We start from the raw sequence: 113,691 nt of genomic DNA, 5'->3' as shown, positions 1-113,691 counted from the left end.
CAGCCGGACTGCCGGTCGTGCCGGTCGCGGGCGGCCTCGCCACCCCGGTCGGTCCGGTCGGCGGCCGCTCAACGGGCCATCGCCGGCTCCCCCGTCTCGAAGAGGCGGGAGACGAGGTTGAGGACCCGGAAGTGGGAGCCGGTCGCGTCGTGGGCGTGCCGGACCAGGCCGCGGACGAACAGTCCGTAGATCCGGTGCGCCGAGTCGCGTTCGTCGATCCCCGCGATCCGCGCCACGTCCTGGACGCTCCAGCCGGTGTGCACGGGTGCCAGCAGGCGGAGCAGGCGGCGGTCGGGGCCGGTGACGCCGCGCAGCGTCTGTTCCAGTGCCTGCCGGAACGTCCGGTCGGCGGGATCGTCCGTCGGGGAGACCAGCAGGGACAGCGGGTCGTCCTGGGCGCGGCGCAGGAGTTGCTCCGGCGACAGGACGAGGGCCCATTCGGCGCCGAGCTTGAGGGCGGCGGGGATGCAGTCCAGGGCGCGGCAGATGCCGGCCAGTTCACTGACGGTCGCGGTGGACGGGTCCATCGCCCTGGGCCGCAGCCGGCGGATGTGCGAGAGCATCAACTGGACCGCGGGGTAGTGCTCGGCCCGGCCCGGGGCGTCGTCCTCGCGCACCGGCACCGCGAGCGGTTCGAGGGGCAGGAGGTGGTCGCCGGGTGTCGTCCCGCTGTCCCGGGTCGTCACCAGGACGCGCAGGCTGCGGCAGCCGGCGAGCAGTGCCATCAGGCGGTCGGTGCGCACCCGGTTCAGGTCGCAGCCGTCGAGGACGAGCAGGGTGCGGCGCTGGCCGATCATCTGGCACAGCTCGTGGGCGTTGAAGTCGCTGCCGAGGAGGTGCTCCCCGATGCGGGAGACCTCGGCGACGACCGCGCTGTCCACGCCGAACCGGTCGGGTCCGTCCGGGCGGGGGCGGGACTCCTCCAGGGAGACCCACAGCACCGAGTACGAGTGGAGCTGGTAGAGGGTGTGCGCGATGTCGAGGGCCACCCCCGTCTTGCCCACGCCGTTCAGGCCGGTGACGGTGATCCAGCGGTTGAGGTCGTGGGTCATCGCGTCGACGGCGGCGCGTACCTCGGGCTCCCGGCCGGAGAGGCCGCTGAGCCGCGCGGGCGGCGCGATCGGCGCGGCGTCGGCTATCAGTTTCACCGCGGCTTCCTTGGCGTTGCCGCCGCACGCGGTGTGCAGCACCAGCCGCTGGGACTCCCCGAGGCGCAGTCCGTTGGCGATCAGCCGTACGGTCTCCTGCCGGGGCCGTTCCACCCGTCCGTTCTCCAGGTCCCTGATCGCCCGGACGCTGACCGTGCTGATCTCCGCTAACTCGTACTGGGTCAGCCGTGCCTGGCAGCGGAACCTGCGGACCAGTGCGCCGACTCCGTCGGGTCCCATGTGCAACCTCCATTGGTTGTCCCGGGCGTTCCTGTGTCGCTGTGTCGCTTTCCTGCTGTGTCGCTTTCCTGCTGTGTCGCTCTGTCGCTTTCGTGCTGGGACATCGTTGTCCCGGCAGGGGCGCCGCGGGCGTCCCACCCGTCCCGCGGTCATCCACGGCTTGCTTGCGTCACGAGAGGTGTCGGTACCCAGAGGGGCAGCATCGAAAATGCCGTGAAAAGTGCCGCTGGCGCGTTCGGAGCCACCGGTCCGGGCCGCCGCGGCGACTTTCCCTGAGTACGGGCGAAGCGGACGGCGTGGTTCAGCGGACGGGGTCCGGCTTCTGTCCGAAACCGTCTCCTGCCCCCCCTGCCGCAGGGCGCGGGCCGGCGGGGGCGGCGCACCGGAAGGTGCCGGTCAGTTGCCGGTCCCGGCTGCCGCCGAGGTCACCGGCCGCCGCCTACGGTGGCGCGGTCCGCCTCATACCAAGGAGATCCCGTGTTCATGGTGGTGGCCAACGACCAGGACCAGTACTCGACATGGCCCGCCGAGCGTGAGCTGCCCGCCGGTTGGCGGGCCGAGGGCACCCGCGGCGACGAAGCGGAGTGCCTGCGTCGCATCGAGACCCTATGGACCGATATGCGCCCTCGTGACCTGAGTGAACAGATGTCCGCGGCGGAGGAGCCGCGGTGACGGCCCCGGTGGGTGAGCGCGCGTCGGTCGTCCAGCAGGGCATGTGGCTGGCTTCCCGGCTGGCCCCCGGGAGCCCCGCGTTCACCGTCTCGACCGCCTCCCGGCTGACCGGCCCGCTCGACCTGGCGGCGCTGCGGGCCGCGCTCCGCGAGATCATCGCCCGCCACGAGATCCTGCGCACCCGGTTCGTCGAGCGGGACGGCCGGCTGCTCGCCGAGGCCGTACCCGACGTCACCGTGCCGCTGGACGTGCTCGACCTGAGCAGCCGCCCGCGGCAGGCGGCCGTCCGCGCCGCCCGGCTCCGGGTGGAGGCCAGGGCCGCCGAGCCGTTCGACATGACCCGGCCACCGCTGCTGCGGGCCGGGGCGGTCCGTCTCGCCCCCGAGGAACACCTCGTCCACCTCGACCTGCATCACGCCGTCTGCGACGGCTGGTCCCTGCGGCTGCTGCTCGGGGAGATCGAAGAGGTCTACGCGGGCCTGACCGGAGCGGACGCCGGCCGCCCGGCGGTGCCGTCCCGGCCGGGCTACTGGGAGTACCTGCACGGCGGCGGGGCCGCGCCGGACGGCGCGGGCGCGGCGGATCTGGACTTCTGGCGGGAGCACTTGGCGGGGGTGCGTCCGCTGGAGCTGCCGGGCCGCTCGGTGGCGGGCCCAAGGGGCGCGGGGGCGCCGGGCGGCCAGGTCCGGTTCACCCTGGACGGGGAGCTGCTCGCCCGGGTGGACGCGCTGGCGCAGCGGCTGTGCACGACGCGGTTCGTCGTCCTGCTGAGCGCCTTCCAGGCACTTCTGGGCGTGCTGTGCGACTCCCGGGACGTGCCGGTGGGCACCACGGTCTCGCAGCGGGACGGCGCCGACGCCGAACGCGTCGTCGGCCCGCTGTTCAACACCGTGGTCCTCCGCGGTGACCTCGGCGGCGATCCGCGCTTCGCCGAGCTGGTGGAGCGCAACGCGGACCGGTTCCTCGACGTGCTCGAACACCGGTACGCGCCCTTCGAGACCGTCCTGCGCGAGCTGCGCCGCACCAGCGCCGTCTCCGCGCCCAACCCGCTGTTCAACGTGCTGTTCGAGGTGGACTACGAGGCCCCCGAGGCGCTGCGCCCGGCCGGCACCCGCGCCGAGCCGTGGCCGTTCGCGTTCACCACCCCCAAGTCGGATCTGGACCTCGCCCTCGCGCCGTACGGCACGGGGCTCCGGGGCACGCTGACGTACCGGACGTCGGCGTGCGACGCGCGGACGGCCGGGAGTGTGGGCGAACGACTGGGCGTACTCCTGGACGCCGTCACCGACGAGGCGCGCGGCGGCTCACGGCTGCGGCTGCACGAGCTGCCGGTGCTGACCGCCGACGAGCCGGCCCGCCTGGAGGCGCTGGCCGACGGCGGGCCGGGCGAACTGCCCGACGCCTGCCTGCACGAGCTGTTCGAACGTCAGGTCCGGCGCGCGCCGGACGCGGTCGCGGTCCGCGAGGCCGGCCCTGACGGCCCGGGAGCCGAGCTGACCTACGCGGAACTGGACGCGCGGGCCGACCGGATCGCGCGGGCGCTCACCGCGCGCGGCGTGGGCCCGGAGACCCGGGTGGCCGTCCACCTGCACCGGTCGGCGGACCTGGTGGCCGCGCTGCTCGGGGTGGGGAAGGCGGGCGGCGCGTACGTCCCCCTCGACCCCGCCTTCCCGCTCGCGCGGCTGCGCCACCTCGTGGCGGACAGCGGCGCGGCCGTCGTGCTCACCGAGCCCGGCCTCGCCGCCGCCGCCGCGAACCTCGGGGCCCCCGTCATGTCGGTACGGGAGGAGGCGCCCCCCGGAACCGTCCGGGCCCTCGCGCCGGCCCGCCCGCACCACCTCTGCTACGTCATCTACACCTCCGGTTCCACCGGGCGGCCCAAGGGCGTGCTGGTGGAGCACCGGGGGCTGGTCAACTTCCTCATGTGGTGCGTGCGCCGCTACGTCGGCGACCGTACGGGCGGCGCGCCGCTGTTCTCCTCGATCGCCTTCGACATGATCGTGCCGAATCTGTTCGCGCCGCTGCTGACCGGCCAGCCGGTCACGGTCGTACCGGAGACCGTGTCCCCCGCCGGCCTCGGCGAGGTGCTCCACGCGGCCGGACCGTTCGCGTTCGTCAAGCTGACCCCCGGACATCTGGAACTGCTGACCGGCTCCCTGGCGCCGCGGCAGGCGCGTTCCCTGGCCGGGCTGCTGGTGGTCGGCGCGGACGCCTTCCCGCGCGCGGCCCTCGCGGCGTGGCGGCGGCTGGACCCGCACACCCCGGTGCTCAACGAGTACGGGCCGACGGAGGCGTCGGTGGCCAACAGCGTGCACGAGGTAGGCGAGGACGACGGTGACGGCCCCGGCGAACTCCCCATCGGCCTGCCGGTGCCGCGGACCACCCTGCGCGTCCTGAACGCGGCGCTGAACCGGGTGCCGCCCGGTGTGACCGGCGAGATCTACATCGGCGGCGACTGCGTCGTCCGGGGCTACCGCGGTCTGCCCGCCCTCACGGCGAGCCGGTTCGTCCCCGACCCGTACGGGCCGCCGGGCGCCCGCATGTACCGCACCGGCGACCTGGGGCGCTGGAACGCCGACGGCGAGGCGGAGTTCCTCGGCCGCGTCGACCACCAGGTCAAGATCCGCGGGCACCGGGTGGAGCCGGCCGAGGTGGAGAGCGCGATGGCCGGCCATCCGGCGGTGCGGCGGGCCGTAGTGGTCCCCTCCCGCACCCCCTCGGGCCGGCTCGCGCTCGCCGCCTACGCCGTGCCGCGTTCCGCGCGGCGGCCGACCGCGGAGCTGCGGGCGTACCTGGGCGAGGCGCTGCCGCCGTACCTGGTGCCGGCGGCGATCACCTGGCTGGACGCGCTGCCGCTCAACGAGAACGGCAAGACGGACCGGGCGGCGCTGCCGCCGCCCGCCTGGCGGAGCGAGGACCCCGCCGGGCGGGCCGGGCGGCCCCTCGGCGGCACGGCGGGCGAGCTGGCGGTCATCTGGTCCGAGCTGCTCGGCCTGCCGGCGAGCGGCATCGGCGCGGACGACGACTTCTTCGCGCTCGGCGGCGACTCCCTCCTGGTGCTGGCCCTGCTGGAACGCCTGCGGGCCCGCTACGACCGCCGGGTGCCGTTCGAGGAGGTCCTCAGGTCGCCCACGGTGTCCGCGCTGGCGGACCTGATCGACGCGCCGGACCCGGCAGCCCGGGCAGGGGCCGGTCCGGGTGCGGGCGCCGCGCGCGGGAGCCTGGGCAGGATCCAGGGCGGTGCCGGGGACGCCCCCGCGCTGGTCCTGGTCCACCCGGTCGGCGGTACGGTCTTCTGCTACCGCCACCTCGTCGCGGAACTGCCGCCCTCGCAGCCGGTGTACGGGCTCACCCTCGCCTCGATGCTGGACGGCGGCGACGTTTCCCGCGACGGTGACGGTGACGGTGAGGACGGCTTGGCGCCGATGTGCGCCCGGTACGCGCGTGAGGTCTCCGGCGCCGTCGCCGCCCCGGTGGTCGTCGCGGGCTGGTCGGCGGGGGCGCCGGTGGCCCTGGAGACGGCCCGTCAGCTCTCGGCGCGCGGCCACGAGGTGGCCGGCCTCGTCCTGCTCGATCCGTGCGCACCCGACGACGCCGAGGGCTGGCGGCGGCAGGAACGGGAGCTGGCCGGGATGAGCGACCGGCTGCGGCGGTCCGAGGGCGCCCGGCGCGAGGAGGTGTTCCGGTCGATCGTCCGGTCCGAACTCGTCGCCATGATGGGGGTGGACCCGGCGTCCTGCCGCAGCGCCGACCGGTTCCCCCAGGAGGTTCTGCGGGTGTGGCAGCGGCAGTGCGCGCGGCTGGCCGCCCACCGCCCCGGCCGGTACCGCGGCGACCTGTGCCTGGTGACGTCGGCCGACGACGCGCACTCGGCCCGCTGGGAGGCCCTGGTGACCGGCACCGTCACCAGGACCGGCGTCGGCGGCGGGCACGTCGGCATGCTGCGGCCCCCGTACGCCGGGGCGGTCGCCCGTGCGGTCGGTGCGCTGCTGCCCGGCGCCGGGGCGGGCGGGCAGCGGTCGTGACGGCCACGACGCTGGCGGCCGGTCCCGTGCACGAACTGGTCGGCCGGCAGGAGGAGCGCGCGTCGGGGCGGCTGGCCGTGCGGTCACCGGTGGAGCAGTTCACCTACCGTGAGCTGGTACGCAGCGCGCACGACCTGTCGCGGAGGCTGACCGCGCTGAGTCCCCGTCCCGAGGCGCCGGTGGGCGTGTGCCTGCCGCCGGGGCCGCGGTTCGTGGCGGCCACGCTGGCGGTCCTGGAGAGTGGCGGGGCGGCCCTGCCCATCGACCCCGGCACCCCGCCGGACCGGGTGGAGAGCATTCTGGCCTCGGCGCGGGCGACGACCTGCCTGACCGACGGGGACGGCGGCGGCGGCCGCCCCGCGTCCCCGTCGCCGGCCGCCGAGCCCATGGTGGTGTCCCGGCGCGGCCAGTGGGTGGCCCAGATGCGCGAAGCGCAGCTCGTGTGCCCGCTGGCGCCGGGCGACACGATGCTGCACGCCGCCGCGTTCGGCACGCCGGACGCGGTGATGGAGATGTTCTGGCCCCTGTGCGCCGGCGCCACCGTGGTGGCCCACGAGGCCACGGACCCGATGTCGCGGCTGCTGGCCTGCCAGCGGATCCGGGCCACCGTCATGGTCCTCCCGGTCGACGGGCTCGGGGAGTTCATGGACTTCCAGCGCGACCACGGGCTGCTGCCGCCGCCCTGGCTCCGGCTCGTCGTGTGCACGGGCGGCCCGCCGTCCGATCTGCTGGGCAGGCGGTTCGCCCAGCAGATCGGACGGCACGGCTGCCGGTTGCACTCGGTCGCCGCGCCACGGGCGGGCGAGGGCGTACCGGGGCGCTGAGGGCCCGCATACGTCAGGGTGGAGCGGCCGCGCCGCTCCACCCTGACGTATGCGGGCCCTCCCGGGGCTCAGGGCGTCTTCGCGTACCGGGCGGCGAACGCCTCGTACTTGCGGCCGAGTTCGTCGGCCCACTGGGCGGAGTCGGCCAGTTTCATCGAGCGGCACTCGTAGCCGAGCAGCCGTTTCATGACCGCCATCTCGGTCTCGGTGAAGGTGACCGTGGCGTCCTCGTCGATCCGCTCGATGCCGTCGGCGCGCTGGCATTCCTCGTTGCGGCGGACGGCCTCGTCCAGGGTGATCGACGGATCCAGGTCCACCGTGGCGCCCTCGCGTGTCACCCGGGCCGGGTAGCCGCCGGGCAGCCCGCCCGGCGCGGGGGTGTGGCAGAGCGTTCCGCTGTCGGTGGCCATCGCCGCCAGCACCCGCATGGCCGAGGACGCGGTCAGCAGTTGGCCGTCGAGTCCGCCCAGCCGCTTCAGCCTGCCGTTGAGCTGCGCGAAGATCCGCTGGTGCGGCAGGTCCAGCCGCTCCCCGCGGACGGTGGCGGTGAGATGGTAGGCGCCTTTGCCGGCGTCGCCGAAGCGCGGGACGTAGTGGCTGAAGTAGTGCTGCGCGACCAGCCGTACCTCGACGTCGGCCGGGTCCTCGGCCGCGGCGTGCGCGAAGGCCAGGGTGAGCGCCGGCACGATGTTGGCGACGTTGCCGATGCCCGTGGTGGGGGCCAGCCCGACCTTGGCCAGGACGGGACCCACCGCGTCCGGGAAGGCCGCGTTGACCACCTTGGCGGCGCTGCCGGACCGGCGGACCGCCTGCATCAGCAGGTGGTTCAGCGTGAGGTGCCGGGGCAGCCACGGGCCGAACTGGGCCTGGTCCAGCTCCTCGAACACGTCCTTGGGGAGCTGGGTGATGACCCGCCAGGACTGCAGTGACGCGCCCATGAAAATGATGTCGGGGCGCACCCGGCTCAGGGTCTCCGCCGTGCGGTCGACGTCGTGGAGGTCCATCTTCTCCGTGCTGACGCTGCCGAAGTCGCCGAGGTTGCCGGCGGTGAAACGGACGAGGTTGGCGCGCAGCCGGAGGGTCTCGGGGTCACGGCCGGCCACCACGACGCGGTTGGTCGCCGGATCGGCCAGGAGCATGGCGAGCAGGCGGGAGGAGAGGTCTCCCAGGCCCACCAGCATGATGAGCGGCTTGTCCTGGCCTGTGGGTGTCAGCATGTTCACCACTTCACTCGGTCGGTGTCGAAGGGCTCGGGACGGGCGCCGGTCAGGGCTGCAGGACGGCCGGGCGGTGGCCGGGGCGGTCGGCGGGGCGGTCGGCGGGGCGGTCGGCGGCCGCGTGCCGCTCGACCTGGGCCAGCGCCTCCTCGGGGCCGTCCGCCACGGAGTAGACGTCGAGGTCCCGCAGGAAGCCGCGCTCGTGCAGGCTCTCGATCAGCGTGACGAACGGGGCCCACGCCTCGTCCACGTCCACCAGGACGAGGGGCGCGCTCAGCACGCCCAGGGCCTTCATGGAGATCACTTCGAGGACCTCGTCGAGGGTTCCGTAGCCGCCGGGGAGCGCGAGGAACGCGTCGGCCTCCTCGATCATGCGCCGTTTGCGCTCCAGCAGGTCACCGGTGAGGATCAGCCGCTGTTCGGGCAGTTCGTCCGCCTGCTCCCGCACCCGCAGGAAGTCCGGTATCAGTCCGACGATCGATCCGCCCCGCCCGGCCGCCCCGGAGGCCACCGCCCCCATCAGGCCGCCCGTTCCGGCGCCGTAGACCAGTCGGTGGCCGCGCTCGCCGAGCAGTGCGCCGAGATCTTTGGCCGCCCCCAGGTACCGCGGTCCCACCCCGGGCGAGAAACCGCAGAAGACACAGACGGAAAGGGAGGCGCTCATCGGTTCTCCTCACGCAGCGGCTCGATTCCGTTGGGAGTCAAACAGAGGCCGGGGGGTCGTTCCGGCAGTTTCGCGGGCAGCATGTGCGGTCGACTGCCCCTTGGCCCGGGCCCTGACCGCCGGGTCTATCGCCGCTCGTCACGCCGGGGCGGGGTCCGGGTGCCGCCCTCGGTACCGTCGCTGCCCCGGGCCTCCCCCGCGCCGGGGACGGCGGAGGTCGTGGCCGTGGTGGGGGCGGCCGTGGTGGGGGCGCGGGTCGGACCGTTGTCCGTGATCCTGGCCGTACGGCCGCCCGGCAGCAGTTTCAGGGCGACGACGCCCGCCAGCAGGATCAACGCGGCCTGGACGTCCAGTGCCGGGAGAATGCCGATCACTCCGCTCAGCAGGCCGGCCGCGAGCATGCCCAGGGCCTGCAGACCGTCGGACAGGCCCAGGACGGAGGCCATCACCCGGCCGCGTACCGGCAGTGGCGAGGACTCCTGGATGAGGGAGAGCCAGGCCGCGGCGAGCCACACCGCCGGGACGCCCGCGGCGGTGAACAGCGCCACGTAGACCCCGAAACCGGCGGAGGTCACCGTCAGGTTCCAGGTCAGCGCGCTGACCGTGCCGAAGACGAGGACGCCGACACTCAGCAGGCGGGGCGCCCCGAGCCGCCGGGTCAGCAGACCGGCGGTCGCGGTCCCGGCGAAACCTCCCACGGCCTGCACGCCCCGCAGCAGACCCGCCTGGGCGTCGCCGCCGTCGATCAGGTCGGTGACGAAGAGGAGGAAGAGCACCACGAACATGCCCTGGGCGACGGCCAGCAGCGCCACGCAGACGAAGGTTCCCCGCAGCGTCGGGACATCGCGCAGGGTGCGCAGGCCCTCGCCGATACCGGACCAGAACCGGGCGCCCCCGCCGCTCTCCCGGCGCACGGTGGTGCCCGGGGGGATCGTCCACGCCAGGCCGGCGGCGACGAGGAAGGCGGCCGAACCGAACCCGAGGACGTAGGGCAGTCCGGCCGCGCTCAGCAGCAGGCCGCCGAGCGGACTGCCGACCAGCCGGCCGAGCGACACGTTCAGCCCGATCGCGGCGTTGGCGCTGACCAGTTGTTCCTCGGCCACGATGGTCGACAGGGTGACGTTCTTCACCGACTCGAACGCCACCGTGAGGGCCGCCTCCGCTCCGGTGACGAGGTACACCAGCCACAGGTCGCCGGGGTCTTCGACCAGCAGCAGCACGGGCAGCAGCGCCGCCTGCGCGACGCTCACCAGGACCAGGAAACGGCGCTGGTCCCAGCGGTCGACGAGCGCGCCGACGACCGGCGCGACGACCAGGCTCGGCAGCAGTCCCAGCATGGCCACGACGGACGTGATCAGGGCGGAGCGGGTCAGTTGCAGCACGTAGAGCGGCAGCGCCAGTTGCAGGACCCACTTGCCCGTCTCGGACAGCAGCCCGGAGATCCACAACCGGGCGAAGGGGGCCTCGCGCAGCGGGTGCCGTACGGCTATGGCGGGGCCCGTCACTCGGTCCGCCCCGCCGCGTCCAGCCGCGGGAAGAGGCGCAGTCCCGCGTAGGCCAGCACGGCGTCCTCGGGTGGGTCCTCGCGCACGGTGGCCAGGTAGGGCCGCAGCAGGGTGTCGATCTTCTCCGCCAGTTCCCGCGCCTCCTGGGGGGTGGCTCGCAGGACGTAGTTGTCCAGGCGGGCCGTGGCGAGCCACTGCGGGTCGAGGGTGTCGCGACGGGCCAGGAAACGCCGGGTGAGCTGGTCCTCCTCGGTGAGGCCCGCGACGATCAGGGCGTCCTGTTCGGCCATGGTGGCGGGGTCCGCGCTCATCGCGCCGAAGTCCAGCCCGACCTGGGCCGCGCGCCACGGACGCTCGCGCTGATCGGCCGCCTCGGTCGGTTCGACCAGGCCGTACCGCGCCAGGTGCCGCAGGTGCCAGCTCATGTTGGAGGCGCTCGACCCGACCTCGGCCGCGCACTCGCTGGCGGTGCGCGGTCCCACCGCCATCAGGTACTGGAGCAGCGCCAGCCGCAGCGGGTGCGCCAGGGCGCGCAACTGCCGGGAGTCCTTGATCTGCCGCCGCGGGGGTGGGGCCTGTCCGTCGACCATCTGAAAGACTCCTTTCGAAAGAGTTCTTTCATTCTTGCCCGCGGGGCGGAAGGTGTCCAGTGGCGGGAGCGGCGGGTGGGCGCCCGGCTCACTCCGTGACGGCCCGCCCCCGCCGGTGGATTTTCCGGCCGCACGGGTTCCCGCTCCCGCGAGACTCGGGCACGGTGGGGGGAGCGCAGTCGACCAGCACGGGGGAAAGCCATGCGTTCAAGGACACGTCTCGCCGTCGTCGCCGCTCTGGCGGGCGGCGCGATCGCGCTCACAGCCGGAGCCTTCACCGCCGCTCACCACCAGGACGAGGCACCTTGGGCCGTCGCGCCGGCCGGCGCCGACGGTCACCGCGACACCGCGGGGGTCGATCCGGACTACCCGCTCCCGGGCAGCGGCGGCCCCCGCGGCGACGGTCTTCACCTGGCCTGAAGCGACGGGGCGGCAGCGGGGCTCCGGTCATCAGGGCGGGCAGGCTGTGGGGCGCGTCGTCATCGATCATGGTCGGGCAGAAGCCGTCGTCCTCCGCTTCCACGGCGGCGGCGCGGGCGAACATGCTCCGAACTGAGCCCCGACCGGTGCCCGTTCGTGCGCGCGGCGGCGACCCGGCTGCGCGCACACGACGACCGCGAGCAGTTCCTCGCCGGCGTCGACATCTTCCTGGCCGGTACCGCGGCGTCGCACTAGTCAGTACCAGGCAGTACGGCCAGGGGGCGGGCCTGTCCGACCGCGAGCAGCCGGCGCCCGGCCGTCGCGTGCCCTCCCGACCGTCGCGGCGCGAACCGTCGCGGATCGCGCCGGGTTCTCGGCGTCAGGGGGTGCGGCCGGGCTGGTCCCGTACCTCGCGGACGGTGTCCTGACCCACGTCGCGCAGGCCCCGCGCGGTGTCCTGCCCGGCTGTCCGCGCCTCGTCCTCGGTGGTCCGCGCCGCGTCCCGCGCGGTGGACTTGACGTTCTCCACCGCGTCGGCAGCGGGCTGTCGCAGTTCTTCCTTCACCTCTTGGGCCGCTCGCGTCGCTTGCTGCTTCACCGGCTCGACGAACTCGCCCGCGTGCTCCCGCAGGACTCCGCTCGCCCGTTCCTCCGCCTTGGTCGGGGGCAGCAGCGCGGCAGCCAGCATTCCGGCGCCGAACGCGATGACACCGGCCGCGAGCGGACTGCCCTTGGTCTGCTCCTTCACCTGCGTGGGAGCCTGCGCGAGGGCGTCACCGACCTGGCCGGTGGTCTCCTTCGCGGTGCCGGCGAGGCTTCCCGCCGCCTGACCGGCGCCGGCGGCGACGCCCTGGGCGGTGTCCGTGACACCTCCGGTGGTTTCGCGGGCTGTTCCCATGACGCTCTCCTTCATGCCGGTCAGCCGGCTGCGCGCGGCGGCGGCCTGCCGTCTGGCGACCTTTCTCGGCGTCACCTTCTCGGCGAGGCGATCGACAGTGTGGGCAAGATGGGCGCGCCGGTTCTCGACGTCGGTCCTCAGCTCGTCGGGTGTCGTGCCCATCGGGCGTCCTCCTTGACGGTCTCCACTGTTCGTTCGGGCTTGACGTCGATCGTGCGCAGCCGTTTGCGGCCGGTGACGTAGAGGACGGCCGCGACGACGGCCCACAGCGCGGTGACGATCAGCGCCGCCCAGGCCAGGTCCATCACGTTGCTCAGGGCGAAGATCACCGCGAGGCTGCCCATCAGCACCGCGAGATGTCCCGCGTACCCGGCGCCGCCGAGCATGCCTGCCGCCTTGCCGGCCTTGCCCGCCTCCTCCTTGATCTCCGCCTTGGCCAGTTCGATCTCACCGCGGACGAGTTGCGACAGGTCCGTGCTCATCTCTCCGATCAGCTCACCGACCGACTCGTGGGGTCCGCTCGCGACGGAAGACGCCTGGGTGACCGGCTGTTCCGGGTACTGCGTAGCCACGCTCAGTCCCCTTCCACGGTTCGCCACGGCTCCGAGCGGACCGGGGGCGCGGTGGGAGATGTCGCGGGTCCCGGTGCGGCGGGAGCCGCGCTCCCCCGCTGTCCGGCGGGCGTGACGTGCGGCGGCTGCGACTGGCCGTAGGTGTCCAGCGGGTCCTCGTACACCGCCCGCGCGGGGGTACCGCCGGGCGCCGACGACAGCGGCGGTCCCGGGGACGCCGCCGGAAGCGCGCCGGGCCTCGCCCGCTCATCGCCCTCCGGGGGCGCGCCGGACGATCCGGCCGCGCTGATCCCCTTTCCGGCCCGCGCGACGGCGAATCCGGCGAGCGCGGCTCCCGCGAGGAACACTCCCGGCTTGCGCCGCGCGAAGTCCCGCAGGTCACCGAGCAGGCCGTCGGGTCCGCGCTCCTCCAGCCGGGAAGCGACCCGGTGACCGGCGTTCGCCGTCTGCCGGACCGCTGCCACCGCCGTGGAATCGGTGTCGGCGCCGTCGCTCATCTGCTTCAGCTCGTCCGCCAGCCGCCGGACGGTTGCCGCCACGTTCTGCGTCTGGGCACCGGCCTGTGCCCGGAGTTGATCACGAACTTCGCCCGCCAGGTCGCGGGCCTGGGACGTGGCTTCCTCGGCGACCTGGGTCGCCTGGTCCTTCGCGGTGCCGGCCACCCCCGCCGCTTTGTCGCTCACCAGTCCGACGCCTTCGCCCGCCTTGTCCTGAGCCGTCTTCGCGGCCGCCGGGGCCTTACCCCCGGTACGGCCGGTCTCCTCAAAAGCGTTCAAGGCTCCTCCTCGGTCGCCACTCAGGGCATGAATAGCCGCATATCATCCCAATTCGGGTCCCCTGGCCGAGGGTGCGGAAACGTCGAGGGCGCGGAAACACCGGACGAACGATGACGAACCGGAAGGGCAGGCCGATCGAATCTCACGAGGGGGAGATATCGGCGAACCTTCTCGCGAGATCCCGGTGCCATGCGGCGGCCTCGGCCACCTGGTCGTCGGTGAGGTGCACGCCGGGCGTCGAGCCCAGACGTTCGACCTGGTCGGCGAAGCGGAGGTGCTCCCGGTGGGCGTGTTCCCGGCAGGACAGGCAGGTGACGCTTTCCGGGCGGGAGGAGGTCATCGCGTAGGGCACCTCGCGTCCGCAACCGGTGGTGACGATGCCCGGTTCGTCGGGTACGAGACCGAACGTCGACGCGATCACGTTGCGGACGGCGGCACCGGCCTGCGTCGTCTTCTGCTCGACGTGGAGGTGCGGATCGAGTTCGCTCATCTGTGTCGGCGCCTCCGTCCGAGTCGTTCAGGACGAGGCTACCGGCGTGAGCTTGCGCGCCGCCGTGAGTTCGGGACGATCCCTGGTGTCCCGGCGGAGGGCCCGGCGTGATCGTTCCCGGCCGGTCAGGTGTCGGCGCCGGCGTTCGCGCGGCGGCCTCGGGAGCGGGGGCCGTGCCAGTCGAGGCACAGGACGGTGGCGTCGTCCTTCACCTCGCCGTGGCAGGCGTCGGTGACCGCGGCGACCATGGCGCGCACCGCCTCCCGGGGGTGCTCCTCGGCGGTGGCAAGGATGAGGGCGGGCAGGTCCACGGCTGCCGCCCCGCGTTCCTGCATTCCGTCGGTGTGGAGCAGGAGGCGGTCGCCGGGGCGCAGGTCGATGTCCTGCGCCTGGTACGGGCCCTGCGCGGCGACACCGAAGGGCAGGTTGACGTGGAGCGGGACCTCCTCGACCGCGCCGTCGCGCAGCCGCAGCGGCCAGGGGTGTCCGGCGTTGACGAGCTGGGCGCCGGATCCGTCCAGGGCGACGCGCAGCATCTGGCCGGTGGCGAAGGTGCGCCGGCCGTGGTCGAGGAGGGCCTTGTGGGTCTGGCGGGCCTGTTCGGCGAGGTCCGCTCCGGCGCGGCGGGCGCCGCGTGAGGCGTTGACCACGAGGGTGGCCATCAGTGAGGCGTCGACGTCGTGGCCCATGGCGTCGGTGATGGACAGGTGCACGGTGTCCTGGTCGAGGCTGTAGTCGTAGGTGTCGCCGGCGATGTCGGAGGCCGGGACCAGGGCGCCGGCGAGGGCGAACTCGGCGGCTTCGCAGGAGGGTGCCGAGGGCAGGAGCTGACGCTGGATCTCGGCGGCCAGGCTGACCGAGGTGGTCCGGTTGCCCCAGTGGTACAGGTCGGTGAACCGGCGGTCGGTGACGATGATGTACGCCAGCGCGTGCGCCGCCTCCGCGACCTTCTCCAGTACCTCCGGTGTGACCTGTGCGAGGAACAGCTCCAAGACCCCGATGGTGTCACCGCGGTTGGTGACCGGGGCGAGCACCCGCTGCTCCCGAGCACCCTGCGGCGCCCGCACCAGCTTCTGGGTGCGCAGGGCCTCGTCGTAGAGGCTGCTGGCGACGAGGGGAATCTGATCGGCGCGGTGCTCCTGGTGTCCGGTGGTCTTCTCGCTGACCCGCAGCAGGCGCCGGCCGACGACATCGACGAACAGGAACGAGACGGACCGAGCGCCGAACCGGTCGCGCAGGTTGCGCGCCACCACATCAAGGGATCCGACCGGCTCGGCGTACTCCGCCGATGCCAGCACCTCGGCCAGACCGTTCCGGCCACCCGCCACCGCGCCTCCCTGAAGGTGTGAGCCTCTGCGCCCACCGTCACGACGGGCATCACCACTGTGCACAGCCTCGTTCCGGCCTCCGCAATGCCAGGACATGGTCACCAACTGGCTGTCCGAGCTGGGCGATTGTCCAGCAGGGACAAGTGACGCGGGGCTCACCCGGGCGGCGCCCCCCCCCGCCCGTAACTCACCTGGTGCGCCCCGCCACCGCCTCCCGCGCCCCCTCAACCACACCCCTGCGGATCACCCTCGATGAACCGCCGCTCCACCCGGGCGAACCCGCCGCAGCCTCACCGGCTCATCGGCTCACCGCAGCAAGCCGCGGTCAGCTCCCTCTGCCCGCCTTCCCCATTGCACCAGTACCCTCCACGCCGCAACAGCGTTCCGCGTCACCGGCACCCGAACGAGTGGCATGACGGCGTCTCGCCGATGAGGTGGACGGCAATGCGGTCAGTGACAGGAACGTAGAAGACACCGAGCGCCGCGCGTGCCGGCGTCCCGATAAGCTTCCCGAGCCCGAAGTGCTGGCCAAAGGCTGTATGAGCGTTGTCGAGGGAAGCGTGACAGACACCCATGGAACCGAAGAACCCGGCCGTTTGCTGGTCACCCGGACGGTGGCCGCCGGCGTCGGTGTCGTCATCGCCTGCGGAGAGATCGACCATGACACGGTCGCGCGACTTCACGACGCTCTGCTGCCGGACGGCACCGCCGAATTCGAGCGGGTGGTGCTCGACCTGAGCCAGGTCACGTTCATGGATTCCAGCGGCATCAACACCCTCATCGGCGCTCACCGGTCACGCGAGGCGGCCCGAGGCTGGCTGCGCCTGGTGAACCCCACCGAGCCCGTGTTGCGCGTGATCGAACTCGTCGGTCTCGACCTGCTGCTCACCTGTCACCCGAGCGTCGACCAGGCCGTCACCTCCTGACCAAGGACCGCGGCGGCGCAGACGGTTCCGCTTCCGACGGAGTGGTCCGCCGTTCAGCCGACTTGATCGGCCCTTTGCGTTTCCTCCCGTGCCCGGCCGGTGCCCGCTTCGGCGTTTCGGACGTTCTCGCTGGTGCGGGGGAGCCGGCTCTCGGCTGCCCAGACGGCCATCGCGCAGACCGCGAATGCGGCCCCGAGGGCGCTGGAGCCCGCCCAGCCGTGGATGGTGTAGATGGCGGTGGTGGTGGCCGCACCGAGGGCGGAGCCGAGCGAATAGAAGACCATGTAGCCGCCGATGACGCTGCTGGTGCGCTCCGGATGCGCGGTGGTGAGCAGATGCTGGTTGCTCACATGCACCGCCTGGACCGCGAAGTCGAGAGCCACGATTCCGGCGATGAGAAGCCCCAGTGTCCACGGCATCTGCGCGATCGCCGCCCACGAGAGGACGAGCAGGGTGAGCGCGAGGCCGGCGACCCGAGTCGTCCGTCCCGCGTCCGCCCACCGTCCCGCGCGGGCAGCGCCGAGGGCCCCGGCGAGTCCGGCGATGCCGAACAGTCCGATCTGGCTCTCGCTCAGATGCCGCGGCGCGTCCGCGAGCGGCAGGGACAGCCCGCTCCACAGCGTTCCGAACGAGGCGAACAGGAAGAACGCGATGAGCCCGCGGGTCAGCAGGAGGCGCTGCCCGAAGAGTCCGCCGAGTGAAGCGACGGCCTGTCTGTACCCCCCAGGCCGACCGGGACGCTTCTCCGGCGGGAGGGCGACGAGAACGAGGGCCGCGAGGCCGAGCGACAGCGCCGCCAGCACGGCATAGACGCTCCGCCAGCCCCACACATCGGCAAGCGCGCCGGTGGCGACCCGCGCGCCCAGGATGCCGACCACCACGCCCGAGGTCACGACGCCGATGTTCCGTCCGCGTTCGGCAGGCGGCGAGACCGATGCGGCGTAGGCCACCGTGGTCTGTACGACGACCGCGAACGACCCAGCCGCCGCGAGTGCCGCGAAGGCCATCCATGCGGCCGGCGCCGAGGCCGTCAGGATCATGCCCGTCGCGGTGAGCGCCAGGTGCACGGCGATGAGCCGGCGCCTGTCGACGACCACATCACCAAGCGGCACCAGCAGCACCAGCCCTGCCAGGTAGCCGAACTGGCCGGTCGCGACGATCCACCCCGTGTGCGCTGCCGGCACACCGAGATCCCGTCCCATCGGCTCCAGGACCGGCTGCGCGGCATAGATGCCGGCCACGGCGACGCCGCACACCGCCGCGAGCAGAAGCCGCCGCCACACGTCCATCGCACCCCAACCCCAATCAGTAGCGTTTTGCAACCGTTCTGACGGTAGGGCATGCTGGTTTCAATCCGCAACTCATTGGGAGGTGCCATGTCGCGCACCACGATGCGCGCCCCGAAGGCCGACTGGACCGACCCCGACTGCCCCGTCGCCCGCACACTCGACCTCGTCGGCGACAGATGGAGCCTGCTCGTCGTCCGCGACGCGATGGACGGGGCGCGATCGTTCACCGAGTTCCAGCGCCGGACGGGTATCGCCCGCAACATCCTCACCGAGCGCCTGCGCAGGCTCACCGCTCACGGGCTCCTCGCCCAGCGCGCCGCGCCGTCGGGCCGCCGTCAGGAATACGTACTCACCGACGCCGGCCGCGACCTCTTCTCCGTCATCCTCACTCTGCGGCAATGGGGAGAACGCCACGCCTTCGCCCCCGGCGAGGCTCACTCCACCTTGGTCGACGGGCACGGCACCCCGGTGCCGGAGATCGTCCCGACCGGCACCGACGGCACTCCCCTTGACGCCGAGACCACCCACGTCCAGAAGACCCGCGAGAGCGCCTAGCCCGCGCCCTGGACCGGTCCGGCTCGGCGGGCGTCAGCCCGAGCCTCAGCCCATCGGTGTTTCAGAACCCTCTCGCACGACCCGGCCGTCTGCCGGCGCATCGGCGCATCCCCGCCGTTCGCGGGGCTGAAGAGCCCCTTGCCGGCGCCGCGGATCACATAGCCGAGTCCGGAGAGGCCGGGGCGACGCCCCGGAAGAGGTTGGCGATCAGATGGTCGACGAACTCCGTGGTCAGCGGTTGCGCGGGCAGCAGCAGTCGGTGGTAGACGGCACCCCAGAGCTGGTCGACGATCGTCTCCAGGTCGGCTTCCCCGCGGATCTGGCCGGCCCGCTGCGCGCGCGTGAGGCGTTCGACGGCGAGGGCGCGGCGCTGTGTGACGTAGTGCGTCGAGAGCGCCTGCGCCAGGTCGGCGTCACCTTGAGCGGCTCCGATGATCCCGGCGATGACGGAGCCGTTGCGGTTCAGTAGGTTGACGAACACGCGCAACTGCGTGGCCAGGTCGCGCTGGACGTCGCCCGTGTCGGGGAAGGCGAGGGTCTCCTGGAAGGCGCTGAAGTAGGCGTCGAAGGCCAGGGCTCCGGGCGAGGGCCACCACTTGTAGAGGGTCATCTTGCTGACGCCCGCGCGGGCGGCGACCTTCGAGAAGGACAAGGCGTGGACTCCCTCGGCGAGCAGGAGTTCGGCTGCCGCGGTCAGCGTCGCGTGGCGGACGTCCTCCGCCCGGCGGCGTCCGCGCCCCGGCTTGAGCGGCCCGGGCTTCTCGGCGTCTGCTCGCTCCACCTGTCTCCTCCTCGTCCGACACGACCGGCCTGATCGACGCGGCGTTCAAACAATTATATGGACCTGCTAGCCACATATATATGGACTATCGGTCCATGTAGAGTTAGTGTACTCATCGTCCACAAAAAAGAGAGGGAGGTCGCCGTGACCACCATTGAGCAGTCCGCGGCCCGGGTGGCGATCGTGACCGGCGGTTCGGGCGGGATCGGCAGCGCGGTCGCGCACGCGCTGGCCGCCGACGGCATGTCCGTGGTCGTGCACTACTCCGGCGGCGCCGAGCGCGCCGAGAAGGTCGTCGCCTCGATCCGCGAGGCGGGCGGCGCGGCCTTCGCCGTCTCCGGCGACGTCGCGGAGGAGGCTGCGACGACGGCCCTGTTCGACGCCGCCGAGGAGCGCTTCGGCGGGGTGGACGTGGTGGTGAACACCGCCGGGATCATGCTGCTGGCCCCGCTGGCGGAGATGCACCTCGACGCCTTCGACCGGATGCACCGGGTCAACGTGCGCGGCACGTTCGTCGTCTCCCAGCTCGCGGCCCGGCGGCTGCGCCCCGGCGGCGCGCTGGTCAACTTCTCCACCTCCATCACCCGGCTCCAGCAGCCGACCTATGCCGCCTACGCGGCGAGCAAGGGCGCGGTCGAGGCGATGACCATGATCCTCGCCCGCGAACTGCGCGGCCGGGACGTCACCGTCAACGCCGTGGCTCCCGGGCCGACCGCGACCCCGCTCTTCCTGGACGGCAAGAGCCCCGAGCTGGTCGAGCGGATCGCCGCTGCCTCCCCGCTGGAGCGGCTCGGCACGCCCGAGGACATCGCGAGCGCCGTCGCCTTCCTGGCCGGTCCCGGCGGCCGGTGGGTCAACGGCCAGGTCCTGTTCGCCAACGGCGGCGTCGCCTGATCACCCGGCTCCCGTCCGCCCGCAACCGGCAAGAACACGCACCGCACGACAGGAGCGACACCCCATGTCCACTGTTCTCATCACCGGCGCCGCCACCGGCATCGGCAGCCTCACCGCCAAGGCGCTCGCCCTGGCCGGGCACCGCGTCTACGCGACGATGCGCGCCCCCGAGGGCCGCAATGCTCCTCGGGCCCGGGAACTGCGCGACTTCGCCGCCGCAAAAGATGCCGACATCCGCGTCGTCGAACTCGACGTCACCTCCCAGGAGTCAGCGGACCACGCCGTCCACGCGGTGGTCGCCGACTGCGGCGGGCTCGACGTGGTCATCCACAACGCCGGCCACCTGCTGGTCGGCTACGTGGAGGCGTTCACCGCCGAGGAGATCGCCCACCTCATCGACGTGAACACCCTGGGCGTCCAGCGACTCAACCGCGCCGCCCTGCCGCACCTTCGCGAACGCGGCCGCGGCACCCTGCTCTACGTCGGCAGCACCGTCCCGGTCACCACCCCGCCCTTCCTCGGTCCCTACGTCGTCTCCAAGGCCGCGATGGACTCGCTGGCCCTGGTCACCTCCTACGAGGTCTCCCAGCTCGGCATCGAGACCGTGATCGTCATGCCCGGCGCCTTCACCCAGGGCACCGACCACTTCCCCAAGGCCGGCCGCGCCGCCGACACCGCCGTCGCCGAGGCGTACAAGGCCCTGGACCCGCTGGTCGCCCGCAACGAGGAGGCCACCGCAAGCCTGTTCACCCCCGGGACCGAGGCCGACCCCGTCGTCGTCGCCGAGGAGATCGCCCGTCTCCTCGCCCTCCCGTACGGCGAACGGCCCTTCCGCAGCGTCGTCGACCTCACCAACTCCGAGGTCGAACAGGCCAACGCCGCCGCCACCGAGGCCCGCGCCGACTTCGTCCGCCGCATGGGCTTCGGCGAACTCCTCGAACTGCGCCACGCCTGACACCCCTTCCCCTGCGAACCTGTTGAGAAAGCGAGACCACCATGGCTGACTCCCAGCTCGGCGCGATCACCGACCTGCTGCGCGCCTCCCCGCTCGACATGGGCGGCGACCCGCACACGATGCGCATCGTCTTCGACGAGATGATCGGCTCCCACCCCGTCCCCGAGGACGTACGCACCATGACCGTCGAGCTCGGCGGCGTGAGCGCCATCGAGGTCACGGCGGGCGGCGGCGAGGTGTCGGGCGCGGTGCTGTACTTCCACGGCGGCGGCTACGCCCTCGGATCCGCCGCGACCAGCGTCGACCTGGCCGCCGACATCGCCCGCCGCTCCCGTACCACCGTCTACACCGTGGACTACCGTCTCGCGCCGGAGAACCCGTTCCCGGCAGCGGTCGACGACGCCCTCGCGGCCTATCGCGGGCTGCTCGACCGCGGCCTCCCCGCAGAGGCAATCACCGTCAGCGGGGAGTCCGCCGGCGGCGGGCTGGCCCTGGCCCTCCTGATCGCGCTCAAGGACGCCGGCCTCCCCCAGCCGGCGGCGGCCGCCGTCCTCTCCCCCTGGGCGGACCTCACCCAGTCCGGCCGCAGCCACGAGACCAAGGCCGCCGTCGACCCGGCCCTCACCCGGCAGGCGCTGTCCACCCGCGCCGACGACTACCTCACGGGCGCGGACCCCCGCTCCCCTCTCGCCAGCCCCCTCTTCGCCGACCTTCGCGGACTGCCCCCGCTGCTCATCCAGGCCGGAACCTACGAGATCCTCCTCGACGACGCAGTCCGGCTGGCCGCGAAGGCCGCCGACGACGACGTGGCGGCCACCTTGCAGACGTTCCCAGGTGCCCCGCACGTCTTCCAGGGGTTCTCCGCCGTCCTGGCCGAGGGCGCCCGGGCCCTGGACCAGGTCGGAGCCTTCCTTCGCACCCACCTCGACCGGCAGGCCGCCCAGGCCGGGCCGCCGCTCCTCGCTGAGACCGCCTCGCCGACGGACGGGAGCTGAGGTTCTGATTGCCGGCAGCACCAGGACGTAAGGGTCCGCCTCCGGCACCGACACCTTGCCCGTGCGTCCCGAGGACGTCACCGTCGCGCGTGGGAGGACTGCTGGATGCGGTCGATGAGGTGGTGCTGGTCGACCGCGTCGGCGAAGGTGGACGCCTCGGTGGTGCCGTCGGCCTTGTCGCGGGCGAAGGCCGCGTAGAGGTGGGCGAGGTCCTGGACGCTCACGTCGAGTGAGGTGTCGGGCAGGGAACGGTACTCCTCGGGTACGGGCAGTGCGGCGAGGGTGTGGGTGTCGCTGTCGCCGTCGGCGCCGTGAAGGGTGTTGTCCTCGGTGTTCTGGAAGGCGCGTGGGTTGGTGAGGCGCAGGAAGCCGTCGGTGCCGGTGATGTCGATCTGCAGACCCGTGCGGATCTTCTGGCCGCTCTCCAACTGGACGGAGAAGAGGCCGCCGTTGTCCAGCGTGCCGATGGCCATGACCTCGTCGGGGTTGGCGTTGGGCACGCTCTCGCCGGTCTCCTCGATGGTGATCTCGGGGAACTGGGTTCTGACGATCGCGGTGACGTCACTGGGGGGTCCGACGATCTGGAACAGGGCGTCGAGGAAGTGTCCGCCGTAGATGGAGAGCACGTGGGAGAAGTTGTCGGCGTCGATGGTCCACTCGACGGCGGCCGGCCGGACGGGCCCGAGCGGGTCGATGCCGACCGCGAGGCGGACGGCGCGCACGTCGCCCACGTAACCCTGCTTGATGAGGTCGCGTGCGTAGCGGGCGGAGGGCCCGAAGCGACGCTGGAGTCCGACGACGTGCCGCACCCCCTTGGCCTCGGCCAGGGCGAGCAGTTCTTCCGAGTCGGCGGTGCGGTTCGTCAGGGGCCACTCGGCGTAGACGTCCTTGCCGGCCGCGATGGCGGCTTTGACGAACGGGGCGTGCTGCGGAGCGGGGGTCAGCACCGCGACCAGGTCGACGTCGGGGTGCTCGACCAGTTCGTGGGGGTCTTCGAAGACGTGGGGGATGCCGAACCGGTCGGCCGCCCTCTGTGCCGACTCCTTGCGGCGCGCGGAGACGGCGGTCACCTCGAACTCCGGCAGGGACCGCAGGGCCGGGATGTGCCCGTAGGTGGCCCAGGCGCCTGCCCCGATGAGTCCGACCCGGATCGTCTGCTCGCCCATGCGCTGCTCCTTCAAGTGGGGGATGTGTGGGGGCTCGTGTGGTGGAGCCCAGTGTCGCTGGAGGGTGTGCGGGCCGCCGGGCGGCGTGGGCCGCCCGGCGGTGGTTCACCCGGCCGGCCGGCGGTCGCGGCGTCGGGTGGGGGTGGGAAAGCCGTGCCGGCGTGCGGCTACGGCCACGGCGAGTGCGGCGACGAGGATGACGAGCGTGCCCCAGGTCAGCGCTGCCGAGCCGGGGCCGCTGAGCAGGAGGCCGCCGAGGACTGCGCCGGCTGCGATGCCCATGTTCCAGGTGGTGACGACGAGGGACTGGACGACGTCGACGGCCTCGTCGGTGCCGGCCGCTTCGGCGGCGGCGGTCTGGAGCAGCGGTCCGGCGCCGCCGAAGGCGAGTCCCCAGATCGCGGCGGACGCGTAGACCAGCCATCCTGTGCCGGTGAACAGGCCCAGGAGCAGGGTCGCGAGGGCGAACAGGGTGAAGCCGGCCAGGACGAGGGTGCGCAGGTGGCGGTCGATGAGGACGCCGGTGATCCAGATGCTGGCGAGCGAGACGATGCCGAAGACGAGGAGGACGGTGTCGACGCGGTCGGCCAGTGCGGTGCCGTCGAGCAGGGGTGCGATGTAGGTGTAGAGGATGTTGTGGGCCAGTACGAAGCCCAGTGCGGCGGCCATCACCGGAAGCACCCCGGGCAGGGCGGCCGCTCGCCGCAGTGGCATCCGGGCCTGCCTGGTCTGGCCGGGGAAATCGGGCACGAGCGCGACGACCCAGACGATCAGGGCCAGGGTCAGGACGGTCATGATGCCGAAGGTGTAACGCCAGCCGACGAGGTCGGCCAGGAAGGTTCCGGCCGGCACGCCGATGGAGAGCGCGACCGGGGTGCCGGCGAGCGCGATGGCGGTGGCCCGGCCGCGCAGGTGCGGGGCGACCATGCGGCGGGCGTAACCGGCCATCAGCGCCCACAGCAGTCCGGCGACGACACCGCCGACGAAACGCGCCACCAGGGTCAGGGCGTACACGTCGGAGAGGGCGGTGACGGTGTTGGCGACGACGAACCCGGCGAGCGCGAGCAGCAGCACCCGCTTACGCGGCCATCCCATGGTCGCGGTGGTCAGCGGAACGGCGGCCGCGAGGGAGCCGATCGCGTAGATGGTCACCGTCTGGCCCGCGGCGGACTCGGTCACGCCGAGGCCGCTGCTCAGGGCGGGCAGGATGCCCGCGGGCAGCGCCTCGGTCATGATCGTGAGGAAGGCCGCCGTGCTCAGCGCGAGCAGGCCCGCGATCGGCAGCCGGTCGGCCCTGTCCGGGCTCTTCGTCGCTACGGGAGCCGCGGGGCCGGGGGGTCGTACGTGCGTCATGACCCCATGCTGAAACCTTGACATTAGTGCCAATGTCAAGCTGTGGCATCTGTCGCGGCTATACGACGGCGGCGGCCCTCGCTGGTGACGCCTCGGCGACGGCCCGCATATAGGCGTCGATGGCGTCCCGGTTGCGGGCGAGGCACTCGATACGCTGGTTCATCCGGTCCCGCTCACGCCCGAGGACGACCAGCAGCTCCGGGTCGGCGTCCTCGACCACGATGGTGTGCGGCTTGCCGAGGCACGGCAGCATCTGCTTGATGATGCGCGTGGGGATACCGCTGTCGATCAGCCCCCGGATCTGGAGCACCCGGTCCACCAGGTAGTCGTCGTACTCCCGGTACCCGTTGTCCAGGCGCCGGGGCGTGAGCAGTCCCTGCTGCTCGTAGTAGCGCAGCGACCGCGCGGGGGTGCCCGTCCGCTTCTCCAGCTCACCGATGCGCACGACGCGCCCCTCCACTTCCCGGGCCGACACCCGCCCATTTGACCTTGACACTAGTGTCAACGATAGACCCTGAGGAGATGGACCAGGCACTGCAGGGGACCGCCCGCGCCGTACCGGCGGACCGTCTTCCTCCCGGTGGGCTGCCGGCCCTTGCGGGCGCCGGGTTCCTCACCGTCATGCTGGAGACCATGCCGGCCGGGATCCTGCCCGCGATCAGCAGTGATCTCGGGGTGCCGGAGTCGGCCGCCGGTCAGACGGTGACCGTGTACGCGCTCGGGTCCATCGCCGGGGCCATCCCGCTGATCGGCGCGACGAGGAGGTGGCCGCGCCGGCGGCTCCCGCTTCTGGCCGTGGCCGGGTATGTCGTGACCAGCGTTGTCACCGGGCTGTCCAGCGACTTCACGCTGACGCTTGTCGCCCCGTTCACCGCGGGTGTGTTCGCGGGGACCCTGTGGGCGCTCATCGGCGGTTACGCCCGGCGCACGGTGCGTGTCCGGACGGCGCCATGCCTTCCCCGCCGACCGCGCACATGATTGAACCTGGGACTCAACACTTCCTCCCGCGGCGAGTCCTCCCTGCTGAAAGGAACACATTCACGATGAACAGCAACCCCTCGCCGCACAGCGAGCGACTGCGGCGCCCTTCGGATCTGCGGTCCCTCACGCTCGGGGAGACGAAGGTGACCTTCATACCGGACGGAGCGGTGAAGTTCTTGCCCCTCGGCTGGCTCCCGGCCAGCACCGAGGAGGCATGGGCCGCGCACCCCGAGTACCTGGACGAGTCCGGACAGCTCACCGGGTCCATCGGCGCCCTTCTCGTCGAGCACGGCGGTCGTGCGCTGCTGATCGACGCCGGGTTCGGGCCCCGGGCGCTCGCGGCCGAACCCGGCAGCCCCATCGGAGCCCTGTACGGCGGCGACCTCCTGGACAGCCTTGCCCGGGCCGGCCGCAGCCCGGAGGACATCGAGGCCGTGGCCATCACCCACCTGCACGGCGACCACGTCGGCTGGCTCGCCCAGCCCCTCCCCTCGGGCGGCGGTTCGCCCGCCTTCCCGCAGGCCGAGTACCTGCTCACCGAGCCGGAATGGGCCGCGCGGCACACCATGGAGGCACACGGGGTGGACAAGGACCTGATCGACGCGATGACCCCCAAGGTCCGCATCGTCGCCGACGGACAGGAGATCTTCCCCGGCGTCCGGGTCCAGCTCGTGCCCGGCCACACCCCCGGTCACACGGCCTACGTCATCACCTCCGGCGAGCAGCGGATGATCGCCTTCGGCGACGCGATGCACTCACCGATCCAGATCACCCACCCCGAGTGGTCCGCCGCCCCCGACCACGACACCGCCCAGTCCACCGACTTCCGCCGCCGGCTCGTCGCCGAACTCCAGGAACCCGGCACCATCGGATTCGGCGTCCACTTCGCCGACGTCGTCTTCGGCCACGCCCACCAGGACGAGAACGGCCTCACCTGGCGATCCGCGGGCTGATCAGCAGCGGCAGGCTCCTCGACCCCGCCGGCTCGCCGCTCCAGCTCGACCTTGTCCTTGCCCCCATCCTTCGAAGGGAAGTACCCCCGCATGACCGCCTCCTCTCCCACCGCCCGCCCCGCCGAGGCCTCCGGCACCTTCCGCCTCGGCGGTGACCTGGAGATCAACCGTCTCGGCTACGGCACCATGCAGCTCACCGGCCCCGGCGTCTGGGGCTGGCCGAAGGACCGCGGCGAGGCCGTCCGGGTCCTGCGGCGCGCCGTCGAGCTCGGCGTGAACTTCTTCGACACCGCCGACAGCTACGGCCCCGATGTCGCCGAGCCGCTGCTGCGCGAGGCCCTGCACCCCTACGGCGACGACATCGTCATCGCCACCAAGGCCGGCAACACCCGCCAGGGCCCGGGCCTGTGGACGCCCGTCGGCCGTCCCGCCTACCTGCGCCAGCAGGCCGAGATGAGCCTGCGCCACCTCGGCGTGGAACGCATCGACCTCTTCCAGCTCCACCGCATCGACCCCGACACCCCGCTGGAGGACCAGGTCGGCGAGCTGAAGAAGCTCCAGGACGAAGGCAAGATCCGCCACATCGGCCTCAGCGAGGTCACCGTCGCCCAGGCCGAAGCGGCCCAGCGGATAACCCCGATCGTCTCCGTCCAGAACCTCTACAACCTCACCGACCGCTCCGCCGAGGAACTCCTCGACTGGTCGGCCGAGCGCGGCATCGGCTTCATCCCCTGGTTCCCGCTGGCCACCGGCAAGCTCTCCGGCGAGGGCAGCCCGCTCACCGAACTGGCCAAGCAGCACGACGCCACCCCCGCCCAGCTCGCCCTCGCCTGGCTTCTCAAGCGCTCCCCCGTCATGCTCCCCATCCCGGGGACGTCCAGCGTGGCGCACCTCGAGGACAACCTGGCCGGCGCGACGATCGAGCTGACCGACGAGGAGTTCGCCGTACTGGCGGAGGCCGGCGCCGAGTAGGACGGGTCCGCCGACCACACCATGTGACCCGGGCCGCCGCGACCACGGCCGGCGAGCCCCGGGTCACGGGATGACACGGGGCTTGAGAGCCAAGCCGGCACACATGAAGGAGCAGAGCATGAGTGAGGTGATCCGGGTCGGGCTCATCGGCGCGGGCGGCTGGTCCACCTACGGGCATCTCCCCGCGCTGCGGTCACTGCCCGAGTTCGAGGTGGTGGCCGTCTCCGCGCGCCGCGAGGAGTCGGCGAAGAGGGCGGCCGAGAAGTTCGGCATCCCGCGCGCCTACGGCACCCCCCAGGAACTGATCGACGACCCCGGCATCGACCTCGTGGCCGTGGTGACACCGTCCCCGCAGCACGCCCCGTACGTGAAGGCTGCCATCGAGGCCGGCAAGGACGTCTACAGCGAGTGGCCCCTGACCACCCGCACCGCCGACTCGGAAGAACTCCTCGCGCTGGCCGAGGCCAGGGGCGTACGGCACATCGTAGGCCTCCAGCGCCGCCTAGGCCCCGCCGCGCGCTACGCCCGCGACCTGATCGCCCGCGGCTACGTCGGGGACGTACGGGCCGCCCGCATGTCGGTCGGCGTGGACGCCTTCACCCCGACCATGCCGGGCGCGGTCGCGTGGACCTTCGACGTCGACAACTACACCCACGTGCTCTCCATCTACGGCGGGCACTTCCTCGACGTCCTGTCCCAGCTCGCCGGCCCGCCCAAGGACCTCACCGCGGTGGTCGAGACCCAGTTCCCCGAACTCACCGTCGAGGAGACCGGCGAGACGTTCCCCTCCGCCAAGCCCGACGCCGCCATGGTCATCGGCACCCTGGCCCGCGGCGGCCTGTTCTCCGTCCAACTGGAGGGCGGCCAGAAGTTCCCCACCGGCCTGCAGATCGACATCACCGGCACCGAGGGCGTCCTGCGCCTCACCAACGAACGCGCCTTCCAGAACACCGAGGACAACACCGTCCAGGGCGTCAACGGCGACAGTGCCACACCCTCCCTCGCCGTACTGCCCGTACCCGAGGAGTACCGCTCCCTCCCGGACAGTTCGCTCGACGAGAGCGTCCAAGACCTCGCCCACCTCTACGCCGCATTCGCCCGCGACAGGACCGACGGCACCACCGACGCGACCACCTTCGCCGACGCCGTCGACCAGCACCGCCTCATCGACCGCATCCAGCAGTCGTCGCTTCGGGCCTAGCATTCACCGGCTCCTCACTGACCCCGGCATGGTCCGCTGACCAGTACGGCTGAAGGCTGACCAGTACGGCTGAAGGGAGTTGACCTATCCGTCGGGTGGTTCGATCTCGGTCGCCGGCGTCTGTCGGGTGGCCGCCCACGACGCCAGGAGCGGCAATTTGTCAGCGGCCGGTGTGCCCGCGGGTGCGGTGTGGATGTTGAGGTGCAGGCCGGGTTCGGCGGGCAGGCCCAGGGTCTCGACGTCCAAGTCGAGCCGGCCCACGATCGGATGGCGCACCCGCTTGCGGCCGGACCGGCGCAGCCGCACGTCCTGGGATGCCCACCGCTGCCGGAACAGCTCACTGCACGTCGACAGTTCGCCGACCAGGGCGATCAGTTCCTCGTCGTGCGGATCGCGGCCGGCTTCCATGCGGAGCTTCGCGGCCCCGGCACCGGCAATTCGGCGCAGACCTTTGACCCGACGGTTGCCGCCGTAAGCGGGCAGGCCCGCCTGCTCGGGTGCGATGCGGGCGCGACGCGAGCCGAGAAACTCCCGGATCTCGGTGCGTGGATCCATGGTGGCCATTCCCTCACCGTATGATCCGACAACGCGGCGAGGTGCCGTAGCTGTCGTCGCACGCCCGCCAGGAATTGCGGGACAGCCCTTGAAGCCCTGCCAACGCACAAGGGACAGAATGGGTGCATGGGATCCAGAGAAGCACCGAGTGTTTCGGATGGCGCCGAGCCTGATCAGGGTGGTGTCGTGGAGGCCGCGTGGCAGCGGCTGCTCCATCGCGAGGACATGGACACCAGGCTGGTGCGAGCCGCGCATGCCGAGCCGCTTCTCCGGCAGCTTCATCCCTCCAGCAGCCACCAGGACCTGCACTTCAGCAGGTGCACCGGCGACTGGTCCTGGGATGTTCCGTTCATCATGCATCTTCCTGGTGGACGCTACCTCGTCGCGGGACCGTCCCGTTCCCAGATCGTCGGGGAGGCGGACACCGCCGAGGAGGCCGTCGCTCTGGTCGTCGGTGGTCTGCCATCCGGCTGTGGCCCCGCGGTCGTCGGGCGCGGGGAGGAACTCGACCGCCTCGCCATGGCCCCGCCGGAGTAGACTCTTTTATTCGAAACGCAGAAGGAGCCCGTCGCGATGAATATGCGACGGGCTTCTCGGCTGTTCCGCGGTGCGGGCGGTCAGGCCGCCTTCCCGGCAAGTTCTGCGGTGGCGAGGACGTGTGCGCCCGGGCCCAGGCGTACCGGCGGGCAGCCGGGCAGCTCCGCGGTGGCCTCGCAGCCGTCCGGGATCTCGGCGTGGGCGGTCAGGCCGCCGGACGCGGTCAGTTCCCACGCCAGGGAGACGGTTCCGTAGGGGGTCTCGTGGCGGGTGCGGGCCCAGGTGATGCCACCGCCGGGACGCGGTCGCAGCACGAGGGACCGGTAGCCGGGGGCGGTGGCGTTGATGCCGCCCACCGTACGGTGCAGCCAGTCGGCGACGGCGCCCAGCGCGTAGTGGTTGAACGAGGTCATGCCGCCCGGGTTGAGGGTGCCGTCGGGGCGCATGCTGTCCCATCGTTCCCAGATCGTCGTGGCCCCCATGGTCAACGGGTAGAGCCAGGAGGGGCACTCGGTCTGGGTGAGCAGGCGGTAGGCGACGTCGAGGTGCCCGGTGTCGGTGAGCGCGTCGCAGATCAGCGGGGTGCCGACGAAGCCGGTGGAGATGCGGGCGTCGTCGGCGAGGACGAGGGCGGCGAGGCGGTCGCCGGCGGGTCCGCGCTGCTCGGCGGTGAGCAGGTCGAAGGCGAGGGCGACGGCGTAGGCGGTGGCGCTGTCGCTCGTCATCCGCCCGGTCGGCAGGACGTGGCGGCGCCGGAACGCCTCGGCGACCTCCCGGGCGAGGGCCGCGTACCGTGCGGCGTCCGCCGCGTTGCGCAACTCCGCGGCGGCCAGCGCGAGGTGGCGGGCGGAGTGGGCGAAGTAGGCGGTGGCGACGAGGTAGCGGTCGGTGCGGCCGGCGGCCGGGTCGTCGGGCGGGGCGGCCGGGTCGAGCCAGTCCCCCAGTTGGACGCCGGTGTTCCACAGGCGGGTCGGTCCGGCGAGGCGTTCGACCAGGTCGACCCATGCCTTGGCCATGGGGTAGTGGCGGTGCAGGAGTTCCCGGTCGCCGAAGCGCCGGAAGAGCGTCCAGGGGGTGAGGGTGACGACGTCTCCCCAGGCGGCCCCGGGGTGGACGGGCGTCCACATCGGTTCGCCCGGGATGACGGGCACGTACCAGGGGACCGTGCCGTCGGGGAACTGCTCCAGGCCGACGTCGGTGAGCCAGGAGTCGAGCAGCCCGGCGCAGTCGTAGAGGAAACTCGCGGTGGGCGCGAAGACCTGGATGTCGCCGGTCCAGCCGAGGCGTTCGTCGCGCTGGGGGCAGTCGGTGGGCAGGTCGACGAAGTTGCCGCGCATGCTCCAGACGACGTTCTCGTGCAGCCGGCTGACCAAGGGGTCGCTGCACTCGAACCAGCCGGTGCGGCGCATGTCCGTGTGGTACACGCGGGCGGTCACCGAGCCGGTCGTCAACTCTCCCGGCCAGCCGGTGATCTCGGCGTGCCGGAAGCCGTGCAGGGTGAAGCGGGGTTCCCAGGTGAGCGGGCCTTCGCCGGAGAGGATCAGGGTGTCGACGGACGTCGCCTCGCGCAGCGGGCGGGTGGCCAGTTCGCCGTCCTGGAGGACTTCGGCGTGCCGGAGGGTGAGGGTGGTGCCGGCCGGGCCGTCGACGGTGACGCGGAGGCGGCCGACGAGGTTCTGGCCGAAGTCGAGCAGGTGGCGGCCGTCGGCGGTACGGGTGACGGAGACCGGGGCGATCTCCTCGGTGCAGCGCACGGGCGGGCCGAGGGGGGCGACGAGGGTGGCGGGGTCGCGGGTGCCGGTGCGCACCGCTGACCACTCCCCCGTGTCCGCGCCGGACGGGGTGGCCCAGGCGGGGTCGTGCAGCCGGGCGTCGAAGGTCTCGCCCTCGTACAGGCCGCTGGTCAGGACCGGGCCGGGGGCGGCGCGCCAGGTGTGGTCGGTGGCGATGACGGCGGTGGTGCCGTCGTCGTAGATCACCTCCAGTTGGGCGATGAGCGACTGGTCGGTGCCGTAGATGTTGCGGGTGCCGCCGTCGAAGCCGTACTTGCCCCGGTACCAGCCGTCGGCGAGCCAGGCGCCGAGGGTGTTGGCGCCGTCGGTGAGTCGGTCGGTGACGTCGTGGGTGCGGTAGCGCAGCCGGTGCGGGTAGACCGTCCAGCCCGGCGCCAGGATCTCGTCGCCGACCCGCCGGCCGTTGATCTCGACCTCGTACAGGCCGTGGGCGGTGACGTGGAGGCGGGCGCGGGCGACCGGCCGGGTGAGGGAGAAGTCCTTGCGGACGCGGGCGGGGCGGCGCATCGCCTGCGGGTCCTCGTCCCACCCGGCGCCCACGGGGACGGCGCTCCAGTCGGCGGGCTCCAGGAGGCCGGCCTCGACGACCGCCGTCTCGCTCCACCGCGACGGCTCGGCGGCGCCCGGCCTCCACAACCGTACCCGTACTCCCACGCGTTCCCGGGAGACCAGGGGGTCCCCGGGCCACGGCATCAGCATCTGGCCGGCGCCCTCGATCCGGCCGGAGCGGCGTACCCGCCCAGCTCGGTCGAGTTCGACTTCGTACGCCTCCTGGGAGCCGCTGCCCGGCGGCAGCGTCCACGACAGGCGGGGGGCGCGGACGCCGACGCCGAGGCCGTCCGGGAGGTGTTCGAAGGACACCGGCGAGGGTTGAGGGGGGAGCAAGGCGGGACCTTTCGTCACAAGCAGCGGCAGCAGGCGGGGGTCGGTCGCGGCCGGGGTCAGCCCTTGACCGCTCCCGCGGTGAGGCCCTTCATGACCTTCTGGTTGAGGAAGAGGTAGATCAGGAGGGTGCCGAAGACGTTGAGGCAGACGGCGGCGAAGAGCGGGCCGTACTGGGTGGCGCCGAAGTCGCCGGTGAAGTTGAGCAGGCCGACCTGGACGGTGCGCAGGTCCTGGTTGTTGGTGAAGGTCAGGGCGATCAGCAGGTCGTTCCAGATGAAGAAGAACTGCACCAGGCCGACGGTGAGCAGCGCGTTGCGGACCAGGGGGACGCTGATGGTCCAGAAGGCGCGCAGGATGCCGGCGCCGTCGATGGTGGCGGCCTCGAACAGCTCGCGCGGCACGGTCCGGTAGTAGGTGGCCATCATGAAGACGGTCAGGGGCAGTCCGGTGCCGGTGTAGGTGAGGATCAGCGGCCACAGGGTGCCGGACAGGCCGGTCTGGAAGTAGACGGTGAACAGGGGCAGCAGGATCATCTGCGGCGGGACCATCATCCCGGCGAGGAAGATCAGCAGGGTGAGGCCGCGGCCCTTCCAGACCATCACCTGGAGGGCGAAGCCGGCGGCCGTGCCGAGGAGCAGCATCAGCGCCAGCGCGGGGACGACGGCGAGCAGGCTGTTCTGGACGTACAGGCCGATGTGGCCGGTCGTCCACGCCTCGGTGTAGTTGCCCCACTCCCAGGTGGTGGGCAGGGACCAGGTGGAGTGGTTCAGGTAGTCGTCGTTGGACTTGAGCGAGGTCAGGAACATCCAGATCATCGGGTAGATCTCGACGACCAGCAGCAGGGTGACGACGATCTTCACCCACAGTCGGCTGCCCCGGCGGCTTCGCCGGGCGCGGGGTGCCTTCCCGGGCCGGCTGCCGCGACCGCTCGCGGAGGTCTTCACAGGTGTGCCGATGGTGGCCATGGGGTCAGCCCTCCGTGAGGTCGCGCCGCGAGACGCGGTGGACGACCAGGCTCACCAGCAGGCACACCACGGTGAGCAGCAGGGCGATGGTGCTGCCGTAGCCGTAGTCGCTGTAGGTGAACGACGTCTGGAACATGTACAGGGTCAGCGGGGTGGTGCCGCTGCCGGGGCCGCCGTTGGTGAGGGCGACGATGGAGTCGAAGACCTTCAGCGTGCCGTTGATGCTGAAGATCAGGGACGACATCAGCACGGGCAGGGAGAGCGGCAGCACGATGTGGCGCACCAGCCGCAGGCCGGTGGCCCCGTCCAGGCGGGCGGATTCGAGGACCTCGTCGGGGATGTCGACCAGCCCGGCGAAGAGGAGCACGGCGTAGAAGCCCATCGAGCGCCAGATGTCCATGCCGGCCAGCACCCAGAAGGCGCTGCCCGCGCTGCCGAAGAAGTCGATGGAGTCGATACCGACCGCGTTGAGCAGGGAGTTGACCGGTCCGGTCTGCGGGGCGACCTGGAAGAACTTCTGGAAGAGCAGACCGACGGCGACCGTGGGCAGGACCACGGGGAAGAACACCAGGGTGCGGATCAGCGCGGAGGCGCGCTTGAGGAAGAAGACGTAGAGCAGCGCGAGGAGATAGCCGGCGATCACCTGGCCGGCCGTGACGACCGCGGCGTACTTCAGGGTGAACCAGAGGGCGTCGTGGACGGCCGGGTCGTCCACGACGCGGGAGAAGTTGGCGACACCGTTGCCGGTGAAGCCGTCGATGGTGTTGCCCTCGGTGAAGGAGTAGCCGAGCGACCACACCATGGGGACCAGCATGATCAGGGAGTAGACGAGAAGAGCGGGACCGAGCAGGAGCGCGATCGCTCTGCGGTCACCGAGTACGCGGTGCATGGGTGGTGTCCACTTCGTTTCCGGAGAGACCTGCCTGAGGGCGGCGGGGGGGCGGCGCGCACGGCCGGCGTCAGGGAAGCCGGCGGGCCGCCCCCGGCCGGTCACCGGGCGGCGAGCGCGTCCTGGACGGTCTGCATGAACTTCTCCGGGCTCAGGCTCCCGGCGACCAGGCCGGCCGCGTTGGTCTGGCTGACGGTGGTGGCCTTGGTGCTGAACAGGGCCTCGAACCACAGCACGTTCTGCTTCGAGGCGCTGATGGTGTCGCGGACCTGGGTGGTGACCTCGTTGGCGTCCCGCACCTCGGCGTTCACCTTGAAGCCGGAGATCGAGCCGTGGTCCTTCAGCGCGGTGGCGCCGTAGTTCTTCGCGATGCAGGAGACCCAGTCGCCGGTCTTCCGGTCGAAGGACTTGGCGCCGAGGGTGATGCCGAGGCCGACGTTGGAGGGGTACTGGTCCGCCGAGCCCTTGCCGTTCGCGACGGCCGGGAACGGCATGAAGCCGACGTTCTCCGCGCCGACCTTGTTCTGCTTGTCGTCGGCGATGTTCGCCAGTGCCCAACTGCCCATGTAGAACATGGCGGCCTTGCCGGCCAGGAACTGGTTCATCGAGGTGTCGTAGTCGATGGAGCCGACGCCCTTGCCGAAGTAACCCTTCTTGCCCAGGGCGGCGATCTCCTCGGCGGCCCTCACGTACTCGGGGTCGGTCAGCTTCGCCTTGCCGTCGGCGACCTTCCGCAGCGCGTCCGGGCCCAGGCTGCGGTAGAGGTAGCCGCTGATCAGACGAGTCAGCGGCCAGCCCTGCTGACCGGACGCGGAGAACGGCTGGATGCCCTTCGCCTTCAGCGTCGCGGCGTCCGAGACCAGTTCGTCCCAGGTGCCGGGCGCCCTCAGCCCGTTCTCCTGGAAGATCTTCTTGTTGTAGAAGATGCCCTCGATGTTGTACTCGTACGGCAGCACCTCCAGCTTGCCGCCGTACAGCGCCTTCACCGTGGAGACGGCGGCCGGCTCCAACTGGTCGAGGACGCCGAGGGACGTCAGCTCCTTCTCCAGGTCGGCGACCTTGCCGGACTTGGCCAACTGCTGGGTGAGCGCCGGGGCGTTGCCCGCCGCGAACTGCACCGGCAGGGCGTCCTGCCCGGCCAGGAGCTGGAGCTTCTGGTCCAGGCTCGCCTGCGGAACGGTCTCCACCTTCAGCGGCAGAGCGTCGTTCGCCGCCTCGCACTCGCCCTTGGCCATCGCGGTCAGGGCCGTCTTGACGGTGGTGTTCTCGGTGACGCTCAGATAGCTGAAGTCCGCGGGCGCCGAGGCACCGGAGCCGCCGCCGCCTCCGCAGGCGGTGGCGAGCAGCGCCAGTGACGCCGTTCCGGCGGCGAACAGACTCAGTCGTGTACGACGGGCACGGGGCATGCGCAGGGACACGGGAAACTCCCAAGGTCATGGAGCGGGAAGGCCAGGTGCAAGAAAGCGCCAAGGGCTGAACAGGGCCCGGCGACACACGAGAGTCACGTAAAACGTTCTCTGCGTCGAGTGGGCAACACCCTGCACCTCGCCTCAGGTTCCGTCAAGACACGGCCCGGTAACGCGACGGAGACACGCAAGGGACTTGACGGGCACCGGGGGTTAGCGTGTAGACCGTTATACCCACAGCGATGCGGACTTGAGGTAGGCCGATGGATCGGGCTGGCGCAGCCAAGCAGAACAGACGCGTGACCATCACCGATGTGGCCCGGCACGCGGGCGTCTCCACCGCCGCCGTGTCCAAGGTGCTGCGCAGCGCCTACGGCGTGAGCGAGGGCATGCGGGAGAAGGTCACGGCGGCCATCGCCGAACTCGGCTACCGCCCGCACGCGGCGGCACGGGGCATGCGCGGCCGGACCTACACGATCGGCGTACTCCTCGACAACGTGCGCAACGCCTTCTTCGCCGACATCCTCGACGGCATCCGCGACGAACTCCGGCAGACCGAGTACACCGTGCTGATCGGTGCCGCCGGCTTCGACCCGGAGGATCAGGCGAAGACCATCCGTTCCATGGTCGACCGTCAGATGGACGGGCTGATCCTCATCGCCCCGGGAACCCCGCGGGCCGAAGTGCTCGCCACGGCCGCGACGACGCCTACCGCGGTCATCGGCCACCACGACACGGACGAGACCCATGACACGGTCGTCGACGCCGACGACACCGGGGCCGGCCTGGTCGTGGACCATCTCGTCGCCCTGGGCCACCGCGACATCGCGCTGGTGTCCGCGCCCGGCACCAGGGCCAACCGGTGGAAGCGCACGCCCGAAGCGGTCCTGCGAGACGGCTATGTGAAGGCCATGGAGCGCCACGGCCTGGCCGGGCACGCCCAGGTGCACCACGCCGCCTACTCCGACGACGGCGGATTCAAGGCGGGTATGACCCTGCTGACCGCCGACCGCCCGCCCACCGCCGTCATGACCGGTGCCGACGTCGCCGCCCTGGGCATCTACCGGGCCGCCCACGAACTGGGCCTGCGCATCCCCGACGACCTCTCGCTCGCCGGCTACAACAACACCGCCCTCGCCGCCCTGGCACCCGTCCAGCTCACCAGCGTCGACCAGGCCGGCCACACCATGGGCTCCACCGCCGCCCGCATGCTCGTCGAACGGGTGGAGGGCCGAAGGGACAGAGCCATGCAGACCACGATGACCCCCCGCCTGGTGGTGCGCGGCACCACCGCGCCGCCCCGGAGCCGATAGGCCGTGGACCGACCGTCCGCCGCGGCCCTTCACACCTCCGGCCCCGCGGGACGGAGGGCGGGGCGGGACAGCCGGGCGCGTCCCCGGGTAGGCATCAAGGACCGCCGTCACGGGGCACTGGGCGCCATGGGCGAGGCCGGTCTCCCGGCCGCGGCCCTGCGCGAGCTGCCCTGCGCCGCCCTCACCGTGGGCGCCGGCAAGGACGCCGGGTACCGCGTCCTCGGACTTCGGCAGCGGCCCACCGCCGTCTTCTGCGCCAACGACCTGCTTGGCCCTGGGCGTGCTGCAGGCACTGTACGAGGCCGGACTCAGGGTGCCCGACGACATCGCCGTGGTGGGGTACGACGACATCGAGTTCGCCGCGTCCGCCGTCGTGCCGCTGACCTCCGTCCGGCGGCCCGCCGTCGCCATGGGCCGGGAGGCGGGGCGCCTCCTCATCGAGGACACGGCCAGCGGCTGTCCACACGAACACGCGCACATCGCCCTTCAGCCGGAACTTGTCGTGCGCCGGTCGACCATGGCGGTACCGGTCAGGTGAGCCCCGCCGACCACGACCGGTGCGGGCCGCGGGAGCGCGCCGGGTGAGGACGCACGACCTGCGTCGATGATGCCTTCCGGCGGTCCCGTCGGACGCCGGTGGAACGATGCGCGTACCGGATGCCGTCCCTCCAGCGGGTGGATGGCATCCCGCGGGACACCCCGTACCCACTCGCCCGCCGATGCGGACCGCGAGGACCCGGGGAGCCTCGTCACCGCCATGCCATTGACAGCGGGGAAACACCCTCACGATATGATCTGTACACCAATGATTTCTGTACGGATCATTGCGGAGTCGCGTCCGGCCGCCCCGCCTCACCGTGCCCTCCCGTGCCGGCCCATGGAGGCCAGATGCCCGTCACCCGCACCCCGCTGCACCTCGCCGTCGTCGGCTACCTCGACCACAAGGCCGAGATGGAGTACACCACCTCCGTCGCCGACCTCGGCGTGTTCCTCAAGGCCAACTCGTCCGTCATCGGTCCCGGCGACGACATCCGCCTGCCCTACACCGACAAGCGGACCGACCAGGAAGGCGAACTGGGCGTCGTCATCGGCCGCACCGCCTCCCACGTCGGCGCCGACGAGGCACTGGGCTACGTTTTCGGCTACACCTGCGTGCTGGACATCACCGTCCGCTCCGGCGAGGACCGCTCCACCCGCAAGTCGTCCGACACGTTCACGCCGCCGGGGCCCTGGATCGTGACCGCCGACGACATCCCGGACCCGGACGCCCTGGACCTGCGCTGCGACGTGGGCGGCACCACCAGGCGGCCGGGCCCTCGTAGACTCCCTCACACACCGGCCGTCCCCTCGGCCGGCACCACCTCGGCGGAAGACGGACGGAACACTGTGGCGCGCGCACTGGAACTGCACAACTACGTCGGACACCTGATCCGGCGCGCGGAACAAGTGCACACCGCCCTGTGGTACCAGCGTGTGTCGAGGGAGATCACCTCCCAGCAGTTCGCCGTCCTCAACGCCCTCAGCCGGGACCCCGGCATCGACCAGCGCACTCTCGCGCGTCTCACCTCTCTGGACCGCTCCACCGTCAACCACATCGTTCGCCGCCTGACCGACCAGCACCACGTCAGCCAGGTACGCGACGAGGAGGACCGCAGGCGCACCCTGCTCGACCTCACCGCTCAGGGAACCGCCCTCCTCGACTCCCTGATCGGCCCGGCCGAGGCCGTCAACGAGCGACTCCTCGACGCCCTTCCCGGCGACGAACGACAGCGGGCCGTGGAGATCCTCCGCAAGATCGCGACATTGGACAGCGAGTCGTAGCCCGGACTCCTGCTCCCTTTTTCGCCGGTCGGAGGTGAGCGGGGCTTCCGGATGGCCGCGGCCCACTGGACCGGCCCGCGACGCACCGCGTCTGCCGCGGTCCGACCGTTCACGGACGTACCGCGGCGGTCGGCACGGCGTACGCCGGCACCGGCACCGCGTGCCCGGTCACCCGGACCCGCCGCGAACCGGCGTCCACGGTGACGGTGAGCACACTGGGGCGTCCCATGTCCTCGCCCTGGTGGACGACGACCCGGCCGTCGGCGGGGGCGAGCCCGAGATCCCGCAGGTAGCCGCCGAACGCGGCCGCGGCGGCGCCGGTCGCCGCGTCCTCGACCACCCCGCCGACGGGGAACGGGTCGCGGGCCGCGTACCGCGACGGGGAGAGCCGGTGCACCAGATGTACGGTGGTCCAGCCGTGGCGGCGCATCACCGCGGCCAGCGCGTCGAAGTCGTAGTCGAGGCCGGCCAGCCGTTCCCGGGTGCCGGCCGCCAGGATCAGGTGGTGCACGCCGCCGAACCCGACGTGCGGCGGCAGCGCCGGGTCGAGGTCTTCGGTCCGCCAGCGCAGCGCGGCCAGCGTCGCGTCGAGTTCCTCGGCCGTGGCCGGACGGGTCCGGGTGGGCACGCTGGTCAGCGTGGCTTCGACCGCTCCGGACGCCGAGGCGGCCGTGTCGAGGGCGATCTCGCCCGCCGGAGTCGCGAACACGACGGTTCCGGTGCCGATACGTTCGGCGAGGGCGACCGCCGTCGCGACGGTGGCGTGTCCGCAGAAGTCGACCTCCGCGAGCGGACTGAAGAAGCGGAGGGTGAACCTGCGGGCGGCGAGATCGGACGCGGTCACGAACGCCGTCTCGGAGTAGCCCACCTCGGCGGCGACGGCCCGCATCGCATCGGCGTCGAGCGCCGCTGCGTCGAGGACGACACCGGCGGGATTTCCGCCGGACGGGTCGGTGGTGAACGCGGTGTAGTGCAGGACCGGGACCGGGACCGGGGAGTGGCGCCCGGTCCCGGCGGAGACGTTGCCTGTGGCCTCGGTGGGGACGTCGTCTGTGGCCTCGGTGGGGACGTTGTCTGTGGTCATGTCTCCACCCTGGCAGCGGTGCGCCATGAAGGGAATCGATGATTCTCGATGCCTGCCATCGGATTCCCCGATGGCAGTAGGCTGAGGCCGTGGAGACCCAACTGATCCGGACGTTCCTGGTCGTCGCCCGTACCCGGAACTTCACGACCGCGGCCGGTGAGCTGCACCTGTCGCAGTCGACCGTGACCGCGCAGATCCAGACCCTGGAGAGGACGCTCGACGTCCGCCTTTTCGACCGGGTCCCGCGCGGCGCGCACCTCACAGACGCCGGGCGGCGCCTGCTCCCCGCCGCTGACGCGGTGCAGGACGCGGAGCAGCGGCTGCGGGCGGCCGCCCGTGCCGACGCCGTGCCCGGCGGCGTCGTCGCCGTCGCCGCGGGGGACACGCTCTGCTCGCTGCACCTGCCGGAAGTCATCGCCTCCTTGCGCGGCTCGCACCCCGGCATCGGCGTGCACCTGCGGCCGGCGGGCACCCGCGCCGCACTCGACGCGCTGCTCAGCGGCCGTGCCGACCTCGCCCTGCTCCTGGAGGACACCGTCGAGCACCCGGACGCGCACACCGAGGTCCTCGCCAGGGAGCCGCTGCAGTTCGTCGGCCCGCCCGGCCACCCGCTCACCACCCGTGACACCCCGGCGACCTGGCGGGAACTGGCCGCCGAGGACGTGTACCTGCACGAGGAGGGCTGCTCCTACAGCGACCGGATCGCCGCGCACCTGCGAGCGACCGCCGCCGGCGACCGCTTGTTGACGCGCCTGGGCAGCAGCGAGGCCGTCCGCAACTGTGTGGCCGCCGGCCTCGGCATCAGCGTGCTGCCCCGCTCGGCCGTCCACCACGCCCTCGCCGCTGGGACGCTGCGGCCCGTCAACGGTCCCGCCGTGGACGACGTACCCGTCCGACTCGCCCGCCACCGCACCCGCTTCGCCTCCCCGGCCGTGCGGGTGGTGGCCCAGGCGCTGACCGACCACTTCACCGCCGGTTGAGCGGGGCGCGAGCCCTGTGCGCCGGTCGTCCCGTCGGCGTCCTGGAATCCCGGTCCCACCCGGTCCCGTCACCGTCCACGCGCCCCGGGGCGTCATACGGCCACCTGTGCTCACGCAGCGGTGGCTCGATCTCAGCTCCGGTCCTCCCGCGGGGCCATGACGTCCGAACGGGCGCCGGAGGCGAGGGAGTCCGGGTTCAGTTCCTCGACCAAGCGGTACAGCAGCCGGTGCAGGGTGCGGTTGTCCCCGGAGGAGAAGAGCGAGGTCGTCTCGGTTTCGATGCGACCGGCGACCGTATCGGCGCGGGCGCTCGCGGCGTGCCCCTCCTCGGTGACGAACAGGCACATGCTGCGGCGGCTGGTCGGATGCGGCTCACGGCGCAGCAGCCCTCTGCCGATGAGCTGGTTCACGGCGGCTCCCATCGACTGGGCGGTGATGCCGGAGCGGCGCGCGATGTCCGCCGAGGAGAGTCCCGGGGTGCGCACGGTGTGGATCAAGGCGTTGTACTGCGCCAGAGTGAGGTCCAGGGCACGCAACTCCCGCTCCAGCCGTCCGGCGATGTTCTGCGAGAACTGCCAGGCGAGATATCCGATGGTGGGAAACACGGTGTCCGTCACGCCTCCAGTCTAGGAACAGGTGCCTTGCGTCCGGTCCCTTGAGCTGCGGCTCAGCCGGCGGCCCGGCGGCGCGGGGCGTGGGAATCGCGCCAGTAGAGCGCCGCGGCGGCGGCCAGGGCCCATGCCGCGAGGACGAGGACGCCGACGAGCAGGCCGTCGTTGTTGAAGTGGGACAGGCCCTGGAGGGCCCGCACGCCGACCCCCACCGGAAGGACGGAGGAGAGCGGGTGCAGCCAGTCCGGCAGGTAGGCGGTGGGCAGCGTGCCGCCGCTCGTCGCGTTGCCGAAGGTCAGCAGGATCACGGAGGCCAGGGACATGCCGGCCTTGCCGAACAGCCGCATGAACGCCATGGTCGTGCCGCCGACGGCCGCCGCCATCAGGGCGATGACTCCCGCGAGCCCGAGGAAGGACCCGGGCAGTGCCGCGAATCCGAGGCTGCCGGTGATCAACGCCACGATGCTGCCGCCGAGCACGCTGAAGGCGCCCAGACTGGCCATCCGCCAGCGGTACTCCAGGCGCGGCGCCATCTGATAGGTCATCATGCCGAACAGGAAGCCCGCCAGAACGATGCCGAAGCCCGCGTAGAACACGGACATGCCCCTGCTGTCGCCGGCCGAGGCCGGAGCGACGTCCTGCAGGCTGAGGCGGTCGCCGCTCGCCCGGGCGACGCCTGAGAAGGCTCCGGACACGGTGGTCGTCACGGACGGGCCGTTGGCCCCGGCATAGAGCAGCTCCGAGGACGAGCCGTCGCCCGCCAGGTAGGCGGCGTAGACCGCGCGGTCCCGCACCGCCTGCCGAGCCGTGTCCTCGTCGGTGTAGTGCTCGACCTCGAACCCGCCGGGCAGCGCCTGCTCCAGGCCGTCGCCGACCTGTTCCGCCTGGGCGCCGGTGCCGACGACCGCGACCGGCAGGTCATGGGGCTCGGGCGCGTGGAACGCCGCCAGGAAGACGCTGACGAAGAGGGAGCCGATGACCAGCACGATGACGACCGGGAGCAGGACACCTTTGAGTCCGGTGGCACCTCGCTGCGGGAGCGCGGCATCCACCACATGGTGAGGGGGGTGCGCCTGACGCGGCTCGGTGGTGGTGGGAGGGGTGGACATGGGAAGGGGACGCCTGTTCTCTCGCCGTAAGGTACCTTCCAATTCTACATGAAAATGTAAGGTGCCTTACTTGATGAGGGTGTCCCCTCCGTGAGACCGGCGGACGCGCGCCCACACCTGGACGAGCCGCTGCGCGCCCTCCTTCAGCCGGCGGTCCGCAGGGGCGGGACAGCGGGGACCTCGGGTGCGTCACGGATGTCCTCGACGGTCATCCTGAAGGTGTCGGGGTAGGCGTCCCGGCTGGTGCGGCGGGCCGGTTCGCTGGTGCGCCAGCAGTACAGGCACCGGCGGCACTGCAGGACGTCCCAGACCCCGGGGACGGGGGAGGTGAAGAGGTGGTCGATGGTGCCGTACGCGCAGCGGGGGCAGATGGTGGTGTCGGTCATGGCGGGTCGTCCTCACATGAGGGGAGAAAGGGCAGGGGCCTTGCGGCAGGTCAGCGGCGGGCGGCGAGCTTCTGCAGCCTGGTGAGCCACTCGCCCGTCTCCGGCAGATCGCGGACCTGGTTCCCGTAGTTGCCGCGGTGGTCGGGCGCGACCGGTGTGGTGGCGTCGATGATGAGCTTGTCGACGATGCCGGGCGACTGGGCCTGCGGAGCCAGCTCCAGCACGGGCAGGTTGGGGATCTGGATGAGGTCGCCTGCCGGGTTCATCTTGGTGGACAGGGCCCACATCACCTGGGGCAGGTTGAAGGGGTCCACGTCCTCGTCCACCACGATGACCGTGGCGGCGTAGCCGAGGCCGTGCGGGGTGGTCAGGACCCGCATGCCGACGGCCTTGGCGAAGCCGCCGTAGCGCTTCTTCGTGGAGACGATGACGACCAGGCCGTGGGTGTACATGGCGTTGACCGCCTGCACCTCGGGGAACTCGGCCTTGAGCTGCTGGTACAGGGGCACGCAGGTGTTGGCGGCCATCAGGTAGTCGATCTCGGTCCACGGCATGCCCAGGTACAGGTGCTCGAAGATGGGGGCGGTGCGGTACGAGATCCGGTCGACGCGGATGACCGTCATGTTGCGGCCGCCGGAGTAGTGGCCGGTGAACTCGCCGAAGGGACCCTCGATCTCCCGCTTGCGTCCCTCGATCACGCCCTCGATGACGACTTCCGAGCCCCATGGGACGGGCAGGCCGGTCAGCGGGGCGGTGGCGATCGGGGCGGGGGCGCCGCGCAGGGCTCCGGCGAGCTCGTACTCGTTCTCGTCGTACTTCATCGGGGTGGAGGCGACGATGGAGATGACCGGGTCGTTGCCGAGGGTGAGGGCGACCGGCAGGTCCTCGCCGGCCTCCTCGGCCTTGCGCAGGTGCTGGGCGATGTCGTGCATCGGCACCGGCTGCAGGGCCAGCTTCCGCTTGCCCTTGACCTCGATGCGGTAGACGCCGACGTTCTGCTTGCCGCTGTGCTCGGGGTCCTCGGGGTCCTTGGAGACCACGGCGGCCTTGTCGAGGTAGAAGCCGCCGTCGCCGTCGTTGAGGCGGATCAGTGGCAGGACCTGGAAGATGTCGACGTCGTCGCCCTCCATGGTGTTCTCCGCCCACAGCGGGTCGTCCCGCAGCTCGGGGGCGACCGGGAACTTCTCCCAGCGGCGGATGAACTCCTGCACCTGCTCCTTGGTGCCGGTCTCCTTCGGCAGATTCAGGGCGAGCGCGTGGTTGGCCCAGGAACCGTGCACGTTCATGGCGATGCGCGCGTCGGTGAAGCCCTTGACGTTGTCGAAGTAGAGCGCGGGGGCGGCGTCGCCCAGGCGCGGGGCGGCGTTGGCGGCGGCGGCGATGTCCGGCTCCGGCGCCACCTCCTCGGTGATGCGCAGCAGTTGGCCCTCCTTGTCGAGGGTGTCCAGGAAGCTGCGCAGGTCGTCGTAGGCCATGGGGGTCCTTTCGGGGTGGGTCCGGGTGGTGTGGGAGGCAGCGGGCCGTCAGACGGCGGGGCGGAGGTCCCGGGCGGCGCGCATGCCGTCCCAGCGCCTGGCGGCGGGCGCGGGCAGGTCGAACTGGTCCAGGATCCGGGCGGTGACGTGATCGACGATGTCGTCCACCGAGCGCGGATGGTTGTAGAAGGCCGGCATGGGCGGCACGATCCGCACCCCCTTGCGGGCGAGATCGAGCATGTTCTCCAGGTGGATCTCGCTCAGCGGGGTCTCCCGCGGCACCAGCACCAGCTTGCGGCGCTCCTTGAGCACCACGTCCGCCGCGCGGCCCACCAGGCCGTCGGCGTAACCGGCTCTGATGCCGGCGAGCGTCTTCATCGAGCAGGGCACGACGACCATGCCGTCCGTCCTGAACGAGCCGGAGGAGATCGTGGCGCCCTGGTCCTCGGGCGAGTGCGCGACGTCCGCGAGGGCGCCGACCTCGGCCGCGGACAGGCCCGTCTCCAGCTCGACCGTGGCCCGTGCCCACCGGGACAGCACCAGGTGTGTCTCCACCTCGGGGAGCCGGGCCAGGTTCTCCAGGAGCCGGACACCGAACACGGCCCCCGTCGCTCCGGTCATTCCCACGATCAGTCGCACTGTCCAACTCCCTCGGTGCCTGTCGGCGGCCGTCCGGCGGCAGTACCGGTGCCGGATCTTTTCCGTCATCCGGCCATTGCCGCGGCCCGGGGTCATCGGGGGCCGTGGCCCCGCGCAGTCCCGCTCTGCCTGCGACAACCGTAGGTCCGTGGCAGACCTTCGAAGGCGTACGCTGGAGACACACCATGGACAGAAACCGACACGCTGCCATCACCGAGGTGCCGTTCAGGACCTCCGCCGGAACACCCCCGGGGGCGGAGGTCCTCGGTCTTCCCCGGCTGGCGGCCCGCGCCCGCGGCCACGAGGTGGACGCCTACTCCCCCATCCGTCCGGCCTTCCACCATCTGATCGCCGTGCGGTCGGGGTCGTTGCGCGTCTCGGTCGACTTCGCCGAGTACGAGCTGACCGGAGGCAGGTGGGCGTGGGTGCGCCCCGGTCAGGTCCTTCACTTCCGCTCGCCGCTGGACGAGGCGGACGGGACGGTCGTCCTCTTCCAGCCGGGGTTCCTCAGCCCGGCCACGGTGGAGACCGCCCGGGTGGACCGGCCGTCCCCGGGGCAGCCGCCGATCCTCGCCGGCGACGACACCCTGCGTCTGCTGGAACTGCTGGAGAGCGAGTACCGGCACCTGGCCGAGCTGCCTCTGGAGGTGCATGTCGAGGTCGTGCGTCATCTGCTCGCCGCGCTCGTCCTGCGCCTGGCCCACGCACCGGGCGCCCGGATCGGGGCCGCCGCACCCGGCGACGCCTTCCGCCGCTTCCAGCAGGCCCTGGAACGGGACTTCGCCCGCACCCACCGGGTGGAGGACTACGCCAGAGAGCTGGGATACAGCACCCGCACCCTTACCCGCGCCACCCAGGCCGCCGCCGGCTGCGGGGCCAAGCGCTTCATCGACGACCGGGTGCTGCTGGAGGCCAAGCGGCTGCTCGTCCACTCCGACCTGGCGGCCACGGCCGTCGGGGACCGGCTCGGCTTCCCGGACGCCACGGTCTTCACCAAGTTCTTCCGCAGACGGGCCGGCGAGACACCCGCCGCCTTCCGCGTCCGCGCCCGCGGCGTGTGAAGGTCTCCGCCATGGCGGCCTCGCCCGCGGAAAGGCAGCAGGCGTCGGTGCGCCGCGCCGGAGGCACATGTCTCCAGGTGCCACCGGCGCTCGGGCGGACACCAGGGCCGGTGCGGGGCCCCGGTCCGCGGGTCACCACGGAAGTGTTCAGCCCAGCCTGCTGGTGATCTCGTAGGTGCCGGCGGGCAACTGGTAGGAGGCGACCCCGTCGGCGAAGCCCAGGTGCTTCACCCCGGGCGACTCGGCCAGGGGCCGGTGTCCTTCCCGGACCTCGTTCGCGCCGCGCGCGGGCAGCCGTAGCGTGGCGGTGGTGTTGGCCGGCACCTGCGCCCGGTAGACGAGGGTCTGCGCACGTACCGACCATTCGCTGGTGATCTTCCCGTAGGGGGATTCGTGCGTCCCGCTGACCCGGGTGATCTTCCCCGTCGGGTCGATCACCGGCCGGAGGAGGAACCGTTTGAAGCCGGGGTGGTCCGGGTCGGCGGCGATGCCGGCCATGGTGCTGTACATCCACTCGGCGATGGCACCGTAGGAGTAGTGGTTGAAGGAGTTCATGCTGACCTCGCCGAAACCGTCCTCCCGGGAGTAGGAGTTCCAGCGCTCCCAGACGGTGGTGGCGCCGTTGTCCACGGAGTACAGCCAACTGGGCGTGGCGTTCTGGTGGAGCAGCCGGTAGGCGAGGTCGGGGCGGCCCTCCTCGGTCAGGACCGGGGCGAGGACGTTCACGCCGAGGAAGCCGACCGACAGCGTGTACGGCGCGTGGTCGACGCGGGTGCTGTCAGGATGTGCGCGCTTGTAGGCGTCGCTGTTCTCGATGTTCTCGGCCAGCAGACCGACCAGAGCCCGGCGTTGGGCGGTGGTGTCGTAGAGGCCGAGCTTGAGCGTCCACAGCAGCGCGGTCTGGGTGTTGTCCTCCGCGGGGCCGCCTCCTTCGAAGCCGCCGACCGGGCCGAGGCCGGAGCGCAGCACCAGGTGCCCGTCGGCGTCGGTGCCGAGGTACTTGGTGATGTAGGCGCGCTTGATCCGCTGGAAGAGGGCGTCGTACTCCTGGGCCGGGGCGGTGCGGCCGGTGGCGCGCGCCATGTCTGCCATCAGGCGGGTGCTGTGGGCGAAGTAGACGTCGCTGGTGAGCTGGGCGCTGGTGGGCTGGAAGGCCAGCCAGTCGCCGTACACGGAACCCTGGCCGGCGTAGCTGCCGTCGCCCTTCTCGCGGATCCAGTCGAGGTATCCGGTCATCGCCGTCCAACTGCGGTCGATGACGGTGGTGTCGCCGGACATCTGCCACAGTGTCCAGGGGATGATGACGCCGGCGTCCGCCCAGCCGCTCTGCGGGAGCGGCGCCAGGTAGCGGGTGCCGGGGGCGACTCCGGTGAACTGCTTGCCGTCGACGCCGTAGGAGATCTGCGAGTCCAGCAGGATCGCCTGGAACTGCTCCAGGAAGGCGGTCGCGTCGGCGTTGTACAGGCCGGTGGCGCAGAAGAGCTGGGTGTCGCCGGTCCAGCCGAGGCGTTCGTCGCGCTGGGGGCAGTCGGTCGGTATCCACAGGTAGTTGCCGCGCTGGCCCCAGCGGATGTTGCTGAACAACTGGTTGATCTTGTCGTTGTCGGTGGTGAGGTCGCCGGCCTCGCGCAGGGCCGAGGTGGCCACGCGTGCGGTCAGGCCGCTGATCTCCACGCCGGCCGGTGCGGAGGTGACGGTCACCGACACGTACCGGTAGCCGTAGAAGGTGAGGGAGTCCTGGTGGGTCTCGCCGTGCCGGTCGCCGTTGAGGATGTAGGTGCTGGTCGCCTTGGCGGTGCGCAGGTTGGCCAGGTAGACGGAGCCCTCGGGGCCGTCGGCGCCCTCGCTGTCGTCGTTGAGCATCTCCCCGAACCGGAGGACCACTTCCGCGCCGGCCGGTCCCTTGAGGGTGTAGCGCGGTACGCCGACCTGGTTCTGCCCGAAGTCGAACACGGCCGTCTCGCCGGGACGCAGCACCGTCCTGGCCCTGGCGGCCCGCTCAGGGTCGGTGACGGTACGGGTCTTGTCGAGGACGACGCGTCCCTTGCCGTTGCCGCTGGACGTCTCGCCGGTCACGCCGGTGTGGACCGCGACCGAGCGCGGACGCCGGTCCCACCCGGGCACGATCCGGGCGGTGTCGCCGGGGTAGGCCACCAGGCGGGAGGCGGGGAACTGCCGGGTGAAGCCGTGGGTCTCGACCTCGGCCCAGGAGCCGGTGTCGTGGCCGGCACTCGCCCAGCCGGTGATCTCCTCCCGGGCGTCGTAGGTCTCGCCGTCGTAGATGTCGTCGGCGCGCCAGGGCCCGGTGTCGGTCGCCTTCCAGCCCTGGCCGGGGGCGGTGACCAGGACGTCGCTGCCGCCGTCGCCGTACTCGACCAGCAACTTGGCCTTGAAGGCGAGCGGGTTGCCGGTCTCGGAGTAGTACTTGCTGAGGGTGCCGCCGAAGCCGCCCGCGCTGATGCGCCCGTTGTACCAGCCGTTGCCGAGCACGGCCCCCAGGGTGACGGTGCGCCGGCCCGCCACGAGGTCGGTCACGTCGTAGGTCAGGTAGTTGACCGTGGCCTCGTAGTTCGTCCAGCCGGGCGCGAGGAGTTCGGTCGTCGCGGTGCCGTCCTGCGTCACGCCGACCCGTTCGCCGTTGAGGTAGGCGTCGTAGACGCCCAGCGCCGAGGCGTACAGCCGGGCGCGCGTGACGCCCCGGCCGGAGCGCCTCAACGTCTTCTCGGCGCGCAGCAGGGGGGCGCCGGCGGTGTTCGGCTTCTTTCCCTTCATGGTGATCCACGAGGCGCCGTTCCAGCCGGTGGTGCCGTCCTCACTGAGCAGGCCGGTCTCGAAGGTGGCCACCGGGCCGGCCGCCGCACGGCGGCCGTCCTTGTCCCAGATCTCGACCCGCCACACGTACGGGGTGGAGGGCCGCAGCGGGGATCCGGCGTAGGGAACGGCGACCGACCGGGCGGAGGAGACCCTGCCGCTGTCCCAGACGTCGGCGCGGCCGGCGCTGAGGCGTTCCCGGGAGGTGGCGACCCGAATCCGGTAGGCGGTCTGCCGCTGTCCCCGGGTGGTGGAGTGGGACTGCCAGCCGAAGCGGGGGCGCCGCGCGTCGACGCCGAGCGGGTCGACGCGGTGTTCCACGGTCAGCCGTCCCACCGACAGTTCGCCGCCGCGGCCGCGCTGCCCGGTGGACGCGGCGGCGCTCGCCGCACTCGGCACGCCCCCGAGGGCGGCGGCCACGGGCACGGCGCCGAGCGTGGTGGCCAGGACGGTACGGCGGCGGGGGCCCGGGGCGGCCCCGGGCTCGGCCGGTGCGGCGGGGCCGCGGTCGCGGGGGGCTGTTTCTCTTCCCTGTTCGTCCACAGTGGGTTTCCTTCGGCTCGTGGAGTGCGGCCCGCCCCGCTGGTGCGTGACCGGGCCAGGGGTTGCATCGTGGCTGGGTGCGACGGCTGGTCGGCCGCCTGCGAGGCGAGGCCGCCGCCGTGGGTGCCTTCCACGCCGTCACCGGCCGGGGAAGGCACCCACGGCGGTGGTCAGCGGCGGCCCACCGTGAACTTCGCGGACAGCGAGGTGTCCGAGGACGTGCCCAGGTGCGCCTCGAAACCGCCGGACGGGGTGCGCCAGGCGTCCTTCTCGGTGTCCCAGATGTCGAGGAGGTGCCGGTCGGCGATCTCCTGGGCGCTCAGCCGCAGCGTGACGGTCCTGCTCTCGCCCGCCCCGAGCGAGACCCGCTCCCACGCGGCCAGCCGGGGTGCCGGCTCCCCGGCGCGGGCCGGCAGCTCCAGGTAGAGCTGGGGCACCTCCGTACCGGCTCGGCTGCCGGTGTTGGTGACCTTGAACCGTACGGTGACCCCGCGCTTGGCGTCCGCTGCCGCCGACACCTTCAGCTTGGACAGGGAGAAGTCGGTGTAGGACAGGCCGTGGCCGTACTCGAAGAGCGGCTTCTCGCCGTTCGCCTGGTACCAGCGGTAGCCGACCTCCAGGCCCTCGCTGTACTCGACCTGCCGGATCGTCTCCCCCTCGGCCTGCACGCCGGGGAACTGCTCGGGTGTGCCGGCCGGCTGCTGTTCCTCGGAGACGGGGAAGGTCATGGGGAGCTTGCCGGAGGGGTTGGTGTCACCGAAGAGCAGCGCGGTGATCGCGGGCCCGGCCTGCTCGCCGGGGTACCAGGTCTCCAGCACCGAGTCGACCTTCGACAGCCAGGGCATGGTGGTGGCCGTTCCGGTCTCCAGGACGGCGACGGTGGAGCGGTTCGCCTCGGCGACCGCGGCGATCAGCGCGTCGCCTCCGGCGTCCAGGCTGAGGTCCTGGGGGTCGGCGAACTCACCGACCTGCTTGTGGCCGAAGACGATCGCGACGTCCGCGCCGGCCGCGACCTCGGCGGCGTGCCGCGGGTCGCTGCCGTCGTCGTGGACGACCTCGGCGCCCGCCTTCTTGGCGCGTTCGCGCAGGGAGTCCAGGGGCGCCACGATGTCCTCGCAGGCCATCGTGTTGCCGCCGGAGCGCCAGGGCAGGCTGCACAGCGACTTGGCGCTGAGACCGGAGTCCGGCGCGTTGGAGGCGACCGAGCCGATCACGGCGATGGTCTGCTTCCGGCGGGGCTGGAGCGGCAGTGTGCCGGTGTTCTTCAGCAGCACCGACCCTTCCTCGGCGATCCTCCGGGCCAGTGCCTTGTTCGCCGGGGTCGACACGTCCTCGACGGGCGTCGACGGCAGCGGCCGGTCGAAGAGGCCGCCGCGGATGTAGGAACGGACCACGCGGAACGCGGCCTGCTCGATGTCCGCCTGCGCGATCTCACCGGCGGCGAGCGCGGCGTCCAGCTTGGCGGGGGTGTAGTGGATCGGCCGGTTCAGTTCCTGGTCGAGCCCCGCCTTGAGGGAGGCCGCCGTGGAGTGGACCGACCCGAAGTCCGACATCACATAGCCGTCCAGGCCCAGCTCGCCCTTGAGGCTGTTCTTCAGCAGCGGGTTCTCACAGGCGTAGACGCCGTTGACCTGGTTGTAGGAACACATGACGCTCTCCGGCTCGCCCTCCTTCAGGGCGATGCCGTACGGAAGTTCGTAGATCTGCTTCAGGGTGCGCTCGTCCACGTTGGACGAACTCGTCTGCCGGTCCGTCTCCTGCTCGTTGGCGACGTAGTGCTTCAGGTCGGCGAGGACCGGCTTGTCCTTGTCGCTCTCGATGCCGCGGGCCATGGCCCCGGCCAGGACCCCGTTGACGACGGGGTCCTCTCCGAAGTACTCCGGGGTCCGGCCGGCCAGCGGGGTGCGGCCCCCGCTCATGCCGGGGCCGAGGATGACGTTGGTGCCCTTGTCGAAGGCTTCCCGCGCCTGCGCCCTGCCCTTGGCGTAGGCGGTGTTCTCGTTGAACCCCGAGGCCAGGGATATCTGCGCCGGGAACGCGGTGACACCGGTGACGTTCCGGACCCCCTCGGGGCCGTCGGTGTAGGTGACGTCGGGAGTGCAGGGCACCTGGACCGGATACGTGATGCCGTCGAAGTCCGTCCGGCCGGGGGCGTTGGCGGGCTGTTCCACCAGCCAGCGGTACTTCTGGTGCTGGGTGCCGGCCGCGAGCAGCGCCTTGGCCCGTGCGTCGGCGGACTTGCGGGTGTCCCTCCACGGCACCGCCGAACAGGGCTCGGCGTCGGAGGGCGCGGCGTCGGTGCTCATCGGCAGTGCGGTGAGCACCAGCGCTGCGGCGAGCACGGCGGCTCCTCGACCGGCGACGACGCGGCTCGTCGTCGGGGTTTCTCTTGCGGGCACTGCGTCCTCCGAATGTTTGTAACGTTTCAATCGCGGTCGTCCGCCGCGATCGTGCTCCGATCGAGCACTGAGGCTCGGCGCACCGGCCGGCCGTGGGGTTGTCCAGGCGCTTGACGCGCTCGATCAGGACCGGGGGTGGGAGTGCCGCACCGGTGCGGGTCTCGCGGGTACGAGCCGCAGTCCGGCTCGACGTCGGAACAGGGTGTGTTGCCGGGGGCGGCGCCAGCGGCCGGCCGGCTCGGAGCAGCGGAAGCCCGGGGCTGTTCGCGACCTCATCGAGGACCTCCCGACAAGAAGGACGGCACCGTCCGTTGGCCCCGGAATGCCGGAAACCAGCCAGGCGTAGATCGATCTCCTCCTGGGCGACATCAATGTAGAGGCTGGGATGCGTGGCGACAATGCTTCGGTCAAAACGTTTCAGAGCAAGTGGCCCGAGGACGCTCCGATGACGCGGTCGGCAGCTCCGCCCTTGCGTTCGAACCGGCTGTTACGCGACGCTGCGGGGCAACGGAATGAGCGTGCGGGAGGCTTCGTGTCACAGGTCAGCGGCCGTCGCCGGGCGGTCACCATCCTGGACGTGGCCCGGGCGGCCGGTGTGTCACGGGCCGCGGTCTCCAAGGTCATCCGTGACGCCTCCGGAGTGAGTCCCGCCATGCGGGCCCGGGTCAACGCCGCCGTTCAGGAGCTGGATTACCGGCCCAGTGTGGCCGCTCGCGCGCTGCGCGGGGCGAGTTACACCATCGGCCTGGAAGTACCGCAGGTGGGGAACCGGTTCCTCACCCAGATCGTGGAGGGCGCCCTGGAGGCCCTGGGGGACACCCGTTACCAGTTGATGATCGCCCCGGCGGACGGCCGGGAAGGGTACGGCGCCATCGAGGCGCTGGCGGACCGCCAGGTCGACGGCATCGTGGTCGTCTCACCCCGGGTGGAGGCGCGGTGGCTGGAACGCCTGGCGGCGAGCGTGCCGGTGGTGATGCTCGGACGCCACGACCGGTCCGAGCGCTACGACACGGTGGTCGGCGACGACACCGCGGGCGCCGGGCAGGTCCTGGAGCATCTGGTGGGACTCGGCCACCGGCACATCGTGCACCTGACCGAGGACTCGGCGGTGACGGCAATCGGCACCGGCAGCCCGCACACCCTGCGGCTGCGCGCCTATGAGGACGGTATGGCCGCGGCCGGCCTGGGGGCACTGGCCCGTGTGGTGCGCACCGGGCAGACGGAGAAGAGCGCGCAGGCCACCATGCGGGAGCTGCTGGCCGAACGGCCGCGGCCCACCGCCGTCTTCGCCGGCCACGACCAACTGGCCATCGGCGCGCTGGCGGCCGTGGTGGAGGCCGACGCGGGCCGCGAGGTGTCACTGGTCGGCTATGACAACACCGACCTGGCGGCTCACCCCGCCCTCTCCCTCACCTCCGTGGACCAGGGCGGTCCCGAGATGGGGCGCCGGGCGATCGGCATGCTGCTGGAGCGGATCGGCGGGCGGACCGAGCCGCGCCACCACGTCATCAGGCCCTCGCTGGCCGTCCGCCGCTCCAGCGGGCCACCCGCGCACGATTGACGCCCCCTCCGCATCCACCTCGACAGCGGCACCGCCGGTCGGACGAGCCGTGGGCCGGCCGGGGCGTGGACCGGCCGGGGCGTGGTCAGGAGGAGCGGCGTTCGATGAGCCGGGGCGGGAAGACCAGCCGGCGGTGGGTGTGCCCAGGACGGTCCTCGTCCAGGAGGAGCTCCGCGGCGGCCTTGCCCAGCTCGTAGCCGCCCACATGCACCGAGGTCAGGGGCACACCGGCGGTCGCCGCCGAGTGAATGTCGTCGTAGCCGACGATGGCCAGGTCGTCCGGCACTCTCAGCTCGGCCCGGAACGCGGTCTGCATCACGCCCAGCGCCAGCAGGTCGTTGGCGCAGAAGACCCCCGAGGCCCGCTCGCTCACCGTCAGTAGCCGCTCCCCCGCCCTGCGCCCCTGGTCGACCGTGAACGCCGAGGTCTCCACGACGTTCAGGGCGTCGGCGGGCCGCCCCGCGCGCTCCAGGGCCCGGCGGCTGCCGGCCAGCCGGTCCCGGGACTGCCGCATGTGCATCGGCCCCGTCACGAAGGCGATGCGCTGATGCCCCCTGGCCAGCAGATGTGTCACCGCCGCGTCCGCGCCGGCCACGTCGTCGACCGCGACGGAACAGACCTCGGGGTGGGCGTCGGTGTTGTCCAGGAGGACCACCCGCAGGCCCCGGGCGCGCAGCCCGTCCAGCCAGCCCTTCGACAGGTCGGCGGGGGTGACCAGGGCTCCGGCGGCGTTCTGCTGGGCGAGCAGCTTCAGGTAGCGCTCCTCCTTCTCGGGCAGGACGTCGGTGTTGCACAGCATGACGGGCTGTCCCGCGGTGTGCAGCAGGTCCTCGGCACCGCGGGCGATGTCGCTCAGGAAGGGGTTGCGCACATCGAACAGGACCAGGCCGACCATGCCGCTGCTCCGGCTGCCGGTGAGCTGTTGGGCGACCATGTTGGGCACGTATCCCAGGACGTCGATGGCCTCCTCGACCCGCTCTCGGGTGCCCGGAGCGACCTTGTCCGGTCGGTTGAGCACGTTGGAGACGGTGGCCATCGAGACTCCGGCGCGCAGCGCGACGTCCTTGATGCCGACGGTGTTCATCTCCGTGTGCCCTTCGCGTGGCCGCCCATGATCGGTCGATTGTAACGCTTCAATCACGCCCCGCCGTCAGGCCGGGCGCGTCCCGCCCCGCTCTGCGGGCCAGGGCAGTGCGAAGCGATGGTCCCCGCTGCCGACCCGGGTGGTCAGGCCGGGCAGGTCGATGTCGGCGGTGGTGTTGGGCGGCACGGTGGCCGTGACGGTCAGAGTCCCTCCGTCCACCCGCCAGTCGACCTCGGCCCGGCCGTAGGGCGTGAGGTGGCGGGCGCGCGCGTGGGTGAGCCCGCCGCCGGGACGCGGGGCGATCCGCAGGCGCCGGTAACCGGGGGCCGCCGGGGCCAGTCCGGCGACCGTGCGGTGCAGGAAGTCGGCGACGGCGCCGAGGGCGTAGTGGTTGAAGGAGGTCATCTCACCGGGGTTGACCGTGCCGTCGGGCAGCATGCTGTCCCAGCGTTCCCAGACCGTCGTGGCCCCCTGGGTGACCGGGTACAGCCACGAGGGACAGGCGCGTTGCAGCAGCAGCCGGTAGGCGGTGTCGTGGTGTCCGGTGCCGGCGAGCGCGTCGCACACCTCGGGGGTGCCGGCGAAGCCGGTGGCGATGCGGTGCCCGTCCTTGCCGACGAGTTCCGCGAGCCGTTCCCCGGCCGCCGCGACGGCCGCGGCGTCGGCCAGCAGGCCGAAGCGCAGTGCCAGCGCGTAGGCGGTCTGCGTGTCGGAGGTCATGCGTCCACCGGAGGTGACGAAAGTGCGCCGGAAGGCGGCGCGGGCGTCGTCCGCGAGCCGGCGGTAGTGCTCCTCGTGCGCGTCCTCGCCCAGTTCCCGTGCGATGAGGGAGAGGACCCGCGAGGAGTGGGCGAGGTACGCCTGGGCCACGAGGTAGGGCTCGGTGCGCGACTGCCAGGGGTCCTCCGGCGGGGCGGCCGGGTCGAGCCAGTCGCCGAGCTGCCTGCCGTGCCGCCACACGCCGTCGTCGTCGCGCTGGGAGGCCACCAGGTCGATCCAGGCCCGGGCGCTCGCGTACTGCGCCCGCAGGACGCCCCGGTCGCCGAAGCGCTGGAACAGCGTCCAGGGCACCAGGACGGCGGCGTCGCCCCAGAGCGCGGCGGCCCAGGCCGGCGTCCACTCCGGTACCGGGATGGCCGGCACGATGAACGGGACGGTCCCGTCCGCGTACTGGTCGTGCGCCAGGTCGGCCAGCCATGAGGTGAGGAAGCCCGCGCAGTCGTAGAGGAAGGAGGCGGTCGGGCCGAAGACCTGGATGTCACCGGTCCAGCCGAGCCGCTCGTCGCGCTGCGGGCAGTCGGTGGGGATGTCGACGAAGTTGCCGCGCATGCTCCACCGCACGTTCTCGTGGAACCGGTCCAGCGTCTCGTCGGAGGAGGCGAACCAGCCGGTGCGCCGCATGTCGGTGTGCAGCACCTGGGCGGTGACGTCCAGGGGCGCGGTGTCCGTGGGCCAGCCGGTGACCTCGACGTAGCGGAAGCCGTGGACGGTGAACCTCGGCTCCCACTCCTCGGTGCCCTCGCCCTTGAGGACGTAGCTGTCGAGGGAGGTCGCGTGGCGGTTGGGCCGGGTGTACAGCTCGCCGTCCTGGAGGACCTCGGCGTGCCGCAGGGTGACGGTGGTGCCGGCCCGGCCCCGGACCCGGATGCGTACCCGGCCGGCGAGGTTCTGCCCGAAGTCCAGGATGGTGCTCCCGGCGGGCGAGGTCAGGACCTGGTGCGGTGGGCGGCTCTCCACTCGGCGGACCGGCGGTCCGGGCGGTGCGCACAGGGTGGCGGCGTCGAAGTCGACGCGCTGGACGGCCTGCCATCCGGCGGCGTCGAAGTCCGCGCGTGACCAGCCGTCGATCTCGGCGCGCGCGTCGTAGCGTTCGCCCTCGTAGAGACCCGCGGAGGTGATCGGTCCGTAGGCGGCCCGCCAGCTCTCGTCCGTGCCGATCACGACGCGGCTGCCGTCGGCGAGGTCGACCTCCAACTGGGCCAGCAGCCCGGTGTGCCGCCCGTAGAGACAGGTACGGCCGCCGTGGATGCCGAACCGTCCGCTGAACCAGCCTTCGCCCAGCCAGGCGCCGAGCGCGTTGGCCCCCTCGGCCAGCAGGTCCGTCACGTCGTGCGTGGCGTACCGCAGCCGGTGGTGGTAGCTGCTCCAGCCGGGTGCGAGGACCTCGTCGCCGACGCGGACTCCGTTGATCTCCGCCTCGTACAGACCGTGCGCGGTGATGTAGAGGCGGGCCCGGGTGACGGGGGCGGGCAGGTCGAAGGCGGTGCGCAGCAGCGCGGGCCGGGTGAGTTCGGGAACCGTCGGCGTGATCATGAGGGCGGTGACGTCGTCGGGCGACAGCAGGCCGGCTTCCAGGGCGAGTCCGGGGCTCCAGTCCGACCGGCTGCCGTCGGCGCCGCGGACGCGGACGCGGACCTCCCGGCGCTCACGTGAGGCGAGCGCCGGTACGGCGTCCGGCCAGGCGACGAGGACGGACTCCGCGCTGTCGACGGGCCCGGTGCTCCACACCTGGCCGGCGGCGTCCCGGAACCGGAGCTCGTAGGACCGCTGCAGCCAGCCGTCCGGCGCGGACTCGATCAGCCAGGACAGCCGCGGCCGGTTCTCGCCGATACCGAGTCCGGCACCGTGGTGCTCAGCGGTCGGCGCGGCCACCACCAGTGAGGTGTTGTCGGGCATGGATCGGCTCCTGTTCTGTTCTCACCGGGCGCCAAGCGCTTGGCGGTGACCGCCTCCCGTGCGGGTACCGGCCAGACTCGCGGGCTCGCGTAAAACGCTTCAATCGCAGATTCGGCCTCACCGTAAAGAGGCACGAGCTGTTCCGTCAAGCAGTGGGGCGGTGTTGCGGCAAGGTCGGCAGTCAGTGCGGGCACCTGCCCGCAATCCTCCCTGAGCTGAGGGAATGGTTCTCCCCTCCTCGGCGTGGCGGGCACAGGCGCCGCTGCTCATGGTGAGAGGAAGCGCGGGGGGGGGAGCGAAACCGAGGTTGTCACCACCCTTGACACCCGTCGGAGGTGAACCTAGTTTCTGGCCATGCTTTGAAGCGTTTCAGCTTCGTTGACACCGGAGCGTCGCGGCAGCGGCGCGCAGCGTGCGTGACTCGATGGAGAGCTCCACCATGGCCACAGTGGCGACCCGCCCTTTCCGCAAGCACCGGGACCGTCCTCCCCGGGAGGACCCCCGGCGACGCGGTACGAGCCACCGCACCCCCCGCAACCGGCCACCGTGGTGGTTCGTGCTGCCGGCGCTGGTGTTCTTCGCCTTCTCGGTGCTGGTGCCCAGCGTGCAGGGCGGCTGGTTCGCCTTCACCGACTGGGACGGCGTCAGCCCGGTCAAGCACTTCGTCGGCCTGGACCAGTTCCGGGCGCTGTGGGAGGACGCCGCGGCCCGGGACGCGGTGGGGACGACCCTGATCGCGGCGGTGGCCATCACCCTCGTACAGAACGCGATCGGGCTGCTGCTGGCCCTGGGCGTCAACGCCCGGATCAAGTCGCGCAACGTGCTGCGCGTCTTCTTCTTCGCTCCGGCCGTCATCACCCCGGTGGTCACCGCTTACCTGTGGAAGTACCTCTACGCCCCGGAAGGCGCCGTCAACGCCCTGCTGGGCGCGGTGGGACTCGACGGCCTGCGCCAGGACTGGCTCGGGGACTCCGACATCGCCCTGTGGTCGGTGGTCGCGGTGGTCATCTGGCAGTTCGCCGGCTACTCGATGGTCATCTTCCTGGCCGGGCTCCAGTCCGTCCCGCAGGAGATCTACGAGGCCGCCGCGATCGACGGGGCCGGCCCGGTGCGGCGCTTCTGGTACGTGATCCGCCCGATGCTGGCCCCGGCCCTCACCATCAACCTGATGTTGTCGATCATCGGCGGCCTGAAGCTGTTCGACCAGGTCTGGGTGATGACGCAGGGCGGTCCCGGCGGGTCGACGGACACGCTGTCCACCGTCATCTACAAACAGGCGTTCCAGTTCAACAAGTACGGCTACAGCATCGCGATGGGCCTCGTGCTGACCCTCTTCGTGATCGTCATCAGCGGCCTGCAGTACTGGCTTCTCAGCCGCCAGGAGAAGAAGAGCTCATGAACCGCTACACATGGCGCACCGGCGTCCTCGAAACCGTCATGATCCTTGTGGCGCTGGTCTTCGCCTTCCCCGTCTACGTGCTCGTCTCCATGGCGCTGCGGCAGGAGGGCGACCAGTCCTCGCCGATCGCCCCGCCGTCCCACCCCACGCTGGTCAACTTCGGCGACGCGTGGCGGCAGGCGGGCCTGGGTGCCGCGATCACCAACAGCGCGCTGGTCACCGCCGGCAGCGTGGTGCTCATCGTGGGTCTCGCCGCCATGGCGGCCTACCCGCTGGCCCGCTCCACCCGCCACTGGTCGCGCGGCGTGTTCGCCGTCTTCATGCTGGGTCTGCTGCTGCCCTTCCAGCTCGCGCTGATCCCGCTCTACCAGACCATGCGTGACCTGGGTCTGCTGGGGAATCCGCTGGCCCTGATCGTCTTCTACACCGGGCTGCAACTGCCGTTCTCCATCTTCATGTACACCGGCTTCCTGCGCGCCCTCGACTCCGGCTACGAGGAAGCGGCCCTGATGGACGGCTGCGGGCCGGTCCGCGCCTTCGCCAGTGTGGTCTTCCCCTTGCTGCGGCCGATCACCGGCACGGTGATCATCCTCAACGTCATCTTCGTCTGGAACGACTTCCTCACCCCGCTGCTCTACCTCAGCGGATCGGGCCGGCAGACCATCCCAGTGGCCCTGTTCGGCTTCGTCGGCCAGTACGTCTCGCAGTGGCCGATGGTGTTCGCCGGACTGATCATCGGCATCGTCCCGGTGCTGCTCGTCTACTTCCTTCTGCAGAAGCGTGTCATCCAGGGCTTCGCCGGCGGCCTCAAAGGCTGACCGGGCACCGACGGCCACCACGGCCCGTCAGGCCGCACCGGGCGCACCGGGCGCACCGGGCGCACCGGGCGCACCGCCCGCGCCGTCGGCCGCCCCCTCGTATCTCTTCACTCTCTCCCTTTGCCACCCTTTGCTGCCCCCCTTGGAGCCGTCATGAGAGCAACACGTCCTGTCGCCGCCGTCCTCGCCACCGCTTCCCTCGCGGCCCTCACCGCCGCGTGCAGCTCCGACACCGCCGGTGGCGGCGGCGACGGCGCCCTGAAGGTGGCGGCCAACTCAACCGACCGGGTGCCGATGGACGCGGTGGTCGCCGCCTTCACCAAGGAGCACCCCGACATCGAGGTCGACGTCACCTACGCCGACACCGACCAGCTCCAGTCGACCCTGCGCACCCAGCTCTCCTCCGGCACGGCCCCCGACGTCTTCACGGTCTGGCCGGGCAACGGCAACCCCGCGGCGGTCCAGGTGCTGCACAAGGGCGGTTACCTCGCCGACCTGAGCGGCTACGGGTTCGTCTCCAAGATCGCCGAGGGCGACAAGAGCGTCACCCAGGTCGACGGCAAGACGTACATCGTCCCGGTCACCTTCAACGGCATCGGCGCCATCTACGACAAGGCGACGCTGCGGGAGATCGGCGGCACCGAGCCCAAGAACTGGGACGACGTGCTGAACCTGTGCGAGAGGGCCAAGGACAAGGGGAAGGTCCTGCTCGCCCTCGGCAATCAGACCCCGTGGGTGACCCAGCTCGTCGACTACGCGCTCGCCGCCACCACCGTGTACACCAAGACCCCCGACTTCGACGACGATCTCGCCGCGGGCAAGGCCACCTTCGCCGGCTCCGCCTGGAAAAAGACCCTCCAGCAGTACCTGGACCTCGACAAGGCCGGCTGCTTCACCAAGAACCCCGTCGGCACCAGTTACGAGACGTCCATCGCCGACGTCGCCCAGGGCAAGGCCGTCGGTCTCGTCCAGGTCACCACCAGCATCCCGCAGGTGCAGAAGGAAGCCGGAGACGACGCCGAGCTGGGCATGTTCGCCCTGCCCGCGTCCGACGACGCAGCGGAGACCCGCATCCCGGGCGCGGTCTCCGCCGCCTACGGCGTCAACGCCGCCGGCAAGCACAAGGCCGAGGCCAAGACCTTCGCCGAGTACCTCGCCTCCGCCGAGGGACAGAAGATCTACGCCGAGGAAGGCGGCACCCTGCCCGCCCTGCCCAACGACGCCTTCGAGGCCGACCCGGCGCTGGACGTCCTCATCGACATGCAGCAGAACGGCAGGACGGTGCCCTTCATGGACCAGCGGTGGCCCACCCCCGAGGTGCAGCAGACCCACTTCACGGCCGTGCAGAAGCTGTTCTCCGGCGACGCGTCCGTCGATGAGGCGCTGAAGAGCATGGACGAGTCGGTCGACGCGGGATGACATCCACGGGTGGCCGGCCGCGGGGACGTGCCTCGCGCCGGGCAACCCCGGCCTCCGCTCACCGCGTGGTCTCGTGATCGCCGGACTCCAGCAGGCGGCCGCGCAGTACGCCCACGCCCTGGACGAGCTGAATGCGCCCGAGCCGCAAGCGGTCCTGACCGAAGCGGCGGACCAGGCGCACTCTTCCCGCGCGGTCCGCGAGCACCCGGGCAGGCTCGGCGTCCGGACGGTGCTCCCGTCCCCGCCGGCCGGCGCGGCCACCGACCGCGACGCCCGCACCTCCGTTCTTTGGATTCCTGCCACGCCTTGACATCACGAGAAAGCGAACCTGGTTTCTGGCCCTGACTTGAAGCGTTTCAGCTCCGTTGACGCGTCGGACCGACGGGCACGTGGCTGTCACGCGACACAAGTGGAGAACCACCATGGCCACAGCCGCGACCCACCCCTCCCCCACCTCATCGAGAGGGTCCGCCTCAAGCGGCGGATCCGTGCGGAAGCGCGGAAGGGCGTAGGTGACAGGACGGACGACGTGCCGTGCCAGAGCCGCGCGAACCCGGCTCGGTCGCCGTCGTCCGCCGCCCGTCCAGTCCCAGCCCCGGCGCCGGCGCCAGCGCCGGGGCTGGGACTGGGGCTGGGCCCCCGGCCCGTGAGCCGATCGAAGCGCTCACGCCTCGTCCCTCATCGCATGATGACCGCACGTTCAAGGGAGAATGCTGTGGCAGAAACGCGAAGAATCGCGGTCCTGCCCCGAAACCGAGGGGGAGCCTAACCCCTGCGCGGCGCCCCTAAGGGCTGTCCCGCAATTCAAATTCGTCTCTCTGCTCCCCCTGCTCCCCTGCTCCCTTGCTCCCTTCGCTCGGCGACTCGGGTCGACTTCGCCGAGTGTCCGCTCCCCGCCTTTGCCGCCAACGTCGGCCGCGACACGGTCGTCGTCAGGGGACCTCTCACCAATTACCGCTGTGGCACCACGGCCCGACAGGCATGCGAACGCGGCCACAAGGTCGTCTTCGGCTCCGACGTCACCGCCACAGACGACGAGTCCCGGCACGAACCCGAACGGTTCCGGTCACCCTTCTGGAGCCGAGCGCCCCTCTCCAGGATGACATGGACGCCGTGCGGCCGAGGGTGCGTGGGCGGCCCCGCGCGGCGGCGGCCGTACCCACCGGCTACGCGATCTCCTGGCGCGCCTTCGCCCACAGCCAGGCCGCGTAGGTGTGCAGGCCCTCGCCCGTCGCGCGGTCCATCTTCCCGGCGAGGGCGCGGGCGTAGCTGCCTTCGAGGAGCGCGGCGAGGCGGAAACAGGCCAGGACCTGGTACCAGCGGAAGGCGGAGACGTCCCGACCCGTCGACTCACCGTAGTACGCGACGAGTTCGGCCCGGCCGGGCATGCCGTCCCAGGGCCGGAACTGCGGGGCGCTGCCGGGCGGATCGCCCTCCTCCCGCCAGGCGGTGAGGATCCATGCCAGGTCCAGGAGCGGGTCGCCGAGGGAGGCCATCTCCCAGTCGACGACGGCGGCGAGGCGCGGGGCGTGGTGGGCGAACATGACGTTGGCGAACTGCAGGTCCCCGTGGACGATGCCGGTGGCGCCCTGCTCCGGGGTGTGCGCCGTCAGCCAGTCGGCCACGGTGTCCACCAGCGGGGACTCGTGCTCCCGGTAGGCGGGATCCACGCGGTAGCCGTGCAGCAGCTTCAGGTACTTGGGCGTCTGGCGTCGCAGCCACCCCTCCGGACGGCCGAGGTCGGCCAGGCCGTGCGCCGCGGGGTCGACGGCGGCCAGTTTCGCGGCCGCGTCGACGAGCGCGAAGGCGACCGCGCGCCGCCAGCCGGCTTCCTCGGCGTACCGGCCGGGCAGGGTGCCGCGGGGCGCGAAGCCGTCGATCTTCTCCAGGACCGAGAAGGGGGCGCCGAGCACCTCCTCGTCGAGCACGCTGGCGTACAGCCGCGGGTGCGGTACGTCGGTGTCGGCGAGGGCGGCGAGGGCCCGCCCCTCGCGGCGGAAGGCGTCGAGGGCGCCGGTGCGCAGGTGGCGGCCGGGACGGCGCAGAACGAGTTCGGTGCCGTCGGCCCGGCGGAGCGTGAACAGGAGGTTCTGGGCACCGCCGGTGAGCGGGGTGAGGGAGGTGAGGGGGCCGTCGCCGGGGAGAGTGCCGAGGCCGGCCCAGGCGTTGAGGCGGTCGAGAGCGGCCGCCTCGGCGGGGGCGGCGGCCGTACGGGGGGCGGCGGTGGGCGCCGCGGCCGGGACGTCGCCGGCCGCGGCGGTACCGGTCGTGGCGGTACCGGTCGTGGCGGTACCGGAGGTAGCCGCGCCGGTCGTGGTGGCGCCGGTCAGGTCCGTGGCGTCTGTCGGGTCCGAGCCGCTCACCGGGGTACCGCCGTTTCCTTGAGGCGGTCCGCGTACTTCGCGCGGGCCGCGGCCAGCCGGGTGGGCAGGTGCGCGGAGCCGAAGAGCGGGTCCTCGGCGGGCACGGCGTCCTTGAGCAACAGCCGCGCCACGACGTCCTGGTGGGCCTCGGTGGGGCCGTCGGCGACACCGAGGGTGGGGCCGGACTGCCACATGCGGGCCAGGCCGAGTTCGTTGGAGACACCGAGGGCGCCGTGCAGGTGGAGGGCCCGGTAGGCGACATCGACCAGGATTCCGGGGGTGGCGGCCTTCACGCCGGAGACGTGGAGGCGGGCGCGGCGGGCGTCGGCGGAGTCGCCGGTGCGCTCCGCGCGGTCCATCTGCCAGGCGGCATGCAGGACCTGGAGCCGGAACTGTTCGATCTGGATCCAACTGTCGGCCAGTTGGTGGCGTACGGACTGCTGGTCGGCGAGCGGGCCACCCCGGGTGCGCCGGGAGGCGACGCGCTCGGTCATCATCTCCAGGGCGCGCCGGCACTGGCCGACCGACCGCATGGCGTGGTGCAGCCGGCCGCCGCCGAGCCGCGTCTGCGCGATCCGGAAGCCGGCCCCGGGTTCGCCGAGCAGGTTCTCGGCGGGGACCCGGCAGCCGGTGAACCGCAGATAGGCGTGGACGCCCTGGCCCAGGGGCTCCCCGGCGAGGCCCGTGCCGCGCACCATCTCCATGCCGGGCGTCCCGGCCGGGACCAGGATCATGGAGGCGCCCTGGTGCACGGGCTTGTCGGGGTCGGTGACGACCATGGCGATGACGAAGGCGGCCAGCGGATAGTGGGAGGCGAACCACTTCTCGCCGTCGATCACCCACTCGTCCCCGTCCCGCACGGCCCGGCAGGTGAAGCCGCCGGGGTCGGCGCCGCCGGAGGGTTCGGTCATCGCGAAGGTGGAGACGATCCGCCCGTCGAGCAGGGGTTCCAGGTATGCCTTGCGCTGCTCCTCGGTGCCGTAGTGGGCGAGGATCTCCGCGTTCCCGGAGTCCGGGGCCTGGGTGCCGAACACCATCGGCGCCCAGGCCGACCGGCCCAGGATCTCGTTGAGCAGCCCGAGGTGGACCTGTCCCATGCCCATGCCGCCGAGGGACGGCGGCAGATGTGCGGCCCACAGCCGCTGGCCGCGCACCTGCCGCTGGAGTGGGCGGACGATGTCGCGGAAGACCTCGGTGCCGCGGTCGTAGGGCTCGGCGTTGCCCGGGAAGAGCACGTCGAGCGGCTCGATCTCCTCCTGGACGAACCCGGCGGCCCAGTCGAGTTTCTCCTGGAACGCGGTGTCGGTACTGAAGTCCCACATGGCGCACCCTTCCGTCAGAACGGTGTTCTGAAGTTACCAGAATGCCATTCTCCAATGAAGAGATCGCGCTACCGGACCCGTGGCTCCCCGGCCCGCACACCCGCCCCCGACGCGGCGGCGGGCTGCCCGAACAGGGCGGCGACGGCGTCCACCAGCGCGACCGTGAGGTGGCCCGGGTGCGCGGTACGGCCGTGCGCGTGGGCGAGGACGGCCCGCGTCCGCCGGGCCGGTCCTACGTCGGACGCCTGCCGTGCCACCGCCGGAGAATCATCCTCTCAGAGGCGGGGTCCGGCACCGTAGTCGCACACCGGCGGAGCGGCCCCGCACGTCGACGGGGGATGCCATGACCGAGGACCCGCGGCCGCGGCCGTCACCCGGCGGTGGCGTCCTCGTCGCGGTCGCGGTCCGTGCCGAGCAGCACGGACAGCGTCTCCCGCATGATCCTGGGATAGCGCTCCGCCTCCGGCTCGGGATCGACCAGCCACAACTGGTGGACGCCCTCGATCAGGGCGAGGACGGCAGCCGCGGCGGTCGGCGCGCTCAGCCCGCTGGGCAGCCGCTCGCCGTAGCGTTCGACCAGGCGGATGGTGAGGTGGTCCTGGAGGGAGCGGCAGCGGTCCCGCACATAGCTCCGGGCCGGTTCCCGGCCGGTGACGGCCTCGGCCACCACCACGCTGTGCACGGTGGCGAAGGACGGGTGGCCCTGTTCGAAGGCCACGGCGTCGGCGAAGTCGGCGGGCCAGTCCACCCCGGTCGGCCGGTCGGACAGGTTGGCGCGGGCCAGTTGCTCGCGGAAGTTCAGGATCTCCAGCAACAACCGCTTCTTGCTGGGGAAGTAGTGCAGGACCCCCTGCCGGGTGAGCCCCGCCCGCTCCGCCACGGCATCGATCGAGGCGTTCTTGAATCCGCGCTCGGCGAAGACCTCCAGGGCCGCTTCCAGGATCTCCTGACGTCGCGCAGACACCACGTCATGCCCCACTTCCGCCGGTGGACAGGGCCCCCACACTATGTAGGCGCGCCAGGGCGGGGGGAGGTGTCGTGGCGGGATTCTCCGGGCGGCGTGTTCACACACCCATGGCACGCAGCGTGGCGCGGGCGGCGTCCCGGGCCGGGCCGTGGCCCTGTTCGCCGTCCGGGCCGGCGTTCTCGGTGATCTCCGTGAACAGCCGTACGTCCTTGGCCAGCAGTCCGCCCGCGTGGGCGGCGATCCGGTCCAGGCTGCCGCCGGCGTCGACGACCCGTTCCAGGGCGAAGCTGGCCGCACTGCCACGCGGCAGGACGTGCCCGAGGCCCTCCGGGTCGAGGCCGAGCCCCGCACCCAGGCGCAGACCGTCGGCCGCGATCCCCAACTGGGCGGTGAAGAGAAGGTTGTTGAGGATCTTGCCGACCTGCCCGGCGCCGGTCGGGCCCAAGTGGACCACGGGGTCGCCGTACGCGGCGAACAGCGGCCGGCACAAGGCGAACACCTGGGGGTCGCCCCCCACCATGACGAGCAGCGAGCCCTCGGCGGCGGCCCGTCCGCCGCCGCTGACCGGCGCGTCGAGGACCGACACCCGGTGCGGGCCGGCGCGCTCCTGGAGGCGGCGGCAGGTGTCGGGGTGGACCGTGGAGTGCACGACGAGCACGCCGCCCCGGCGCATCCCGGCGAGGACCCCGTCCGGGCCGGTGGTCACCTGCTCGATGTCGGCGTCGTCGACGACGCACAGGCACACCACGTCACTCGCGGCGGCCAGTTCCGCGGGCGACCGGGCGAGCGTCGCGGCGGTGTCCGCGAACGGGGCGAGGGTGCCGGCCCGGCGGGCCCACAGGGTCGTCCCGAAGCCCGCCTCGACGATCCGCCGTGCCATCGGCGCGCCCTGACTGCCCAGTCCGATGAAACCGACCCGCATGTCACGTCTCCTCATGTCGTCGTGCCGGACGCCAGAAGGCGCCGAGCAGTCCGCCGGTCGCCAGCACGCCCACCCCGAGCACCAGTGCGGCACCCGTCCATCCGGTCACCGCCACGTCCGCGGCCGTGTCGAGCGCGTACTCCCCCGGCCCCAAGGCCCCGAGCGTCACCGCGAGCACCCCCAGGACGAGGACGTACTCGTAGCCCTCCCGGAAGACGAAGAAACCGTTCGGGCGGTGGGCCAGCACTCCGGCGACCAGCATCACCGACAGGACGGCGGCGCAGGCCAGCGAGGTGAACAGGCCCGCCACGAGCAAGACGCCGGCGCCGGTCTCGGTCAGCACGCTCAGCCATGCCTGCAACCGCGGGCGGCGCAGCCCGAGACCGGCGAACCAGCCTGCCGTCCCGGCGATACCGCCCCCGCCGCGCCAGTGGTTCCAGCCGTGCGCCACCATGACGGCGCCCAGGACGAGCCGGAGGGCCAGCAGCGCGCTGTCCGCCGGCTCACCCATCGCGGTGCCCCGCTTCCGACGGCAGCGCCCGTACGCCGAGGACGCACTCCTCGACGAAGGCCAGGACGTGCAGATGGTAGGCGAGGGCGGTGCGGCTGACGCTGGTGTTGTGTCCGGCGCCCGCCTGCTCGTGCCGTACGAGACGGGAGGAGGCGGTGAACATCGAGGCGAGGTCGGCGAGACCTTCGGGGCCGTTGCGCCACACCTGTTCGTGCTCGGCGAGGGTGAGGTGCACCGGCACCGCCACCCGCGCGGCGAGCCGGGTGAACTCCGCCTGCCACACCTCCCGGCGGGTCTCGTACGAGGGAGAGGAGGAACCGATGGCGCGCCCGCCGTACACGTCGGGCGGATAGACGTGCGGCGGGTCCCACAGGGCGCGACGGAGGCTGGGCCGGGTGCGTTCCGGGTCCCTTCGCCACTCCTCCATCGCGGCGACCGACCGGGGGTGGTGCACCCGTCCCATGCCGGCCAGTTCCACGCCGAGCAGAGCGGCGCCGCGCGGATCGCCCGCCATCCGCACGGCCAGTTCGCAGCCCGCCGAGTGCGCCCACAGGAACACGCCGGCGCCGCGCTCCCGGCCGTCGAGGTGGGCGTCGAGGGCGGCGAACGCGAAGTCGGTGCGTCCTGCGGTCGTGCGCAGGCGGTCCTCGTGCCCGGCCGAACTGCCGTAGCCCGGGCGGTCGAGGGCGAGGACGGTGAAGCCGGCCAGGGCGGCGGTGCGCAGCAGGGAGAGCCGCGGATGTCCGGGGTGGTCGAAGTAGGCGGAGGTGGTGGCGCCGCCGTGCAGGGCCACGATCACGGCCTGCGGGCGCGCGGCCTCGGCGATCAGCGCGGAGGCGGGGACGCCGTGCACGTCCGCCACCCGCCGGTGGACGCCGGTGGCGCGTTCGGGTTCGGTCGAGGTCATCCGTCCGTCCTGAGCAGGAGTACGCCGCTGGGGGTGAGCCCGCCGCTGGAGACGACGGCCGTACGGGCGTCCGCCACCTGGCGGGCGCCCGCCTCGCCGCGCAACTGGAGTACGGCCTCGTGGAGCAGGCCCATGCCGTGGGTGCGGCCGTGGGAGAGCTGTCCGCCGTGCGGGTTGAGCGGGGTCACCCCGTCCCGGGCGATGTTCTTGCCGCCGTCCAGGAAGTCGCGGGCCTCGCCGATGCCGCAGAAGCCGAGCGCCTCGATCCAGGACAGGCAGTTGAAGGTGAATCCGTCGTACAGCAGGGCCACGTCCACGTCGGCTGGGCGCAGCTCGGTGCGGGTCCACAGATGGGCGGCCTGGCCGAGCACCTGGGGTTCGTGGGTGAGGGTGGCCTGGTCCCAGTCGAGGCGTTCCACGATCCGCGTGCCGACCGCCTCGACGCGGACCGGGGCCTTGCGCAGGTCGCCGGCGGTCTCGGTGGCGGAGACGACGACTGCGGTGGCGGCGTCGCAGGGGACGTCGCAGTCGTAGAGGCCGAAGGGGGTGGTGATGGTGCGTGCCGACAGGTAGTCGTCCATGGTCAGCGGGGAGCGGTAGACGGCGTCGGGGTGGAGGGCGGCGCCGGCCCGCTGGTTGACGGCGATGTGGCCGAGGGTCTCGCGGGTGGTGCCGTAGCGGGCCATGTGCCGCTGGGCGTTCATCGCCAGCGTGATCGCCGGTGAGACGGCTCCGAACGGCTTGAACCAGCCCTCGGCGGTGCCTTCCCGGGGCGGGCTGATCTTCCCCTGGCGGACGAGTTCGGCGTACGTCGCCTCCCATACCGTCCGGAAGCACAGCACGTGCCGGGCGAGGCCGCCCGCCACGGCCAGCATCGCGGCGATCAGGGAGCCGCCGGGGCCGAAGGTCTCCGCCGCTCCGTTGTGCCAGACGGGACGGATGCCGAGCGCCGACTCCAGGGCGGTGACCCCTCCCTCGGCGAAGCCGCCGTACGCGCCGCCACCGGGGTAGGTGGACAGGCCGTCGATGTCGTCGAAGGTGAGTCCGGCGTCGGCGACGGCCTTCTCACAGGCCTCGACGGTCAGGTGGAGGGGCGGGACCATGAGGCGGCGCCCGATGCGGGAGGCGCCGGCGCCGCTGATCACGGCACGGTCCTCGAACCTGTCCCTGGTCGGTGCGCCGCGCGGGTGCGCCCGCGCCCGGTCGGGGGCCGGGTCGTCGTCGGGGAGCGGGGCCGGCGAGGACTGGTCGGCGGCCGGGCGGAACAGTGGCAGCCAGGTCTCTCCGGCCCGCTCGAAGGTGACCTCCATCCGCATGCCGAGGCGCAGGTCCTGCGGTGCGCAGCCGACGACGTTCGTGGTCAGGCGGACCCGGGGGTCCTCCTCGATCGCGACCTGCGCGACGACGAACGGGGTGGGCAGCCCGGGGTGGGGGAAGCGGTGGTTGACGGTGAAGCCGATCAGCGTCGCCCGGCCGGAGACCTCCCGGACGGTGATGTCGTGTCCGCGGCAGTGGCGGCAGACCGGTCGCGGTGGGTGGATCAGGGCCGAGCAGGCGGTGCAGGACCGGAAGCGCAGCCGCCCGTCGCGGCCGGAGGTCCAGAAGAACTCCGTCTCCTGGTCCGGTCGCGCCGGCGGGCGGGCGGCGCGCTCCTGGGGTGCGGTCAACGGATCTTCGCCTCCGCCCTGCGGACCGTCACCGGCTCGGCGAGACCCTGCTCGTCGCAGGCCCGCTGGAGGGTCACCAGTGTCTCCGCCAGACCGGGGCCGAGCCGCGGACCGGGAGTGAAGGCGGCGGGGAGGTGGCGCATGCCCTGGATGACGCCGATGGTCTCGTAGTGGACGGTGCCCTCGGGGTCGCAGACGTAGTCCGGCATGCGGTCGAGGACCTGGGTCAGCATCCGCTTGAACACCGTACGGGCCACGTTCGAGCCGATGCAGCGGTGGATGCCGAGGCCGAAGGCGGTGTGCCGGTTGCCGCTCCGGGCGAGGTCGACCTCGTCCGGTCCGGGGAAGACGGCCGGGTCGCGGTTGGCCATCGCCCAGGACAGCCAGACCCGGTCGCCCTCCTGGAACTCCTGGCCGAGGATCTCGCAGTCCTCCGCGACCGTCCGCCCGTCGCCGGGCGCCGGGGTGAAGTAGCGCAGGAACTCCTCGGTGGCCGGGTCGAGCAGGGTGTCGCGTTCCGCGCTGAGCCGGGCCCGCTCGCCGGGGTGCTGGGAGAGCCACTCCAGGGCGTGCGCGGTCAGCGCGGTGGTGGTGTCGAAGCCACCGCCGATGAGCAGCGCGAGGGCACCGATCAGATCGGTGTCGGACGGGCGCTCGCCGTCGATCTCCATGCGGGCGAGCGCGTCGGCGAGGCCGGGGCGCGGGTGGGCGCGGACCTCGTGGAGGGTGATGCCGATGTCCTTGATCATGGCCAGATGGGCCTCGATCACCCGGGCCATCTCCGGCGAGTTCGGCGGGGTGTAGACCCCGGCGTGGGCGGGCTCGTTGTAGAGCCGCCACTTCTCCAGCGGGATGCCCATCATGGCGAGGGTGAAGACGGCCGGGACGATGTTGGCGAGGTCGTCGACGAAGTCGATCCGGCCGGACTCGATCCGCTCGTCGAGGCAGGCGCGGGCCACCTCGTCGATGAACGGGATCCAGCGGGTGACGGCCGCCGGGGACAGGTAGGGGTTCAGGGCGGTGCGGTAGAAGCGCTGTTCGGGCGGGTCCATCTCCAGGAAGCCACCGCGCAGGCCCCGGCCGCGGGGCGGCGCCGGGATGCTGATGCCCTGGTAGCCCCGGCGCTCACCGTGCACGTCGTGGTCGTTGGAGAGGCGCTGCCCGGCGCGGGCGAACGCGAGCAGCTCGCGGTTGCCCGCGGCGACCCAGTGCCCGCCGTAGGTGTCCGACCAGGCGAGCGGGCAGCCGGCGTGGAAGGCGCGGGTCTGCTCCTCGAACCCGTCACGGTAGTCGGGGGCGTGCCGGTCGAAGTGGACGCGGGGCTGCTTGCGGGCCTCGTCGTCGTGCGCGTCGGGTTCTGCTGCGGTCATGGTGGGTGTCTTCTCCTCGTGTCGGCCGCGCCCGCTCAGAAGACGCTGATGGCTCGCTCGGGGCAGGACCGGACGGCTTCCACCACCTGGTCCTGCTGGTCCTCGGGGACCTCCTCGGTGATCGGCGAGGAGTGCCCGTCGATCTCGTCCAGCTCGAAGACTTTCGGGGCCCGCATGGCACACAGGGTGTGTCCCTGGCAGCGCTCGGGGTCGACGCGTACCTTCACGTCACTCAGCTCCCGTTCAGGTGAGGTCGGACAGGGACTTGCCGACGGAGGCCAGGGTGGCCGGCTCGCCGTAGTCGCCCTGGTACTTGTGGACCGGACCGTCGCAGCGGAAGGCGCCCTGGTCCGGTCGGAAGTCGGCGGGCTTCCACCCCTCGGTGGTGGCTTCCACGACCGTGTAGCACCTGGTCGGTTCCTTCGAGCTGAGGTCGAACGGGGCCTGCAGGCCGCCCGCCGTCCACTCGGTGTTCTTCAGCGCGTTCTCGTGGACGCACGCGCGGGTGAGGGTGGCGCAGTCCCGGGCGGCGGTGGCGAACAGCAGCCAGGCGGAGAGGGCGCGCAGCGCCGGGTAGGTGACCTGTTGGCCGGGCGCGTACTTCTTGAACAGGTCGACGGCCTGCTGGGTGGCGGAGTGGTCGGCGGCGTTCTCCAGCGGCGCGGTGGCGAAGAGTTCCGCGTAGTTGTGCTGCTCGGCCAGGGCCGTGCCCGCCAGTTGCCGGAACGCCGGGCCGTAGGCGTTGGAGTTGGCGTCGATCCAGTCGGGCACGTGGTCGATGCCGGTGAGGGCCTGCTCCAGTTTGGCCAGGCTCGCGAAGTCCCCGAGGAAGACCAGGCCCTTGACGCCCTTCTTCTTGATCGCCTGGGCGTAGGGGGTCCAGTCGGCGACACCGGACGCCGGGTACAGGTCGGTGTAGGAGATCCGGCCGCCGAGACCGGCGATCGCCTCCTCGTACTGGGCCGTCATGACCTTGGTGACCGGGGAGTCGGCGGCGATGACGCCCACCTCCCGGGCGGAGTCCGGGTACTTCTCCTTCAGCAGCCAGCTGTAGAAGCCGGTGTACTGGAAGTAGCCCGCGGTCGGCTGCGAGGCGATCGCCTGGAGGTCGGAGCCGATGGCGCCGATCTGGCTGGACTGCGCGGGGAAGTTCGGCAGCAGGCACTTCAGCCGGTCCTTGACACCCAGGCTGTCCATCGCCGCTCCGCCGCCGACCAGTGCGAAGTCCTCCTTGCACGCCTCCAGGGTGCGCCTGCGGACGTCCATGAGCCGGGTGTCCCGGGTGACGGGCTCGATCTCGCGGCCGTTGATGCCTCCCGCGTCGTTGCACCAGGACGTGAACACCTTCGCGGCGTCGACGAACTCGGACTTCTTGGTGAACCCGACGTCCGTCATGACACCGACCTGGATCTTCTGGTCGGTGACGCCCCGCACGGACGACTCACCCGCCTCGCCGGGGCCGCACACGTCCTTCAGCGTGCCGAAGTCGGCGGAGGCGGCCTGTCTCTCCCGCGCGGTGGGGCTCGCCTGCCGCGCGGGGCCGGTGTCGTCGTCGGAGCGGGTGGAGCAGCCGGCGGCCAGCAGTACCGCGGCCGCGGTGACGCCGCTCACGAGCAGTCTGCGCATGGTTCCTCCTCAGGGGCTCGGACGCCGTCGTCCGAGGGAGGGGACGGACAGCAGCGGGTCAGGTGACCGCTCCGCTCGCCTTCAGCGCGAGGATGCGGTCCCAGTCGTAGCCGAGCTCGGTGAGGATCTCCTCCGTCTGCGCGGCGAATTCCGGGGCGGGGCCGAGGAGGGTGTCCTCCACGTCGTACTGGACCGGGCTCGCGACGAGTTCGAGGTCACCGGCGCGTGCGATGTAGCCGTTGGCGCGTACCTGTGCGTCGGCGGCGGCCCCCAGCGTGTCCTGGACGGGGGCCCAGGGTCCGTCGAGCGCGGCGAACCGCTCGGACCACTCGGTGAGGGAGCGCGTCGCGATCACCTCGCGCAGGAACTTCACCGCGTCGGCGGTGTGCGCGGCGAGGGACTCGGCGGTGGCGAAGCGGGGGTCGCCGGCGACGTCGGGGCGGCCCAGGCACTCGCACACGTTGGCCCAGAACTTCGCCGGCTGGAGCATGACGAAGGAGAGGTAGCGGTCGTCGGCGGTCCGGTAGAGACCGGACAGCGGGTTGGTGGGCGAGCCGTGGGCGCTGGGCGCGACGCCTTCCCAACCGCGGCCGAGGTGCAGGGACAGTCCGACGGAGTGGCCCAGCGCCCACAGACCGCTGCCCAGGAGCGAGACGTCCACCACGGCACTCTCGCCGGTACGTTCGCGGCGCAGCAGGGCGGCCGCGATGCCGCCGGCCAGGTTGGTGCCGGAGATCGTGTCACCGTAGGCCGGGCCGGGCGGGCTGATCATGCCGTCCGTTCCCGGTGGGGTGATGCTGGCCGCCGTGCCGGCGCGGGCCCAGAACGCGGTCATGTCGTAGCCCCCCTTGCCGTGTTCCGGTCCGCGGGGGCCGAGCGCGGTGCCGCGGGCGTAGACGATCGCCGGGTTGACGGCCCGGATGTCGTCGACGTCGATGCCGAGGCGGGTGCGGGAGGCGGGCAGGAAGCTGGTCAGGAAGACGTCCGCGTCCCGCGCCAGCTCGTACAGCACCTCGCGCCCCTGCGGCACCGCGATGTCCAGGCCGAGGGAGCGTTTGCCGCGGTTGGCGTGGGCGACATGGGGATTGGGGTCGCCGTGCACCTCGAAGGTTCCGGTCCGGCGCAGTCCGCGCTGCGGGTCGCCGGTGACCGCGTGCTCGACCTTCACCACGTCGGCGCCCCAGTCCGCGAGGACGGCGCCCGCCGAGGGCACGAAGCCGTACATGGCCACTTCGAGGACCCGGATGCCCTCCAGCGGCTTCATGACCGTTCCCGGGCGACGGCCACGCGGGCGAAGGACTTCTCCTCCAGGAACTCCTCGAACCCGGAACGGCCGCTCTCCCGGCCGATCCCGGACTGCTTGTAGCCGCCGAAGGGCACGTCGGGCGCGAAGTAGTTGCCGCCGTTGATGGAGAAGGTGCCGGTGCGGATGCGCCGGGCGAGCCGGATCGCGCGCTGCTCGTCGGCGCTGTGCACCGCGCCGGACAGTCCGTAGGCGGAGTTGTTGGCGATCCGGACCGCATCCTCCTCGTCGTCGAAGGGGATCACGGACAGCACCGGGCCGAAGACCTCCTCCTGGGCCATCTCGCTGTCCGGGTCGACGCCGCTGAGGAGGGTCGGCCGGTAGAAGTAGCCGGGGTCGACGCGCTCGCCGCCGCGCACCAGGGCCGCGCCGTCCGCGACCGCCCGCCGGACCATGCCGTCGACCTTGTCGCGTTGCGCCTCGCTGATGAGCGGCCCCATGGCCGTCCGGGGGTCGGTGGGGTCGCCGACCCGCACCTGGTCCAGGCCGGCCGCGACGAGTTCCACGATCCGGTCGTGGTGCGCGCGCGGCACGAGCAGGCGGGAGGTGAGGGCGCATCCCTGGCCGGAGTGGGAGCAGATGGTGAAGGCCGCGAACATGGCGGCCTTGGTGAAGTCCGCGTCCTCCAGCACGATCATGGCGGACTTGCCGCCGAGTTCGAGGAAGACCCGTTTCACGGTGCCGGCCGCGGCGGCCATGATGCGGCGGCCGGTGGCGGTGGCTCCGGTGAAGGTGACCACGTCGACGTCCGGGTGGGTGGTCAGCACCTCGCCCGTCTGCGCGCGGGACGAACTGAGGACGTTGACCACGCCCGGCGGGATGTCGGTGTGCAGCGCGATGAGTTCACCGAGCGCGAGCGTGGTGAGGGGGGTCTGCGGGGCGCCCTTCAGGACGATCGTGCAGCCGGCGGCGAGCGCGGGGGCCAGCTTGGCCAGGGCGAGCTGGTTGGGGTAGTTGTACGGCAGGATGGCGGCGACGACGCCGGCCGCCTCCTTCTCCACCCAGCGGTGGTGCCGCTCACCGCGTGACTCGACCTCGCCGAGGTCCTCGGTGAAGTCGTACGTCTCCAGCAGGTCGGCGTAGTACGGCACGTTGCGGATCGGCTCGTCGAGCTGGGGGCCGTGGGTGAGCCGGCGGGGTGCGCCGGCCTCGGCGACGGTCAGCTCGCGCAGCTCCTCGCGGTGCGTGTCGAGGGCCCTGTGGAGCTGGCGCAGACAACGCAGCCGCAGATCCTTGTCCGTGGACCAGCCGGTGCTGTCGAAGGCGCGGCGGGCGGCGGCGATCGCGGTCTCGGCGTCGGCCTTCGTCGCGTCGGGAGCGTGCCCGAGCAGGGCGCCGGTCGCGGGGTTGTGGGAGGCGAAGGTCGTCTCGGCGCCGACCAGCTTGCCGTCGATGAGCTGGGACTTCGTGAGGGGGGTGGTCACAGCCGTACCACCGATCCGCCGTCGACGGCGAGGACCTGGCCGGTGATCCAGCTCGCGTCGTCGGACAGGAGGAAGAGCAGGGCGCCGGCCTGATCCGCCGGTGTGCCCATGCGTTTGAGGGCGAAGGACCGCACCATGGCCTCGCGGCGCTCCTCGGGGATGATGTGGCGGGCCGCCCCGGTGTCGGTGGGGCCGGGCGCGATGGCGTTGACGCGGATGCCCCGGTCGCCGAGTTCGGCGGCGAGGGAAGCGGTGAGGTGGTTGACGCCGGCCTTGGCGAGACCGTAGAAGGCGGTGGCCTGCCAGGCCGCGGTGGACGACTGGTTGACGATCGCGGCGCCGTCCTTGAGATACGGGAGAACGGCGCGGGTGACGTGCAGTGCGCCGAGGAGGTTCACCTTCAGGAAGCGGTCGAGGTAGGCGTAGTCGACGGTGGTGATGCCCTCGCGGCGCATGTCGTGGAAGATCGCGGCGTTGTTGACCAGGTGGTCGATGTGGCCGAGTTCGGCGATCACGGTGTCGGCGAGAGCCCGTGCCGAGGTGGGGTCGGCCACGTCGACGGGCACGAAGAGGGCATCGCCGATCTCCTTGGCGACCCGCTGCCCCCGCTCCTCGTTCAGGTCGGCGACCACTACCCGCGCGCCCTCGGCGGCCAGCGCCCTGGCGTACCCCTCCCCGATGCCCTGTCCGGCGCCGGTGACGATCGCCACCTTGCCCTTGAACCGCATCCCAGCCTCCTTGCTCGGTTGACCGGAAACTACATTCTCAGTTTCAGCTAAGCAAGGTTACGGACAGGACAACCTGCCCTGCACGGGCCGCTGGACAGCGGCGCGCGGGTGCTGCGCGGTACTACCCGCCCCCTGTCCGACACTTCCCGTCACAGCCTCTCTGAGAATATGGTTCTCGAATACGGAAGGGATGTTCACATGATTGTCGGGATCCGACACCGGACACTGCCCCGCACCGAGACGTCCGAGTGGCCGCCGCGTCGCGGTACTCCTGCCCGTGCCGACGGGGCGCTGGCGTGAGCGCCCCGCCGGCACGGACGGCCGTCGTCACCGGCGGCGCCTCCGGGATCGGCCGGGCCATCGCACGGCGACTCGCCGCCGAAGGTCTGAACGTCGCCGTGTTCGACATCGCGTCGACCGAGGACGGTGACGGCCTGCTGGTCGACGTCACCGACCGGGCCCAGGTCGACAAGGCGGCGGACACGGTGCGCGAGCGCTACGGCCCGGTCTCCGTGCTGGTCAACGCGGCGGGACAGGACGGCTTCACCCGTTTCGCCGAGTTGCCCTTCGCGGACTGGCAGCGGGTGGTCGACATCAACCTCAACGGCGTCTTCCACTGCGTGCAGTCGGTGCTGCCGGACATGTGGGAGGGCCGCTGGGGGCGGATCGTCAACATCTCCTCGTCCAGCGCGCACTCGGGGCAGCCCTTCATGGCCCACTACGTCGCCGCCAAATCCGCGGTGAACGGGCTGACGAAGTCCCTCGCGCTGGAACTCGGCCCGCGCGGAATCACCGTCAACGCGGTACCGCCCGGCTTCATCGACACCCCGATGCTGCGCACCGCGGAGCAGCGGCAGCGGCTCGGCGGCACCGTGGAGGAGCACATCGCGCGCACCCCGGTACGCCGGGTGGGCCGCCCCGAGGACATCGCCGCGACCTGCGCGTTTCTGGTGAGCGAGGAGGCCGGGTACATCACCGGGCAGATCATCGGTGTGAACGGGGGCCGCAACACATGACGAGGCTGCCCCCCGTCCCGTACGAGGAGTGGGACGCCGACGCCCTGCGCCCGTTGACGGGCGGCCGGAAGGCGCCCCCGTCGAACGCCCTGGGGCTGCTGGTCCACCATCCGGCCCTCGCCGAGGCGTTCCTGACCTTCAACACCCATCTGCTGGCCCGCAACTCGCTGCCCGACAAGATGCGCGAACTGGCCATTCTGCGGGTGGCCCGGCGCCGCGGGTGTCGCTACGAGTGGGCACAGCACGTACTGATCGGCCGCCGGGCGGGGGTGAGCGAGGAGGAGTTGGAGCAGGTAAGGACCGGAGCCGGCACCCTGGTGAACCGCGCCGTCGACGAGCTGGACACCTCCTCCGCGCTCTCCGACGCCACCTACGCGGAGCTGGCGAGGAAGCTGGACGCACGGCAGCTCCTCGACTTCGTGTTCACGGTGGGCGCCTACGGACTGCTGGCGATGGCGTTCAACACCTTCGAGGTGGAGCTGGACCCCGGACTCGCACCGGGCCCCGATCCCGACGGGGCGGAGGCCGGCTGAGAACCCGGAACACCGAGGAGCCCGTGCCGGAGCCGCCTGGACTCCGGCACGGGCTCTCCCCCGTCGGGACGGTCCTCGGCGCCCGTGCCCCTCAGCCCCGCTCGATGTGCTGCTTCATGGCGTCGAGCCGGGTCAGGATCGGGAAGCCGTCCACGCTGAGCGCGTTGCCGTGCCCGGTCTGGTGGATGTCGAAGACGGACTGGAGGGCCGCGTAGAAGCCCTGGACGTCCATGGTCTGGTTGACGGCCCGTTTGGCCTGGCGCAGCCCGAAGGGCGGCATCCGCGCGATGCGCGCCGCCAGCTCGCGGGCCGAGCCGTCGAGTTCGTCCGGCGGGACCACCTTGTTGACCATGCCCACCCGCTCGGCCTCCCGGGCGGTGAGCGGCCGGCCGGTGAACAGGATCTCCTTCGCCTTGCGCGGGCCCAGCTCCCAGGTGTGCCCGTGGTACTCGACCCCGCCGATGCCCATGTGCACCACCGGGTCGGAGAACTCCGCGTTCTCCGCGGCCACGATCAGGTCACAGGGCCAGCACAGCATCAGACCGGCGGCGATGCACTTGCCCTGGACCGCCGCGATGGTGGGCTTGGGAATGTTCCGCCACTTCAGCGAGTACTCCAGATAGCGGCGCGTCTCCGCGTCGTAGATCCACTCCAGGGTGATCTCACCGGGGCCGGGCCAGCGGTCCTTCAGATCGTGCCCGGCGGAGAAGTGACGGCCGTTGGCCCGCAGTACGACCACGCGGACCTCCTCGTCCCGGGCCGCGCGCGTCCAGGCGGCGTCGAGATCGTCGAGGAGGGCCATGGTCTGGGCGTTGGCGGCCTCAGGGCGGTTCAGCGTGATGACGGCGACGCCGTCCTCCGCCTCGTACAGGATCTGGTCCATGGCCTGCGTCCTCCCGCGTGAGCTCGGCATCACCAGTGACGAGAATATCATTCTCGCTTTTCAGCAACACCATTGACAGTTTCGGTCCGACCTTAACTACCATCGCGGCATGAGCGACGCCAGCCCCGTCCTGACCGTGGCCGCCGACGGCGACATCCGCGTCGTCACGATGAACCGGCCCGAGCGCCTCAACGGCGTCTCGGAGGAACTGCACCGACGGCTGTCCGAGGTCTGGCGGGAACTGGCGGGCGACCCGGGGGCACGGGCGGTCGTCCTGACCGGGGCGGGACGGGCGTTCAGCGCGGGCGGCGACTTCGACCATCTGCTCCGCCATCACCACGACGCGGAGCTGCGGGAGCGGTCGATCCGGCTCGACCGGACCATCCAGACCGACATGATCCGCTTCCCGCTTCCGGTGATCGCCGCGGTCAACGGGCCTGCGGTGGGGCTCGGTTGCAGCCTGGCGCTGGGGTGTGACCTGGTACTGATGGCCGAGGACGCCTACCTCGCCGACCCGCACGTGTCCGTCGGTCTGGTGGCCGGTGACGGAGGCGTCACCCTGTGGCCGTTGCTCACCAGTCTGCTGCGGGTCAAGGAGTACCTGTTCACCGGGGACCGGATCCCGGCGGCCACGGCGGTCGACCTGGGGCTCGCCAACCGGGTCGTCGCCGGAGCGGACCTGATGCGGGAGGCGCTCGCGCTGGCCCGCCGGCTCGCCGCCCAGCCCGCGGAGGCGCTGCGCGCCACCAAGGCGGCACTGGGAACGGTGGTCGAGCAGGTCTCGCGCGGCGGCATGGAGGCCGCCCTGCTGGCCGAACGGTCCACGATGACCAGCCCCGACCACATCCGCATCGCCGGCGGCCTGGCCTCCCGCGCACACCGCCGGCCCGCCGCACCCGAGGCGGCCGTACCCGAGGAGGACTGAGCATGGAACCCGAGGAGTTCTCGCTGGTCCGCGGCGCGCTGCGGTCCTTCGCCACCCGGTACCGGGTCGGCTCCGCCGACGAGATCGCACCGCGGACCCGCGCGGCCGCACAGGAGGCGCTGGACGAACTGGGCCTCGCGGACCTGCGCCGCGCCTCCCCGCCCGCCGCGACGGCGCAGGAGTGCGCGCTGCTCGCCGAGGAGCACGGCGGACAGCCCCTGACCACGTCCCTGCTCGGCACCGCCCTGCTCGCCCCGGAACTGCTGCGCCTGCTCGGAGCGCCGGCCACCACGGCACGGCCGACGATCGCCCTGGCCCGGGACCTGCGTTTCCCGGGGCCGCACCCGGCACCGCTCGTGGCGTGGGACGGCGACGGAGCCGACCACGCACTGGCGGTGGACCCGGAGGGAATCGTGCGGCACGTCGTCCCGGGGCCGCCCGCGCCGACCGCCGATCCGCTGCGCGGTGTCCGGGCCGTCCCGGGCGGCGGGGCGAGCGTCGGGCGGCTGACGCCCGAGGCGCGGCGGCACTGGCAGGCGTACGCGCTGGTGATGGTCTCCGCCGAACTCGTCGGCGCGGCCCGCTCCTTCGTCGAACTGAGCGTGGGCCACGCCCGCGAACGCCGGCAGTACGGACGGCGGATCGGTTCCTTCCAGGCCGTACAGCATCTGCTCGCCGACGCCACGGTCCTCGTGGAGGCGTGCGCCAGCGCCACCCGGTACGCCGCCTGGTGTCTGGACCACGAGCCACCGGGGCGGGCGCTGACGGCGGCCCGCGTGGCCAAGGCCGAGGTCAACACCTCGGCGGTCGAGGCCGTGTACGCGGGCATGCAGGTCTTCGGCGGCATCGCGCAGACCTGGGAGCACGTCGCCCACCTCTACCTCCGCAGGGTCCTCGTGGGGGCGACGGTGCTCGCCACCACCACCGATCTCCTGACCGCCCTGGCCGTACCGGACCCGGAGGTGCCGGCCGGCACCCGCACGCCGGACACGGCGGCCGCCCTGGCCGCACCGGAGGCGACGCGATGACCGACCGTCCGCTGGATTTCGGCGACCGGGCCGACCTGGAACACCTGCGTCGCGACTTCCGCGCATGGCTGGCCGGGAACCCGCTTCCCGAGCGGGGCGCCGACGAGCCGGCCGCCGTCCACCTGCACCGCTGGCACCGGATGCTGCACTCCGGCCGCTGGGTCGGCCTCGACGTGCCGGAGTCCTACGGCGGACGCGGGCTGACCTCCCTGCACCAGGTGGCGGTCAGCGACGAACTGGGGGCCCGGGGCGCTCCCGGCGTCCCGCGCATCGGCTACCTCGCCCATGTGCTCCTGGAGTTCGGCTCCGAGGAGCAGCGCCGACGCCTGCTGCCGCGCATGCTCGCCGGCGACGACACCTGGTGCCAGGGCTTCAGCGAGCCGGGCGCGGGCTCGGACCTGGCCGGCCTGAGCACCCGCGCCGACCGCGCTCCCGAGGGCCGCTACATCGTCAACGGCCAGAAGCTGTGGACCAGTTACGCCCAGCACTCCGACCTCTGCCTCCTGCTCGCCCGCACCGGTGACGCCGCTTCCCCACACGCCTCGCTCTCGGCGTTCGTGCTGCCCCTGGACCGCCCCGGAGTGACCGTACGGCCGCTGCGCGCGGCCAACGGCGACGACGAGTTCTGCGAACTCTTCCTCGACGACGTCCGTCTCACGGAGTCCGAGCGGATCGGCGCCGAGGGCGACGGCTGGGCACTGGCGATGACCACCGTGGCGTACGAGCGCAACGCACTCGACACCGGGCACCTGCCGAAGTACGGCCGGCTCGTCGAGCGGTTGCGCCGCCACGCGCACGAGCGCCGCGGCCGTCTTCCCGACGGGCTCCGGTCCGAGATCGGCAGGTGTGTCGTGGACTACCAGGTCCTCGTCGCCCACGCCCGCCGCCGCACCGCCGAACGCCTCGCCGGGAAGACCGCGGGAGCGGAGTCGTCCGTCGACAAGCTGCTGATGACCCGGGCGGAGCAGCGGCTGTACGAGACGGCACTGAAGGTGTTCCCCGAGGAACTGCACGGGGAGGGCGGGGACGTCTTCGGCGACTACCTCTACTCCAGGGCCGCGTCCGTGTACGGCGGAACGTCGCAGATCCAGCGGAACATCATCGCCAAGCGGCTGCTGCGCCTGCCGGCCGCCGACCGCCGCGACTGAACGGAGCCCCGCCGTGCGACACGACGCTCCAGGACACGAGCCGCACGCCCGGGATCGGAGCGGGCGACCGGGGCGGCCCGCGCGCGCCGGACTGGGCATGAGCGGCTCGTGGCCGCCCTCGCCGTCCGGGGAGCCAGGGGTGCCGAGGTCCCCCTCGGCACCCGCCACGAGGCGGGGAAACCCTCCTCAGGCGGCCTTGGGGTCCCCCCTCCACGTGGTCGACCTGGATCTCCCGGCGGGAGCGCTGCGGCCCGCGCCGCCGCCCGCGCCGCCGGACCTGGTCCGGGTGGCCGTCGCGGCCCGGCCGAGGCAGGACCCGGGTGACTTCGACATCCTGTTGACCGGGGCCTTCGACGCGCCCCGCCCCTGGGTGGCGTGCGCCGATCCGCACGCCACCGCCCGCCGTTTGGAGGAGGCTGCCGCGCGGCAGCCGGCCGCCTCGGCCGCCCTGGCGCAGGTGCTGCGGATGGGTCCCTCGCTGGCACCGTCCGACCGGCTCCTCGTCGAGTCCCTCGCCTACTCCACCCTTCAGGGCGGCGCGGGGTTCCGTGCCTGGCTGGCCGCGGCCCGCCCCCGCGCACCCCGCCCCGCCGCGACCCCGGTCCGGCTGCACCGCGACGGCGACCGCCTGACCGTCACCCTGGACCGCCCCTGGGTGCGCAACGCCTTCGACGCCGCCGGCCGGGACGCACTGTGCGAGGCCCTTGAGGTCGCCGTGGCCGACCCGTCCCTCACCCGCGTCGATCTGTGCGGCAGCGGGCCCGCCTTCTGCGGTGGAGGTGACCTCGCCGAGTTCGGCACCTCCCAGGACCCGGCGCAGGCGCACCGGGTGCGGGTGAGCCGCAGTCCCGCGGCGCTGCTCCTGCGGTGTGCCGCCAAGGTGACCGTCCACCTGCGGGGCGCCTGTGTGGGCGCGGGCATCGAACTGGCGGCGTTCGCGGGCCGGGTGGTGGCCGCCCCGGACACCGTGATCCGGCTGCCCGAGATCGGCATGGGCCTGATCCCCGGCGCGGGAGGAACCGCGAGCCTTCCCGTCCGCATCGGCCGGGAGCGCACCGCCTACCTCGCGCTGTCGGGCGCCACGCTCACCGCACCGCAGGCGCTGGCCTGGGGTCTCGTGGACGCGGTCACCACACCGTCGGATCCGGCCCAGGTGTGGAACTAGCGTTATCGCTTACTGGTAACTACATTCTCTGTATCAATAACTTGTTTCTCACGCTCCGTGCCACGAACGGACGACCTCTGGGAGGCGGATCAGCGGTGCGCCCCGACAAGCCCGACAAGCCCGATAACCCCGACAGCAGGGAAGCCGAGAGCCGGACCCCAAGCCCGCCGCGGCCGCGCGAGGGGGGCCGCCGGACCCCGCCCGGGCCGGACGCCTCCGCCACGCCGCCCGACTTCTTCCGGGACGACGCCCTGGTGGCGGATCCGTACCCCTACCTCGACGAGTTGCGCGCGCGGTGCCCCGTGCAGCGGGAACCGCACCACGGCGTGATGATGGTGACCGGGTACGAGGAAGCGGTCGAGGTGCTGCAGGATCCGCGGACCTTCTCCTCCTGTCTCTCGGTGACCGGCCCCTTCCCCGGATTCCCCGTCCCGCTCGAAGGCGACGACGTCAGCGACCTCATCGCACGGCACCGGGACGAACTGCCGATGAGCGACCAGTTGCCGACGCTCGATCCGCCCGAGCACACCGCTCACCGCGCACTGCTCATGCGGCTGATCACGCCGAAACGGCTCAAGCAGAACGAGGAGGCCGTCTGGGACATCGCCGACACCCTGCTGGACGGCTATCTGGCCCGGGGAGAGGGCGAGTTCATCAGCGGGTTCGCCGGGCCCTTCAGCCTGCTGGTCATCGCCGACCTGCTCGGTGTGCCGGAGGAGGACCGTGAGGAGTTCCTCGACCGTCTCCAGCGCGGGCCCGCGGCCGGCGGGGCCGTCGGCAGCACCGGCGACGACACGTTGGCGCACTCACCGCTGGAGTTCCTGTACACGCGGTTCACCGCCTACATCGACGACCGGCGCCGCGATCCCCGCGACGATGTGCTCACCGGACTCGCCACCGCGACCTTCCCCGACGGCAGCCTGCCCGAGGTGGCCGACGCCGTGCGCGTCGCGGCCAACCTGTTCTCCGCCGGACAGGAGACCACGGTCCGCCTGCTCGGCTCCGCGGTGAAGGTACTGGCCGAACAGCCGGACCTCCAGGCGCTGTTGCGGGCCGAACCCGGCCGTGTCCCCAACTTCGTCGAGGAGTCCCTGCGCACGGAGAGCCCGGTGAAGGGCGACTTCCGGCTCTCCCGGGTAGCGACCGCGGTGGGCGGTGTGGAGATCCCCGCCGGCACCACGCTCATGATCGTGAACGGGGCCGCGAACCGGGACCCCGGCCGCTTCGAGAACCCCGCCACCTTCGATCCCGCCCGCGGCAACGCCCGTCACCACCTGGCGTTCGGCCGCGGCATCCACACCTGCCCCGGTGCGCCCCTCGCCCGGACCGAGGCCCGCGTGGCCCTCGCGCGCCTCCTCGCCCGCACCACGGACATCAGGATCTCGGAATCCGCGCACGGCCCCCGCACGGACCGTCGCTACCGGTACCTGCCGACGTACATCCTGCGCGGGCTGACCCAGCTCCACCTGGAGTTCTCGCGCGCGCAAGGGAGCCCGTCATGAAGGCGTCCGTCGACGAGGACCGCTGCCGCGGCCACGCGGTCTGCTGCACGGTCTGCCCCGACGTGTTCGACCTCGGCGACGACGGTTACGCGGTCGTCCGACTCGCCGACATCCCCACCGGTCTCGAGGCAGCGGTGCGCGACGCGGCGGCGGGCTGCCCGGAACGCGCCATCACGACAGAGGGCTGAACCCCCGTCGAGCGGGCCTCCACCCGCGCCGATCTCGCGGAGCCGCCCGCCGTACTGGAGGGAGCACCTATGCGAAAGATCCCCGCAGAGCTGGTCGAGCGCTACGAGGCGGAGGGCTGGTGGACCAGGGAGACGATCGGTGACCTGCTGGCACGGGGAGTGGCCGCGGCGCCCGACACCGTCTTCCGGGTGCACTCGGCCGCGCGGCCGTGGTCGGGGACCTTCCGGGACGTCGAGCACACCGCGCGCAGACTCGCCGCCGGACTGCGCGAGCGCGGCGTGGGCGTCGGGGACACCATCGCCTTCCAGTTGCCCAACTGGCAGGAGGCGGCCGCGGTCTTCTGGGCGTCCGCCTTCCTCGGCGCGGTCGTGGTCCCCATCGTCCACTTCTACGGCCGCAAGGAGGTCGGCTACATTCTTCGCTCGGTCGAGCCGGACGTCTTCATCGGCACCGGGCGGTTCGGGCGCCTGGAGTTCCAGCCCGACCTGTGTGCCGACGTCCCCGTGGTGGGCGTGGTGGGCGACACCGCGCGACGACGGCCACCCGTCGAAGCCTTCGACGACCTCCTGAGCGACACCCCACTGCCCGGAACACTCCCGGCCGACCCGGCACACCCCGCCCTGATCGCCTTCACCTCCGGCACGACCCGGGACCCGAAGGGTGTGGTCCACAGCCATCGCACCCTCGGCCACGAGACCCGTCAACTGGCGGCGGCCTACCCGCCCGACCGGGGCACCCAACTGACCGCGGCCCCCGTCGGCCACTTCATCGGCATGGTGAACGCCTTCCTGATCCCGGTGCTGGAGGCGACCCCGGTCCACCTCACCGACGTGTGGGACCCGGGCCGGGTACTGGAGCTGATGACCCGGCACGACCTGCACATCGGCGGCGGCGCTCCCTACTACGTCACCAGCCTCCTCGACCACGCCGCCTTCACCCCCCGGCACCTGCGGCACATGAGATACGCCGGACTCGGCGGCGCGGCGGTTCCGGCCGCCGTCACCACCCGGCTCGCCGGCCTGGGGATCCGCGTCTTCCGCGCGTACGGCAGCACCGAGCACCCCTCGATCACCGCCTCCCGGCCCACCGCGCCGGAGCCCAAACGGCTCTTCACGGACGGCCAGGCGCTGCCGGGAGTCGAGTTCCGGCTGGCCGAGGACGGCGAGATACTCAGCCGGGGCCCGGACCTGTGTCTGGGCTACACCGACCCGGACCTGACGGCGCGGACGATCGACGCCGACGGCTGGTACCGCACGGGTGACATCGGTTCGCTCGACGAGGACGGCTACCTCACGATCACCGACCGCAAGGCCGACGTGATCATTCGGGGCGGCGAGAACGTCAGCGCGCTGGAGGTCGAGGAGAGCCTGCTCACCCTGCCCGCCGTGGCGGAGGCCGCCGCGGTGGCCGCTCCGGACGCCCGGCTCGGCGAGCACGTCGCGGCCTTCCTGCGGCTGCGTCCCGGTCACACCCTGCCCACCCTCGACGAGGTGCGCCGCCACTTCGAGCGGGCCGGCCTGGCCCGGCAGAAGTGGCCCGAGGAACTGCACGCGGTCGAGGACTTCCCCCGCACCCCGAGCGGCAAGATCCAGAAGTTCAGACTCCGGAAAGTCATCGCTTAGCCCGACATCGACCACCTACTTCTCACCTGCGGCAAAGGAGAATCCCATGGCGTCGCGCACGCTGCCGTTCCCGCTCTTCGACGCGGACAATCACCTGTACGAGCCCCCGGAGGCGCTGACCCGGCACCTCCCGGAGAAGTACGCCAGTGCGATCCAGTACGTGCAGGTCGACGGCCGTACCAAGATCGCGATCCGGGGCCGGATCAGCGACTACATCCCCAACCCGACCTTCGAGGTCGTGGCCCGGCCGGGCGCCTGGGAGGAGTACTTCCGCAACGGCAATCCGGAGGGGAAGTCGCACCGGGAGCTGTTCGGCAAGCCGATGAAGTCGATCCCCGCGTTCCACGAGCCCGCACCGCGTCTGGAACTCATGGACGAGCTGGGCATCCAGCGCACGCTGATGTTCCCGACGCTGGCCAGCCTGATCGAGGAACGGATGCGGGACGACCCGGAACTGATCCACGTGGTCGTCCACTCCCTCAACCAGTGGCTGCACGAGACCTGGCAGTTCAACCACAAGGACCGGATCTACACCACGCCCGTCATCAGCCTGCCGATCGTGGACAAGGCGATCGCCGAGCTGGAGTGGTGCCTGGAGCGGGGGGCCCGGGCCATCCTGGTCCGGCCCGCGCCGGTGCCCGGCCTCGGCGGGTCACGGTCGTTCGCGCTGCCGGAGTTCGACCCCTTCTGGCAGCTCGTGGAGGAGGCCGGGGTGCTCGTCAGCATGCACTCCTCCGACAGCGGCTACTCCCGCTACGCGAGCGAGTGGGAGGGCAAGCAGCGGGAGATGACGCCCTTCCAGGCGCAGGTCTTCCGGATGCTGGGCGAGTGGCGGCCGGTCACCGACGCGGTGGCCTCCTGGGTCTGCCACGGGGCGCTGTTCCGCTTCCCGGACCTCAAGATCTCGGTCATCGAGAACGGGTCCTCCTGGCTGGCGCCGCTGCTCGACCAGCTCACCGACGTCTACAAGAAGCAGCCGCGGGGCTTTCTGGGCGACCCGGTGGAGGCGGTCACCTCACGTATCCACATCAGCCCGTTCTGGGAGGAGGACATGGCCGAACTGGCCGGTGTCATCGGTGCGGAACGGGTGCTGTTCGGCTCCGACTACCCCCACCCCGAGGGGCTGGCCGACCCGGTGTCCTACATCGACGCGCTCCAGGGCATGAACGAGTCCGACCAGGCCAAGATCATGGGGGGCAACCTCGCCCGGCTGATCGACACCTGAGCATCACCCGGCCACCGGGCGTCGGCGGCCTCGTGACGGTGGGGGGCGGGACCGCGTCACCGTCCCGCCCCCCACCCACCGCCACGGGGTCCTACCGCCGGGGCAGGCCGAGCACGCGCTCGGCGATGATGCCCCGCTGGATCTCGGACGTGCCTCCGGCGATGGTGCCGCCGAAGCTGCGGGCGTACCGGTTGAACCAGCCGCGGCAGTCGTCGTCGAAGCCCATGTGGTGGTAGGGCGCGGTGGTGGCGGACATGTCCAGGCCGTCCGGGCCGGCCGCCTCCAGAGCCCGTTCCAGAGCCCGCTGCGAGCCTTCCGAGCCGAGCACCTTCAGTACCGACAGGGCGGGCACGTCCTGTTCGCCGCGCGCGGCGCGCGCCAGGGCGGCCGAGCCGAGCAGCCGCAACGCCTGCAGGTCCATGACGAGGGTGGCGTACCAGTCCTTCTGCAGCGGCGTGGCCGGACGGAAGTCCCCGACGGCCCGGGCCATCCGTTCGGCCTCGCCCAGCCACATCAGGGTCCGCTCGTGTCCGAGGGAGCCGCTCGCCACCCGCCAGCCCTGGTTGAGCGGTCCGACCAGGTGGCCGGCCGGGACCCGGACGTCCTCGAAGAAGACCTCGTTGAAGTCCTTGTCGTCGGCGGCGGTGTAGGAGGCGAAGGGGCGTCGGGTGACCCCGGGGGTGTCGGTGGGGATCAGCAGCACGCTGATCCCCTTGTGCTTGGGGGCGTCGGGGTCGGTGCGGACGAAGGTGAGCAGGACGTCGGCGTCGTGGGCACCCGAGGTCCACACCTTCTGCCCGTTGACGACGAAGTGGTCGCCGTCGCGCTCGGCGCGGGTGCGCAGGGAGGCGAGGTCGCTGCCGGCACCGGGCTCGCTCATGCCGAGGGCGGCGGTGATCTCGGCGCGCAGGACGGGCACGGCCCAGCGGTGTTTCTGCTCGTCGGTGCCGAAGGAGAGCAGCGAGGCGGCGATGATGCCGACGCCCTGGGGGTTGTAACTGTGGCAGATGCGGCGCCGGGACAACTCCTCCAGGTGCACGTACTGCTGGATGACGCTCGCGCGCCGGCCGCCGAACTCCGGTGGGTTGCCCGGTAGCAGCCAGCCCTGGTCGAACTGCAGGCGCTGCCAGCGCCTGGCCCAGGCGGGGATGTGCGCGCTGGAACGGGGCCGTTCGGCGGCCTCCGCCTCGGTGGGCAGGTTGGCCTCCAGGAACGCCGCGAACTCGGCCCGGAAGGTCTCGACATCGGTGTCAAAGGTCAGTCGCACGGCACTCCTCGGCTATCAGCGCCCGGTGCTCGGCGGCACCGCCGAGCATCAGCTCACCCGCCTTCGCCCTCTTGACGGCGAACTGGAGGTCGTTCTCCCAGGTGTGGCCCATCGCCCCGAAGAGCTGCACCGCGTTGCGGAACACCAGGGCCTGGCACTCGCCCGCCGCGGCCTTCGCCATGGAGGCGGCGAGCCGCCGTCGCGGGTCGTTCTCGGCGATCGTCAGCGCCGCGAAGTACGCGAGGGCACGCGCGCGTTCCACCGCCACGTGCATGTCGGCGGCCTTGTGCTGCACGGCTTGGAACGAGCCGATGGGGGCGTCGAACTGGCGCCGGACACGCACGTGGTCCAGGACCATCTCCAGGGCCCGGCGACAGGCGCCCACCATGGTCAGGGCCATGCCGGTGACGGCGAGGTGCCGGGCCCGTTCCGGATCGGCGGTGGTCCGGGACCATTCGGTGACCCGCACCCCCGGGAAGGTGACCTCCGCGAGGTGCAGGACGGGATCGAAGGCGGCGACGCGTACCGCGGTCACCTCGGTGGCGGGCACCACGAAGACGCCCGCACCGGTCACGACGGCCAGCCGGTCGGCCCGGTCCCCGTCCAGGACATGGCGGGCGGTGCCCTCCAGGAGCCAGCCGCCGTCTGCCGGGCGGGCGGTGACCCCGGTGTGGACCGCGGTGCCGGACTGCCGCGGGTCGTCGAATCCCGGCGCGAGGGGGGCGAAGCGGCTCATCGTCGCGAGGAAGGGTGTCGGGTCGGTGACCCGGCCCAGTTCCTCCAGGACGATGGCGAGTTCGACCATGTCGGCGGGGTCGGTCAGTTCGGTCCAGCCCAGGTCGGTGCAGACGCGCCACAGCGGAGCCGCGTCGGCGCCGTCGTCCACGATCCCGCGGACCAGCGCCGGCGGGCACTCCTTGAGGAGCGCCTTGCGCACGGTGTCCTGCCACAGCCGTTGCTCGGCGTCGAACTCGAACAGCATCGGTGCCTCCGCTGCCGGTCTCCCGGTCCGCTTCAGCGCGAACCATGGGTGAGAATACCATTCTCTCCCAGTGAAACTAAGAGAATCGCACGACACCCTGACCGACTCAGCGCGCGGTCTTCAGCGCGCGGTCCAGCCTCCGTCGACGACGACGGTCTGCCCGGTGACGTAACCGCCGGCGTCGCCGGCCAGCCACAGCACGGCACCGACGATGTCGTCGGCGCTCCCCTCCCTCGGCAGCGGGGTGTGGCGGCGCAGGTAGCCGGCGGCGCGCTCGCTGTCGTAGAGCGGGCCGGTGATCTCGCTGCGGAAGAAGCCGGGGGCGACCGTGTTCACCCGGATCGAGTGCCGCGCCCACTGCACGGCGAGTTCGGCGGTCAGGCCGGAGAGACCGGCCTTGCTCGCCGCGTAGGACGCCTGCGGGATCCCGGGGATGCCCACCCGGCCGCTGATGGAGGACACGTTGACGATCGAGCCCCGCCCGAGGGCGCACATGTGCGGGAAGACGGCCTGGGCGAGCAGGAGCGGGGCCACGAGGTTGAGTTCGAGGGTCCGGCGGACCGCGTCGAGCGGCTCCGCCTCGGCCCGCTCGGTGGTGAACATGTTCCCGGCGGCGTTGACCAGGATCTCCGGCCGGCCCAGACCCTCGGCCACGGCCGGCACCACGGCGCCGAGCCGCTCGGGGTCGGCGAGGTCGCAGGCGACGGCCAGGCCACCGATGCCATCGGCGAGCTGGGCCAGCCGGTCCCGGCGGCGGGCCACCACGGCGACCCGGGCGCCGGCGCCGGCCAGCGCCCGGGCCACCGCCGCGCCGAGCCCGGACGAGGCGCCGGTCACGATCGCCACCCGGCCGTCGAGAGCGAACATCCGGGTGGTGGGATCGTGTTCCGGCGTCATACGGCCTCCCGTGTCGCGTGCGCCTCCGGACGGACCACGCGCGTGGCGCCGTACCGCCATCCTCGCAAGGATGGTGATGATACCGCCGCCGTCCGCTGACGGCACGGGCCGACCGGAACGGGCCGCCGCACATCTCAGCTCCGGCGGAACCGGGCCCGGCTGCGGGGGGACGCGGCGTCGATCACGCGGTCCCTGAGCGTGCGGCACACCCAGCGCTGGGTGGCCGTGAGGTGCTCACCGGCGATCCTGGCCGCCTCCTCGGCGTCGCCCCGCGCGATGCTCGCCACCAGATGCTCGTGCGCGCGCTGCGCCGCGGTGCGGTCCTTGCGGGACGGGTAGGAGCCGCGTGACATCTGGCTGTCGGCCCACGCCTCTTCCTGGACGGACCAGAGCGAGGTGAGGCTCGTGACGACGACGCGCAGCGTGGCATTGGGCTCGAACCCGACCAGGGTGTCGTGGAATTCGCGCGAGGCGCGGGTGAACGCGGCGCCGTCGCCCAGACACTGCTCGCTCCGCTCGAGCAGCGCTTCCAGCGGCGGCACCACGGCCCGCCCGCGGTCCGCCCGCCCGGCGCAGTGCCGCGCGCACAGCGGTTCGAGGGTGGCGAGGGCGGCACCCAGATCGACCACCCCGACCTGCAGCGACTGCAGCGTCAGCCCGAGGGCGTACCCCGCCGTCCCGACGTCCGGGGCGTGCACCGTGGCCCCGCCGCGGTTGCCGCGCCGTACGGTGATGAAGCCCTCCGTCTCGAGGATGCGCAGCGCCTCCCGGACCGAGGGGTAGCTGACGCCGAACTCCGCGACCAGCTCGTCCTGTTTGGGCAGGGTCGAGCCGTCGCCGATGCCGCCCGCCAGGATGCGGTCGCGCAGCGCGGCGGCGACCTGTTCCGCCATGCGCATCTGACCGATCTTGGGGTGCTCCGTCCGCAAGCTTTCCATGATTGTGAGGCTAGCAGTGAAAGCCCGGGGCCCTCAGGCCCCGCCGGGGCGCCGGCCGGGTCCGGCGGCGCCGTCGAGCAGCTCGGCCAGCCCGGTCCGGCGTACCTTGCCCATGGCGTTGACCGGCAGGGCGTCGACCTGCGCCCAGAACTCCGGGACCTTGTACGGTGACAGCTCGCGCCGGCACAGTGCCGCGAGCGCGCGCAGGTCGAGCGCGAGGCCGGTGCCCTCCACCACGGCGGCCACCCGCTCCCCCAGCCGCTCGTCGGGCACGCCGCACACGGCGACCCGTGCGACGTGCGGGTGCGCGGCGATCACGCGTTCCACTTCGAGCGGGTAGACGTTGGCTCCGCCCCGGACGATGACAAGCTTCCTGCGGTCGAGGACCGTCAGCCATCCGTCGGCGTCCACGGAGCCGATGTCGCCGGTGGCGACCGGGCCGGGGGCGGGCGGGCGGACGCCGCCCCGCTCCCAGTGCCCGAGCATCGGTGTCCACGCGCCCGCCCACGGTCCGGCGGCGGCACCTTCCAGGCGCAGTTCGCCCGGCTCTCCCGCGGGCAGGCGGCGCCCCGTGTCGTCGTAGGCCGCGACGTCGTAGTGCGGCAGCACCCGGCCGCTCGTCCCCGGGCGCCCCGGCCCGCCGGGTGGGTCGATCGACACGACGGCCGGCGCCTCGGTCAGACCGTAGGTGGCCCGGGGCACCGGCCCGTGCGTGTCGGCGAACGCCCGGCGCAGGGTGTCCGGTGTGTCGCCGCCGCCGCTCCAGACCTCCCGCAGCGGGCCGAGGTCCAGGTCCGGGCGGCGGACCAGGTCGTGGAGCTGGGCGGGGGCGCCGTTCCACACCGTGACGCGCCGTGCGCAGATCCAGTCGGCGACGCCCTCGACGTCACGCCGGTCCATGAGCACGCAGCACCCGCCCGCCTGCGCGGTGAGCAGGGTGGACAGCACCATGAGGTTGAGGACGGTCAGCGGGAAGCTGTCCCCCTTGCGCAGACCGGGTCCCCAGCCTCGGGTGGCGACCAGGACGGCGCCCGGCAGCAGCAGGTTGCGCTGGCTGTGCACCACGGCCTTGGGACGCCCCGACGTCCCGCTGGTGAACGCGATGGCGGCCGGCGCGTCCAGGTCCTGCTCGACCCGGGGAGCCGGGCCGGCCCGGGCAGTCGCCGCCCGCCACCGGTCGGGGTCGACGCGCACGCGTCCCTCGACCCGGCAGCGCGGGCCGGCCAGCACGACCGCCGGCTCGCACAGATGGCACAGCTCCTCCTGCTCACCCGCCGTGAGCACCTCACCCATCCCGGCCCAGACGGCCCCGACGCGCTGCGCGCCGTGGAAGGCCGCGACGATGTCCAGGTCGTTGGGCAGACAGGCCACCACCCGGTCACCGGGACGCACTCCGAGCGCCCACAGCGCGCCCGCCGCGCGGTGGGCCCGGGCGTCGAGCCGGGAGTACGACCAGACGCCCGAGGCCGCCTCGACCGCCGGGGCGTCCGGTCGGCGGTCGAGAGCCGCCTCCAGCACCTGGGCGATCGGGCGGAGTGCGGCCGGTGCGGCGGGAGTGTCGGTGCGGCGGCTGCTCACCCACCCTTGATATCACCATCCTTGTAATGTTTCTATCTTTATAAGAACGCCGCTCGGACGGAGATGCTGATGCCAGGCACAGGCCCGTTGTCCGAGGTGCGTGTCGTCGATCTGACCGCGATGGTCATGGGCCCCTACTGCACCCAGATCATGGCCGACATGGGCGCCGAGGTGATCAAGGTCGAACCCCCGGGCGGCGACGACACCCGGCACATCTCGGTCGGACCGGAACCCGGGATGGGCGGGGTCTTCGTCAACGTCAACCGCGGCAAGCGCAGCGTGGTGCTCGACCTGCGGTCCGCCGCGGGCAAGGAGAGTCTGCGCCGGCTCGTCGAGCGCTGCGACGTGTTCATCCACTCCATGCGCGCCCGAGCGATCGACCGGCTCGGATTCGGCTACGCGGCGGTCTCCGCCGTCAATCCCTCGGTCGTGTACACCAATTGCTACGGCTACGGCCGTCGCGGGCCGGACGCGGACCTCACCGCCTACGACGACACCATCCAGGCGGAGTGCGGACTGGCGTACGCGCAGCAGCGGCTGACCGGTGAGGTCGGCTACGCCGGCACCGTCCTGGCGGACAAGGTGACCGGGCTGACGGCGCTGTACGCCACCATGATGGCGCTGTTCCACCGCGAGCGCACCGGCGACGGCCAGGAGGTCGAGGTCGGCATGTTCGAGGCGATGGCCGCCTTCATGCTGGTCGAACACGCCAACGGCGCCCTGTTCAGCCCGCCGCTGGGGGCCGCGGAGTACCCGCGCGCGGTGACACCCCGTCGCAGGCCGTACCGCACCAGGGACGGCCACCTGTCCGCGCTCGTCTACAACGACAAGCAGTGGTCCGCGTTCGTCGGCGCGGTGCGGCCGGCGTGGGCCGGTGCGCACTTCGCCACGCTGGAACAGCGAGCCCGCCGGATCGACACCGTCTACGGCCTGCTGGCGGAGACCTTCCTGGAACGCACCACCCTGGAGTGGCTCACCCTGCTGCGGTCACTGGACATCCCGGCCGCACCGGTCAGGGATCTCGACGAGCTGTTCCACCATCCACACCTCGACGCCACCGGGTTCTTCGAGACGGTGGACACGCCGAACGGGCCCGTCCGCTTCCCCGGCCCGCCGACCTGGTTCTCCCGGACTCCGGGACGGGTCGCCGGGCCCGCGCCCCGGCTCGGTGCCCATACCCGGGAAGTGCTGGCGGCACTGGACGTACCCGCCGAGTCCGGCCGGACCGGCCGGACCGACGAAGGGAAGAGCGGATGACCCCCACACCGGAACCCCCCACCACGCGGTCCCGCGCCGCACGCTCCTGGCTGTTCGCGCCGGGCGACAGCGAGCGCAGGACGGAGAAGGCCGCCGCCGGCCCGGCGGACATCGTCGTCCTCGATCTGGAGGACGCGGTGGCCGAGGAGGGCAAGCCCGGGGCCCGGGCGGCGGTCGCCGCCTTCCTCGCGTCCCGGCCGCCCCAGGAGCGTCGGCGGTTGTGGGTGCGGGTCAACCCGCTGGACGGCCCCCATGCGCTCGCCGACCTGGCGGCGGTGATGCCCGCACGACCAGGGGGCATCATGCTGCCGAAGTCACGCGGGCGTGGCGATGCCGAGGTGCTGCACCACTACCTGTCGGCCCTGGAGGCGGCCGGCGGGCTGGAGCAGGGCTCGACCGAGGTCATCGTGCTGGTGACGGAGACGGCCGAGGCCGTGTTCACCACCGGCACCTACCGGGGTGTGCCCAGGGTGGCCGCCCTGACCTGGGGCGCCGAGGACCTCGCCGACTCGGTGGGCGCGAGCGGGAACCGTCGTGCCGACGGGAGCTACGGTTTCACCTACGAACTGGCCCGGAGCTGCTGCCTGCTGGGGGCGGCCGCCGCGGCCGTGGCCGCCGTGGACACCATCCAGGGCGACTTCCGCGACCTGGAGGGGCTGCGCCGGCGGGTCGGGCAGGCCCGCCGTGACGGCTTCAGTGGCATGCTCGCCATCCACCCCGACCAGGTGGAGGTCATCAACACCGCGTTCACGCCCACCGCGGAGGAACTGGCGTCGGCCCGGGAGATCGTCGACCTCTTCGCCGCCCGCCCGGGGGTGGGGGCCGTGGGCCTCCGGGGCGCCATGCTGGACCATCCCCATCTGGCCCGCGCCCAGGCGCTGCTGGCGTCGGCGGCCGCGTCGGGCAGGCAGCGGTGAGTCCCGCCTCGGACGCGGGCTCCCTGGACCTCGGCCGGTTCCTGCGCCCGGGCGATTCCATCGTCGTGGGCCAGGCCTGCGGCGAACCGACCACCCTGGTGACGGCTCTCGTCGAGCAGGGACGTGACATCGGCGGACTCTCGGTCTTCATCGCGACGAGTTTCTCCGGTCTGTTCACCCCGGCCGCCACCGAGAGCTTCGCGTTGACCAGCATGGGGGCGATCGGCGCGCTGCGTGCCGTGGCGAAGGAGCACAGGCTCGGTGTGATCCCCTGTCACGTCAGTCAGGTCGGTCCGCTGATCGAGGCCGGCACCATCGGCTGCGATGTCGCCTTCGTACAGGTCAGCCCGCCCGACGCCGCGGGCAACCACAGCTTCGGGCTGGTCAGCGACCATGTGCGGGCGGCCGTCACGGCGGCGCGCGTGGTCGTGGCGGAGGTGAACGAACAGGTGCCCTTCACCCGGGGGGAGCTGCTCGCCGCGGACCGCGTCGACCACGCCGTGCACGTCTCCTGTCCGCCGGTGCGGGTGGCGCCGGGGCCCGGCCGCGCGACCGACGAGGCCATCGCCCGGCACGCCGCCGACTACATCGAGGACGGCGCCGTCCTGCAGACCGGGGTCGGCGGGGCCGCGGACGCCGTCCTGCGGCTGCTGCGCGACCGCAGGGACCTCGGCGTGCACTCCGGCATGGTGGGTGACGGCATCGTCGAACTGGTCGAGGCGGGCGCCGTCACCAACGCGCGCAAGCCCATCGACCGCGGCGTCTCGGTCACCGGCGCGCTGATCGGCACCGAGCGGCTCCGCGAGTTCGCCCACCACAACCCGGGGCTGCGGATGTGCCCCACCTCCTACACCCATGACGCGGCCGTGCTCGCGCGGCTGGACCGGCTGGTGACCGTCAACTCGGCCGTGGAGGTGGACCTCACCGGTCAGGTGAACGCCGAGCAGAGCGGCGCGGCCTATCTGGGCGGGACCGGCGGCCAGGCGGACTTCGTCCGGGCCGGCGCCAGGTCACCCGGCGGTCACGCCCTCATCGCCCTTCCCGCCACGGCCGCGGGCGGCACCGTCAGCAGGATCACCGCCGGGCTCCGCGGGCCGGTCACCACCTCGCGCAGTGATGTGGACGTGATCGTCACGGAGTTCGGCGCGGCCGAACTGAAGGGCCGGAGTCTTCCGGAGCGGGCCCGCCGGATGGTCGCCGTCGCCCATCCCCGGTTCCGGGAGGAGCTGGCACGCGCGGCGGACGCCATCGGGCGAAGGGGGTACTGAGAGCTCCGGACCGAAGGGGAGTCCGCTCAGCGGGCGCCGCCCCTGCGGTCCGGAGCCCCAAGCCGGTCAGCCCGGCCCGGCCCCGGCCGGCGCGTAGCCGAGGATGCCTTTGACCTCCAGGTAGTCGTGGAAGCCGAACTCGCCCCACTCGCGCCCGTTGCCGCTCTTCTTGTAGCCGCCGAACGGGCAGCCGAAGTCGAAGCCCTCGTTGATCGCGATCCAGCCCGCGCGAATCCGGCGGGCCACGTCCCGGGCCGTGTCGAGGTCCTGGCCCGCCACATGGCCGGCGAGGCCGAACTCCGTGTCGTTGGCGAGCCGGACGGCGTGGTCCACGTCGTCGTAGCCGTGCAGGGTCAGCACCGGGCCGAAGATCTCCTCGCGGGCGATCGCCATGTCCTGGGTGACGTGCGCGAAGACGGTGGGTCTGACGTAGTAGCCCCGCTCCAGCCCCTCGGGGCGGCCGGTCCCCCCGATCACCAGCGTGGCTCCCTCCTCGATGCCTCGCCGGATCAGCGCCTGGACCTTTTCGAACTGGGCCGCCGACGACACCGGCCCCATCATCGCGTCCCCCCTCGGATCCCCCACCGTGACCCCCGACGCGGCCTGCCGGGCGAGGCCGACGGCCTCCTCCATGCGTGCCGCGGGGACCAGCATGCGGGACGGCGCGCTGCAGGTCTGTCCGGAGTTGCCCATCAGGGCGACGACGCCCTTGCCGACGTTCCGGGCGAAGGCGTCGTCGTCGAGCACGATGTGGGGACCCTTGCCGCCCAGCTCCTGCGTCACCCGCTTCACCGAGGGCGCGGCGTTCGTCGCGATGTCGATGCCCGCGCGGACCGAGCCGGTGAAGGAGACCATGTCGACGTCCGGGTGGCTCGCCAGCGGCACCCCGACTCCGGGGCCGTCGCCCTGGACGAGGTTGAAGACGCCGGCGGGCACCCCCGCGGCGTGCAGGACCTCGGCGAAGATCTGTCCGGTGAAGGGGGACTGCTCCGACGGTTTGAGCACCATGGTGCAGCCGGTCGCGAGGGCGGGGAACACCTTGACGGCGATCTGGTTCAGCGGCCAGTTCCAGGGGGTGATCAGACCGCAGACACCGATGGGTTCCCGGACGATCAGGGTGGCGCCGCGCTGTTCCTCGAAGGCGAAGTTCCCGAGGATCTCGATCGCGGTGGTCAAGTGGCCCAGACCCAGTTGTACCTGGGCGCCGTGCGCCAGCGCGGTGGGGGCGCCCATCTCCTCGGTCAGCGCCTCGGCGAGGTCGTCGGCGCGCTCGCGGTAGGCGTTGAGCACCTCGTGGAGCACGGTGAGCCGGTCCTTGACGGCGGTTGTCGACCAGCCGGCGAACGCCTCGCGTGCCGCGGCCACCGCCCGGTCCACGTCCGCCGCGGAACCGGCCGCCACCCGGCCGCAGACCCGCTCGGTGGCGGGGTTCACGACGTCCATGGTCCGCGGCTCGGCCGGATCGGTCCACCGGCCGCCCACATACAGCTCAAGGTGTTCGCGCATGTCACTGTGTCCCTTCCGCGTACCAGGTCCGGAACTCCGCGTACTGCGGCATCTCCTCCGAGTTCGCCTTCGGGTCCACCGCCACATGGATGACGGACGGCTTGCCGCTCGCGAAGCCACGTGCGACGGCGGGGGCGATGTCCTTCTCGTGCTCGACGTACTCGCCGTGGCAGCCGAAGCCCTCGGCGACCTTGTCGAGGCGGGTGTCCTGGCTCCAGTGCGTGCCCGTCTCCAGCGACCCCTGGCCGAAGGTGCGCTTGTAGACGCCCACTTCGAGGCCCCAGGCGTGGTCGACGCCCACGACGCAGACCAGCGGCAGTCCCAGCCGGGCCGCCGTCTCCAGCTCGGCGATGTGGAACAGGAAGGAGGAGTCCCCGGTGATGAGCATCAGCGGCCGCTCGCGGCCCTGGGCCACCGAGGCGCCGATGGCGTAGGGCAGCCCGGTGCCCAGGTGGCCGAAGTTCTGGTTCCAGAGCACGTCGTGCGGTTTCGCCTGGTTGTAGCTCCAGCCGAAGATGGTCGTGGCCCCGCCGTCGCGCACCATGATGCCGTCCGCCGGGAAGGCTCGTGTCGCCTCGACGATCAGCCGTGCGGGGTGCACGGGTGACATGCCGGAGGGTGCCGATTCGGCCGCCTCGGCGAGCTGGGCCGCGTCCTGCCCGATCCAGCGCTCCAGTTCCGGCGTGGGGGTGCGCGGTGAGTCCTTGAGCGCGTCGACGAGCTGGGGCACGATCGCGCGCAGATCTCCCACCAGCGGTACGTCGACCGGCCGGTTCACCCCGACGGCCTCGGGGTTCCGCTCGATCAGGAGCCAGGTGCGGTGCGCCTCGTTGGCGGCCCAGTGCCGTCCGCGCCCGTAGTGGACGGGCTCCCCCAGTTCGGTGCCGATGGCCAGGCACAGGTCGGACCGCTCCACGGCGTCGACCGCCGCCGTGGAGAAGCCGTAGGGGAAGGTGCGGTCCTCCAGTCCCTCGATGAACGACGTGCCCCCCGACGTCTGGACGACGGGGCAGGCCATCAGGCCGGCGAGGGCCCTGACCGCCTCCCCGGCGCGGGCCGTGTGGACGCCGTGGCCGACCAGGAGGATCGGCTGCCGTGCGGAGCCGATCGCCGACGCCGCCTCGGCGACGCGGTCCGCGCCGGCGCTCTGGCCGACCAGACGGTAGGTCTCGGGGGGCGCCGCGGGCGGTACGTCCAGCTCCTCCTGGATCACGTGGGCGGGGTACTCGATGTACACCGGGCCCGGTGTTCCCGACAGCGCCCTGCGCAGGCCCTCCCGTACGACCTCGTCCGTCTGGTCGGCGTATTCCAGGGAGGCGCAGTATTTGACGGAGGGGGCGAACAGCTCGGCCTGGCGGACGAACTGGATGCGGCCGCGGCGCACCCGTTGCTCGGTGACGCGGGCGCGCTGACCGCCCAGGAACACCACCGGCGAGCCCTCGACCTTCGCGCACATCATGGCGGGGGCGAGGTTGGCGACGCCGGGGCCGAGGGTGCCGACGCACACGGCGGGCCCTCCAGTCATCCGCGTCACCGCCTCCGCCATGAAACCGGCGGACGCCTCGTGGTGGGGGGCGACGACGGTCCAGCCACGCTCCTCGGCGAGCTGGAACATGTGCACGAAGTTGGGGTCGGGGATACCGAAGAGGGTCCTGACGCCCTCGGCTTCGAGGAGTTCGACGACGCGCTCGTACACCTTCATGTCCGGTCCGCCTTCATGACTCGCTGGCCCGCGTGGCCCGCGCGGCCATCGCGAAGCTGTTCCTGATGTGGTCGGTGTGCGCCGACGGCACGACCGGCAGGACCCACGGGGTCCCGGGGTCCCGGATGGCGTCGGCCTGTTCGGCGATCCGCTCGATCGACCACGACGGCCGGTACACCCCGGGTGTCTCGGCGACGAAGGCCCGCGCCACCCGGCCGGCGATCGACACGAGCATCTCCCCGGTGACCGAGCAGGTCTCGTGGGCGAGCCAGCCCACGGCCGGGGCGGTCAGTTCCGGGCCCATCGGCGGGTAGCCGGAGACGTCGATCCCGTCGGCCATCCGGGTCACCGCGGCGGGCACGACGACGTTGCACCGCACGCCGTGCGCGGCGCCTTCCAGGGCGACGACGTTGGACAGCCCGATCACCCCGGCCTTGGCCATGGCGTAGCCCGCGACGCCGTGGTTGCCGTACAGACCGCCGATCGACGAGGTCAGCACCACCCGGCCGTAGCCCGCCTCGCACATCGGCGCGAAGGCCGGCCGTACGACGTGGAAGGCGCCGCGCAGATGGACGTCCAGGACGGCGTCCAGGTCCTCGTACGTCATCTCCGTCAGCGGCGCCGTCCGGACGATGCCGGCGTTGTGGATGAGGACGTCGATCCGGCCGTAGTGGTCGAGAGCCGCTGCGACGATCGCGCGGCCGCCCTCGGGTGTGGCCACGGACTCGGTGCAGGCCAGTGCCCGGCCGCCCGCCGCCGTGATCTCCTCGGCCACCTCGTGGGCCGGACCGGTGTCGGCGCCCTCCCCGCGCACGCTGCCGCCGGCGTCGTCGACGACCACCTTCGCCCCCTTCGCGGCGAGCAGCAGCGCGTAGGCGCGTCCCAGGCCCCGGCCCGCACCGGTGATGACGGCCACCCGGTCGTCGAACCTCAGCTCCTCGGCGACGGGTTCAGCCATCGAGGACCAGTCCTGCCATGCGCCCCGTCCCCCGCCATGCCCGCAGCAGCTCCTCCATCGCGTAGAAGCCGGGCCAGTAGGGCTCACCGAGGTGGGAGCGGATCGTCCGCTCGCCCTCGTTGTTGTAGTAGCCGGGGGTGCACTCGCGCTGGAAGTCCGTGTGGCCGGCCACGCTCTCGCGTACGGTCGCGCACCACCGGTCCTGGGCCTGTGCGGTGGGTTCCACGGTGCGGGCGCCGCGGGCCAGGGTCTCCTTGACGATGTAGGCGATGTGCTCGGCCTGTTGCTCGAACATGGCGGTCGTGCTGGCGGTCACACCGCCCTGGAGGAAGCCGGTGAAGAACTGGTTGGGGAAGCCGTGGCTCATGACGCCGTGCAGGGTGCGGTAGCCGTCGGCCCAGTGGTCGTAGAGGGACAGGCCGGCCCGGCCGGTGAACGGCTGGATGCCGAGCCGGCGGTCGAGGTCGGAGGTGATCTCGAAGCCGCTGGCGAAGATGACGCAGTCCACCTGGTGTTCGGTGCCATGGGCGAGGATGCCCCGCGCGGTGACGCGCTCGACGCCCTTGGTGCCGGAGACATCGACGAGGGTGACGTTCGGGCGGTTGAAGGCGGGCAGATAGGCGTCGTTGAAGCAGGGCCGCTTGCACAGGAAGCGGTAGTAGGGCTTGAGTGCCTCGGCCGTGGCGCGGTCCTCGACGAGGGCGTCGACGCGGTCGCGCAGCCGCTGCATCGCGCGATGGTCCTGGATCTCCCGCAGTGCGGCGAACTGCACCGGGTCGGCGAGCGCGGCCCAGCCGTCGGTGGCGTCCAGATGCGCGGCGAGGTTGCGGCTGACCTCGGTCCAGCCGTCGCAGACCAGGTCCGGCTGGCCCGGCGCGAACGCCTCGAACGCGGCGGTGTGGAAGTTGCGCTGCCGCTCCCGCTGCCAGCCCGGCCGGAGCGTCGCCGCCCACTCCGGGTCGGTGGGGACGTCGCCGCGTTCGTCGACGTACGACGGTGTCCGCTGGAAGACGTACAGGTGCCGGGCGTGGCGGGCGAGGTGCGGGACCACCTGGATGCCGCTGGCGCCCGTACCGATGACGGCGACCCGCTTGTCGGCGAGCCCGTCGAGGCCGCCGCTCATGTCGCCACCGGTGTAGGCGTAGTCCCAGCGTGCCGTGTGGAAGACGTGTCCCTCGAAGTCCGTGATGCCGGGGATGCCGGGGAGCTTCGGGCGGTTGAAGGGGCCCTGGCACATGACGACGAAGCGGGCGCGCAGGTCGTCCCCCCGGTCGGTGCCGACACGCCAGCGCTGGATCGACCCGTCCCAGCGCAGTGCGCGGACCAGGGTGCTGAACAGCGCGTTCTCGTAGAGTCCGAAGTGTTTCCCGATGCGCCGGCAGTGCTGGAAGACCTCCTGCCCGAAGGCGTACTTCCGCTCCGGCAGGTAGCCGGTCTCCTCAAGCAGGGGGAGGTAGCAGTAGGAGTCGGTGTCGCACTGGATGCCGGGGTAGCGGTTCCAGTACCAGGCGCCGCCGAAGTCGCCGCCGAGTTCGACGATCCGGACGTCGGTGACGCCGGAGCGCCGCAGCCGGGCCGCGGTGACGAGTCCGGCGAAGCCGCCGCCGAGGACCACCACGTCGACGTCGTCCGCGACGGGTGGGCGGGGCGCGGCGGGGGTGTACGGGTCGGCGGTGTAGAAGTCCTCGAACTCGTCCTCGGTCACCACGTACTGCCGCTGGCCCTCGGGCCGCAGCCGTCTGTCGCGCTCGGCCAGATAGCGGGCCCTGAGGGCGCCGGGGTCGATCTCGGGGGTCCGGGTGGGTGCGCAGTGCTGCATGCGAGTTCCTCGCGGCTTCTCGGCGGCTTCTCGGCGGTGCGGGTGGTCCGGGGTTCAGGCCGGCTCGCTCGGCGCACCGGTGCCCATGTAGGACGCGAGGTTGTGGTGCAGGTTCACCACGCTGCGCTCGCGGTAGGGGTTGGGCTTCGGGCCGGTGAATCCCCGCGTCTTCATGCCCTGCTGGACGGCGGCCATGTTGGTGAAGTCCTGCGGCAGCACCGTGCGCCAGTCCGGGTCGTCGGCCGGCGTGTACACCCACTCCGTGTGCGGTTCCTCGCCCGGCGGGTACAGCTCGTACACGGCGACCTCGAAGACGCACTTGTCGGGATCGTAGCCGTGGGGACGGGCGGCGTAGCACAGCATGTTGTTCAGGGCGTGCCCGATCTGGAAGTTGGGAAGATCTGCCAGGCGGTGCCGCTCTTCGCGACGTGCGCGGGGTCGACGGTGGGCCAGACCACACCGCGTTCGGCGTCCTTGCGCCGGGCCGTGTCCAGCCAGTGTTTGAGCACCTCGGCGGCGGTCGCCTCCCCGGGGACCTCGTCGGCCAGGCGGTTCGCCGCGTCGACCAGGGTCCGGGTGGTGTTGGTGTTGGCGTTCGCCCAGGTGAAGTTCTGCAGTTCGGCCGTCGACTCACGGGGGTCGGTGCCGCCGCCCAGACGGAGCTTCGCCTGGTTCTCGTCCAGGCCCTTGGGGGCGTCGTAGCCGATGTTGCTGTGCCTGCCCTGGGCCCTGGACCAGCCGAGGAAGCTGCCGAACCGAGTGAACTCGGGGTGCGTGTAGGGGACGTGGTAGGTCTCCATGAACGCTTCGAGGGCGGTCTTCCAGTTGCAGTCGAAGACGAGCCAGCGGCGCCAGCGGTAGCGCATGTTCTCCAGGTGGAAGGGGTCGAGCAGGGTGGCCGCGGGTTCCAGGTAGTCGCGCAGGGGCTCGCAGTCCGGGTCCATGGTGATCCAGATCCAGCCGCCCCAGGTGTCGACCCTGACCTCGCTGAGGCCGGCGGCGGTCTCGGACAGACCGCGGGGCCAGTCCTCCCGCTCGGGCACGTGGGTGCACCGGCCCTCCAGGTCGTAGCGCCATCCGTGGAATCCGCAGACGAACCCCCGGCCCCGGCCGCGGGCGTCCCGCTTGCCGGGCGGGGTGTCCAGGAGGCGCCGGCCGCGGTGCGAGCAGACGTTGTAGTAGGCGCGGATCGTGTCCGGCGCGGTGCGCACGACGATGACCGAGTCGTCGAGGATGTCGTAGGTGAGGTGGTCGCCGGTGGCGGCGAGTTCCTCCACCCGGCCGACCTGCTGCCACACCTTGGCCCACAGTCTGTCCCGTTCGGCTCGCGCGTATTCCTCGGACAGGTACGCCTCCACGCCGATCGTCAGCGGCCGGGACAGCGGCTCGGCCGTCGCGGAATCCGTGTCACTCGTGTCACTCGTGTCGTCGGTGCGGTGGGGTTTGTCGCTCATGACGTTCTCCAACCCGCGTCGGGAGATGGCCGGCAGCGGTTCTCCGGTTCGGTGGTCAGCGCGTTATCGCGGCACGGAAGGTGTCGTCCTTGAGGAAGAGGGAGGTGTTGTCGGCGGCCAGGTGGGACCACTTGAGGTGCAGGCCGCCGTCGACCAGGACGGTCTGGCCGGTGATGTAGGCGGAGAGGTCGGACAGCAGGAAGAGGATGGCCCCGGCCTGTTCCTCGGGCCGGCCCCGTCGTCCCATGGCGATGGCCCGGCGGTCGCGTGCGGGGTCGTCGTCGACGTACGTGCCCGAGGCCGGGGTCTCGGTGACGCCGGGTGCCACGGCGTTGACCCGGATGCCGTGGGCGGCCAGCTCGACGGCCAGCGTGCGGGTCGCCGCCACCAGCGCCGCCTTGGCGGTGCCGTAGGCGATGTGCAGCGGCGCCGTGTTCATTCCGCTGATCGAGGAGAGCGAGACGATCGATCCCGGCCGCTCCCGCGCTCTCAGCTCGGCGGCGACGGCCTGGCTCATGAAGAACATCGTCTCCAGGTTCTGGGTGAACAGGCTCCGCCAGTGCGCCCGGGTCACCCGGGTCGACGGCATCCAGGTGGAGGGGGCGGCGCCGCCGGCGACGTTGACCAGTCCGTACAGGTCGCCGCCGACCCCTGCGGCGCGGTCCAGCACGGTCGCGATGCCGTCGTCGGTGGCGGCGTCGGCCGCGACCGGTACGACCGGCAGACCTTCCGCCGCGAGGGGTCCGACGTGTCGCGCGAGGTTCTCCGGCGACCGGCTGACCGCGATCACGGTCGCGCCCGCGCGGGCGACCATGCGCGTCACGGCGGTGCCGATGCCACCGCCGCCCGCGCCGGAGACGATGACGACGCGGCCGTCCAGAGCGAGCAGGTCCTGCTGTGTCACGGTCGGTTCGTCCCTTCTCGGCGCAGCGCCAGGACGCTGCCCTCGGCGTCGGCGGAGAGGTAGAGCGTGCCGTCCGGTCCCGCGGTGATCCCCGCGAAGGGGCCCTGCGGGCCGGAGAAGGGAGGCAGTCCCTTCAGCGGCTTGGGCGTCACCCCGGGCGGGGCGCCCACCGGAAGGTCGCGGGCGAGGGTGTGCCGCGCCCGCGTCTCCAGGTCCACGGCGGTCAGCGTCCTGGCCGCGGCGTCGACGACGTGGAGCCGCCCGTCCCGCACCAGGATGCCCTGGGGCTCGCCCAGTCCGTCGACCACCGTGTCGACGCCGGAACCGGTGATCCTGACGATCCGTCCGGCGCCGGCCTCGGAGACGAAGCAGGTGCCGTCCGGGCCCAGCGCCACGCCGAGCGGCCGGTCCAGGCCGCAGGCCAGGACGTCGACCCGGCCGGACGTGAGGGACAGCACCCGTCCCGCGCCGAGTTCGGCGGCGAGCACGGCGCCGTCCGGCGTGACCAGTACGCCGTAGAGCTGATCGAGCCCCTCGGCCAGCACCTCGCTCTCCGCCGCGGCGGGCCGGTACCTCGCGATCTCGCCGTTGGCGGTGGTGACGACGAACTCGCCCCCGCCGACGGCGGTCACCCCGCGCAGGAAACCCGGATAGCCGGGGCTGAACAGCATGCCCAGCGTCCGTGACGTCCCCGCGGGGGTGAGGGCGTAGAAGAAGGTTCCGTCGGCGGCGTACAGGACGCCGTCGTCGTCGACGGTGAGATCCAGCGGCCAGTTCAGGCCGCCCGGCAGGGTCGTCCGGGTCTCCCCGCCGCCGAGGATCTCCGTGATCTGTCCCGTGAAGTGCGAGACGAACAGCCGCTCGCCCACGAAGGTCAGGTTGTCGAGCCCCGGGGCGAGCGCGGCGAGCACCGTGCGCTCACCGGTGCGCGGGTCGATGCGCAGCACCTCGCCGGTGGCCGCCTGGGTGGAGACGAGGAACCCCGCGGAGTCGAACTTCACGGCGTCGGGCACTCCCAGGTCGCCCACGACCCGCTCGGGCTCGCCGCCGTCCGGATCGACGCGCCAGATGTCGTTGGTCCCCATCACCGGGTAGTACAGGAGGCCGTCGGGTCCGCACTCCATGGCGTTGAGCATCGCCGCGCCGTCGAGCAGCACCCGGGGGGCGCCGCCGGCCGGGTCGAGTTCCAGCAGGCGCCCGCCGACGCGGGACTCGCCGACGAACAGCCGCCCCCGGTGCACGGTGATGCCGTTGGCGCTGGGGACGTCGTCGCGCAGCACCCGCGTACGGCCGTCGGTGCCGCGCACGCTGACCCGTCCGTCCATGACTTCGGTGGCGTAGAGGTTGCCCCGGTCGTCGAAGGCCACGTCGTCGGGGGCGACGATCTCGCCGCCCTTGGCGCTGATGGTCTCCAGCCGTCCAGTCGCCACGTCGAGCGCGCTGATCTGGCTGCCGGTCACCTGCGCGACGTAGACGCGGCCGTCCGGACCGGTGCGCAGCCCGTTGGCGCCGAAGAGCCGGCTCGGCGGGGTGAGCCGTTCCAGGCTCCATCCCTCGGCGAGTCCGATGGAGGTGGTGCCGGTATGGCGCGCCTCTTGCAGGGACATTGTTCGGACCCCCGGAATATGTCGCCGCATGGAATCGCGAATGGTCTATGCACTATGCGAGAACGTCACTCTCCTCATGAATGTAGCCGGGCCTCGCACCGGAGACAATAAATGGTTATGAGAAATTCTTTTCACCCCCGTCGTCGAACAGTCCGGGCAGCCCTCCGTGTCGCACCAGTGCGGCCAGCCGGTCGCGGGTGGCGGACAGGCCCAGCGGCAGCCGGCGCACCGGCCGGCTGTAGCGCGACAGCCAGGACAGCACCGCCTCGTCGCAGAATCCGAAGGCGCCGTGCAGTTGGTGGGCGACGCGGAAGACGGTCCGCGCCGCCTCCAGCGCCGCCAGTCGCAGCGCGAGGGCGTCGGCGAGCGCGTCGGCCGGGGTCGCCGACAGGCTCCACAGCGTGTACTTCGCGAGCATCTCCAGGCCGGCGCGCTCCACCTCGGCGTCGGTGAGCTGGAACCGCACGCCCTGGAAGGCGGCGAGGGGCCGGCCGAACTGGGTGCGGGTCCCGACGTGCCCGCGGGTGAGGTCCATCGCCCGGTCGAGCATGCCGAGCAGCGTCCAGACCGGCAGGACCAGCCCCAGGGCGGCGTCCGCCGACCCGGCGCGGTCGGTCCGGGTCAGGTCGAGGCCGGTGACGAAGGCCGAGTCACGGGGCCCGGCGCCGTCCGGCACCGCGACGGCACGGCTGCGGGTCCCGTGCAGGGTCACCGCCACCCAGCGCAGATCGAGTCCGGCCACCGGACCGGCCGGGACCGCGTCCGCGACCACCAGCAGTCCGTCGGCGTCGAGGTCGGGGGGCCGGGACAGGCGCTCGGCGACCGGGTAGGCGACGGCCCAGTGGCCGGCGGCCCGGCACAGCGCGGCCGCCGCCTGGAGTTCGTCGGCGCTGCCCCGGACGTCCAGTTCCCAGGCGCCGAGTTCGGCCAGGACCGGCGCCACGAGCTTCTCGCGGTGTTCGGGTGCCTCCTCGGCCCGCTGGACCAGCGTGTCTCCGCCGGCCGCCGCCAGGGCCCGCGTCGCCTGCCGGCCGTACTCGGTCGCCTCGGGGCTCAGATCGGTGTTCACGAGTCGGCCAGCAGGGTCCGGGCCAGCAGGATGCGCTGCATCTCGACGCTTCCGGAGGCGATGGTGGACGCCTGCGCGTAGCGCCAGTGGTCGTCCACCGCGCGCCGGAAGCGGCGGCCGTCCGCGTCGGTGGGCGGCACGTGTCCGGCGATCTCCACGAGCACCTCGGCGCTGTCCTGGTCGAGCCTGGTGACGGCGATCCGGTAGGCGGCGGTGTCGGCCGGGCTCACCGTGCCCCGGTCCTGCAGCGACAGCACACGGTAGGCGAGCAGCCGGGCCCGCCTGCAGTGCACCAGCATCCGCGTCCAGCGGCCCCGCAGCTCCGCGGCCAGGGTGTCCCAGGCGTCGCCGAGCGCGGCGGGAGCGGCTTGGAGGAGGCGCTCGCAGCGGGCGTACCGGGCCATGCCGACCCGTTCGAAGGCGAGCACCTCCCGCACCACGCGCCAGCCGTCGTCCACGGTGCCGAGCACGTCGGCGGCGCCCACCCGGACGTCGGCCAGGAAGAGTTCGTTGAGGTGGTGCGGCCCGAGCATGCTGCGGATGGGCCGGACCTCGACACCCGCCCGTTCCATCGGCACCAGGAAGACCGTGAGCCCGTGCTGCTTGCGCTCCCCCGACGAGGTGCGGACGAGCAGGAAGCACCACTGGGCCATCGTGGCGTAGGAGGTCCAGATCTTCTGGCCCCGCACGCGCCAGTCGTCCCCGTCCCGCCGGGCCGTCGTGCGCAGGGAGGCCAGATCGGACCCGGCGTCCGGTTCACTGAAGCCCTGGCACCAGATCACCTCGCCGCGGGCGATCGGCGGCAGGTGGCGACGCCACTGCTCGGGCGTGCCGTGCCGCATGACGGCCGGCCCCACCCAGTTGACGCCCATGTACTGCGCGCCCCGGGGCTCGTGGTGCGCCCACATCTCCTCGCGGACGACCGTCTGCTCCCACACGGAGGCGTCCCGGCCGCCGAACTCCCGCGGCCAGGACGGACAGAGCAGTCCGCGGTCGGCGAGGACCCGGCAGAACCGCTGGGTGACCTCCAGATCCGCCGGGTCCTCGGTGAACGCACCCAGGAAGTCGGGCGGGACGTGCTCGCGCACCAGCTCACGCAGGTGGGCCCGCAGGCCGGTGGCGGCGTCCTCCATCCGGAAGTCCATGGCGCCAAGGTAGAGCAATCCTTGTAAGGATTACCAGTCTTGTGCGTCAGGCTTCCGAGGGCGCGGCCGCCCCGCCCCCGTCCTCGGCGCCCGAGCCGTCCGCCCCGTCGGGAAAGCGCGGGGCGGGTGCCGCCTGCAGGACGCCACCTCGGCGCAGGTAGGTGCCGCGCGCGGCCAGGTGGGGGTGGGCGGCCGCTTCCTCGAAGTCGAGCACCGGCGTCACACAGGCGTCGGTGCCGGTGAACCGCGCCGCCCACTCGTCCCGGCCCCGGGTCGCGAAGATCTCGGTGAAGCGGCGCCGCAGCCGGGGCCACCCCGTCCGGTCCGACTGGTCCGGCAGCGGCTCGCCGGTCAGCCCGAGACCGCGCAGCAGCGCGGCGTAGAACCGCGGCTCCAGGGCGCCGACGGCGACGAAGCCGCCGTCCGCGCAGATGTACGTGTCGTAGAACGGCGCCCCGCCGTCGAGCAGGTTGGCGCCCCGCTCGTCGGTCCACTCGCCGGAACCGCGCAGCCCGAGCACGAACTGGCTGAGCAGCGCCGCACCGTCGACCATGGCGGCGTCCACCACCTGGCCCCGGCCGGACCGCTCCCGTTCCCAGAGCGCGGCGAGGACGCCGGCGACGAGCAGCATCGAGCCCGCGCCGTAGTCCCCCACGAGGTTCAGCGGGGGCGCCGGGGGCTGCCCGGACCGGCCCGTCGCGTGCAGCACGCCTGACAGGGCCAGGTAGTTGATGTCGTGTCCGGCCTCGTGCGCCAGCGGGCCGTGCCGGCCCCAGCCGGTGATCCGGCCGTACACCAGCCGGGGGTTCAGCGCCCGCAGTTCCTCGGGCCCGGCGCCGAGCCGTTCCGCCGCACCGGGCCGCAACCCCTCGATCAGCACATCCGCTTCGCGCACCAGCCCGGACAGCCTGTCGCGGCCCGCCCCGGTCCGCAGGTCGAGGACCACGGCGCCGCGCCGTCCGCGCAGGGTGGGGTCCGCGCCTCCCCCGCCGAGCGACAGCCCCCGGCGACCGGGCGGCCGGTCCACCCGCACGACCTCGGCGCCCAGGTCGGCGAGGACCATCGCCGCGTGCGGAGCCGGGCCGAGACCGGCCAGCTCCACGACGCGCATACCGGACAACGGACCGCTCCTCATTCATCCCCCTCTTCTCGGGTTGACGTCCTCCACCCCCTATGGAAGCATCATCTCATTCTTGAGAATTGCATTCTCACCACATTGTCCGAAAGGCGGTCACCGGATGTTCTCGGCGCTACTGATCGAGAAAGGTGAGGCCGCTCAGACCACCACGCTGACGAAACTCGAGGAGTCGCGCCTACCGGTCGGAAATGTCCGCGTCGACGTGGAATATTCGACGCTGAATTACAAGGACGCGCTCGCCGTCACCGGAACGTCCCCCGTGGCCCGTACGTTCCCCCTGGTGCCCGGCATCGACCTGGCGGGGGTCGTCACCGACAGCACCCACGCCCACTGGAGGCGGGGCGACCGGGTGATCCTCAACGGCTGGGGGGTGGGCGAGAGCCACTGGGGAGGTCTCGCCCAGGCGGCACGCCTCGACGGGGACTGGCTCGTCCCGCTCCCCGCCGCGTTCACCTCACGGCAGGCCATGGCGATCGGCACGGCCGGCTACACGGCGGCTCTGGGGGTGGACGCCCTGCTGGCTGCCGGCGTCCGTCCGGACCAGGGGCCCGTGCTGGTGACGGGGGCGACCGGTGGTGTGGGCGGCGTCGCGATCGCCCTCCTGGCGAAGGCCGGCTTCGAGGTGACCGCCGCGACCGGGAAGGCCGCGGAGGCCGAGTACCTGCACCGGCTCGGCGCGGCGGAGGTGCTGGACCGGGCCGAACTCGCCGAAGCCGGCCGACCTCTCCAGCGGGAACGCTGGGCGGGCGTGCTCGACTCGGCCGGCAGCCACACCCTGGCCAACGCCTGCGCCCGGACCCGCTACGGCGGCACCGTCGTCGCCTGCGGCCTGGCCCAGGGCATGGACTTCCCCGCCTCCGTCGCCCCGTTCATCCTGCGCGGAGTCTCGCTGCTCGGCATCGACAGCGTGCGGGCACCGACCGGACCGCGCGGGGCCGCCTGGAACCGCCTCTCCCGGGACCTGGACCCGGCCGTGCTCGACACGATCGCCCAGGAGATTCGCCTGGGGGACGCGATCGGCGCGGCGAAGCGGCTCATGGCGGGCACGGTGCGCGGCCGCATCGTCGTCGACGTCAATCGATAACCGGGAGTACACGTGAGTGAGAAGTCCGCCGCGGCGCAGGCCGCGCACCTCGATCTCGCCGACGTCGAGCACCGCGTGGGCACCCTCGTCGGCGGAGGGCAACTGTGGGAGCCGTGCGCCGCCTCCGACATCCGTCGCTGGGTGATGGCCATGGACTACCCCAGCCCGCTGCACTGGGACGAGGAGTTCGCCCGCGGCTCCCGCTTCGGCGGCCTGGTGGCACCGCAGTCCATGGCGGTGGCCCTCGACTACGGGCACGGCGTGCAGCCCGCCTGTGTGGGCCGCGTCCCCGGCAGCCACCTGATCTTCGGAGGCGAGGAATGGTGGTTCTACGGCTGTCCCGTCCGCCCCGGGGACACGCTGTTCCAGGAACGGCGCTTCCACGACTACACGGTGGCGGACACCAGGTTCGCCGGACCCACCATGTTCTCCCGCGGGGACACGACCCACACCAACCAGCACGGCACCCTGGTCGCCCGCGAACGGGCGACGGCGATCCGCTATCTCGCCGACGAAGCGGAGCGACGCGGCCTGTACGAGAGCCGGATCGGCCCCGTGCGGCGCTGGACGGAGACGGAACTCGCCGGGATCGACAAGCTCCGTCACGCCTGGCTCCTGTCGAACCGGACGGGCGAGTCACCCCGCTTCGGGGAGGTCGGCGTCGGCGACGCACTGCCGCGCCGCGTGCTCGGCCCGCACAGCATCGCGAGCTTCACCACCGAGTACCGCGCCTTCCTCTTCAACATCTGGGGCACCTTCCACTGGGTCGCGCCCCCCGGTGTCGACGATCCGTGGATCAACCAGGACCCGGGCTGGGTGCGGGGTTTCTCCTTCGACGAGGAGGGGGCGCGGATCGACCCGCGGCTGCGCGACGGCCTGTACCTGGGCCCCTCCCGCGGCCACGTCGACGCCGGCAAGGCGGGCCGGGTCGGCATGGCGCGCGCCTACGGATACGGCGCGACGATGGGTGCCTGGTGCACCGACTACCTCGCGTACTGGGCGGGCCACGACGGCATGGTGCGCCACACGAAGGCCGACTTCCGCCTCCCGGCCTTCGAGGGCGATGTGACGTACTTCGACGCCGAAGTCGTCGGCCGGCAGCCGGACTCCCCGTGGGGCGTGCCCCTGGTCCAGGTGCGGCTGCGCCTCACCAACCAGGACGGCGGTGTCCTGGTGGAGTGCACGGCCGAGGTCGAACTGCCGCGGTAGCGACGGCAGTCCCGACCGGTCACGGTCGGAGCACCGCCGACAGGCCCCCGCAGCGGACCGCAAGCGGTTCGGAAGCGAACCGGACGAGAAGAGGACGGTGGGCGATGGGCGCCCGGGACGACTCTCCACCCGTACGGCCTCCCTCCCTCGTGTCGGGCCCCGCGCTCGGCACCGAGCCGGGGCTCGGGCCGCTCACCCTGCCCGGTTTCCTGCGCGAGGTGACACAGGCGTACGGCGACCGCGAGGCGCTCGTGCTGGACACGGCGGGCGACGGCACCCGCTGGACCTACGCCGAGCTGTGGGAGCGTTCGGTCGAGGTGGCCCGGGCCCTGCGCGCCTGTGGCGTGGGGCGGGACGGCCGCGTGGGCGTGCTGATGACGAACCGTCCCGAGTGGCTCGCGGCGGTCTTCGGCACCTCGCTGGCCGGGGGCGTCGTGGTGGCTCTCAGCACGTTCTCGACCCCTGCCGAACTCGACCACCTGCTGCGGGTCTCCGGTGTCGGTGTACTGCTGTTCGAACGGGGCGTGGCGCACCAGGACTTCGCCGAGACCGTCCTCGGTCTGGCACCGGAGATCGGCCGGGCCGCGCCCGGCTCGGTGCGGTCGGTCCGGTACCCGTACCTGCGCCACCTGGCGGCCGTCGGTGAGGCCGTACCCGGGACAGCGGTCGAGAGCTGGGACGCCTTCCTGGCACGGGGCGGGTCCCAGCCGCGCGAGCTGATCGAGGCGACCGCCGACGCGGTGCGCCCCGGCGACACGGCCGTCCTGTTCTTCTCCTCGGGCTCCACGAGCCGGCCGAAGGGCATCCTGAGCGCGCACCGCGGTGTCACCGTCCAGTTGTGGCGCTTCAGACGCATGTACGGCTTCGGTCCCCGGGACGGCATTCGCTGCTGGACGGCGAACGGCTTCTTCTGGTCGGGGAACTTCGCCATGGCGCTCGGCACGACCCTCGCCGGCGGCGGCTGCCTGGTGCTGCAGCGGACCTTCGCCGCCGCCGAGGCACTGGAACTCATGCACCGGGAACGGGTGAACTTCCCGGTCGCGTGGCCGCACCAGTGGGCGCGGCTCGCGGAGGCGCCCAACTGGGACCGGGTGAACCTCAGCAGCATGCGCTACGTGGACTCCGGCACCCCTCTGGCGCGTCACCCCACGGTGTCCACCGAGTGGCGCGAACCCGGGCATGCCTACGGCAACACGGAGACCTTCACCCTGACGACGTGCTACCCGGCCGACACGCCGCCCGAGGTGTCCGCCGACAGCAGCGGCGAGGCACTTCCCGGCGTGACACTCAAGATCGTCGATCCGCTCACCGGCGCGGTGGTGCCGCGGGGTGAGCGCGGGGAGATCTGCGTCAAGGGCCCGACGCTCATGCTGGGTTACCTCGGTACACCGCTGGACGAGACGCTCGACGCCGAGGGCTTCTTCCGCACCGGCGACAGCGGGTATCTGGACGACCTGGGCCGGCTCTTCTGGGAGGGCAGGCTCACCGACCTCATCAAGACGGGCGGCGCCAACGTCTCGCCGCAGGAGGTCGACGAGGCGCTCGCCGCCTGTCCCGGGATCAAGGTGGCGCACACCGTGGGCGTGCCGCACGACACCCGCGGCGAGGTCGTGGTGGCCTGCGTCGTGCCGCACCGGAACGCGAGTCTCGACGCCGCCGCGGTCCGCGCGTTCCTGGGCGAGAGGCTGGCGGCCTACAAGGTCCCCCGGCACGTGCTGTTCTTCCGCGACGACGACCTCGCGCTCACCGGCAGCGCGAAGATCAAGACCAGTGAACTGCGCGACCTGGCGGCCCGCCGGCTGCGGGCGCGGCGGCAGCCGGCGCCGTGACCGGCGCCGAGCCGACGCACCCGTCGGCCAGGACCGCGTCGCGGGCGCCGCCCCCGCGCACGGCGCTCCCGACAGGCGGGCGCGGACCACGGCCACGCCTCGCCGACGCGCCGGCCGGTCCCCGCCCGCCCCTCGGATCCCCTTGCCCCCTGGGCATGCCGCGAACCTGAGCCCCGTTATGTTTTTCGTGGTCCTGCAAGAGGGCCGC

Annotated in this window: 100 protein-coding genes and 2 pseudogenes; 41 read left to right on the top strand and 61 right to left on the bottom strand. The window is 72.2% G+C overall.

The features are described 5' to 3' along the window. Positions 1-68: 68 nt before the first annotated feature. Positions 69-1,388 (bottom strand): helix-turn-helix domain-containing protein, encoded by a 1,320-nt coding sequence (locus ABEB00_RS23770; protein ID WP_345622127.1) that lies wholly within the window; start codon positions 1,386-1,388, stop codon positions 69-71. A 483-nt stretch (positions 1,389-1,871) separates the two neighbouring features. Here ABEB00_RS23770 and ABEB00_RS23765 point away from each other — a divergent pair, with 483 nt between their 5' ends. Genes ABEB00_RS23765 through ABEB00_RS23755 form a run of 3 tightly spaced genes read left to right on the top strand, consistent with a single transcriptional unit; the run spans position 1,872 to position 6,909 of the window. Then, positions 1,872-2,060 carry an MbtH family protein gene (locus tag ABEB00_RS23765; protein ID WP_345622322.1) on the top strand — a complete coding sequence of 63 codons (189 nt, stop codon included), beginning with the start codon at positions 1,872-1,874 and terminating at the stop codon, positions 2,058-2,060. After that, complete coding sequence (locus ABEB00_RS23760) at positions 2,057-6,085, top strand: non-ribosomal peptide synthetase (RefSeq protein WP_345622126.1); 4,029 nt, start codon at positions 2,057-2,059, stop codon at positions 6,083-6,085. The genes ABEB00_RS23765 and ABEB00_RS23760 overlap by 4 nt, the downstream gene beginning before the upstream one ends. Next, positions 6,082-6,909, top strand: coding sequence for an AMP-binding protein (locus tag ABEB00_RS23755; protein WP_345622124.1), 828 nt, complete (start codon positions 6,082-6,084; stop codon positions 6,907-6,909). The genes ABEB00_RS23760 and ABEB00_RS23755 overlap by 4 nt, the downstream gene beginning before the upstream one ends. A 68-nt stretch (positions 6,910-6,977) precedes the next feature. Here the strand turns inward: ABEB00_RS23755 and ABEB00_RS23750 are convergent, their stop codons facing one another. The 4 genes from ABEB00_RS23750 to ABEB00_RS23735 form a co-directional block, all read right to left on the bottom strand. Then, positions 6,978-8,126 (bottom strand): hypothetical protein, encoded by a 1,149-nt coding sequence (locus tag ABEB00_RS23750; protein ID WP_345622123.1) that lies wholly within the window; start codon positions 8,124-8,126, stop codon positions 6,978-6,980. Between the two features lie 49 nt (positions 8,127-8,175). Then, complete coding sequence (locus ABEB00_RS23745; protein ID WP_345622121.1) at positions 8,176-8,790, bottom strand: LOG family protein; 615 nt, start codon at positions 8,788-8,790, stop codon at positions 8,176-8,178. Positions 8,791-8,915: 125 nt separating this feature from the next. Further along, positions 8,916-10,295 carry an MFS transporter gene (locus ABEB00_RS23740; protein WP_345622120.1) on the bottom strand — a complete coding sequence of 460 codons (1,380 nt, stop codon included), beginning with the start codon at positions 10,293-10,295 and terminating at the stop codon, positions 8,916-8,918. Further along, positions 10,292-10,885 carry a winged helix-turn-helix domain-containing protein gene (locus tag ABEB00_RS23735; protein ID WP_345622118.1) on the bottom strand — a complete coding sequence of 198 codons (594 nt, stop codon included), beginning with the start codon at positions 10,883-10,885 and terminating at the stop codon, positions 10,292-10,294. The genes ABEB00_RS23740 and ABEB00_RS23735 overlap by 4 nt, the downstream gene beginning before the upstream one ends. Positions 10,886-11,086: 201 nt before the next feature. Between ABEB00_RS23735 and ABEB00_RS23730 the strand changes: the two genes are divergently transcribed. Together ABEB00_RS23730 and ABEB00_RS23725 are read left to right on the top strand one after the other, a co-directional pair. Beyond that, the gene (locus ABEB00_RS23730; protein ID WP_345622117.1) at positions 11,087-11,305 is read left to right on the top strand and encodes a hypothetical protein; all 219 of its coding nucleotides are present in this window, start codon (positions 11,087-11,089) and stop codon (positions 11,303-11,305) included. A 126-nt stretch (positions 11,306-11,431) separates the two neighbouring features. Continuing rightward, positions 11,432-11,560: pseudogene (locus tag ABEB00_RS23725) on the top strand (TetR/AcrR family transcriptional regulator); the annotation flags it as partial. Positions 11,561-11,684: 124 nt separating this feature from the next. Here the strand turns inward: ABEB00_RS23725 and ABEB00_RS23720 are convergent. The 5 genes from ABEB00_RS23720 to ABEB00_RS23700 all read right to left on the bottom strand — a co-directional run bounded on the left by ABEB00_RS23720 (position 11,685) and on the right by ABEB00_RS23700 (position 15,369). Further along, positions 11,685-12,365, bottom strand: coding sequence for a DUF3618 domain-containing protein (locus ABEB00_RS23720; RefSeq protein ID WP_345622116.1), 681 nt, complete (start codon positions 12,363-12,365; stop codon positions 11,685-11,687). Beyond that, a complete protein-coding gene (locus ABEB00_RS23715) occupies positions 12,341-12,775 on the bottom strand; it encodes a phage holin family protein (RefSeq protein ID WP_345622115.1) in 435 nt (144 codons plus the stop codon). The genes ABEB00_RS23720 and ABEB00_RS23715 overlap by 25 nt, the downstream gene beginning before the upstream one ends. A 2-nt stretch (positions 12,776-12,777) precedes the next feature. Next, positions 12,778-13,551, bottom strand: coding sequence for a hypothetical protein (locus tag ABEB00_RS23710; protein WP_345622114.1), 774 nt, complete (start codon positions 13,549-13,551; stop codon positions 12,778-12,780). Positions 13,552-13,693: 142 nt separating this feature from the next. After that, positions 13,694-14,041 (bottom strand): hypothetical protein, encoded by a 348-nt coding sequence (locus tag ABEB00_RS23705; protein WP_345622113.1) that lies wholly within the window; start codon positions 14,039-14,041, stop codon positions 13,694-13,696. Between the two features lie 125 nt (positions 14,042-14,166). Next, positions 14,167-15,369, bottom strand: a complete 1,203-nt coding sequence (locus ABEB00_RS23700; RefSeq protein WP_345622112.1) for a PP2C family protein-serine/threonine phosphatase — start codon at positions 15,367-15,369, stop codon at positions 14,167-14,169. 434 nt (positions 15,370-15,803) lie between these two features. Here ABEB00_RS23700 and ABEB00_RS23695 point away from each other — a divergent pair, with 434 nt between their 5' ends. Continuing rightward, positions 15,804-16,295: an STAS domain-containing protein gene (locus ABEB00_RS23695; protein WP_345622111.1), complete on the top strand. Its 492-nt coding sequence runs from the start codon at positions 15,804-15,806 to the stop codon at positions 16,293-16,295. A gap of 53 nt (positions 16,296-16,348) precedes the next feature. Here ABEB00_RS23695 and ABEB00_RS23690 read toward each other — a convergent pair whose 3' ends face one another. Then, a complete protein-coding gene (locus tag ABEB00_RS23690) occupies positions 16,349-17,584 on the bottom strand; it encodes an MFS transporter (RefSeq protein ID WP_345622110.1) in 1,236 nt (411 codons plus the stop codon). 87 nt (positions 17,585-17,671) lie between these two features. Here ABEB00_RS23690 and ABEB00_RS23685 point away from each other — a divergent pair, with 87 nt between their 5' ends. Further along, positions 17,672-18,139 carry a winged helix-turn-helix transcriptional regulator gene (locus tag ABEB00_RS23685; RefSeq protein ID WP_345622109.1) on the top strand — a complete coding sequence of 156 codons (468 nt, stop codon included), beginning with the start codon at positions 17,672-17,674 and terminating at the stop codon, positions 18,137-18,139. 154 nt (positions 18,140-18,293) lie between these two features. On the opposite strand, the gene ABEB00_RS23680 is transcribed toward ABEB00_RS23685, so the two are convergent. After that, the gene (locus tag ABEB00_RS23680; protein WP_345622108.1) at positions 18,294-18,920 is read right to left on the bottom strand and encodes a TetR/AcrR family transcriptional regulator; all 627 of its coding nucleotides are present in this window, start codon (positions 18,918-18,920) and stop codon (positions 18,294-18,296) included. A gap of 153 nt (positions 18,921-19,073) precedes the next feature. Between ABEB00_RS23680 and ABEB00_RS23675 the strand changes: the two genes are divergently transcribed. The 3 genes from ABEB00_RS23675 to ABEB00_RS23665 all read left to right on the top strand — a co-directional run bounded on the left by ABEB00_RS23675 (position 19,074) and on the right by ABEB00_RS23665 (position 21,764). Further along, on the top strand, positions 19,074-19,814 hold the full coding sequence (locus ABEB00_RS23675) for an SDR family oxidoreductase (protein ID WP_345622320.1): 741 nt from the start codon (positions 19,074-19,076) through the stop codon (positions 19,812-19,814). Positions 19,815-19,878: 64 nt separating this feature from the next. Continuing rightward, the gene (locus ABEB00_RS23670; RefSeq protein ID WP_345622107.1) at positions 19,879-20,769 is read left to right on the top strand and encodes an SDR family NAD(P)-dependent oxidoreductase; all 891 of its coding nucleotides are present in this window, start codon (positions 19,879-19,881) and stop codon (positions 20,767-20,769) included. Positions 20,770-20,810: 41 nt separating this feature from the next. After that, positions 20,811-21,764 carry an alpha/beta hydrolase gene (locus ABEB00_RS23665; RefSeq protein WP_345622106.1) on the top strand — a complete coding sequence of 318 codons (954 nt, stop codon included), beginning with the start codon at positions 20,811-20,813 and terminating at the stop codon, positions 21,762-21,764. Between the two features lie 77 nt (positions 21,765-21,841). Here the strand turns inward: ABEB00_RS23665 and ABEB00_RS23660 are convergent, their stop codons facing one another. The 3 genes from ABEB00_RS23660 to ABEB00_RS23650 all read right to left on the bottom strand — a co-directional run bounded on the left by ABEB00_RS23660 (position 21,842) and on the right by ABEB00_RS23650 (position 24,728). Next, a complete protein-coding gene (locus ABEB00_RS23660; protein ID WP_345622105.1) occupies positions 21,842-22,930 on the bottom strand; it encodes a Gfo/Idh/MocA family protein in 1,089 nt (362 codons plus the stop codon). A gap of 105 nt (positions 22,931-23,035) precedes the next feature. Further along, on the bottom strand, positions 23,036-24,283 hold the full coding sequence (locus tag ABEB00_RS23655; protein WP_345622104.1) for an MFS transporter: 1,248 nt from the start codon (positions 24,281-24,283) through the stop codon (positions 23,036-23,038). A 58-nt stretch (positions 24,284-24,341) separates the two neighbouring features. Further along, positions 24,342-24,728 (bottom strand): MerR family transcriptional regulator, encoded by a 387-nt coding sequence (locus ABEB00_RS23650; protein WP_345622103.1) that lies wholly within the window; start codon positions 24,726-24,728, stop codon positions 24,342-24,344. Positions 24,729-24,805: 77 nt separating this feature from the next. On the opposite strand from ABEB00_RS23650, the gene ABEB00_RS23645 reads away from it, so the two are divergent. The 4 genes from ABEB00_RS23645 to ABEB00_RS23630 all read left to right on the top strand — a co-directional run bounded on the left by ABEB00_RS23645 (position 24,806) and on the right by ABEB00_RS23630 (position 28,390). After that, positions 24,806-25,261 (top strand): MFS transporter, encoded by a 456-nt coding sequence (locus ABEB00_RS23645; protein WP_345622102.1) that lies wholly within the window; start codon positions 24,806-24,808, stop codon positions 25,259-25,261. Positions 25,262-25,326: 65 nt separating this feature from the next. Further along, complete coding sequence (locus ABEB00_RS23640) at positions 25,327-26,217, top strand: MBL fold metallo-hydrolase (protein WP_345622101.1); 891 nt, start codon at positions 25,327-25,329, stop codon at positions 26,215-26,217. A 90-nt stretch (positions 26,218-26,307) separates the two neighbouring features. Next, positions 26,308-27,189, top strand: coding sequence for an aldo/keto reductase (locus ABEB00_RS23635; protein WP_345622100.1), 882 nt, complete (start codon positions 26,308-26,310; stop codon positions 27,187-27,189). A 118-nt stretch (positions 27,190-27,307) separates the two neighbouring features. Then, the gene (locus tag ABEB00_RS23630) at positions 27,308-28,390 is read left to right on the top strand and encodes a Gfo/Idh/MocA family protein (protein WP_345622099.1); all 1,083 of its coding nucleotides are present in this window, start codon (positions 27,308-27,310) and stop codon (positions 28,388-28,390) included. 84 nt (positions 28,391-28,474) lie between these two features. Here the strand turns inward: ABEB00_RS23630 and ABEB00_RS23625 are convergent, their stop codons facing one another. Then, a complete protein-coding gene (locus ABEB00_RS23625; protein ID WP_345622319.1) occupies positions 28,475-28,945 on the bottom strand; it encodes an MmyB family transcriptional regulator in 471 nt (156 codons plus the stop codon). Between the two features lie 186 nt (positions 28,946-29,131). Between ABEB00_RS23625 and ABEB00_RS23620 the strand changes: the two genes are divergently transcribed. Then, complete coding sequence (locus ABEB00_RS23620) at positions 29,132-29,482, top strand: DUF6193 family natural product biosynthesis protein (RefSeq protein ID WP_345622097.1); 351 nt, start codon at positions 29,132-29,134, stop codon at positions 29,480-29,482. An 80-nt stretch (positions 29,483-29,562) separates the two neighbouring features. Here ABEB00_RS23620 and ABEB00_RS23615 read toward each other — a convergent pair whose 3' ends face one another. The 4 genes from ABEB00_RS23615 to ABEB00_RS23600 all read right to left on the bottom strand — a co-directional run bounded on the left by ABEB00_RS23615 (position 29,563) and on the right by ABEB00_RS23600 (position 35,432). Then, complete coding sequence (locus ABEB00_RS23615; protein ID WP_345622096.1) at positions 29,563-32,136, bottom strand: family 78 glycoside hydrolase catalytic domain; 2,574 nt, start codon at positions 32,134-32,136, stop codon at positions 29,563-29,565. A gap of 80 nt (positions 32,137-32,216) precedes the next feature. Continuing rightward, on the bottom strand, positions 32,217-33,125 hold the full coding sequence (locus tag ABEB00_RS23610) for a carbohydrate ABC transporter permease (protein ID WP_345622095.1): 909 nt from the start codon (positions 33,123-33,125) through the stop codon (positions 32,217-32,219). A 4-nt stretch (positions 33,126-33,129) separates the two neighbouring features. After that, positions 33,130-34,014, bottom strand: a complete 885-nt coding sequence (locus ABEB00_RS23605; RefSeq protein ID WP_345622094.1) for a carbohydrate ABC transporter permease — start codon at positions 34,012-34,014, stop codon at positions 33,130-33,132. A gap of 101 nt (positions 34,015-34,115) precedes the next feature. Further along, positions 34,116-35,432, bottom strand: a complete 1,317-nt coding sequence (locus ABEB00_RS23600; RefSeq protein ID WP_345622093.1) for an ABC transporter substrate-binding protein — start codon at positions 35,430-35,432, stop codon at positions 34,116-34,118. Positions 35,433-35,719: 287 nt separating this feature from the next. Here ABEB00_RS23600 and ABEB00_RS23595 point away from each other — a divergent pair, with 287 nt between their 5' ends. The 3 genes and pseudogenes from ABEB00_RS23595 to ABEB00_RS23585 all read left to right on the top strand — a co-directional run bounded on the left by ABEB00_RS23595 (position 35,720) and on the right by ABEB00_RS23585 (position 38,554). Then, on the top strand, positions 35,720-36,733 hold the full coding sequence (locus tag ABEB00_RS23595) for a LacI family DNA-binding transcriptional regulator (protein ID WP_345622092.1): 1,014 nt from the start codon (positions 35,720-35,722) through the stop codon (positions 36,731-36,733). A gap of 3 nt (positions 36,734-36,736) precedes the next feature. After that, positions 36,737-37,271 (top strand): annotated as a pseudogene (locus ABEB00_RS23590) (substrate-binding domain-containing protein); the annotation flags it as partial. A 350-nt stretch (positions 37,272-37,621) separates the two neighbouring features. After that, entirely contained in the window at positions 37,622-38,554 is a 933-nt protein-coding gene (locus ABEB00_RS23585) for a fumarylacetoacetate hydrolase family protein (RefSeq protein WP_345622091.1), read from the top strand. Between the two features lie 109 nt (positions 38,555-38,663). Here the strand turns inward: ABEB00_RS23585 and ABEB00_RS23580 are convergent, their stop codons facing one another. Beyond that, positions 38,664-39,638, bottom strand: coding sequence for a PhzF family phenazine biosynthesis isomerase (locus ABEB00_RS23580; RefSeq protein WP_345622090.1), 975 nt, complete (start codon positions 39,636-39,638; stop codon positions 38,664-38,666). An 89-nt stretch (positions 39,639-39,727) separates the two neighbouring features. Here ABEB00_RS23580 and ABEB00_RS23575 point away from each other — a divergent pair, with 89 nt between their 5' ends. Continuing rightward, positions 39,728-40,618, top strand: a complete 891-nt coding sequence (locus ABEB00_RS23575; protein WP_345622089.1) for a LysR family transcriptional regulator — start codon at positions 39,728-39,730, stop codon at positions 40,616-40,618. Positions 40,619-40,749: 131 nt separating this feature from the next. Here ABEB00_RS23575 and ABEB00_RS23570 read toward each other — a convergent pair whose 3' ends face one another. The 5 genes from ABEB00_RS23570 to ABEB00_RS23550 form a co-directional block, all read right to left on the bottom strand. Further along, positions 40,750-41,235, bottom strand: coding sequence for a MarR family winged helix-turn-helix transcriptional regulator (locus ABEB00_RS23570; protein ID WP_345622088.1), 486 nt, complete (start codon positions 41,233-41,235; stop codon positions 40,750-40,752). Positions 41,236-41,285: 50 nt separating this feature from the next. Next, positions 41,286-42,338, bottom strand: a complete 1,053-nt coding sequence (locus tag ABEB00_RS23565) for an ABC transporter permease (protein ID WP_345622087.1) — start codon at positions 42,336-42,338, stop codon at positions 41,286-41,288. A 143-nt stretch (positions 42,339-42,481) separates the two neighbouring features. Then, the gene (locus ABEB00_RS23560) at positions 42,482-42,724 is read right to left on the bottom strand and encodes a non-oxidative hydroxyarylic acid decarboxylases subunit D (RefSeq protein WP_345622086.1); all 243 of its coding nucleotides are present in this window, start codon (positions 42,722-42,724) and stop codon (positions 42,482-42,484) included. Positions 42,725-42,774: 50 nt separating this feature from the next. After that, positions 42,775-44,199, bottom strand: coding sequence for a non-oxidative hydroxyarylic acid decarboxylases subunit C (locus tag ABEB00_RS23555; protein WP_345622085.1), 1,425 nt, complete (start codon positions 44,197-44,199; stop codon positions 42,775-42,777). 48 nt (positions 44,200-44,247) lie between these two features. Beyond that, on the bottom strand, positions 44,248-44,838 hold the full coding sequence (locus ABEB00_RS23550) for a non-oxidative hydroxyarylic acid decarboxylases subunit B (RefSeq protein ID WP_345622084.1): 591 nt from the start codon (positions 44,836-44,838) through the stop codon (positions 44,248-44,250). A 185-nt stretch (positions 44,839-45,023) separates the two neighbouring features. Here ABEB00_RS23550 and ABEB00_RS23545 point away from each other — a divergent pair, with 185 nt between their 5' ends. After that, entirely contained in the window at positions 45,024-45,899 is an 876-nt protein-coding gene (locus ABEB00_RS23545) for a helix-turn-helix transcriptional regulator (protein WP_345622083.1), read from the top strand. A 147-nt stretch (positions 45,900-46,046) separates the two neighbouring features. On the opposite strand, the gene ABEB00_RS23540 is transcribed toward ABEB00_RS23545, so the two are convergent. Together ABEB00_RS23540 and ABEB00_RS23535 are read right to left on the bottom strand one after the other, a co-directional pair. Beyond that, the gene (locus tag ABEB00_RS23540; RefSeq protein ID WP_425586559.1) at positions 46,047-49,253 is read right to left on the bottom strand and encodes an alpha-L-rhamnosidase; all 3,207 of its coding nucleotides are present in this window, start codon (positions 49,251-49,253) and stop codon (positions 46,047-46,049) included. Positions 49,254-49,423: 170 nt separating this feature from the next. Beyond that, positions 49,424-51,595 (bottom strand): beta-glucosidase, encoded by a 2,172-nt coding sequence (locus tag ABEB00_RS23535; RefSeq protein ID WP_345622081.1) that lies wholly within the window; start codon positions 51,593-51,595, stop codon positions 49,424-49,426. 589 nt (positions 51,596-52,184) lie between these two features. Between ABEB00_RS23535 and ABEB00_RS23530 the strand changes: the two genes are divergently transcribed. Next, positions 52,185-53,213 (top strand): LacI family DNA-binding transcriptional regulator, encoded by a 1,029-nt coding sequence (locus tag ABEB00_RS23530; RefSeq protein WP_345622080.1) that lies wholly within the window; start codon positions 52,185-52,187, stop codon positions 53,211-53,213. A gap of 85 nt (positions 53,214-53,298) precedes the next feature. Here the strand turns inward: ABEB00_RS23530 and ABEB00_RS23525 are convergent, their stop codons facing one another. Further along, positions 53,299-54,297 (bottom strand): LacI family DNA-binding transcriptional regulator, encoded by a 999-nt coding sequence (locus ABEB00_RS23525; protein ID WP_345622079.1) that lies wholly within the window; start codon positions 54,295-54,297, stop codon positions 53,299-53,301. A gap of 66 nt (positions 54,298-54,363) precedes the next feature. Next, entirely contained in the window at positions 54,364-56,973 is a 2,610-nt protein-coding gene (locus tag ABEB00_RS23520) for a glycoside hydrolase family 78 protein (protein ID WP_345622078.1), read from the bottom strand. Positions 56,974-57,421: 448 nt separating this feature from the next. Here ABEB00_RS23520 and ABEB00_RS23515 point away from each other — a divergent pair, with 448 nt between their 5' ends. From ABEB00_RS23515 to ABEB00_RS23500, 4 genes are all read left to right on the top strand, one after another. After that, on the top strand, positions 57,422-58,372 hold the full coding sequence (locus ABEB00_RS23515; protein ID WP_345622077.1) for a carbohydrate ABC transporter permease: 951 nt from the start codon (positions 57,422-57,424) through the stop codon (positions 58,370-58,372). Further along, positions 58,369-59,190 carry a carbohydrate ABC transporter permease gene (locus ABEB00_RS23510; RefSeq protein WP_345622076.1) on the top strand — a complete coding sequence of 274 codons (822 nt, stop codon included), beginning with the start codon at positions 58,369-58,371 and terminating at the stop codon, positions 59,188-59,190. The genes ABEB00_RS23515 and ABEB00_RS23510 overlap by 4 nt, the downstream gene beginning before the upstream one ends. A 153-nt stretch (positions 59,191-59,343) precedes the next feature. Further along, the gene (locus tag ABEB00_RS23505) at positions 59,344-60,609 is read left to right on the top strand and encodes an extracellular solute-binding protein (protein ID WP_345622075.1); all 1,266 of its coding nucleotides are present in this window, start codon (positions 59,344-59,346) and stop codon (positions 60,607-60,609) included. 73 nt (positions 60,610-60,682) lie between these two features. Further along, positions 60,683-60,919, top strand: coding sequence for a hypothetical protein (locus tag ABEB00_RS23500; protein ID WP_345622073.1), 237 nt, complete (start codon positions 60,683-60,685; stop codon positions 60,917-60,919). 856 nt (positions 60,920-61,775) lie between these two features. On the opposite strand, the gene ABEB00_RS23495 is transcribed toward ABEB00_RS23500, so the two are convergent. The 14 genes from ABEB00_RS23495 to ABEB00_RS23430 form a co-directional block, all read right to left on the bottom strand. Further along, on the bottom strand, positions 61,776-62,972 hold the full coding sequence (locus ABEB00_RS23495; RefSeq protein ID WP_345622071.1) for a phosphotransferase family protein: 1,197 nt from the start codon (positions 62,970-62,972) through the stop codon (positions 61,776-61,778). Continuing rightward, the gene (locus ABEB00_RS23490; protein WP_345622069.1) at positions 62,969-64,294 is read right to left on the bottom strand and encodes an acyl-CoA dehydrogenase family protein; all 1,326 of its coding nucleotides are present in this window, start codon (positions 64,292-64,294) and stop codon (positions 62,969-62,971) included. Before ABEB00_RS23490 ends, ABEB00_RS23495 begins: the two co-directional genes overlap by 4 nt. A 68-nt stretch (positions 64,295-64,362) precedes the next feature. Further along, positions 64,363-64,551: a hypothetical protein gene (locus ABEB00_RS23485; RefSeq protein ID WP_345622067.1), complete on the bottom strand. Its 189-nt coding sequence runs from the start codon at positions 64,549-64,551 to the stop codon at positions 64,363-64,365. Between the two features lie 113 nt (positions 64,552-64,664). Beyond that, positions 64,665-65,258, bottom strand: a complete 594-nt coding sequence (locus tag ABEB00_RS23480) for a TetR/AcrR family transcriptional regulator (RefSeq protein WP_345622066.1) — start codon at positions 65,256-65,258, stop codon at positions 64,665-64,667. A 100-nt stretch (positions 65,259-65,358) separates the two neighbouring features. Beyond that, the gene (locus ABEB00_RS23475) at positions 65,359-66,183 is read right to left on the bottom strand and encodes an NAD(P)-dependent oxidoreductase (protein ID WP_345622064.1); all 825 of its coding nucleotides are present in this window, start codon (positions 66,181-66,183) and stop codon (positions 65,359-65,361) included. Position 66,184: 1 nt separating this feature from the next. After that, on the bottom strand, positions 66,185-66,694 hold the full coding sequence (locus ABEB00_RS23470) for a DoxX family protein (RefSeq protein WP_345622063.1): 510 nt from the start codon (positions 66,692-66,694) through the stop codon (positions 66,185-66,187). Continuing rightward, a complete protein-coding gene (locus ABEB00_RS23465; RefSeq protein WP_345622061.1) occupies positions 66,687-67,601 on the bottom strand; it encodes an alpha/beta hydrolase in 915 nt (304 codons plus the stop codon). The genes ABEB00_RS23470 and ABEB00_RS23465 overlap by 8 nt, the downstream gene beginning before the upstream one ends. Further along, positions 67,598-69,268 (bottom strand): thiolase C-terminal domain-containing protein, encoded by a 1,671-nt coding sequence (locus ABEB00_RS23460; RefSeq protein ID WP_345622060.1) that lies wholly within the window; start codon positions 69,266-69,268, stop codon positions 67,598-67,600. Before ABEB00_RS23460 ends, ABEB00_RS23465 begins: the two co-directional genes overlap by 4 nt. Further along, positions 69,265-70,638, bottom strand: coding sequence for a cytochrome P450 (locus ABEB00_RS23455; RefSeq protein WP_345622059.1), 1,374 nt, complete (start codon positions 70,636-70,638; stop codon positions 69,265-69,267). Before ABEB00_RS23455 ends, ABEB00_RS23460 begins: the two co-directional genes overlap by 4 nt. 35 nt (positions 70,639-70,673) lie before the next feature. Further along, entirely contained in the window at positions 70,674-70,865 is a 192-nt protein-coding gene (locus ABEB00_RS23450; protein WP_345622058.1) for a ferredoxin, read from the bottom strand. A gap of 16 nt (positions 70,866-70,881) precedes the next feature. Then, the gene (locus ABEB00_RS23445) at positions 70,882-72,264 is read right to left on the bottom strand and encodes an ABC transporter substrate-binding protein (RefSeq protein WP_345622056.1); all 1,383 of its coding nucleotides are present in this window, start codon (positions 72,262-72,264) and stop codon (positions 70,882-70,884) included. Positions 72,265-72,322: 58 nt separating this feature from the next. Beyond that, positions 72,323-73,528 carry a CaiB/BaiF CoA transferase family protein gene (locus ABEB00_RS23440; protein ID WP_345622054.1) on the bottom strand — a complete coding sequence of 402 codons (1,206 nt, stop codon included), beginning with the start codon at positions 73,526-73,528 and terminating at the stop codon, positions 72,323-72,325. Beyond that, positions 73,525-74,991: an aldehyde dehydrogenase family protein gene (locus ABEB00_RS23435; protein WP_345622053.1), complete on the bottom strand. Its 1,467-nt coding sequence runs from the start codon at positions 74,989-74,991 to the stop codon at positions 73,525-73,527. The genes ABEB00_RS23440 and ABEB00_RS23435 overlap by 4 nt, the downstream gene beginning before the upstream one ends. Then, positions 74,988-75,719 carry an SDR family oxidoreductase gene (locus ABEB00_RS23430; RefSeq protein WP_345622052.1) on the bottom strand — a complete coding sequence of 244 codons (732 nt, stop codon included), beginning with the start codon at positions 75,717-75,719 and terminating at the stop codon, positions 74,988-74,990. The genes ABEB00_RS23435 and ABEB00_RS23430 overlap by 4 nt, the downstream gene beginning before the upstream one ends. Before the next feature lie 296 nt (positions 75,720-76,015). Here ABEB00_RS23430 and ABEB00_RS23425 point away from each other — a divergent pair, with 296 nt between their 5' ends. After that, entirely contained in the window at positions 76,016-76,735 is a 720-nt protein-coding gene (locus ABEB00_RS23425) for an SDR family NAD(P)-dependent oxidoreductase (RefSeq protein WP_345622051.1), read from the top strand. After that, complete coding sequence (locus tag ABEB00_RS23420; RefSeq protein WP_345622050.1) at positions 76,732-77,268, top strand: carboxymuconolactone decarboxylase family protein; 537 nt, start codon at positions 76,732-76,734, stop codon at positions 77,266-77,268. The genes ABEB00_RS23425 and ABEB00_RS23420 overlap by 4 nt, the downstream gene beginning before the upstream one ends. 91 nt (positions 77,269-77,359) lie before the next feature. Here ABEB00_RS23420 and ABEB00_RS23415 read toward each other — a convergent pair whose 3' ends face one another. Then, positions 77,360-78,151, bottom strand: a complete 792-nt coding sequence (locus tag ABEB00_RS23415; protein WP_345622049.1) for an enoyl-CoA hydratase — start codon at positions 78,149-78,151, stop codon at positions 77,360-77,362. Positions 78,152-78,260: 109 nt separating this feature from the next. Between ABEB00_RS23415 and ABEB00_RS23410 the strand changes: the two genes are divergently transcribed. From ABEB00_RS23410 to ABEB00_RS23375, 8 genes are all read left to right on the top strand, one after another. Further along, positions 78,261-79,076: an enoyl-CoA hydratase/isomerase family protein gene (locus tag ABEB00_RS23410; RefSeq protein ID WP_345622047.1), complete on the top strand. Its 816-nt coding sequence runs from the start codon at positions 78,261-78,263 to the stop codon at positions 79,074-79,076. Between the two features lie 2 nt (positions 79,077-79,078). Next, complete coding sequence (locus ABEB00_RS23405) at positions 79,079-80,104, top strand: acyl-CoA dehydrogenase family protein (protein WP_345622045.1); 1,026 nt, start codon at positions 79,079-79,081, stop codon at positions 80,102-80,104. After that, positions 80,101-81,252 carry an acyl-CoA dehydrogenase family protein gene (locus ABEB00_RS23400; RefSeq protein WP_345622044.1) on the top strand — a complete coding sequence of 384 codons (1,152 nt, stop codon included), beginning with the start codon at positions 80,101-80,103 and terminating at the stop codon, positions 81,250-81,252. The genes ABEB00_RS23405 and ABEB00_RS23400 overlap by 4 nt, the downstream gene beginning before the upstream one ends. Positions 81,253-81,448: 196 nt before the next feature. Further along, positions 81,449-82,417, top strand: a complete 969-nt coding sequence (locus ABEB00_RS23395) for an enoyl-CoA hydratase/isomerase family protein (RefSeq protein WP_345622043.1) — start codon at positions 81,449-81,451, stop codon at positions 82,415-82,417. A 95-nt stretch (positions 82,418-82,512) separates the two neighbouring features. After that, the gene (locus tag ABEB00_RS23390; RefSeq protein WP_345622042.1) at positions 82,513-83,919 is read left to right on the top strand and encodes a cytochrome P450; all 1,407 of its coding nucleotides are present in this window, start codon (positions 82,513-82,515) and stop codon (positions 83,917-83,919) included. Further along, positions 83,916-84,107, top strand: a complete 192-nt coding sequence (locus tag ABEB00_RS23385) for a ferredoxin (protein ID WP_345622041.1) — start codon at positions 83,916-83,918, stop codon at positions 84,105-84,107. Before ABEB00_RS23390 ends, ABEB00_RS23385 begins: the two co-directional genes overlap by 4 nt. A gap of 69 nt (positions 84,108-84,176) precedes the next feature. Further along, a complete protein-coding gene (locus ABEB00_RS23380) occupies positions 84,177-85,730 on the top strand; it encodes an AMP-binding protein (RefSeq protein WP_345622040.1) in 1,554 nt (517 codons plus the stop codon). Between the two features lie 46 nt (positions 85,731-85,776). Further along, a complete protein-coding gene (locus tag ABEB00_RS23375; protein ID WP_345622039.1) occupies positions 85,777-86,955 on the top strand; it encodes an amidohydrolase family protein in 1,179 nt (392 codons plus the stop codon). Positions 86,956-87,046: 91 nt separating this feature from the next. Here the strand turns inward: ABEB00_RS23375 and ABEB00_RS23370 are convergent, their stop codons facing one another. The 5 genes from ABEB00_RS23370 to ABEB00_RS23350 form a co-directional block, all read right to left on the bottom strand. Further along, positions 87,047-88,222, bottom strand: a complete 1,176-nt coding sequence (locus tag ABEB00_RS23370; protein WP_345622038.1) for an acyl-CoA dehydrogenase family protein — start codon at positions 88,220-88,222, stop codon at positions 87,047-87,049. Further along, a complete protein-coding gene (locus ABEB00_RS23365; RefSeq protein WP_345622037.1) occupies positions 88,206-89,204 on the bottom strand; it encodes an acyl-CoA dehydrogenase family protein in 999 nt (332 codons plus the stop codon). The genes ABEB00_RS23370 and ABEB00_RS23365 overlap by 17 nt, the downstream gene beginning before the upstream one ends. Before the next feature lie 120 nt (positions 89,205-89,324). Next, positions 89,325-90,101 (bottom strand): SDR family NAD(P)-dependent oxidoreductase, encoded by a 777-nt coding sequence (locus tag ABEB00_RS23360; RefSeq protein ID WP_345622036.1) that lies wholly within the window; start codon positions 90,099-90,101, stop codon positions 89,325-89,327. A gap of 134 nt (positions 90,102-90,235) precedes the next feature. Next, positions 90,236-91,039: a FadR/GntR family transcriptional regulator gene (locus ABEB00_RS23355; protein ID WP_345622035.1), complete on the bottom strand. Its 804-nt coding sequence runs from the start codon at positions 91,037-91,039 to the stop codon at positions 90,236-90,238. A gap of 33 nt (positions 91,040-91,072) precedes the next feature. Next, complete coding sequence (locus tag ABEB00_RS23350; RefSeq protein WP_345622034.1) at positions 91,073-92,617, bottom strand: class I adenylate-forming enzyme family protein; 1,545 nt, start codon at positions 92,615-92,617, stop codon at positions 91,073-91,075. A 69-nt stretch (positions 92,618-92,686) separates the two neighbouring features. On the opposite strand from ABEB00_RS23350, the gene ABEB00_RS23345 reads away from it, so the two are divergent. From ABEB00_RS23345 to ABEB00_RS23335, 3 genes are read left to right on the top strand one after another with little or no spacing between them, the layout of a single operon-like run. Next, positions 92,687-93,874, top strand: a complete 1,188-nt coding sequence (locus ABEB00_RS23345; protein WP_345622033.1) for a CaiB/BaiF CoA transferase family protein — start codon at positions 92,687-92,689, stop codon at positions 93,872-93,874. After that, complete coding sequence (locus ABEB00_RS23340) at positions 93,871-94,791, top strand: HpcH/HpaI aldolase/citrate lyase family protein (protein ID WP_345622032.1); 921 nt, start codon at positions 93,871-93,873, stop codon at positions 94,789-94,791. The genes ABEB00_RS23345 and ABEB00_RS23340 overlap by 4 nt, the downstream gene beginning before the upstream one ends. Next, positions 94,788-96,059 (top strand): acetyl-CoA hydrolase/transferase family protein, encoded by a 1,272-nt coding sequence (locus tag ABEB00_RS23335; protein ID WP_345622031.1) that lies wholly within the window; start codon positions 94,788-94,790, stop codon positions 96,057-96,059. Before ABEB00_RS23340 ends, ABEB00_RS23335 begins: the two co-directional genes overlap by 4 nt. A gap of 66 nt (positions 96,060-96,125) precedes the next feature. Here ABEB00_RS23335 and ABEB00_RS23330 read toward each other — a convergent pair whose 3' ends face one another. The 11 genes from ABEB00_RS23330 to ABEB00_RS23280 form a co-directional block, all read right to left on the bottom strand. Beyond that, positions 96,126-97,565 (bottom strand): aldehyde dehydrogenase family protein, encoded by a 1,440-nt coding sequence (locus ABEB00_RS23330; RefSeq protein WP_345622030.1) that lies wholly within the window; start codon positions 97,563-97,565, stop codon positions 96,126-96,128. Position 97,566: 1 nt separating this feature from the next. Continuing rightward, positions 97,567-99,267 (bottom strand): thiamine pyrophosphate-binding protein, encoded by a 1,701-nt coding sequence (locus ABEB00_RS23325; RefSeq protein ID WP_345622029.1) that lies wholly within the window; start codon positions 99,265-99,267, stop codon positions 97,567-97,569. A 13-nt stretch (positions 99,268-99,280) separates the two neighbouring features. Continuing rightward, the gene (locus ABEB00_RS23320; RefSeq protein ID WP_345622028.1) at positions 99,281-100,225 is read right to left on the bottom strand and encodes an SDR family NAD(P)-dependent oxidoreductase; all 945 of its coding nucleotides are present in this window, start codon (positions 100,223-100,225) and stop codon (positions 99,281-99,283) included. Continuing rightward, positions 100,218-102,044 carry a flavin-containing monooxygenase gene (locus ABEB00_RS23315; protein ID WP_345622027.1) on the bottom strand — a complete coding sequence of 609 codons (1,827 nt, stop codon included), beginning with the start codon at positions 102,042-102,044 and terminating at the stop codon, positions 100,218-100,220. The genes ABEB00_RS23320 and ABEB00_RS23315 overlap by 8 nt, the downstream gene beginning before the upstream one ends. Before the next feature lie 54 nt (positions 102,045-102,098). Further along, on the bottom strand, positions 102,099-102,497 hold the full coding sequence (locus tag ABEB00_RS23310; protein ID WP_345622317.1) for an SRPBCC family protein: 399 nt from the start codon (positions 102,495-102,497) through the stop codon (positions 102,099-102,101). Further along, positions 102,413-103,498 (bottom strand): aromatic ring-hydroxylating oxygenase subunit alpha, encoded by a 1,086-nt coding sequence (locus tag ABEB00_RS23305; RefSeq protein WP_345622026.1) that lies wholly within the window; start codon positions 103,496-103,498, stop codon positions 102,413-102,415. The genes ABEB00_RS23310 and ABEB00_RS23305 overlap by 85 nt, the downstream gene beginning before the upstream one ends. A gap of 55 nt (positions 103,499-103,553) precedes the next feature. Beyond that, positions 103,554-104,402 carry an SDR family NAD(P)-dependent oxidoreductase gene (locus ABEB00_RS23300; RefSeq protein ID WP_345622025.1) on the bottom strand — a complete coding sequence of 283 codons (849 nt, stop codon included), beginning with the start codon at positions 104,400-104,402 and terminating at the stop codon, positions 103,554-103,556. After that, on the bottom strand, positions 104,399-106,009 hold the full coding sequence (locus ABEB00_RS23295; protein ID WP_345622023.1) for an SMP-30/gluconolactonase/LRE family protein: 1,611 nt from the start codon (positions 106,007-106,009) through the stop codon (positions 104,399-104,401). Before ABEB00_RS23295 ends, ABEB00_RS23300 begins: the two co-directional genes overlap by 4 nt. 115 nt (positions 106,010-106,124) lie before the next feature. After that, positions 106,125-107,078, bottom strand: a complete 954-nt coding sequence (locus tag ABEB00_RS23290; protein ID WP_345622022.1) for an acyl-CoA dehydrogenase family protein — start codon at positions 107,076-107,078, stop codon at positions 106,125-106,127. After that, on the bottom strand, positions 107,075-108,223 hold the full coding sequence (locus tag ABEB00_RS23285; RefSeq protein ID WP_345622021.1) for an acyl-CoA dehydrogenase family protein: 1,149 nt from the start codon (positions 108,221-108,223) through the stop codon (positions 107,075-107,077). The genes ABEB00_RS23290 and ABEB00_RS23285 overlap by 4 nt, the downstream gene beginning before the upstream one ends. 46 nt (positions 108,224-108,269) lie before the next feature. Beyond that, positions 108,270-109,334, bottom strand: a complete 1,065-nt coding sequence (locus ABEB00_RS23280) for a CaiB/BaiF CoA transferase family protein (protein ID WP_345622316.1) — start codon at positions 109,332-109,334, stop codon at positions 108,270-108,272. A 127-nt stretch (positions 109,335-109,461) separates the two neighbouring features. Here ABEB00_RS23280 and acuI point away from each other — a divergent pair, with 127 nt between their 5' ends. The 3 genes from acuI to ABEB00_RS23265 all read left to right on the top strand — a co-directional run bounded on the left by acuI (position 109,462) and on the right by ABEB00_RS23265 (position 113,483). Further along, complete coding sequence (acuI, locus tag ABEB00_RS23275) at positions 109,462-110,445, top strand: acrylyl-CoA reductase (NADPH) (RefSeq protein WP_345622020.1); 984 nt, start codon at positions 109,462-109,464, stop codon at positions 110,443-110,445. A 12-nt stretch (positions 110,446-110,457) separates the two neighbouring features. Beyond that, on the top strand, positions 110,458-111,654 hold the full coding sequence (locus ABEB00_RS23270; protein WP_345622019.1) for a MaoC family dehydratase: 1,197 nt from the start codon (positions 110,458-110,460) through the stop codon (positions 111,652-111,654). Between the two features lie 104 nt (positions 111,655-111,758). Next, the gene (locus ABEB00_RS23265) at positions 111,759-113,483 is read left to right on the top strand and encodes a class I adenylate-forming enzyme family protein (protein ID WP_345622018.1); all 1,725 of its coding nucleotides are present in this window, start codon (positions 111,759-111,761) and stop codon (positions 113,481-113,483) included. The last annotated feature ends 208 nt before the right edge of the window (positions 113,484-113,691 follow it).

This window comes from Streptomyces ziwulingensis (genome assembly GCF_039542605.1).
Classification (GTDB): Bacteria; Actinomycetota; Actinomycetes; order Streptomycetales; family Streptomycetaceae; genus Streptomyces; species Streptomyces ziwulingensis.
Note: the sequence above shows the minus strand (reverse complement) of the source record. Positions and strands in the feature narration are given on the sequence as shown.

Excerpts from the sequence above, each read along its gene's own strand:
- ABEB00_RS23770 (WP_345622127.1), bottom strand. The coding sequence starts at position 1,388 with ATGGGACCCGACGGAGTCGGCGCACTGGTCCGCAGGTTCCGCTGCCAG.
- ABEB00_RS23765 (WP_345622322.1), top strand. The coding sequence starts at position 1,872 with ATGGTGGTGGCCAACGACCAGGACCAGTACTCGACATGGCCCGCCGAG.
- ABEB00_RS23750 (WP_345622123.1), bottom strand. The coding sequence starts at position 8,126 with ATGCTGACACCCACAGGCCAGGACAAGCCGCTCATCATGCTGGTGGGC.
- ABEB00_RS23745 (WP_345622121.1), bottom strand. The coding sequence starts at position 8,790 with ATGAGCGCCTCCCTTTCCGTCTGTGTCTTCTGCGGTTTCTCGCCCGGG.
- ABEB00_RS23735 (WP_345622118.1), bottom strand. The coding sequence starts at position 10,885 with ATGGTCGACGGACAGGCCCCACCCCCGCGGCGGCAGATCAAGGACTCC.
- ABEB00_RS23730 (WP_345622117.1), top strand. The coding sequence starts at position 11,087 with ATGCGTTCAAGGACACGTCTCGCCGTCGTCGCCGCTCTGGCGGGCGGC.
- ABEB00_RS23720 (WP_345622116.1), bottom strand. The coding sequence starts at position 12,365 with ATGGGCACGACACCCGACGAGCTGAGGACCGACGTCGAGAACCGGCGC.
- ABEB00_RS23705 (WP_345622113.1), bottom strand. The coding sequence starts at position 14,041 with ATGAGCGAACTCGATCCGCACCTCCACGTCGAGCAGAAGACGACGCAG.
- ABEB00_RS23690 (WP_345622110.1), bottom strand. The coding sequence starts at position 17,584 with ATGGACGTGTGGCGGCGGCTTCTGCTCGCGGCGGTGTGCGGCGTCGCC.
- ABEB00_RS23685 (WP_345622109.1), top strand. The coding sequence starts at position 17,672 with ATGTCGCGCACCACGATGCGCGCCCCGAAGGCCGACTGGACCGACCCC.
- ABEB00_RS23670 (WP_345622107.1), top strand. The coding sequence starts at position 19,879 with ATGTCCACTGTTCTCATCACCGGCGCCGCCACCGGCATCGGCAGCCTC.
- ABEB00_RS23665 (WP_345622106.1), top strand. The coding sequence starts at position 20,811 with ATGGCTGACTCCCAGCTCGGCGCGATCACCGACCTGCTGCGCGCCTCC.
- ABEB00_RS23660 (WP_345622105.1), bottom strand. The coding sequence starts at position 22,930 with ATGGGCGAGCAGACGATCCGGGTCGGACTCATCGGGGCAGGCGCCTGG.
- ABEB00_RS23655 (WP_345622104.1), bottom strand. The coding sequence starts at position 24,283 with ATGACGCACGTACGACCCCCCGGCCCCGCGGCTCCCGTAGCGACGAAG.
- ABEB00_RS23645 (WP_345622102.1), top strand. The coding sequence starts at position 24,806 with ATGGACCAGGCACTGCAGGGGACCGCCCGCGCCGTACCGGCGGACCGT.
- ABEB00_RS23640 (WP_345622101.1), top strand. The coding sequence starts at position 25,327 with ATGAACAGCAACCCCTCGCCGCACAGCGAGCGACTGCGGCGCCCTTCG.
- ABEB00_RS23635 (WP_345622100.1), top strand. The coding sequence starts at position 26,308 with ATGACCGCCTCCTCTCCCACCGCCCGCCCCGCCGAGGCCTCCGGCACC.
- ABEB00_RS23630 (WP_345622099.1), top strand. The coding sequence starts at position 27,308 with ATGAGTGAGGTGATCCGGGTCGGGCTCATCGGCGCGGGCGGCTGGTCC.
- ABEB00_RS23625 (WP_345622319.1), bottom strand. The coding sequence starts at position 28,945 with ATGGATCCACGCACCGAGATCCGGGAGTTTCTCGGCTCGCGTCGCGCC.
- ABEB00_RS23610 (WP_345622095.1), bottom strand. The coding sequence starts at position 33,125 with ATGGCCACCATCGGCACACCTGTGAAGACCTCCGCGAGCGGTCGCGGC.
- ABEB00_RS23605 (WP_345622094.1), bottom strand. The coding sequence starts at position 34,014 with ATGCACCGCGTACTCGGTGACCGCAGAGCGATCGCGCTCCTGCTCGGT.
- ABEB00_RS23585 (WP_345622091.1), top strand. The coding sequence starts at position 37,622 with ATGCCCGTCACCCGCACCCCGCTGCACCTCGCCGTCGTCGGCTACCTC.
- ABEB00_RS23580 (WP_345622090.1), bottom strand. The coding sequence starts at position 39,638 with ATGACCACAGACAACGTCCCCACCGAGGCCACAGACGACGTCCCCACC.
- ABEB00_RS23565 (WP_345622087.1), bottom strand. The coding sequence starts at position 42,338 with ATGTCCACCCCTCCCACCACCACCGAGCCGCGTCAGGCGCACCCCCCT.
- ABEB00_RS23560 (WP_345622086.1), bottom strand. The coding sequence starts at position 42,724 with ATGACCGACACCACCATCTGCCCCCGCTGCGCGTACGGCACCATCGAC.
- ABEB00_RS23555 (WP_345622085.1), bottom strand. The coding sequence starts at position 44,199 with ATGGCCTACGACGACCTGCGCAGCTTCCTGGACACCCTCGACAAGGAG.
- ABEB00_RS23545 (WP_345622083.1), top strand. The coding sequence starts at position 45,024 with ATGGACAGAAACCGACACGCTGCCATCACCGAGGTGCCGTTCAGGACC.
- ABEB00_RS23525 (WP_345622079.1), bottom strand. The coding sequence starts at position 54,297 with ATGAACACCGTCGGCATCAAGGACGTCGCGCTGCGCGCCGGAGTCTCG.
- ABEB00_RS23520 (WP_345622078.1), bottom strand. The coding sequence starts at position 56,973 with ATGCCCGACAACACCTCACTGGTGGTGGCCGCGCCGACCGCTGAGCAC.
- ABEB00_RS23510 (WP_345622076.1), top strand. The coding sequence starts at position 58,369 with ATGAACCGCTACACATGGCGCACCGGCGTCCTCGAAACCGTCATGATC.
- ABEB00_RS23505 (WP_345622075.1), top strand. The coding sequence starts at position 59,344 with ATGAGAGCAACACGTCCTGTCGCCGCCGTCCTCGCCACCGCTTCCCTC.
- ABEB00_RS23490 (WP_345622069.1), bottom strand. The coding sequence starts at position 64,294 with ATGTGGGACTTCAGTACCGACACCGCGTTCCAGGAGAAACTCGACTGG.
- ABEB00_RS23475 (WP_345622064.1), bottom strand. The coding sequence starts at position 66,183 with ATGCGGGTCGGTTTCATCGGACTGGGCAGTCAGGGCGCGCCGATGGCA.
- ABEB00_RS23470 (WP_345622063.1), bottom strand. The coding sequence starts at position 66,694 with ATGGGTGAGCCGGCGGACAGCGCGCTGCTGGCCCTCCGGCTCGTCCTG.
- ABEB00_RS23465 (WP_345622061.1), bottom strand. The coding sequence starts at position 67,601 with ATGACCTCGACCGAACCCGAACGCGCCACCGGCGTCCACCGGCGGGTG.
- ABEB00_RS23455 (WP_345622059.1), bottom strand. The coding sequence starts at position 70,638 with ATGACCGCAGCAGAACCCGACGCGCACGACGACGAGGCCCGCAAGCAG.
- ABEB00_RS23445 (WP_345622056.1), bottom strand. The coding sequence starts at position 72,264 with ATGCGCAGACTGCTCGTGAGCGGCGTCACCGCGGCCGCGGTACTGCTG.
- ABEB00_RS23440 (WP_345622054.1), bottom strand. The coding sequence starts at position 73,528 with ATGAAGCCGCTGGAGGGCATCCGGGTCCTCGAAGTGGCCATGTACGGC.
- ABEB00_RS23430 (WP_345622052.1), bottom strand. The coding sequence starts at position 75,719 with ATGCGGTTCAAGGGCAAGGTGGCGATCGTCACCGGCGCCGGACAGGGC.
- ABEB00_RS23420 (WP_345622050.1), top strand. The coding sequence starts at position 76,732 with ATGACGAGGCTGCCCCCCGTCCCGTACGAGGAGTGGGACGCCGACGCC.
- ABEB00_RS23415 (WP_345622049.1), bottom strand. The coding sequence starts at position 78,151 with ATGGACCAGATCCTGTACGAGGCGGAGGACGGCGTCGCCGTCATCACG.
- ABEB00_RS23410 (WP_345622047.1), top strand. The coding sequence starts at position 78,261 with ATGAGCGACGCCAGCCCCGTCCTGACCGTGGCCGCCGACGGCGACATC.
- ABEB00_RS23405 (WP_345622045.1), top strand. The coding sequence starts at position 79,079 with ATGGAACCCGAGGAGTTCTCGCTGGTCCGCGGCGCGCTGCGGTCCTTC.
- ABEB00_RS23400 (WP_345622044.1), top strand. The coding sequence starts at position 80,101 with ATGACCGACCGTCCGCTGGATTTCGGCGACCGGGCCGACCTGGAACAC.
- ABEB00_RS23385 (WP_345622041.1), top strand. The coding sequence starts at position 83,916 with ATGAAGGCGTCCGTCGACGAGGACCGCTGCCGCGGCCACGCGGTCTGC.
- ABEB00_RS23380 (WP_345622040.1), top strand. The coding sequence starts at position 84,177 with ATGCGAAAGATCCCCGCAGAGCTGGTCGAGCGCTACGAGGCGGAGGGC.
- ABEB00_RS23375 (WP_345622039.1), top strand. The coding sequence starts at position 85,777 with ATGGCGTCGCGCACGCTGCCGTTCCCGCTCTTCGACGCGGACAATCAC.
- ABEB00_RS23365 (WP_345622037.1), bottom strand. The coding sequence starts at position 89,204 with ATGCTGTTCGAGTTCGACGCCGAGCAACGGCTGTGGCAGGACACCGTG.
- ABEB00_RS23360 (WP_345622036.1), bottom strand. The coding sequence starts at position 90,101 with ATGACGCCGGAACACGATCCCACCACCCGGATGTTCGCTCTCGACGGC.
- ABEB00_RS23355 (WP_345622035.1), bottom strand. The coding sequence starts at position 91,039 with ATGGAAAGCTTGCGGACGGAGCACCCCAAGATCGGTCAGATGCGCATG.
- ABEB00_RS23345 (WP_345622033.1), top strand. The coding sequence starts at position 92,687 with ATGCCAGGCACAGGCCCGTTGTCCGAGGTGCGTGTCGTCGATCTGACC.
- ABEB00_RS23340 (WP_345622032.1), top strand. The coding sequence starts at position 93,871 with ATGACCCCCACACCGGAACCCCCCACCACGCGGTCCCGCGCCGCACGC.
- ABEB00_RS23330 (WP_345622030.1), bottom strand. The coding sequence starts at position 97,565 with ATGCGCGAACACCTTGAGCTGTATGTGGGCGGCCGGTGGACCGATCCG.
- ABEB00_RS23325 (WP_345622029.1), bottom strand. The coding sequence starts at position 99,267 with ATGAAGGTGTACGAGCGCGTCGTCGAACTCCTCGAAGCCGAGGGCGTC.
- ABEB00_RS23320 (WP_345622028.1), bottom strand. The coding sequence starts at position 100,225 with ATGGCTGAACCCGTCGCCGAGGAGCTGAGGTTCGACGACCGGGTGGCC.
- ABEB00_RS23315 (WP_345622027.1), bottom strand. The coding sequence starts at position 102,044 with ATGCAGCACTGCGCACCCACCCGGACCCCCGAGATCGACCCCGGCGCC.
- ABEB00_RS23305 (WP_345622026.1), bottom strand. The coding sequence starts at position 103,498 with ATGAGCGACAAACCCCACCGCACCGACGACACGAGTGACACGAGTGAC.
- ABEB00_RS23295 (WP_345622023.1), bottom strand. The coding sequence starts at position 106,009 with ATGTCCCTGCAAGAGGCGCGCCATACCGGCACCACCTCCATCGGACTC.
- ABEB00_RS23285 (WP_345622021.1), bottom strand. The coding sequence starts at position 108,223 with ATGGACTTCCGGATGGAGGACGCCGCCACCGGCCTGCGGGCCCACCTG.
- ABEB00_RS23280 (WP_345622316.1), bottom strand. The coding sequence starts at position 109,334 with ATGCGCGTCGTGGAGCTGGCCGGTCTCGGCCCGGCTCCGCACGCGGCG.
- acuI (WP_345622020.1), top strand. The coding sequence starts at position 109,462 with ATGTTCTCGGCGCTACTGATCGAGAAAGGTGAGGCCGCTCAGACCACC.
- ABEB00_RS23265 (WP_345622018.1), top strand. The coding sequence starts at position 111,759 with ATGGGCGCCCGGGACGACTCTCCACCCGTACGGCCTCCCTCCCTCGTG.